The following is a 106,765-nucleotide window of genomic DNA, read 5'->3' on the forward strand; positions in this document are numbered from 1 at the left end:
TAGCGGGGCCACCCGCGACATGATCCAGAATCACACCATGCAGCTGCTCAGCCTGACGGCGATGGAGCCTCCGGTCTCCCTCGATCCCGAGTCGATCCGGGACGAGAAGGTCAAGTTGCTCAAGGCTGTCCAGCCAGTGGATCTGAAGCCCGAGAGCGGCGATGTTGTCAGGGGGCAATACGGCGAGGGATTGATCGGAGGGCAACGTGTCCCGGATTACCGGCAGGAAGCGGGGGTTGATCCCGAGTCGAATACCGAGACGTATGCGGCGCTGCGGCTCTCGATCAACAATTGGCGATGGGCCGGGGTACCGTTCTACCTGCGCTCAGGAAAGCGGATGGCACGGCGGGTCAGTGAGATCGCGATCATCTTCAAGAGTCCGCCCGGAGGTCTCTTTTCCGATTCGAAGCAGTTCAATCTCGCCCAGAACACCCTGGCCTTTCAGATCCAGCCGGACGAGGGATCGACGGTCACCCTGAATGCCAAGACCCCGGGCCTTGAAACCCGGACCCAGCCGGTCCGCATGCATTTCCGTTACAGCACGACATTCGGATCGAACACACCGGAGGCCTACGAGCGCCTGGTTCTCGATGCGATGATCGGAGACAGCACGCTCTTCATCCGCGGTGACGAAACCGAAGCTTCCTGGAAGCTGATCACCCCGTTGCACGATTTCTGGGACTCGGTCGGTCGACGGGGTATGGAATCCTACGCGAGCGGATCCTGGGGGCCTCTCGCCGCCGAGCGGTTGCTCTGGGAAAACCGCCACGAGTGGCGCCGGCCGTAAGGGAGGCAAGCATCCGGATCATGCCAGCGATTTTTAACGCCCTTCCCGGCTTCGAGGTTCCGATGAGTTCGGTCCTCGGAACCCTGGCCTCCCTCTGGGAAATGGGGAAACCCGGCGCAAAGTCGGCTCCCTCCGAGTTCCGGGCATCCCAGATGAACCTGGTCCTCCATCTGGGGCACGATCATACCCCGGAATCGGCCCGCCGGATGTTTGATGCCGTCCTGCGTTTCGCCCAGCGTTACCCCTGCCGGATTGTCGCACTCTGCCCACGCATGTCGGAAACGGGAAGCGATGAGCTCGGGGCGAAGGTGTTTGGCGAGTGCTACATTGGAAAATCCCGGGCCGAGATGAGCTGCTGCGAAGCGGTCATTGTCGGGTATCCCAACTCGCAGCGCGGTTTTCTGGAGAATCAGGTGACGACGCTGATCGAGAGCGACCTGCCGCTTTATTATTGGCCGTCGCGGGTTCGGAGCGGGCCCAAGATCGCCGACTACGGTTTTTTCCTGAATCAGGCGAAACGGATCGTCATTGATTCGGCGATCGAGAATGAGACGGTTCTCGCCTTCAACTGGCCCAAGCCGGAGAACCTCCGCGATCTTGCGGATGCGCGTCTGCTCCAGGTCCGCCAGTCCGTGGGGCAGTTTCTGAGCAGTTATCCCCCGTCGGAACTGATCCGCGATCTGGCCAGAGTGGAGATCGCGGCGGAGCCCGGCTTGAAGGCTGAAGCCGGCTTTCTTCGGAAGTGGGTCGAGGGGAACCTCCGTGCCTGTGCGGAAGATTCTGGAGGCGCGGTCAGCGAACCGGTGGTTGAGGTCCGGCCATCGTTGGAAGAAGGGGGATCGATGGCGATGGCTTGGGTCTACACCGATGGTCGGTCGTTCACTTGGTCGGTGGATTTCGAGTCCGGACGGGCTTCAATCGAGTCGAACCTGGGGGGGACGCGGGTGAGCCGGAGCTCGATCGTGCGGCTGCTGACGACCGAGCGGGCCCTGGGTGAGGCGCTCTTCTTCTGAGCAGGGACGTTCTCGGAGCGGCGGCTGCGCCGCGCTGCCATCGGAAAATCCGGCCGGCAAATTCTGTTCATCCGGCATGATCGACTTGACCGGATCGGGGGAAACGGACATACCGGTTAACGCCCGCTGTTTGTTGCGGGCATGCTTTCACCTCCATTAGACCCGAAAATGACAACCCGCAAAATCGAGATCCTTGAAAACCACACCGGGGAGCTGGGCGAAGCCATCCAGCACGAAGATCACCTGGTGGAGTCCGAATGCTACCACTACGACAGTGGCTCCATTCTGGAAGTCGCCGTGCACGATGAGGAGCACGAGCACTGGCATATTTTCACGGATCTGGATTCGGGTCACCGATTCAAGATCGAGCCCTCGAAATACCGGCGGCTTCCCTGAAGAGGGCGCCGGCTTACTGCCCGACGACCAGGGCGGCGTAGTTGCGCTTGCCCTTGCGAAGAAGCAGGAAGCGATCGAAGAGGAGCGATTCGGGCGTGACGACCGCGAGCGGGTCGTCCCAGCGTTGATTGTTCACATAGGCACCGCCGCCCTGGATGTCCTTGCGGGCCTGACCCTTGGAATGCGATAGCCCTGTCTTCACGAGCAGATCGACGAGGGGGAGCCCGGATCCGAACTCGCCCGACGGGAGATGGTGGTTGGGCACCTCGGTCGCCAGATCGGCGAGGGCGGTTTCGGAGATTCCATCGATGGACCCGCCGAAGAGGACCTGGGTGGCGCGGATCGCATCCTTGGTGGCGTCCTCTCCGTGGACGAGGGTCGTCAGCTCGCGCGCCAGGGCCTGATGGGCCTCGCGGGCGTGGGGGCGTTCCTCGTGGGCGGCGGCCAGCGCTTCGATTTCCTGGTGCGAAAGAAAAGTGAAGAGCTTCAGCCGGGGAATGACGTCGCGATCGTCCGTCTGGATGAAGTACTGGTAGAATCGGTAAGGACTGGTCTTGGTCGGATCGAGCCAGACGGCGCCAGCCACGCTCTTGCCGAACTTGCTTCCGTCGGCATTGGTGATCAGGGGAAGGGAGAGGCCGTAGGTCTGGACCGATGATTTCTTCCGGCAGAGATCGATGCCCGCCGTGATATTGCCCCATTGGTCGGAACCGCCGATCTGCAGGGTGCAGCCCTCGGCCTGATTGAGGTGCCAGAAATCATGCGCCTGCAGAAGCATGTAGCTGAATTCGGTGAAGCTGATCCCGGATTCGCGGTCTTCCATCCGCGCCCGAACGCTTTCCTTGGCGATCATCATGTTGACCGTGAAGTGCTTGCCGGTTTCGCGCAGAAAATCCAGAAAGCCGATCGGGGCGAACCAGCTTGCGTTGTCACAGAGCAGGGCGGCGTTGGTCAGTGACGGTGAGAAATCGAGCAGACGGTGCAGCTGGGTCTTGACGCCGGCAATATTGGTTTCGAGCCGTTCCCGGGTGAGAAGCTGTCTCTCGGTGGTGCGGCCGCTGGGATCTCCGATCATACCGGTGGCTCCCCCTGCGAGGGCGATCGGGCGGTGTCCCGCCAGCTGGAAACGCCGGAGAGTCAGAAGCGGGACGAGACTTCCGACGTGGAGGCTGTCGGCCGTCGGGTCGAAGCCTGCGTAGAGCGTGACCATCCCCGCTTGCAGATGCCCTTCCAACTCATCGGGGTGAGTGCAGTCGACAAGCAGGCCGCGCCAGCGAAGATCGTCCATCAGATTCATGGGGGGCATTTATCCTACCGGGTCAGGGCAGCGACAAGGCCAAAAAGGAGGCGACGCGCTCCGGCGATAGCCTGACTGCCGATTGCCTGAGTAGGGCAGGACGGGGTGGCATCCGATGATCCCGATCGGTCCCGGCGGCATGTTGCCGCGCATTTGAGCCAGTCTCCGAAATTGGTTTGTCTCACCGTGGTTTTGATTGCACGGTGGAAGCTCTTATCTGACAGACCAAGGGTCTGTCGTCATTTCAACATCAACCCATCATCTGACCATGGCATTGGCAAAAGGCGTTAAGGCCCCCGATTTCGCATTGAAAAGCAAGCAGCCCGAGGGGCTCGTCGAGTACAAACTGAGCGATAATTTCGGCAAAAGGCCGACGGTTCTGCTCTTTTTCCCCCTCGCGTTCACCAGCGTCTGCGAATCCGAGCTGTGCTCAATCCGCGATTCCATGAAGGACTATGAGGACCTGAACGCCGCCGTCTACGGGATCAGTGTCGACAGTCCGTTTTCGCTCGAGGTGTTTGCCCGGCAGAACAAGCTGAATTTCCCCCTCTTGAGCGACTTCAACAAGCAGGTAAGCCAGGCCTATGACGTGCTTTATGCCGATCTCCTCGGCTTCAAGGGCGTTTCCAAGAGGTCGGCCTTCGTGGTGGGCAGCGACGGCAACATTCTCTTCAGCTCTTCGAGCGACGACGCGAAGGTCCTGCCCGACTTCAACGCGGTCAAAGCCGCTCTTGCCGGCTAGCCTTCCACTTCCACGCCACCTTCTCTTCCGTCCTTCAGCCGCCTTTCAATGAGTCTTCCCGTCAATCCCTTCAATTCACTGAAATCGCTCGGTCCCGGTCCTTCGGGCGACCGCCTCTATTACTCGCTTCCGGCTCTGGAAGAAGCGGGCCTGGGAGCGATTTCGAGACTTCCGGTCAGCATCCGGATCGTTCTCGAGTCGGTTCTGCGCAATTGCGACGGCAAGCGGGTCATGGAGTCGAATATCAGGGAACTGGCGGGATGGAAGGCCTCCGCACCGGCTCCGATCGAGATTCCTTTCGTGGTCGCCCGGATCGTGCTTCAGGATTTCACCGGGGTGCCCCTGCTCGTCGACCTGGCGGCCATGCGGTCGGCCGTCGCCCGGCTGAAGCGTGATCCGGCCCTGATCGAGCCCCTCGTTCCGGTCGATTTGGTCATCGATCACTCGGTCCAGGTCGACCGCTCCGGGACGGCGGGCGCTTTTCTTGAGAACCTGAAGATCGAGTTTGAGCGCAACCGCGAGCGCTATGAGTTCCTCAAGTGGGGACAACAGGCCTTTGAGACCTTCAAGGTGGTGCCGCCCTCGGTCGGAATCGTCCACCAGGTCAATCTCGAGTACCTGGCCCAGGTCGTCTTCAGCCGGGAAGTGGGAGGCAGCCGTATCTATTTTCCGGATACACTGGTCGGGACCGATTCCCATACCACCATGATCAACGGTCTCGGGGTGGTCGGCTGGGGCGTCGGCGGGATAGAGGCGGAGGCCGGCATGCTGGGTCAGCCGGTTTACTTCCTGACGCCGGAGGTCATCGGAGTGCGCCTGACCGGGCGTCTCGGCGAGGGGGTCACCGCGACCGACCTCACCCTGCGCATCACCGAGCTTCTGCGAAGGGAGAAGGTGGTCGGCAAGTTCGTCGAGTTCCACGGTCCCGGTGCGACCGAACTGACCCTGGCGGATCGCGCAACCATCGCCAACATGGCGCCGGAATACGGCGCCACCATGGGCTTTTTCCCGGTGGACGAACGGACCCTCGATTACCTGACGGCGACGGGCCGCGCCCCCGACCAGGTGAACCTGGTTCGCGACTATTACCGGGCCCAGGGGATGTTCGGGATTCCTGATGGCCCGGAAATCGACTACACCAAGGTGGTCCATCTCGACCTCGCTTCGATCGTGCCCGCGGTGGCGGGCCCGAAACGGCCGCAGGATCGGATCGATGTTCCGGAGCTCGGACGGCAGTTCGTCGATCTCTATTCGAAGAAGGTGGAGGAGGGCGGTTTCGGCCGCGATGGCTCCAGCCGGACCCGGAGCGTGCCGGTGGAGGGACAGGGGGGCGAGATCACCAACGGTTCAGTGCTGATCGCGGCCATCACCAGCTGCACCAACACCAGCAACCCGAGCGTCATGCTCGCTGCCGGCCTTGTGGCCAAGAAGGCGGTCGAGCGCGGCCTCAAGGTGCCGGCCTGCGTCAAGACGAGCCTCGCTCCGGGGTCCCGGGTGGTCACCGATTACCTGAAGGAGACCGGTTTGCAGGCCTACCTCGACCAGATCGGATTCAACCTGGTCGGTTACGGATGCACGACGTGCATCGGCAACAGCGGACCGCTCGCCCCGGAGATCGAGGCGGCCATCGAGAAGGGCGGACTGGTCGCGGCCAGCGTCCTTTCCGGCAATCGCAACTTCGAGGCCCGGGTGCATTCCTCAATCAAGGCGAATTTCCTGATGTCTCCTCCCCTCGTGGTCGCCTTCGCCCTGGCCGGTCGGGTCGACCTGGACCTGACGACGGATCCCATCGGCAAGGGGTCTGATGGACGGGACGTCTACCTTCGCGATATCTGGCCCTCGAACCAGGAAATCCTCGATTGCATCAATCGCGGCTTGAAGCCGGAGATGTTCCGGCGCCAGTACGAGGATCTGACCGGGGCCAACCCGGAATGGAACGCGATTGAGGCGGTCACCGGAGAGCTGTATCGGTGGAATGAGGACAGCACCTATATACAGGAGCCGCCCTTCTTCGAGGATTTTTCCCTCGAGGTCGGTTCGATTTCCCCCATCGGGGAGATGCGGCCGCTCGCCATCCTCGGCGACTCGGTCACGACCGATCATATATCGCCCGCAGGTTCCTTCTCCAAGGACACGCCGGCCGGTCGTTATCTGATCGGGAAGGGAGTCAGTCCGGCCGATTTCAATTCCTATGGATCCCGCCGGGGCAATGACCGGGTGATGAAGCGCGGCACCTTCGCCAATGTCCGGATCAAGAACCTGATGGCGGGCGGCAAGGAAGGCGGGTTCACCCGCCTGATGCCGGACGGAGAGGTCCTCCCGGTCTTCGATGCCTGCGAGGCCTACGCGAAGCGTAATGTTCCGCTCATCGTGGTGACCGGGGTCGACTATGGCATGGGGAGTTCCCGCGACTGGGCCGCCAAGGGCACCCGGCTTCTCGGGGTCCGCGCAGTCGTGGCACGCAGCTATGAGCGCATCCACCGGAGCAACCTGGTGGGCCTGGGCATCCTGCCGCTCGAATTCAAGGAAGGCACGAGTGCGGCTTCCCTGGGGCTCGACGGTTCGGAGGTGTATTCGGTTCCGACTCTGGACGACGGGATCAAGCCAGGTCAGGATATCGACCTGGTCATCCGGCGGGCCGATGGGTCAAGTGAATCGGTGCCGGTCACGGTTCGGATCGATACGCCCATCGAGGTTGATTACTATCGGCATGGAGGTATCCTGCCCTACGTGTTGCGGGAGATTCTGAAGCAACAGGGATGAGGGAATTGTATCCTTATTCGAGAGAAATGGGCAGAAACGGATAGGGGCGACTGACGACAATGGCCGAGACGACCAATCCCAGTTTTCTGGTGGATGCCTATTCGGATCCTGTCCTGATCCGGGTCCGGGGGCGGGCGTCGTTTGCCAACAGCGGCAGTCTGCGCGAGTTTCTCAGTGAAATGATGAGCCAGGGAAAGCGGCGTTTCGTCATCGACTTCAGCGCCTGCACGGGGATGGACAGCACTTTTCTGGGCGTTCTGGCCGGGTTGGCCCTGGATCTGCGGAAATCGAAACCCCGGGGCGTGGCGGTCTTCTGCCGGCTGGGAACCCGCAATCTGGAGCTGATCCGCAACCTCGGTCTGCACCGGTTGGCGACGGTCGATCTCGGCGGCGATCTCACGCCGACGGGAAACGCGGTTGAGCCGCTGGCCGCGACCCGAATGGATGAGCTCGAGAACGCCCGGATGTGTCTGGAGGCCCATGAGAATCTAGTGGAGGCGGATCAGGCCAACCAGGAGAAGTTCCAGGATGTGCTCGTGTTCCTGAAGAACCGGGTCGATCAGGGTTGATCCATGGTTGTTTTTTTCGCCGGTTTACTGGCAGGTGGAGCGATTTTCTTCGGACTCTACCTGAACGCGCGCCGCGAACGCGAACGCATCGAGGCGGAGAAGCAGCGTGTCTTTCAGGAGAAGGAGATCGTGGTCGAGTTCATGCACGACATGGTCGAGGCCCTCGGGGAGGGGCTGTCCCGACAGGAGCTCTTTCAGCGCATCGTGCATGCCGCCATCCTCTCGACGGGAGCCCTCAGTGCCTGTGTCTTCGAGCGGATCGACGGGGACCGGCTGCAGGGGGTTGCGGTGGAGGGCCTTTTTCCGCCTCACCGTCCGCTGCCGGAGAGTTCGAGGGTCAAGCTGATCACCCGGGCCCGCTTTATTGAGCAGATCCTCCGATCGGAGACCTTCGCCATCGGTGAGGGCTTTGTCGGCGGAGTGGCCCGGACCCGAAAGGCGGAGCTGATCGAGAATGGATCGGAAGATCCGCGCATCATCCAGCATGACGATCCGGCATTATCCGTCCGGTCGATGATCGCCGCTCCTATTCTCTTCGGAGATCGTCTGATCGGCGTTCTCGCCGTGGCCAATCCGGCGACCGGTCGTTCGTTCACCGCCACGGATTTCTCGCTGGTCGAATCGCTGGCTGAGCAGGCCGGGCTGGCCGTCCACAACAACGAATTCCTTTCCCTGCAGATCGAGAAGCGGCAGCTCGATCTCGATCTGTCGGTGGCCCGGGATATCCAGCAACTGCTGGTTCCGAGCGAGATCCCGCAGATCGCCGGACTCGATGTGGACGTGCGTTATATTCCGGCCCAGCAGGTCGGAGGGGATCTCGTCGATGTTTTTCCCCTTGAAGGAGGCCGACTCGGTGTGGCCGTGGCGGATGTTTCCGGGAAGGGTGTACCCGCCTCCATTCTCATGGCCATCTGCCGAACCCACCTCAGGAACTTTGCCGGCCTGCACCGCTCCCCCTCCCACGTTCTGCGGGAAACCAACCGGGCCATGACCGGCGAGATGCGGCAGGGGATGTACATTACCATCGTGCTCGCGATCATCGATCCGCTGGAGAATCGGATCGTGCTGTCGAGAGCCGGACATGAGTTGCCCCTCATCGGGCGCCCGGACGAGACCAATCGCTTCGGGCTGGAGTTCCTCTCGTCCGAGGGGATGCCGGTCGGAATGGTCGACGCCGAACTCTTCGACGAAGTGGTGGAGGACCTGGCAGTGGGTTTCCATCCCGGCGATCTGCTCACCCTCTATACAGATGGGATCACCGAGGCGCCCAATGCCGACGGGAGGGAGTTCACGGGTGCGCGTCTGCTCGATGCGGTCAAGACGCTGCGCAGCCGCAGTTCTTCCGAGATCATCTCCGGCATCCTGGAGATGGTCGGGCGCTTTTCCGGGCGGTCCCGCTTTCCCGATGACATTTCCCTGGTCGTGGTCAAACGCCTGGGGCCGGGGGCCACCTGATAGCCGGATGGGCGTTGCCTTTTCGTTTGCGTTTGGGCCGCCTCGAAACACGTTCTCCGTCATGGCGACAGTCACTGAGGAATCTCATCCCGCCCGGTTATCCCTGCCGGATTCGAACGGTCATTTTGGTCCCTATGGCGGGGTATTTGTTCCGGAGACGCTGATGACGGCTCTCGGGGAACTGGCTGCGGCCTACGAAGAAGCCCGTGGCGATCCGGCTTACCAGGCGGAGCTGAACCGGCACCTCAAGGAATTCGCGGGTCGGCCGACGGAACTCTATTTTGCCGAGCGGCTGACCGAGATGCTGGGGGGTGCCCGCATCTACTTCAAACGGGAGGACCTGCTGCATACCGGAGCGCACAAGATCAACAACGCCATCGGCCAGGCCCTGCTCGCCCGACGGATGGGCAAGAAGCGGATCATTGCCGAAACCGGAGCCGGCCAGCACGGGGTGGCTACGGCGGCGGTCTGTGCGAAGTTCGGACTTGAGTGCGTCATCTACATGGGCGCGGTCGATATGGAACGCCAGGCTCTCAATGTCTACCGGATGCGGCTCTGCGGGGCCGAGGTGCGGGGGGTCGAGGCGGGACAGAAAACACTCAAGGAAGCGATCAATGAGGCCATGCGCGACTGGGTCACGAACGTCGACTCCACCCATTACATACTCGGGTCGGCCCTCGGATCCCACCCTTACCCGATGATGGTCCGGGATTTCCACCGGGTGATCAGCCGGGAGACGCGGGAACAGATCCTGGCAAAGGAAGGCCGCCTGCCCGATGAGATGGTGGCCTGTGTCGGGGGTGGCAGCAATGCGATCGGGTTCTTCTTCGACTTTCTTGCGGATGAAGGTGTCCGCCTGGTCGGAGTGGAGGCCGGCGGCCGGGGGATTGTGCCCGGCGGTCATGCCGCCCGGTTTGAGGGAGGGCGGCTGGGCGTCCTTCAGGGCTGCAAGACCTATATCCTGCAGAATCCCGTTGGTCAGATCGAACTGACCCATTCGGTCTCCGCCGGATTGGACTACGCCGCGATCGGACCGGAACACGCCTATTACCGCGACCGGGGGCGCATTGAGTTTGCCTACGCCACCGATGACGAGGTCATGGAGGCCTTTCAGGTCTGCTGCCGGACCGAGGGCATCATTCCGGCCCTCGAATCAACCCATGCCCTTGTCCATGTGATGAAGCGGGCCCGGGAACTGGGCCCGGACAAGATCATCCTGATGAACATGAGCGGCCGGGGCGACAAGGATGTTCAGCAGGTCGCGGCGATTCTCGGCGGAACCCCCGACGTATCATGAGAAGCATGACGGGTTTCGGCCGGGCCGTCCGGACCGGTGCTGATTGGGAGACCATTGTCCAGGCCAGCTCGGTCAACCGCAAGAGCCTCGAGGTGGCGGTCTCCATGCCGCGGTCCTGGCAGTGGCTGGAGCCGGAGGTCACCCGCCGGGTCCGGCAGACGGTTCAGCGGGGCCGGATCCAGGTCGCCATCGAATGCCGTTCGGTCAGGGGGGCCGGGGGAATCACGGTCGACGAGGCGGCCATCGACGGGGTGGTGGCGCGGTTGGCGGCCTATGCGCGGGAGAGGGGTCATCGGTTTGAACCCGATGCCGCCTTCCTGCTTCAACTTGTCCTGGCCCGTCGCGACGATCGGGAGGGCCCGGCGGACGATGAGCTTTCGGACCTGGTCAGTCCGGTCCTCGACGAGGCCCTGGCGGCGCTCGTGCTGATGCGGGACCGTGAGGGCGAGGCCCTGGCGGCGGATTTGAGTGCCCGGACGGAGGTGCTCCGGTCGCTGACTCTGCGGATCGGGGAATTTTCGGAGGCCACGGTGGCGGACCACCGGGCCCTGCTCTTGCAGCGATTGAATCAGGCCGGCCTCGAGCTGGATGTGTCGGATGAGCGGGTCCTCAAGGAGGTCGCGCTTTTTGCGGATCGTTGCGACATCACGGAGGAATTGACCCGGCTGGGGAGTCATCTCGACCAATTCGGGGAACTCTGCCGGTCGCAGGAGTCCGTCGGGCGGACCATGGAATTCCTGCTACAGGAAGTGGGGCGGGAAATCCACACCGTGGGCAGCAAATCCAACCGGCTGGAAATCGCGCGGCTGGTCATCGATTTCAAGAACGAGCTCGAACGCATCCGGGAGCAGGTCCAGAACGTCGAGTAGGCCACGGGGTCGTGGCGGATGCCGAGATCGCTGAGTGACAGGTCCTGTTAGGATTTTCTCTCACGGAGCCACAGAGGCACTGAGCGGATCAGCGACGTATCCTATTGGTTCGGTTGCTACCGATATCGATCAGCACTTCGCCAAGTTGAGGATCTCATCCCATTCCCATCCTTCCTCTGTGCCTCCGTGCCTCTGTGAGAATCACTCTCCCTTTCCCCGAACAGCCCCAGTTGCAGGCCATTCGGGGAAGACCCCTTTTCAGGGTTCCCGGAAGCTGTGGATGAGGTAGAGACCGACTCCGATGCAGATGGCGGCGTCCGCCAGGTTGAAGGCGGGCCAGATGAATGAGCCGAAATGGAAGTCGAGGAAGTCGATGACATGGCCGTGGAGGATCCGGTCGACCAGGTTGCCGACGATACCGCCGCAGAGAAGCCCGAAGCTCACCTGGACGAGCGGACGACCGAGGGCGAGTTGCCGGCGGAAGAAGAAGATGCCGGTCAGGGTGGCGATGGCGAGGAGGGCGAGCCAGAAGCTCTTGCCGGCAAAGAGACCCCAGGCCGCCCCGGTGTTGCCGACATGGACGATGTTGAAGAAGCCGGGGATGACGACGAGGTTGTCGGGCGGGAAATAGGCGTTGAAGGGCAGGTTCCTGTGTATCCATATCTTGGATACCTGATCGGCCGCAAAGACGGGAACGGCGATGAGGAAAAGCCACCGGTAGGCGGCGATCCGGGTTCGCAGACTGGGAAAGGGAGGGGAGGCGGACATCCGGCGCTGTGGCGGAAGGGGCCGGCGCGGGAGGAGCGGATGCCGCCGCCCTGCGCCGTGCTCCCGTCGATTCAATCGTCGGAGTCTTCCTGGATGAAGCCGCTGGCGTCGGCATCGGCGGCATCCCCGAAGATCCCGCCTCTCTGCACACTGCGGCGGCGCGTCTTCTCGACCTGGGCCTGACTCTCGACCGAATACCGGGCGAAAGGAACGGCGAGGAGTCGTTCCTTGGCGATCGGCTTGCCGGTCAATTCACAGTTTCCGTAGGTGCCGAGCTTGATCCGTTTGATTGCTTCCTCGATTTCGTGGAGGGCTTCCTGTTCGCTCGAGACGAGGCTGAGGGCAAAATCCCGGTCAAAGGTGTCGGTTCCGGCATCGGCGATATGCTGGCTGTAGCCGGAGAGGTCGCCGGAATCCTCCTTGCTCGAACGTTTGAGGGTATCTTCCGAATGAAGGTGGATGTCGGATTTCAGGTGGTTGCGCAGGTCGACGAGGATCCGGTAGTAGCGGAGGTGTTTCTTGGGAATCTTCTCTTCCTCGTCTTCCAGCGGGGTCTTGCCGCCCTTCGGGTTGTAGCCGAGGATGTCGGCGAGTGATGCGGCGCCGAGGATCCGTTGCTCCTGCTTGATTGACTCGAGATCGGCCGCCTTCTTTGCGGCGGCCGCTTCATCAACCTCCTTCGCGGCCTTGGCGGTCTTCTCCGCCCGCATTTCATTGGTCTTGGCGATCTCGAGGACCTCCTCGAGGGTGAAGGCCGCGCGGCGGGCATGCTTGATCCGGGAGGTCTTCTTCCGGGTCGGCATGGGCCGGGGAGCCTTTTCGATCGTCGCGGGCGCAGAATCGGCGGCCGCTTTGGCGACGGGCTTTTTCTTGGTGGCAGGTGTCGTGGATTTTTTCAAAGCAGCAGTTGGAGTGCTTGTGGTAACGGCTTCGGGAGCCTTCTTCTTGATCGGAGAGCGAGCCGGCGTCTCATTTGTTTTCTTGACGGCGGGTCGGGTGGTCTTGGTGGACGCTTTCCGGGCGGGTACGACCGCCTTTTTTGAACGGGAGGCGGAAGTGTCAGGGGTCTTTTTGGCTGCGGGTTTTGCGGCCGTTTTCTTGGCCTGCGGTTTGGCAACCGCTTTCTTGGCCGAGGGCTTGGCGGCTTTCGCCTTCTTTTTTGCCGGCGTTCTGGCGGGAGCCTTCCTGGCAGGTGTCTTCCCCGAGGGATTGGCGGTCTTCTTTGTGCTCTTGGCGGGTTTCTTTTTTGAGGATTCTTTGGCCATGGATAGTGGGGGTTAAGAGGCCGTCTTGAGACAGCCGCTAAGAAAGGGTTGGGTCAGGGATGTTCTGTCGCAGCCGCGCAACGCGGGCAGAGGGGATCGGAGGAAGCCGGGTCGATGGGCTCGAGGGTTCGCCAGCAGCGCGGACAACGATCGCCCTCAGCCGGGCAGGTGGAAATCTCCGGTTCGCCTCCATCCTTGGCCACGAGGTGGACCTGGGAGACGATGAAGATCTCCGGCAGGCTTTCGCGGTACTTGGTGAGAAGGCCGGAGAGTGGTGACGATGTGTCCGCGCGAATGGTGACGGCAGCCTCCAGGGACTTCCCGATCGAGCCGGCCTGGCGCAACTGCTCAAGCTTCTCGTAGATCCGGCCACGGAACTGGAGGATCTCGTCGATTTCGATCATGGTCGTCGTCCGGGTCCTGTCGTTCTGGGCGTCCGGCCATCCGTGGAGGATGAGCGCGTCGTTGCCGTATTCCTGTTTCTGCCGGTGATAGGACCAGGCTTCGTCGCAGGTGAAGGGCAGGATCGGGGCGAGGACACGGATCAGGGTGGTGAAGATCCGGTGGATGGCGGTCTGGGAGGAACGCCGCAGGGGGTCGTCCGGTGCCAGGGTATAGAGCCGGTCCTTCAGGATGTCGTGATAAAGTGACGAGAGGGTGACCGAGCAGAATTGGTTGCAGAGCTGGTAGACGCGGTGGAGCTCGATCTTCCCGAAGGCATCGGTGGCCTGAGCAAGGAGTTCGTCCGTCTTGGCCAACGCCCATTGGTCGATCGGATCGAGGGCGGCCGGCTCGACCGCGTGGCGTTCCAGCTCGAAGTCGAAGAGGTTCGAGACCTGGAACCGCAGGGTGTTGCGGAAGAGCCTATAGGTTTCCCCGATATGGCCGAGAATCTCCTCGGAGACCGGAATGTCGTTGCGGAAATCGGTCGAGGCGACCCAGAGACGGATGACATCCGCCCCGTATTTGTTGATGAAGGTGTCGGCGGTCTGGGGCTTTCCGTCGCTCTTGCTGATCTTGCGTCCGTCCTGACCGACCACGAACCCGTGGGTCAGAATCTTGCGGTAGGGGGGGTGACCGGCCACGACCATCCCGGTCCAGAGCGACGATTGGAACCACCCGCGGTGCTGATCGCTGCCTTCGAGGTAGAGGTCGGCCGGCCAGGGCAGACCCCGACTCTTGAGCACGGCGAGATGGCTGCTGCCGGATTCGATCCAGACGTCGAGCGTGTCGGTCCCCTTGTGCAGGGGACGGGATTTCCAGTCGCCGGGGAGTTCAATCCCGCTGAGCAACTCTTCCGGTGATTCACGGAACCAGAGATTGACACCCGCCTGTTCGACTTTGTCGGCGATGCCGCGGATGACCCCGGCATCCAGCAGGGCATTCCCGTCGTCATCGAAGAAGGCGGGGATGGGCACGCCCCATTGGCGTTGCCGACTGATGCACCAGTCGGGCTTGGACTCAACGGCACCGCGGATGCGGTTCTCGCCCCAGGCGGGAATCCACTCGACTTCACCGAGCGCCTTGAGCGCCCGTTGCCGCAGGCCGTCGTGATCGACGGAGATGAACCACTGATCCATGGCCCGGAAGACAACCGGGGTCTTGGAACGCCAGCAGTGCGGGTAGCTGTGCTTGAGTTTGCTCAGTTTGACCAGGGAGCCGGTCGCTTCGAGTTTGCGCAGAACCGCTTTGTTCGCGTCGGACCAGCCATCGTTTTCCAGAACGGAAAGTCCGACGAGGTCGGCCGGGATCCGGCCGTCGTCCACGTAGGCACCCTTGTCGTCGAGCGGGCAGTAGATATCAAGACCGTAGGCGAGGCCGGTCTGATAGTCCTCCAGGCCGTGTCCGGGAGCCGTGTGGACGCAGCCGGTGCCGGCTTCGGTCGTGACATATTCGGCCAGGACGATCGGGCTGGCCCGGTCGATGAAGGGGTGGCGGGTTTCCAGGTGCTCAAGCTCGGCACCACGGATTGTCCTGACCTCGGAGAGATTCCCCAGTCCGGTCTCGGTCGCGAAACGTTCGGCCAGGGCCGAAGCTACGAGGAAGTGTTCGTCTCCATGGCGCAGGACCGAGTAATCGAGGGCGGGGTGGACGGCGATGGCCAGGTTGGCGGGCAGGGTCCACGGGGTCGTCGTCCAGATGACGGCACTGAGTTTTCCGTCGATCCCGAGTTTTGAGGGATCGGTCACACCAAAGCGGACCCAGATGGACGGGCTGAGGTGATCCTTGTACTCAATCTCCGCTTCGGCCAGAGCCGTTTCGCAGGGGATCGACCAGTAGACCGGTTTCTTGCTCCGGTAGACGAGACCCTGCTCAACGAAAGCGGCGAAGGTGCGCAGAACGGTCGCCTCGTAGGCCGGATCCATGGTCCGGTACTCGGCAGCCCAGTCGGCCAGGACCCCCAGTCGGGCAAACTGCGGACGCATCGTCTCCATGTAGGACCGGGAGAAGGCCGCGCATGCCTCCCGGAGTTCGGGGGTCTCCAGCATCTGACCCTTTTCCTGTAGTTCCCGGGTCACTTTGGCCTCGATGGGCAGTCCGTGGCAATCCCATCCGGGGATATAGGGTGCGTGGTGGCCGCGGGCCAGGTGGAAGCGAACGATCGTGTCCTTGAGGATCTTGTTCAGCGCGGTTCCAATGTGGACATGCCCGTTGGTGAACGGCGGGCCGTCGTGCAGCACGAAGGAAGGACCGTCCCGGTTCTTTTCGAGGGCGCGATGGTAGACGTCGATCGATTCCCAATGCGCCAACCTTTTCGGCTCGCGAGCCGTCAGATTCGCCCGCATGGGGAAGTCGGTCCGCGGCAGGTTGAGAGTGTCTTTGTAGTCCTGTGCCATGACCTGGCCGGTCAATTGAAAAGCGCGCAATAGTGGCCCCCGGGGACCGGGTGTCAAGGGAAGACGAAGGGGCGGCCCGGGCCCGTTTCGATCGATCGAACATGAGCCACCCTGTCTCATGCTGCCACCAGGCGGACGAGCAACTGCGTCCTTGATTTCGCAGGCCGATCGTGGTCCCAATGTCGTTGCTCATGAAAAAGCCCGCCAAGCCTGTTCTTATCATCATCCGCGACGGCTGGGGATACAATCCCGACCCCGCCCAGGACGCCTTCAATGCCACCGTGCTGGCTTCGACTCCGGTTGACGACGCTCTCCAGCGGGATTGGCCGTTCACCCGGATCGCGGCCTCGGGCTTGGATGTCGGCGTGCCGGTGGGCGTCATGGGCAACAGCGAGGTCGGGCACCAGAACATCGGGGCCGGGCGGATCGTCGACCAGGAGATCGTCCGGATCACCAAGGCCTTCACCGAAGGCACGATCACGGAGAATGAGACCTGGCAGAAGGTCGTCAACCGGGTCCGCGATGGGAAAGGGAACCTGCATTTCTTCGGCCTGGTCTCCGATGCCGGGGTCCACGCCATGCTGGAGCACCTCTATGCACTGCTCTCGCTCTGTGCCGCCGAGGGGGTGGGGGACCGGGTCTTTGTCCATGCCTTCACCGATGGCCGCGACACCAGCCCGACAAGCGGCCTCGGCTATATTTCCGAGTTGGAGAAAAAGTGCCTCGAGATCGGGGCCGGCCGGGTCGTCACCGTCTGCGGACGCTTCTGGAGCATGGATCGCGACAACCGCTGGGACCGGGTGGCCAAGGCTTATGATTGCCTGACCGGGCGCAGGACGGAGAAGACGGCGCCCTCGGCCTCCGCGGCGGTCCAGGACTACTACGATCATCCGATCGACTCCTCCAGGTCGGGCGATGAGTTCATCCTCCCCACCTGGGTGGTTGACGGTGCCGGCCAGCCCCTCGGCCGGGTCATGGACGGTGACAGTGTGGTCTTCTTCAATTTCCGGGGCGACCGCCCCCGCGAGCTGACCAAGGCGTTTGTGATCGACGATTTTGACGGGTTTGACCGTGGCCCCAAGCTCGACCTGCTCTACGCGACCATGACGGAGTATCAGACGGGTCTGCCGGTCGAGGTCATCCTGCGCAAACCACCCAAGATGAAGAATATCCTCGGGATGTACCTTTCCGACCTGGGCATTGCCCAGTTCCGCTGCGCCGAGACGGAGAAGTACCCGCACGTCACCTTTTTCTTCAACGACTACCGCGAAGAACCCTTTCCACTGGAGGACCGCGGCGTCGTGCCCAGTCCCAAGGTCTCCACCTATGACCTGAAGCCGGAAATGTCGGCCGAAGGGGTGATGGATACCGCGAAGAAGGCGATCCTTTCGGGCAAATACGGCTTGATCGTGGTCAATTTCGCCAACCCCGACATGGTTGGGCATACGGGGAATATCCCGGCCGTGACCAAGGCGGTCGAAGTGGTGGACCGATCGGTCGGTGTTCTCCTGGAGGCGATTCAGCAGATGGGCGGGGCGGCCGTGGTCACCGCGGATCACGGCAACGCGGAGCAGATGAAGGATCCGGAGACCGGTGGTCCCCACACGTCCCATACCCTCAACCTGGTCAATGTCTTCCTGGTCGGAGACGGTTGCCAGGGGCTGGAGCTCCGCCCCTCGGGTCGCCTCGCCGATCTCGCGCCCACCATCCTCGACCTGATGGAACTTCCCCAGCCGGTCGAGATGACCGGCGAGAGCCTGATCGTGCATTGAGAGGGGGAAGGGCGTTGGCATCAGCTAGAACCTTCCCGTTTCTCGTCGGTAGGAGAGGCTTTACGCCTCGATTCGAAGCGCAGCCGGGGTTGATCGAGGCGTAAAGCCTCTCCTGCCGATTGTTGAAAGACTCCGCCCCGTTTCCCATTTCGAGTTTGCCCTTTCCATGGGGTTGATTCGTAGTTGTCGGCTTTTCCCAAAGAGACCATGAAATCCACGCACCATTGCGCTCAGCTCAGGAGCAGCGATATCGGCTCCCAGGCCACCTTGACCGGTTGGGTCGACACTGTCCGCGACCACGGCGGCATCATCTTCATGGACCTGCGTGACCGCGAGGGCGTCACCCAGATCATGGTGGATCCGCATGTCAATTCGGCCCTGGCCGACCAGGTGGCCCATCTCAAGACGGAATCGGTGGTCGCCGTTCGTGGCCAGGTCATCGCCCGACCGGCCGACACCCTGAACCCGAACCTTGACACCGGTGATGTCGAAGTGGAGGCCACTGCGCTGGAGATTTTCAATCTGTCCGACACGCCTCCGTTCCCGATTGACGACGAAGCGGGTGACCGGGTGAACGAAGAGACCCGTCTTGCCTACCGTTACCTCGATCTGCGGCGTCCCAAGATGCGCCGGATGCTCCGACTCCGACACAAAGCCAACCGGACGATCCGGGATTACTTCGATGACAACGACTTCACCGAGGTCGAGACCCCGCTGCTCTTCAAGAGCACCCCGGAAGGCGCGCGTGAATTCCTCGTGCCCAGCCGGACCAATCCCGGTCAGTTCTACGCCCTCGTCCAGTCCCCCCAGCAGTTCAAGCAGATTCTCATGGTGGCCGGAGTCGAGCGCTACTACCAGATCGCCCGTTGCTTCCGCGACGAGGACCTGCGGGCCGACCGCCAGCCGGAATTCACCCAGTTGGACATCGAAGTCTCCTTTATCGACCGCGAGGGCATGTACGCCCTGATGGAGGGTCTGTGCCAAAAGATCTGGAAGGATGTGCTCGGAGTGGAGATCCCGAAGACTTTCCCGCGGATGACCTTTGCCGACGCCATGAACCGTTTCGGGGTGGACAAGCCGGACACCCGCTTCGGGATGGAACTCGAGGATTTCACCGAGACCTTCCGTCACTCGGGGTTCAAGGTCTTTGAGTCGACCATTGCCGCCGGCGGCGTGGTCAAGGCGATGAAGGGTGAGGGCCTGGCCGATGTCACCCAGGGCGAACTCAACAGCCTGACCGAAGCAGCCAAGGCGATGGGGGCGAAGGGTCTGGCCTTCATCAAGGTGGAGGGCGGCGAGTGGAAATCACCCATCGTCAAATTCTTCACCGATGAGGAGAAGGCGGAACTGACCCGGCGTCTGGAAATCGGGGAAGGGGACATCATCTTCTTCGCGGCGGCGCCCTGGGAAAAGGCCTGCGGCATTCTCGGACGCATCCGGCTGGAGTGTGCGGAGTTTCTGAAGAAGCGGGGCAAGCTGGAGATCCCGGCCGATCGCTACGATTTTCTCTGGGTGGTCGATTTCCCGCTGATGTCGTTTGACGACGACCAGAACCGCTTTGTCGCCACCCACCACCCCTTCACCTCTCCCGTGCCCGAGGATATCGCGAAGCTGGACAGCGACCCCAAGGCGGTCCGCGGCCAGCATTACGACCTTGTCCTGAATGGCGTCGAACTCGGCGGCGGCAGCATCCGTATCCACCAGCCGGATCTGCAGAAGAAGGTTTTCGAAGATGTCCTGAAGATCCCCCCGGCCCTGGTCGAGGAGCGCTTCGGCTATATGCTGCGGGCCTTCCGCTACGGGGCGCCCCCGCATGGCGGGATTGCCCTCGGGCTGGATCGCCTGGTTTCCATCCTGAGCGGAGTGACCAGCATCCGCGATGTCATCGCCTTCCCCAAGACCCAGAAGGGCCAGTGCCTCATGTCCCAGAGCCCGACCCCGGTGACCGACCGCCAGTTGCGCGATCTCCACATCGCGACCCTGAGCGAGAAGACGACCGAAAACAAACCATAGCCTGGACGGATACGCTTCTCGGGAATGCATCTGGCGTCTCAGTTGCGCTTCCCGGCATCGTCGCAATGGCCCCGGACAGGTCGACGGCGCGTCCGGCAGTCACGTCCCACCGTCTTCCTTGAAAACCAACCGTAGTGAACTACGGTTGGTTTGATTTGTAACATAATACGTTACAAACGGTCCGGATTAACCGGGACAGTTCGACGGCGCCCTCCCGCTGAGCCGGGTCGGTTACGGGGGTCGGTCGGTCACGGGTCCAAGTTTCCTTGATTCTGTGTGGCCTAAAATCCGTTTCGCTTCTCTTCGCTTCCTTGCCGCAGGACGTCTTGTGAGTAATCCAAAATCAAGGAAACTTGGACTGACCCGATTCAGCCCTCGGCACAACTCGCTCAGCGTGAAGCGACTCGTCCGAGCCAGAGTCACGAACTCCAGTTTCTCGTCCATCGGTTTGACTTTCTTCCAGGGCATAACGCCCTAATCGAAGGGTTACCGATCTGTTACCGATCTCTCCGGTTCGAACCTCCTGAAGACACTGCGTATGGACGGACGTCAGCAGGGTCCCTTTAGGATTCAGGCTGAACTCGCCCAGCAGGCGGATATGGAGATGGGCAGGGTCGTAACGAGACCAGTCTGCCGATCAAAGAGCCACTGTCAGTAGCCGAACTTGCGTTGTCTTGATGATGGGTTTCCATACCATCCTGGTCCCCTCTACTCGGATACCGAGGGTTGGGTTGGTTCTGCAAAAAGGCACAGAAAGATGGCCGTGTTATCGATGCGGGGTATGCGTGCCTCCACGATCTCCCAATGCCCGCTGGCGTTGGGAGTCAGCGTTTCCTCGATTCCCGTGGTACTCCAGTTGATGAGGTCGACGGATGCCAGAGCACGGACCGAGTAGTCGCTGACGTGACGGCGTCGTAGGTAGGCTATCCGGACGTAGTCGCGATCGGAGGCCGCTATTATGGACCCAGCAGTTCCGGGGTCCGTCGGGTCTCCAAGCAGAAGAAACTCAGCCAGGTTTGAAGCCCCGTCTCCGTCCATGTCGGCGTCAGGGCCGGATATCGCTGGGTCAAGCTGTTCATCGGGAGAGAAGACCAATTCCCGGTAGAGATTGAACGTCTGGTGGAAGACGGCAGTTAGGCTCCGATCCAGGTCCATGGTCTCTTCGATTTCGGAATCGGTACCATCGTGGTCACCCGTCCAACCAACGAACGCCCAGCCCTCTGCCGGGTGTGCCGTGATCGTGACAGTTTCGCCGGGTCGAAAAATACCCTTGTCGGGCGAGAGCGAGATCGATCCGCTCCCGCGGCGGTAGGTGCTCAATCGATATCCGCGTTCAAACCGGGCCGTGACCGAACGGTCGCGGTCCATGGCTACGGTGATCGTGTCACTGCCGCCGGTTGATTCCTCCACCCAACCAACGAACGTGTTGCCCGGATCCGGCACGGCGGTGAGGAGTATAGAGGTTCCGTCCCGATATCGTGGACCTGGCTCGCTGGTCCGGATCGCCCCATTGCCCTCAACCTTGAGATCCAGGGCCCAGGCGACCAGCCTCAGTGGTGTGTCCCGGGTGAACGCATAGTTGTTGGACTCGCAGACCTCATGGATCTCTTCAAGTGCGTCGATTTGGATGCCGATGTAGAATGGTCCCGGCTGAATGGACCCCGGCAGGATGCCGGAAACCGAGATCGTTGCAGTCGAACCAGGGGGCACTGCAGAAAGATCGATAGTGGTGATCGCCTCAAATCGTGGAGCGTCCCCTCGCCAGACGGGTTCGCGGGCGAGCAGGAAGTCGACTGCGGCATCCTGATTCAGAGTATAGGGTGAGTTGTTGGTGAGATCGAACTTGACCTGAAGCCTGTCGCCTGGACCGAGTGTCTCGTTCTCTACTTCGAATCGGGTAATGGCGATGTCCTCGCCGCGCGCAAAACCGAGGTCGCGGAACCAGCGCCCCCGGACGTAGTGCCTCTGAGCGGCTTCCTCCATTCCGAACGGAACGTCCAGGTCAATTCGGCTCCAGGTGAGACCGAGGTCCTCTGTGGTCCAGGCATCGCCGGACAGGACGGCCATGGGATTGAGATCGGTAGCCACCACTTTTCCTGCGAAGGCCCCGCCCGTGTCCGTCCGCATGGCCGGGGTCCATGTCTCGCCGTTGTGGCTTACGATGAGGACGCCATTCTGGTCGGAGTAGGAGAAGAAACGGCCCGAGTTTCCTTGTCCGATCAATCGCTCCGGATGTGTCCTGTCGATCTCGCGCCAGGTCATTCCATCGTCTGTCAGCCATGCCTGGCTCGAGCCGGCCATTATGATCCGGTTCCCATCGCAAACGGCCGGCCGTTCGTTCGGCGCATTGGGATGGTGTGTCCAGTTGATGCCATCTGCTGATGTGAACGTCCCGATTGCTCGAAGCGAGCTTGATCCAGCCACGAACAATCGTGCCTCTTCAAGATAATACACCCAGGATAGCTCACGAGAGAAGGGGTGGCTGGCTGGGAGACCGGGTTGGTATTCCACTACTGTGCCTGTCACCCAATCCATTCCGTTGATCGAGGTGGCATATTGATGAGCGTCTCCAACTGCAACGAACCGGGTGGGCGAGGCAGCCATGGCTCGGACCGCGAACCCAATACCAACTTCCCGGCTTCGCCATTCCGCCGGTTGGGTATTCACAATCGATCGATTGGTGGTGCCCGTCTGAACCACGTCATTGGACAACGCGACCAAAGTATCTGCGTTCCAGGCCATTGCGGCCGTGGCGGTGCTGGTCGTTCCCAGTATCTCGGCCGAAACCGGGTCTCTATAGATTCGCAACAGGTTATGTGTGCCGGGGATATCGACGTATGTTCCAAAGTCCTCTCGTGGCCCTGTTTCCATCCATTGAAGAACCTCGGGTCGGGCAAGGGGAGCGAACGACCATCTTCCGGGTCCGTCCGAGATTAGGATAAGCTCTTTTTCCAGAAGGTAGGTCACAGATTCATCCAGTTCGATCGCTTTCGGCGAGAGGTCTGGCTTGACCTCTGTCCAAGTCACGCCGTCGACAGATTCATACCTCCGGGAACCATGGGTTTGGCCCCAGTCGGCCCAGAGGAAAGCACGATCACCGCTGTGGCGAACTTCCTGCCATTCCAGATAGGTGAACGTGCCTGGAGGACCTTCGACCTGGGGCGTCACCGGAAGAGGATTGGCAGTCCACGCGGTCAGGTCGGACGATACGTAGCAGTACCCGCTCCTGGAGAACAGGCAGATCCGGTCGCCTACCTCTGCCATGGCAAGCAGGTCGGAGAAGCGTGAATCCGAGTGAGGAGCGAAATCCAGCCCATCCTCGGACACGTACAATCTGTCGGTCAGAAGAAGGTTCCACGATCTGAAATCGATCACCTGGATGGCTGAACTCAAAGCAGGAGCGGCTCGATTCCAGGTTACGCCATCGTCAGTTGCATAGACGTAGCCGTCCTTGCCCTTGCCCAGTATTGAACGCCCCGTAGCCCGGATCTCATAGAACTCTGTTGTCGCCTCCTCCCAATCAATGCCGTTGTGACAGAAGTAGACCGCTCCTGAATAGTTCCGGGCAGCTAAGAGGTCTCCGCCGGCGACAACGTCCGATATCATTGTACCCGCCGAAGGGGTACGCATGCGTTGCCAGGCCTCGGAAGGCCTCCGACGCACTATTGAGCCGTCGGGTTGCCCGCGGTATTCAAACCCTTTGAAGAACGCAGCCGGACCAAATCGCACGTCGGGGTCCCAGAGAGCGTCGGGCTGTGGTGCCTGAACTTCGAACACAAATGCACTCGACGCCTGCAGACCACTTTGATTGATCGCCCGAATGACAGCTTGCCTGTTTCCTGGTTTTTCCGAGCGCAGGGAGAACGAGTACGCACCTTCTTCGATTGGGTGAATCGAAACATCTACGCCGTCCAGTTCGACGTCGACGGAAACGGCTTCTCCACCCGGGTCGAAGCCTTCGACACTGTATTCCACGGGATCGTATGGATGGATCAGGCTCAACAGGCTGGTCCTTTTGTAGCTGATCTCGGGAGAATGAGTGGACTTGGGGGTCAAACGGTACAGACGTCCGTTCGTGTCGCCGGCCAGGAACACGCCGGATCCAAATGCCACCTCGGTCAGAGTGCGATCAGGCCCACCGGGATCAATGCGTGACCAGTTTGCCCGATCAACCGAAACCATCGCGCATCGCTCTCCGACCGCCACAAATCGCCCATCGCCAAATGCTATGTCAAAAAGCTGGCAGTCGTGTTCGGTATCGATTGGAGTCCACGATACCGCGTCGGTTGATTCCAACAGCGCTCCGGATTCGGTGGTCACCATGAAACGACTTTGTCCATGGCAGATGCCGGTCAGGGGGCCGGAGTGACCGCTGGCATTCACGGACCAGTCATCGGGCGACACACCGACCAGCACATCACCGGTATCGGACACCGCGACGAATCGTTCCGCAGCATACATGAAACGCGTCCAGTTCCTGGAAACGGGTAGATCGATACGGGTCCATGTCTGACCCGTCTCGGTTGTCTGGACAGAACCGGATTCGAGGCGAACATGGCGCCCGTGACCAAAAGCCATCAATGGCTCTCCTCCCGTCACACTGTGCCCCTCAAGCGGGAATCTCAGCAGTAGATCCGGGTGTCGTGCAATGTTGAATTCCGTGACAAACAACCGATTGCCGAACGACAGCGTCGTTCCGCGGCCGATGTTGGCTTGGTGCCAACCGAGTCCGTTCCCGGACATGTAGGCGCTGTGAAGTTGAGTTCCTCCGATGGCCACGAACTCATTGTCGATGAACTCAAGGTAGTCCAGAGTGTCCAGAAAAGTGATGGGATTCAGGCTCGGATAGGTAAAGGGATCCAAGGACTCGATCCTCTGAATCGAGCCGTCGGACCGATTCACGAACCAATTGCCCGCCCGATGCGTGGCTGCGCGGAACCACGGAAACGGATTTGGTCCGAGGGACTTCCAGTTTACCAGGTCGGCGCTTGTCTCAAGGGTGTTGTCGTAAATTGCCAGATACTTGCTGGCGCCATAGGCAATAGTCGGAGTCCACTTGTCCTTGTCCACAAGTGCCCAGTCGGTTCCGTTCAGGGTGCGTAGGGCAACGGGGAGGGTGGGGATGAGGACAAGGCCGGTCTCCGTTTCGAAGAACTGCAGCGATGTCTCGATGAACATGCCTCCCCGTGACACGAGAGATTGCTCTTCCCATTCAACACCGTCTTCGGATGTAAAGGCGACTACTTCTCCCTCCATGCCGTCAAGGAGGGTCATCGCCGCAATGAACCGGTCTGCAAAAAACGTGACCGCGACTGAACTGGGCGTCTTCGAACTGGCTCTGCTCTCCGTCCAACTGCCGGCAGTCGCGGAAACGTGGATCGAACCGGTCTGTGCAACGGCCACGAATACGCCCGCACCATGTGCAATCTGGGAGAACAGGGTGTTGGGTGTTTCGTGCTCCGTCCACGAAAAGCCGTCGGTCGATTCGAACAAGATACCTGATCGGGAACTGATCACGTAGCGACCGGTTCCTCCTGCGGTTGACACGAGCGGCACCTTCATGCCGACCGACCTGGTCTCCCATGCGTCGCCACCTTGCCAGACGTGGAAAAGACCCTCGTCGTCCAGCGCAACGAGTTCTCCGTCCATGTCGTCGAAAATGACCGTCCCAAGAGTCTTGGGTCCCGACGCCACCGGGATCCATGCTTCCGGTCTCTCTGCTGTCACTTGGACGTGCGCGGTCCGGCTTGTCGCGGATCCGTGGGGATTTGTGGCTACGACGTGATAGGCTCCGCTGTCGACCGCCTGTGCATTCTGGATAATCAGGGTCGGTCCATTCTCTCCGTCCAATGGCTCCAGGTTGGCGTACCATTGGTAGGAGAGAGCTCCCTCACCGCTGATGGCAACGGACAGGACCAGTCGATCTCCGATTGCGACCCGGGTATCCTGCGGGTGCCGCGTGAACTGCGGCCAGGCTCCCAGGACGACGACCTCGGCTTCGCGACTGGTCACGGATCCCGACGCGTTCGAAGCGGTCACCTTCCAGATCCCGGCGTCGGACTCACGTGCGGATGAATTGCCGATGATGTTCGAGCTCAGCCCGACTACCGGTTCGCCGTTGTGATACCATTGGTAGTCGATCGGCTGCATGCCGGACACAATCACGGAAAGGTCATAGTGCTCGCCTGCGGTGACTTGAATGTCCTTGGGTTGTCGTGTGATTGCAGGTGGATCGGCATAGCGACCGGTCAGGTGAAACGGACCTGGATTGCCTCGAGCCGTGTCGATCGCGATCTTGTAGGCCGTGCCGGCGGTTGCCTGGAAGCTGACTTCGCTTGAGGTTTGGCCCGAGTCGTTGTCGTTTGCAACGATCTGGGTAAGGTTGCCCGGGTCGCTACCGGTGTAAACAGCGAGCACGGTGTCGGTTCCGCTCCCGACGGTATCAAGGTAGTAGGGTCCGCTTCGGGGAGCTATCCATTCCCACCAAACCGAATGCCCGGTCCCCACACCGTGGTGGACGGGTTCTCCCTTTTCATGGGTTGCGCCTTCGTTGGATCCGATCCTCCAGAATGACGCATCGGCGGCTTTGAAGGCGGCAGACAGGTCGTCATTGGCCGGGCGGCGAACAAGGCGAAGCTCCACCAGAGCATCCGCGTCATCCGATCCGTAGACCGCGATGTAGGGACTCTGCCAGATCTCCATGGACCGTGTGATGCGCACGGTTTGGCCGGGAAAAGCTGAATAGGCGGATTCCAGCTTCGTAAGTCTCTGCAGTTCGTCACCCTCGTATAGGGCGAGGCCAATTGTGCCCGAGGGAGAATTCGCTTCGATTGTGAGCAGGTCGTTGTCTCCACGCGGTCGCCAGAACCAGACCGAGCGCGATAGGGTAGCTCCTGGAGGATTGGGTTCGCCTGGTTCGAGGCTCGTATTGCGCAGGCTGAAAGTCCGCTTCGCGTTCTCTGGATCAATCGTGGTTGCGTATTGAAACGCGTCGTTGGGAGGCGCCTGTTCCGACCCTTCAAGGACGGTGATGAGGTTGAGCGTGGCTCCCCCGCGAACCCATTTCTCCAGGTCGCTTTTCGAATCGCGTTCGGTTACCAGTCGACTGGTGAGGACTGATGCCGAGTCATCTGGGAAGGCCGCGCGAAGCAGGGCGGCGGCTCCCGAGACCATGGGTGCGGCAAACGAAGTCCCGCTCACCACTTGGTAGTTTTCACCGGTCCTCGCGGTCGAGAGTATGTCCTTTCCAGGGGCCGCCAGGTCCACCGTGCCGATCCCGTAGTTGGAAAAGTCCGACAGTTTCCCATCCGGATCCAGAGAGGCGATCGTCAGAATGCAATCGAGGCCGTAGGCGGCCGGATATATTGGCTCCAGATCTATGTTGACGGAGTTGTTGCCCGCCGCAGCTACAAAAAGGATGTCGGCTGCCTGCACCCTTTCGAGAGCTTCCAGGACTGCCAGGCTATGTCCGGCCCCTCCATAGCTGGCATTGATGATCGAGGCACCGTTCTCAATCGCGTAGTCAATGCACTCGATCTGGTCGGAAGAAAGGCCGCTGCCATCGCCGCCCAGAAACTTGAGCGGCATCAACTGGACCTCCCAGGCGACACCGGAGATTCCCAATCCGTTGTTACCACGCGCTCCGATCACCCCGGCCACGGCCGTGCCATGACCGGCGTCGTCTCTCAATGGATCAGGTTCATCGAGCGTTCCAATGCCGTGTTTATCGTCGATGTATCCGTTTCCGTCGTCGTCGAGACCATTGTTCTCGATTTCGTCTGCGTTTATCCAGAGATTGGCCCGCAGGTCGTTGTGTGTGCGGTCCATCCCGGAATCGATGACTGCTACGATCACGTTCGGGGCAGTCGCTCGCGTCTCCCAGGCTTCGAATGCCCGGACGCCTCCCGGTCCCGACCCGAGGGCCCATTGCTCTGCAATCCGCGGATCGTCGGGCAAGATCTCCGAGGCAAACCGCAGGTAGTCCGGCTCCGCGTACAGGACCTCGGGTTCGTCGAGGACTTTCGTGAGGTTGATCAGATTGGGTAGAGCATCGATGTCTCGCGGGTGGTTGACCCGGGCCGCGTAGAGTCCCGCTCGGATCCTCCTTTCAAGCATGGATCCCGTCAGCCGGGTAAAGAGCCCGCGTTGTTCGTTGTTGAGATCGGTGCTGAACCGTACGAGGACATGTAGAGCATCGGAGATCACCGGAACGCTGAGTCTTCTGGCACGCGGATCGTCCGGATGGTGAGACCAGGTCTCAGTTGTCCTGACCAGGTGCGGACGGGTTTGCCTTTCTACGATCAGGACACGCTCCCAGCCGACCCCTGTGTCAACGGGACGGACTTCCGATATGACGATAACCCCCACCAACTCTTCGACGTTCGCCTGGAGAGAGGGATACTCGGTACTCTCATTTTGAAAGTCCGCCTTCGATGGGATTGCCACCGAGAACTGTGGGGCGGTTGCAGTGGCTGTTTCGGATCGGTCCCTAGTCGCGAGGAAAACCTTGATAAGGAATCCCGCCAGAACAAGAGCCACCACACCGGTGGCAGCGAACGCTCGCGACCGCGGATTCACTAGACGTCAAGCGGCAGTCCGCTGATCGACGGGCGCCAGTTCCAAAGAAAAAAGCTCATGCATCCAGGTGGATTAGGTCAGCTGAAGAGCATCGTGACTAGGATAAGATAAACTAACCCCGTATCGCGAAGATACAACATTGAAATCCAGCGTGTTACCGATTGTACCCCAGTGCGCTTCCGGCTTGCTGATAGGAAGTCGCTTTCCGGCCCTCTGGGACTTTGGCCAGGAGTCTGAAGCTGGTAGCGGGATTTTCCATGGTTGGAGGGTGCCAGCCGGAGGGGGCGGAAATGCAAGAGAAAGTGCGCCTTCGGCGCGCAGCTCGGCGCTGCCGGGGCTCTCAGTTCTGCGCGAACACCGGTTCGTGGTTGTGGGGGCAAATGGGGTCAGCCCTGAATGGCACTAAGATAAGGCCCTGCCAGGACGAAGGACGGTCCCGCCTTCAAGGGGGTCAAAGCGCAATCATCGCACGGGCGTGCAATGATTTGCGCAATGACCCCGTGGCCGTCCGCAAACCAGAGATTCGGCGGCATTCCGCTTATCTTGGTGCGATTCGGGGCAACAGCCCCTCAATATTTGCTGGGGGCAATCAGAAGGGCCCACAGCCGTCCCGTAGGATGGGGGAGGACCGATCGGAGAGAGTCAGGCTTTGTAGTTTGTAGTTGATTCGACATGGTTCAGCCCCGAATCAAGGGAATCGAATGGCCCCAGACCTCAGGGGGTCCCGAGAGCCTTCACCTCGAGCTACCTGCCGGGAACCGACCTGGTGGATTCGGTCAGCAGCGGCTACTATGAACGCTCGACATACTGGCAGTCGTTCCGCAGGCTGGAGGACGCGGTGGAAACGACCTGGAACGGCTCTCTGCGGGCAAGTTACCTCTACGGCTACGACCTGGAGGGCCGCCGCTTGGCCGAAAACGTGACCGGGCCGATCACGACCAAGTGGGATGCCGGCTGGACCCACGGCTTCCAGATGAGCTGGAGCTACACCGGCCGGGGAAATCGACCTGACCAAGACTCGGCTGCTGGACGGTTCCGGCCAGCCGACCGGATCGTGGGTCAGCTCCTGGAACGCGACTGGAACTGGGACGATGTCTCCAACCGCACCTTCGAGGACCACGTCGATGACCAGCAGGACCGCACCTACTCGGCCAACAGTCTCAACCAGTACAACTGGTATGAGGAAGACGAGCACCAATACAATTTCAATCACGATGACGACGGCAACCTGACCGACGACGGCACCTGGAGCTACACCTACGACCTGGAGGACCGGGTCATCGGCATGTCCAAGACCGGGATCACCCTGAGCTTCACCTACGACTACCTGGGGCGCCGGGTGCGCAAGGTCGCCTCGGGCGGTGATTTCCCCGGCACCTACGAATACGTCTACGACGGCTTCAATGCGATCGCCGTCTACCGCAACGATGCCCGCATGGGCAGCTACACCTGGGGTCTGGACAAGACCGGCACCCTGCACGGCGCCGGCGGAGTCGGCGGCCTGCTCATGGTGCGCGGGACCAATCCATCCTTCCCTCTGATGGATGCCCGGGGCAACGTCACCGGCCTGCTCGACGGCAGCGGCAACATCTACCGCGCCTACCAGTTCGATGCCTTCGGCAACGCGGTGGGCTACAAGCTCAATACCGGAGTCCAGTCGATGGACTTCATCGGGTTTGCGAGCAACTTCACGGACATTGAGTCGGGTCTGGTGGATTTCGGGATGAGGCTTTACCAGCCCAAGCACGGACGCTTCATCCACCGCGATCCGATCGGGGAGTCCGGGGGTGAGAACCTCTACGCCCACACCTGGAACGACCCGGTCAACCGGTGGGATCTGCTCGGGATGATTCCGGATTTGCAACCAATTGAAGAAAATTCACTCTCGGCTGAACATGAGCGATTGTTGTGGGATACTTTCACTTTCGGCCAAGAGGACCACAGGGACAACTTCATCTGGATCGATGGGGCCAGTATATCATATTCGACGATGTCGGTGAGGGGCGCGCAGGCGTGGCAAAATGTAGATGGTTTCCGAAAGGAGGTGATGATCGACGACAAAATAGGTAAGATCGTCAACGGGTGGGGTGAGACCGTGGGAGTCATTGTGAAGGAGGGTCCCTCTTTGGCCCAAAGTGGACAAGGGGGCGAATATAGTCACACTCAATCTGATGGAACCGTAGTGGTGACACCATTTGTCGTTACTGCTGCGACAGGAAGTGACGATCGAGTCTATGAGGCCGGTGTCGGAGTGGGGGCAATTGGAATCTGGGTTCTACGGGATCCACGTGTTGGCGGTCCGGTACTCGTTGTAGGTTCAGCTGTTGTAGCTGGAATGGTTTCGGGAATTGCAATAAATGAAATCAACAACCGACTAACGTCTCCAAATTCAATCCGGAGCATTGCGAATGGTCCTATGGGATCTCTGAACCGCGTCGAGGCTGTAACGAGTGACGTAAATGGTGCGCTGGATCGGATCGCAAGACGCACCGGGATCCCTCGAGGAGAATTGGGAAAGAGGTTTCATAGGATAAAAGGTAACCCTGTGAATCCCACAAATGCTCCACGGGGTCAGAACAGAATCGATGACCGCAACGGAGACGTGATCAACGGAGACGGAGAAGTGATTGGCAATGTAATCACCGGCGATATGTAAAATGAGTTTTCCACTTCCTACAGCTACGTTACGATTGTCCGGAGACCAGTTGGATCCTGAAGAAATCTCAAGGGCGATTTCGGCTAAACCGAGTCGCAGTCACCGCATGGGCGAAACACTTCGACTGGCGTCGGGCAAGGAGCGCCGTGCAAAAAGCGGAGCGTGGATTCTATTTGCAGATGATTTCGACCGGCATCACGAAATCGGAGATTCAGTAGCGAGTATTTTGGATAAGATTAAATACCCGAAGTCGCTCGCTGAGATTAGCGGAGTAGAGACGGGGTATATAGCGCTCGCATTGCGGATAAACGAACAAGCTGAAGCGGGGATTCTGCCACCGGAGATTGTCTCTCGGATCGCCCAGCTCGGCCTCGGACTGAGTTTTGAAGTGTATGCTGATTGATTGTGTGCCAAAACAGTAATGGCAATATGCCGTCGAGTTGTTCGGGAGGGGGCGAGGAGTCCGGTAGGACAAAACTCGCTGCAGCCCCCTTGTGAGCAACTCGACCGGTGAAAAGGTCCCAATCAAGGCACCAGCATGGGGCGCAGGACGGAGCGGGACGCCGTGAAACGGCGGTCCGATTCGGACTGTACCCTTTAGCTTATAGTCCATATCCGGCCGCGGTTTTCCGCGCGAATACACCTAAGTCGCGGATGAACAGTGCCTTAGCGGAAAATCGGCTGATTCGGAGAAAACCCCCGAAAATCCACCCCAAACCGAGGCTTCCGGCAGACCCCAAAAATCCGCCTCAGGAAGGGCATCGGAAGGGGTCAAGGGCATCGGAAGGGGTCAGGCTTTGTAGTTTGTAGTTGACCCGACTTGAGGCAGGGATGGATGGTTTGGAATGCCCAGACCATTGCGGATGGAGTTCGAGGGCGGGGTTTACCACGTGATCAATCGTGGCAATTACCGACAGGACGTTTTTAAGGCGGAACGGACCAAGGCGGCGTTCCTGAAGTGCCTGAATGAAACCTGTGAGAAAACCGATTGGCGGATACACGCTTGGTGCGTGATGTCCAACCACTTCCATCTGGCGGTCGAGACGCCGCAGGCGAATCTGGTCGACGGGATGAGTTGGCTGCAGGGGACATTTTCCACACGGTTCAACCGACTGCGGAAGGAGCAGGGACATCTCTTCCAGGGTCGCTACAGGAGCCTGATCGTCGATCCGGGCGAGAGTCTCGGTTCGCTCTGCCATTACATCCACCTGAATCCGGTTCGAGCCGGTCTCTGCGATGTTTCCAGACTGGCGAAATGGCCATGGTCAAGTGCCTGTTGGCTATTCAATCCCAGACTTCGGGAGAAGTGGTTTGAGCCGGAGGAATTTCTCAGGTCATCGGGAAATCTGGCCGATACGACGGCGGGACGGCGGAAATACGCCGACTATCTGGAATGGTTGGCCTGTGACGAGCAGGCCAGGAAAGAACTTCGGTTTGACCAGATGTCAAAGGGCTGGGCGATCGGGACAAAAAGCTTCAAGAAGGATCTGCTGAAAGACCACCAGGCCTATGCTGCGGCCAGAAGGCTGGGTGAAGTCGATCTGGAGGATGCGCGGGAAGCGGCTCTGCAGGAGGTATTGGATGTGCTGCTCAGGAAGCTGGGTCAGTCCCGGAAGAACATTGCGTCGGATGGCAAGTTCGAGAAGTGGAAGATTGCGGTGGCCGCGGCGATGAAGTCGAGAACGACCGTATCGAATACCTGGCTGAAGGAGAACCTGGGAATGGGTTCGATCCATGAGATCAGCCGGCAGGTCTCGGCGTGGATCCGAAATCCGGACGGGGAACTCCAAAGACGGCTGAAGTAGCCGACAAGCGGCGACCGAGGCGCAATCCCGGGGAAATCGCGTCAGGAAACAACGCCTGAGTCATGGGTGTTGGGCTTTGAACTACAAACTACAAAGCCTGACTCGAATGGCACTAAGTTAAGGGGGTATTCAGGAGGGATCACGAGATGTAGCCGCGGCAGTCTCTTGCCGCGTACCCATGTTGACACGCCCCAAGAGACTGGGGCGACTACACCAGACAAATACACCAACAAGAAATGCCAGTTATGAGCCAAAGTATCCCCTTATCTTAGTGCCATTCAAGCCTGAACCCTTTTTTGTGAAAATCTCCCGAGGTGTCTGGCACGGTGTCTGCTCAAGGCGAGTTGCTCCTCCGCTATTCCGAGCAACTCAACCTCGAGATATTGACCACACGAAAGACAAACAAGACATGAGCAGAATCACTAAATACCTTCCCGGCCTGGCCGGAGTCGCGGCCCTCACGATGGCGGCCTCGGCGTTTGGACAGGATGCGGCTGCGGCCGTTGACCCTTACGAAGCCTTTACGGCGTCGCCGGGGTTTGCGCTGTTTACGGCGCACAACCTCTGGATGATGATCGCGGCCGCCCTAGTCTTCATCATGCACCTTGGATTTGCCAGCCTTGAAGCCGGACTGACCCAGTCGAAGAACACAGTCAATATCCTCTTCAAGAACACGATGATCCCGTGCATCGGCATCCTGACCTACGCGATCATCGGGTTCAACCTGATGTATCCGGGTTTTGCGGATGATTCCTCGGGAATCCTCGCCTTTGCCGGTTTCGGGATCTCGGTCACGGACACGGCGAGCCTGACCAGTGATTATGCGGCGGGTTACACCTACTGGACGGATTTCCTCTTCCAGGCGATGTTTGCGGCCACGGCGGCCACCATCGTATCCGGTGCCGTGGCCGAGCGGATCAAGCTCGGTCCCTTCCTCATCTTCTCGACCCTCTTTGTCGCGATTGTCTATCCGATCGGGGGAGCCTGGAAGTGGGGTGGTGGCTGGCTCAACATGATGGAGACGCCTTTTTATGACTTTGCCGGCTCCACCATCGTTCACTCGATCGGCGGTTGGGGTGCTCTGGCGGGAGTGATCCTGCTCGGACCACGTCTGGGCAAGTATCTCCCGGGTGGAAAGATGAAGCCGATTCTCGGTCACAGCATGCCTCTGGCCACCATCGGTGTCTTTCTGCTCTGGCTCGGCTGGTTCGGGTTCAACGGTGGTTCGGTCCTCTCGGCGGATCCGGCCCTGGTTTCCCTCACGCTGGTCACCACCTCGATCGCCGCGTCAGCCGGAGCGGTCGGTTCGATGTTCGTTTCCTGGACGGTGCTGAAAAAGCCCGACCTCTCGATGGTCCTGAACGGTGTGCTGGCTGGTCTGGTCGGCATCACGGCGGGAGCGGATCAGATGGCGGCGGGTTCCGCCACCATCATCGGTTTGATTGCCGGTGGCCTGGTGGTCTTCTCGGTTCTTTTCTTCGACAAGATCAAGATCGACGATCCGGTGGGCGCACTTTCGGTCCATCTGGTCTGCGGTATCTGGGGCACCCTTGCGGTGGGGCTCTTCGGCAACTTGGCCGGTGGCGCGCAGATCGTTTCCCAGCTCATCGGCATCGTCAGCATCGGTGTCTTCACCTTCATCTGTGCCTTCATCCTCTTCTTCATCCTCAAGGTCACCGTCGGAATCCGGGTGTCTCCGGAGGAGGAAACCGGTGGACTTGATGTCGGCGAGCATGGCATGGAAGCCTACCCTGATTTCGGTCGGAACAGCTGACAGAAAATGCTTTAAAAGCCGGGTGCGGCGCCCATATGCTTCACCCGGCCCCAATCCTTAGAACCATTTCACAATCAAGCAGAAGAAAGAGCACTCAATGAAACTCATCATCGCCATTATCAAACCCTTCAAGTTGGAAGAGGTGAAGGAAGCGCTTTCAGAGATCGGGATCGAGGGCATGACCGTTACCGAGGTCAAGGGCTTCGGCCGCCAGAAGGGCCATACCGAGATCTATCGCGGCAGCGAATACACCGTGGACTTCCTGCCCAAGGTCAAAATCGAAATCGTCGTCGTCGACGAACTGGTCGCCAAGACCGTCGAGACGATCGTCAAGGGCGCCAAGACCGGAAAGATCGGGGACGGCAAGGTCTTCGTGGTTCCGATCGACGAGGCGGTCCGGATCCGGACCGACGAGCGCGGCGACGGCGCGGTCTGATCTGCAGACCCAATCAGTCCTGTCAACGGTCGGTCCGCCTGGCGGACCGACCGTTTTTTTGGCGGCTGGTTGCGGGACTTCGAGTCAAAGAAGGCTCGCTTCGCGACGGCCGACCGGCACACTGGTTTGGCATGTTGGGACGCCACAAACGTTTTTCCTACGACCGGGTATTCGGGTTCGGGTGGTTGACCGGGTTGGTCTCCGCGGTGGTCCTCGGATTCGTCCTTTCCGGATGTTCGGTCAACAAGCCGCCGGTTCTGCCTGCTCTCATGGTCGATGCCGGCGCCGCTTCCCAGGCGGGGCGGATTGTCTGGCGGGATCTCTTTGTCGCCGATATCGACCGGGTCCGACCGTTCTATGAGTCCCTTTTCGGGTGGGAATTCGATGCGTCCGTGGACTACGGCAATTTCCAACTCGCCCGGCTCGACGGGAGGCCGGTGGCGGGGTTCGTTTTGATGGATGAAGACCGCACGAGAGACGTCACTACCCAGTGGGTGCCGAATCTCCTGGTTGAGGATGTCGATGCGGTGGCCGCGCGATTCGCTGATGGCGGGACGGTTCTTCGGGCGCCGGTCGACCTGCCGGATCGGGGTCGGGTGGCAGTGGTTGAAGATGCCGAGGAAGCTCCGGTTCTGCTGCTGGAAACCCGCAACGGCACCCCGACGCCGCCCACGGGGGCTCCGGGCACCTTTTTCTGGACGGAATTGTGGTCGGCGGATGAAGCGATTTCCCTGCCGTTCTATGAACAGACCGTCGGCTACAGGCGAGTGCCGACCCCTGAGGGGATTGACCCGAGCTACCGGATCATCGGAGTGGGTGGCGAACGACAGGCCGGTCTCGTGGTGATTCCCTACGACGGTGTCCGTCCTCATTGGTTGTCCTATATCGCGGTTGACGACCCCTCGGCGATTGCCGAGCGGGCGGTGGCATTAGGGGGACGAGTCCTGATCGCACCCGACGAGACGAACGGCCGGGTGGCGGCGGTTCTCGCCGACCCGGGTGGTGGGGTCTTTGGAATCCAGCAATGGCCGTTGCAGACGGAAGAGGAGGTGCAGCCATGAGAATCCGACGAGTGATTTTTGTCCTGGCAGGGATGGCCGCCGTTCTTTTTCTGAGCGGTTGCGAGACCGGCAATGTGGCGATGAGTGTGGGATTCAGTCAGATGGGACCGAATGGAGGCTACTATGGTGGATCTTACGGGACCCATGGCAGCAGTATCTCGATTGGCAAAGTCTGGCACTGATCGGGCGCCATGAATTCGAAGTCCCGGCGTCCGAATGTCCTGATTCTCTATACGGATCAGCAACGCTGGGATGCACTTGGCGCGAATGGAAACAGGGCGATCCTAACTCCGCATCTGGACCGGTTGGCCGCGGAAGGCGTCAGCTTCGTCCGCCATTTTGTCCAGAATCCGGTCTGTATGCCCAGCCGGGTCAGCTTTCTGTCGGGTCAGTATCCATCCGCGCTCAAGATCACCCACATGGGTGTTCCCGTGCCGGAAGATACGGAGACAGCGGCGACCCTCTTTGGCCGTGCCGGATACCGGTGTGCGAATCTGGGCAAGCTTCACTTCCTGCCCCACGCCAACCGCAATCACCGGGATCCTCATCCTAAGTACGATTTTGATCACCTCTGTATCTCCGATGAACCAGGTTGTTATGAAGACGCCTATCATGCCTGGGTATCCCGGGTTGCTCCCGATCAGCTGGACTTGATTTCGCCCGGATTGCCGCCGGCGCGCGCCGTGTTTCATGAAGTGATGGGAATCGCGGATCCGGTCGTCCATCCGGAAGTGGGTCAACGCTTCGATTTCAAGGGAGCCCAGCCGGCACGGTGCTCCGCCGGGGTCACTCATTCGGCCTTTGTCGCGGAACAGACCATGGAGTTCATGCGGCGGAGCCGCGACGAGACGTTCTTTTGTATTGCGGGTTTTTATTCGCCGCACGCCCCTTGGATCGTCCCCCAGGAATACCTGAATCTGTATGACCCGGAGACGCTGCCTTTGCCGAAGTATCCGCAGAGCGTCAACGACGCCCGGCCGCGAACGGAGGGGCCGGAATGTCTCTATTCGGACGAGCAACTCAGGTCCGCATGCCACGGTTATTATGCCATGGTAAGCGAAGTGGACGCCCAGGTGGGCCGAATCCTTGATTGCCTCAAGGAGCTGGATCTTGAGGAGGATACCATCGTGGTCTTCACGTCGGATCACGGTGAATGGCTGGGTGATCACCTCAGGTTCGGGAAAGGGGCGCCGGGCGACGATTCGATCGCGCGGGTACCGTTGCTTTTTCGCTATCCTGGCGTTGTGGACCGTCCCGGGCGTTCCGAAGGTGGTTTGGTCGAAGCGGTCGACGTCCTGCCGACCCTGCTCGAATTGGCGGGAATCCCGGTTCCGGGCCACCTGCAGGGTTCGAGCCTGGCACCGGGGCTCACCCGTTCAGCCGCCGTGGGCAAGAATTCGGTCCTGATGGAGGCGGACGGCTGGAAGACACTCCGGACGGATCGCTATCGCTACCGGGTGTGTGCGGACGGATCCGAAAGTCTGTGGGATCTGGCGAAAGACCCCGGCGAATACGAGGACCTGGCGAATCGGGCCGATTGTCTGGAGGTGCTCGCCGAAATGCGCCGAGCCCTCCTGGAGAAGATCGTGGCGGTTGAACGCCCGTTGCCACGCACCTGGCCTTATTGAGCGACAGGCCGGGATCGGTGTCAGAAGGGCCAGATGCCGAAAGGCAAGGCCGTCACCAGCAGGCCGAGGCAGGCCAGGGCGATGAGGATTTCGGTTCGATGGATTCGAATGAAATGCATGGCGGATCTCTCTTCCCTGTCTATCGGCCGCCACCGCCTGCGGTTGAATCGTCCTCCATTTTACGAACGGATCACTCAGGAATGGCAATGATAAGGGGTATGCAGGATGGATCAGGGGTTAGACGCGGCAGTCTCTTGCCGCGAATCCACGTCGAAACGCCCCAAGGGACTGGGGCGACTACACCAGACGAACGAAAGATTAGAAAACCACGGGCCTGAGCCGGAGAATTGGTTGGTGCCATCCCCGATCTCTCAGCTCTTCACGTCCGGATGATTGGCCCGCACGTAGGTGTCCACCTTCGGATCATCCGCCGCCCAGTCGGGCCTCAGGCGGACATCGTTTTCGCCGGCGAGACTCCCGGGTGCTGAGGGCGGGGCCGGGTCGTCCGCTTTGCGAATCTCCCACCAGCAACGGCCCAGGTGGTTGTGCTGATGGTCGATCACATAGCCGGCCCGACTGAGCAGGGGCCCGATCCAGCCCATGCAGTGGTCGCAGTAGTCCGGATACTGTTCGAGGCCGTTCCGAAGGAGGAATCCCTTCGACGGACACTCATGCATGTCGATCCGGAAGACCCGATCGGTCTCGCTGACCGCGTAACCGGCGGCCTCCTCGGCCAGGGTGTGTCCCCAGTATTCGCGCATCCCGGCAAAACCGCGGCCGAGGATAAGATCGGCGGCATGTTGCTGCGAGTCCTGATGGATGGCTTCGTCCCAGTAGGCCAGGACGAGACCGTGCCCGCCTTCCCGGTCGAGCCAGTTGAAGGTCCACTCGTAGTGGCCGCAGAAATCGTAGACTCCTATCATGAGGCCTCCGCGATGGTGTTGAGGTCCTGAGCCGGCAGATCGGGCCGGCTCAGGCGATAGGTGTGGCGACATGAGCCGTTGCCGCCTTCCAGGCGCATGGCCATCCCGGCGGCGGCGGCCATGGCTTCTTCCTGGAAATAGCAATGCTGGCAGAATTGGGGAAAGATGGCGCGTCCCCCCCGGCGCAGGTGCGTGATGGCCGGACAGACCCGAACTTCAATCTCCACCCGGTCGGCGGATTCGGTCACCTCGACCTCGGCTCCGGGTTCGGCCCGGAAGAAGGCCCGCCAGTAGGCAGCCACCCCGGCCAGCCCCTCGTGCTTCCATTTTATGGATACAGGGCGGAAATACCCGCGTCCCAAATCCGTCCAGTAACGCCGCAACCCTTCGATCCCGAGCCGTTGACCGATGAAGCGGAAGGTGGCGTTGATGGCAAAGTAGAAATCGGCGGCCCCGACCGGCTTGGCGTCGGGGTAGGGCAGGGGCGAGGGGCGGTGATCTTCCGGTAAGGGCAAGGCGAATCCCTCGATGAACGGTCGCCGGCGTCTCCGTCGGTCCCTCAGGTCAAGGGATGAGGTGCGGGGCCTGGATGATTCCCTCGGAAACGAGGACGGCGAGAACGATAAGGGCGAAGATGACGAAGGAGAAGAGCCGCAACATCTTCGTGAAGATGCCGTAGAGGGTGAAAATACCGGCGATACCGGCGCAGACCCGGCCGGCGATCTTGACGTCCTCCCTGCTCAATTCCAGCTGATCCATGACCAGCGGAATGAGAATGATTGCGATGATGACAAAGGCGATCTTGAAGCGGCTGAAGAATGGTTTTTTCTTTTCGTCGGCCATGGTCCGGTGGGGAAGAGGTGGAAGCGCGGTGGGTTTGGTGGAGAGATTGATCGGAGAATGGAGGGAATCAATCCGGGAATCACACCATTTTCAGAGATCGAAGTGACAGGAGACCTGATGGGGAATCCCATCGTCGCTCGTCACTTCCCGCAGCTTCGGGACCTCTTGGCAGCAGACCTCCTTGACATGGGGACAGCGGGTGTGAAAGGGACATCCGGCCGGCGGATTGATCGGCGACGGGACGTCGCCGGAGAGAACGATGCGTTTGCGCTTCTGGTTCGGATCAGGAACCGGGATGGCGGAAATGAGGGCCCGGGTGTAGGGGTGACGGGGTGAGCGGTGGATGGCTTCGGCCCCGGCGAGTTCGACGATCCGTCCCAGGTACATGACGGCGATCCGGTCGGAGATATGCTTCACCACGGCGAGGTCGTGGGCGATGAAAAGGTAGGACAGCTTGAACGACGCCTGCAATTCGAGCATCAGGTTGAGGATCTGGCTCTGAATGGAGACATCGAGGGCCGAGACCGGTTCGTCGCAGATGATCAGTTTGGGGTTGAGGGCGATGGCCCGGGCGATGCCGATGCGTTGCCGTTGGCCGCCGGAAAACTCAAAGGGAAACCGGTCCGCCGCGGTGGTGGGCAGTCCGACGAGGGAGAGAAGCTCATCGATCCGTTTGCGGCGCGATTCGGCGCTGCCGATCTTCTGGATGATGAAGGGCTCTTCGAGGATGCCGCGGACGGTGTGCCGCGAGTTAAGAGAGTCGGCCGGATCCTGGAAGATCATCTGGATCTGCCGCCGCAAGGGTTTGAGCTGCCGATTGGAAAGCGTCGCCAGATCGGCACCTTCGTAATGGACTGAACCGGAGGTTGGTTTGAGGAGACGGACGATGCATTTGCCCAGGGTGGATTTGCCGCATCCCGACTCGCCCACGAGACCAAGGGTCTCGCCCGGCATGATGTCGAGGGAAACCCCGTCGACGGCCCGGCAGACGGCCTGGGCGGTCAGGAAGACGCCGCCCTTGACCGGGAAGTGCATCTGCAGGTCCTTGACCGAAAGGATGGGTTGGGCGGGATCGCTCATGAGGCGGGCGGGATCTCGTTCCATCGAAAACAGGCCACTTCATGTCCAGTGGAGGCCACGTCGAGCGGAGGTGGCGCCTCGGCACACCGGTCTTCCCGGAAAGGGCAGCGGTTCTGGAAGCGGCAACCGGCGGGAAGGTCGAGCAGGCCGGGGACCATGCCTTCGATGATGCTCAACCGGGTTTTGTGCGGATGATCGAGGCGGGGAATGGAGTGCAGGAGACCCTTGGTGTAGGGGTGTTTGGGATTCTGGAAGATCTCCCGGACCGGTCCGCTTTCGGCCACGCGGCCGGCATACATGACGACCACCTCGTCGCAGGTCTCGGCGATCACCCCGAGGTCGTGGGTGATGAGGATGATCGACATGCCCATTTCAAACTGCAGCTTCTGCATCAGTTCGAGGATCTGGGCCTGAATGGTGACGTCGAGGGCGGTGGTCGGCTCGTCGGCGATGACGAGTGACGGTTTGCAGGCCAGCGCCATGGCGATGACCACCCGCTGGCGCATGCCTCCCGATAGCTGATGGGGGTATTCGCCCACCCGGATCTCCGGGGAGGGGATGCCGACGTGGCCGAGCAGCTCTATGGCCAGATTCATCGCCATCTGGGGGGTGATGTCCATGTGCTCGAGGTAGACCTCGCAAAGTTGCTTGCCGATTCGGTGAACGGGGTTGAGCGCCGACATCGGCTCCTGGAAAATCATCCCGATCCGCGACCCACGGATTCCGCGCATGGTATCGTGATCGAGCTGGACCAGATCCTCGCCATCGAGACGGATCTGGCCGCCCAGAATCCGTCCCATCGGCTGGGGCAGAAGACGCATGATGGACAGGGCGGTCACGCTCTTGCCGCATCCGGACTCGCCGACAATTCCCAGGGTCTTGCCTCGGGGCACCGAGAAGCTGACTCCGTCCACCGCCCGGACGAGGCCGGCGTCGGTGTCGAATCCGGTCACGAGATCTCGGACTTCAAGGAGGTTGTCTTCCACGGTGTCAGGGGTGGGTGAATGCAGGAAAGGCGCGAACGTTGGGTGTCTCTCGAAGACTTCCGGGGCGAATCACTTATACTGGTCGTAGACCTTGATCTCGACCGGGAATTTCTCGTCCTTTCGGCGGGCGTCGAGTGTTTCCTTCTTTTCCTCCACGTTCATCCAGTCGAGGAAGTATTCCCCGGCGCTCTGGCTTATCTTGACGTTGAAGTCGTCGGGCCAGTGGATCCAGCGCCAGTAGCCGACCCGGTAGAACGGGGCCACGAATCCCGGGCTGAAACTGGCGTCCTCGTAGAGGATCTCTTCCATCTCGAATGCGAGCCGCTTCATCTCCTCGACGTCCTCGGAAGCCCGATACTTCTCAATCAGCCGGTCCAGCCTGGTGTCGGCGATGGATTGAAGGTTGTTCGTCTGGGTCTTTGGCTTGCGGGCCGGGTTGACGGTGCCGTCGGGCAGGAAGGCGCGATCGTAGGCATTGACCGAATGGTAGGTTTCCCAATAACGCGGATACATTTCCGGGGAGACGCCGAAAGCGGAGAACTGGATGTCGTGATTCTTCTCCTGGACTTTCTTCCACGCCGCCGTGCCGTCGAGAACTTCGAGGCGGAACTCCAGTCCGGCCTTGAGGGCTTCCTCGCGAAGAATGGTCAGGATGTCCTTGAGGGCCTCGTAGCCGGTGGTCAGGGTGAAGGAAAGGCGCTGGCCCTCGGCATTGAGGAGGACGCCGTCCGTGTCGCGCTTGGTAAAGCCCGCCTTGGCGAAGGATTCCAGCGCCTTGTCGACGGAATAACCCCTCGGTTCGATGGTGGACGAGGTGAACTCCCCGTAGCCGTCGGAGGTGGTGCGCATCCGGGTGTAGTCGCCCCGGTAGAATTTCTCAATGACCAGGTCCCAGTTGGTGGCGTACTGGATGCCCACCCGGACATCGCGATTGTCGAGGAAGGGACGGGACTCGTTCATCCAGAGGCCGTAGGTCGGCCGGGGAGTGTCATTGTAGAACGTGGCCTTTTTCACATAGCCGTTGGCCACGAGCGGGTCATCGTTGGGGAGTTTGTCGTACCAGAATTCGGCCAGATTCAGGCCGAAGGCGTCGAGTTCCCCCTTGCGGAAGGTCTCAAACATCTTGGCGGTGTCCCGTATCACCGAAAAGTGGATACGATCATAATTGTAGCGGTAACGCCAGCTCTTCAGGTCCTTTGCCCACCAGTCCTTGAGCCGGGTCAGGGCGATCGAGCGGCCCTTCTTGATATCCTCGTCCCGGACGACGTAGGCCCCGGACGTCGGAACAAACCGCCACTGGTAGCGCTCGGCGAAATCCTCCCCCATCTCCCGATAGAAATGCCTGGGCTGGGGTTCCAGTTCGAGGACCCGGCTGGCAAAATCCGGTTTGGCCTCCCGCAGGGTGATCGAGAACGTCAGGTCGTCGTACTTGGTGATATTGGAGTAGTTGCGGTTGTAGAAATTGTTGTACCAGGGTGCCTTGATGTAGGACGACTGGTAGAAGAAGAAGGTGAACATCATGTCATCCGCGGTGATGGGCGGTCCGTCCGACCATCGGGCGGCCGGGTTGATCTTCACGTAGACGGTCTTGTTCGCCTTGTCGGAGGCCCAGGACTCGGCGATGCCGGGTATATAGCGGAAGCCGTCGGGCCCGATCGAGGTGTCGTTGGGATGACGGCGCGCAAATTGCATGACGACGTCGTCGAGGATATAGGGACGGAATCCCCCGTTGGAATCGGGGCCGATTCGGCGCAGGGTGCGCGGAAAATCCTGGAGGGCCTGGTATCGGGTTCCTCCCTTGATCGCCTTGGGCGAACCGATTTCCGGCAGGTCGCTTCCATCCTCCCAGACCAGGCCGGCGGGAATATCTTCGGGAGTGGCGAAGCGGAAGAACCTGGGATAGGCACCGGCGGCCGCCTTCTCATCAACCTCCTCCTGGGTGATGCGGCCGGCTTCGAGGTCCTCGAAAACCGCCGCCGGCAGGGAAACCTTGGTGGCGTAGTAGGCCTCCATCTCGGGAAAGACATCCTGAGCGGGTGCTTCTGCGGTGTCGGTCTCGGCCGAGTTGGATTTTCCACATCCGGCGAGGAAGAGAAGGCTCGATGCAGCGAGCAGGGCAAGGAAGAGTGGTTTGTCGTGTTTCATGGGTATTACCGGTAAGTGGTGTATTTTTTCGGGTCAAAGGCTTCGCGCACGGCTTCGCCGATGAAGGTGACCAAAGTGAGAACAAAGACCAGTGCGGCAAAGGCCGAGCTGACAATCCAGGGGGCGGTGGTCAGACTGGCGGTGCCTTGTTTGAGGAGTTCGCCGATGCTCGGGGTGGGTGGGGGAAGTCCCCATCCCAGGAAATCCAGTGCCGTGATGGCGGTGATCCCGGCCACGACTGAAAAGGGCATGAAGGTGACGATGGTCGAGACGGTGTTGGGCAGGATATGGTTGAAGATGATTCTGGGCGTACTGGCACCGAGGACGATGGCAGCTGCGGCGTAGTCGCGCGATTTCTCGCGGTAGGTCGCGGTTCGCATATAGTAGGTCATCCCTGTCCAGGAGAAGAGAACCATGATGCTGAGCAGGATGAGGATCCGGGTGGAAATGGCGAAGGAAGCGGGGATGACCGAAAAGACAATGATCACCATGTAAAGGAACGGGATATTGGACCAGATCTCGATCAGTCGTTGGAATACCAGGTCGAAGATGCCGCCGAAGTAACCCATCAGGCAGCCGATGGTGATGCCGATCAGGTAGGTCAGCGCCATGAAGGCGAGGGCAAAGAAGATGGCGATGCGGAATCCGAAGACGAGGCGGGCCAGGATGTCGCGTCCCGTCGAATCGGTTCCGAGAAGGTGCCGGGTCTGCCAGGAGGGAGGTGACGGCTTGAAGACACCTTCATAGGCATCGTTTTCATAGGCGCCGAACGGAATGAGGGGCAGGATGACCCGGTTACCGGCGCCCTCCGCTTCGAAATGGTCCTTCAACTCGCGGTAGTTGACGGGGATCTGTGCCTTGTCGCCGGTCAGGCCGAACTCTGCTCCGAGCCTGAGGCGGGAATAGGTGGTGAAACTCCAATGCCCGTCGTAGCGCACGGCGAGGGCCCGGTTGTTGATGAAAAGCTCGGCAAAGAGGGAAAGCACCACGAGGGCGACGAGCGTGATCAGCGAAAAATAGCCCCGCCGGATCTGGCGGAAGCGTCTTAGCTTTTTCGCAGTGAGCGGATTGAGTCGCATCGGGTCAACGGAACCGGATTCGTGGGTCGATCAGGGCAACAAGGAAGTCGGAAAGGATATTGCCGATCAGCAGGAGCAGGGAGGAGAGGAAAACCACCCCCATGACGACCGGGTAGTCGCGGTCGAAGATCGCGGTCAGGCCGAGGAGGCCGAATCCGTTGATGTCAAAGATGGTCTCGATAAGAAAAGACCCTCCGACGATCAGGGTGATGTTCTGGCCGAAGGTCGTGGCAATCGGAATGAGCGAATTGCGGAGGGCATGGTTGAAGACGGCCTTTTCGAAGGTGACACCCTTGGCGACGGCCGTCCGCATATAGTCGGCCGAAAGGTTGTCCATGAGATGGTTTTTCATCAGCATGGTAGTCACGGCGAAGCTCCCGACGAGGTAGCAGCAGAGGGGGAGAACGGCGTGATGGAAGAGGTCCTTGGTCTGCTCCCAGGTCGTCAGGTCCTCAAAGTAGATGCTGGTGAATCCGCCCATGGGAAACCACTCAAGACGGGCCGAGAAGAAGAGGAGAAGGAGTGCCCCCAGCACATAACCGGGTACGGCGTAGCCCATGAAAATGACAATCGAAGTGCTGTTGTCGAGGAGGGTGCGGTGCTTGATCGCCTTGACTATTCCCAGAGGAATACAGACCGCATAGGTTATGATCAGGGTGAGAATACCGTAGAAGATCGAGACCGGAAAACGCGAGCGGATGATGCTCCAGACCGATTCATTGTAGCGGTAGCTGCTGCCCAGATCGCCGATCAGGACTTTGCCGACCCATTGAAAGTAACTGACCAGGACGGGTTTGTCGAAGCCGTAGTATTCCTTCAGCTGCTGTATCTGTTCGTCGGAGAGGGCCTGACTCTGTCCGGTCATGCCCGAGGTGCGTCCGCTCTGGGCATCCATCATCTGGGCTTCCATCATGGCACGCTCCAGCGGACCTCCGGGAACGAACCGGGTGATGATGAAGACCAGAATGGTCACACCAAAAAGGGTGGGCGGGATAAGGATGAGACGCCTGAGGAAATAATCACGCATTCCTGAATGAGAACGCCGGAAAACACAGCGTCCGGGCAGATGCCAACGTCTTTATGGCGCCGGGGCAATCCGAAATGGAAGGGCCCTGATGGGTCGATCAATCTCGCCTTTCCGCTTGAAGCGGGTTCTGAGCCCGATAAGTTGGAATTATGAAGAAGAGAGGGAGATGCCGGGCTCTGGTCGTCGTTTTTCTGACGATGGGATCGGCAGTTCAGGGGACGGATGAATCCGGTTCCCGGACCGACGGACCGGCCCCGGTCTCCAAGCCGACCCCGACGGTTGAGGCGGGCATGCCCCTTTTCTCATCCGGAGAAATCAGTCATCTTTTCCAGGAGACGGTCGTACCTGAAAAGAAGGAACACCCGATCTTTGTAGGGATGGAAGACGACGTCGTGGAAATGGCAGCCTTCAATGTTTACAGTGACAAGCTGACGCTGAGGCAGTCGCTTGATGCCCGCCTGTCCGATGCGGGATGGCAGGCGATGTTGGGCCGGCTTGAGGAACTGGATCCGAAACTGGCGGCGGAGACTTTTTACGAAAAGCGCAGCGCCGACCGCTTTTTCAGTTCCCAGGCCCCCGGGGGTGCGGTCGACCGACCGAATCCGGGAGCGATCGATTTCCGGACCGTGGTCGGATCGGCACTCAAGGCCATCCGTGAGATCGGCGATTGAGAGGAGTCTCGGGGGCTCACCTCCCCGGTCTCAGATTTCCCCGATACGGATGCAGGCGGCCTCGTGATCGGGTCCGGTTTTTTTCAGGGGCGGCACTTCGCCGCGGCAGGCCTCGATGGCGTGCGGGCACCTGGGGTGAAATGTGCACCCGGCCGGTGGATTGAGCGGTGACGGAGGATCGCCCGGCAGGACGATCCGCTTGCGTGAGCGCTCGATCTCGGGGTCGGGGATGGGAATCGCGCTGACCAGTGCCTGGGTATAGGGGTGGCGGGGATTTTCGATCACATCGATGGCCTCGCCGATCTCGACCACCTTGCCCAGGTACATGACGGCGATCCGATCGGAGATATGCTTCACGACCGAAAGATCGTGGGCGATAAAGATCATGCTCAGATTCATTTCCCGAGTCAGGCGGGAGAGGAGATTGAGGATCTGCGCCTGGATGGAAACATCGAGAGCGGAAACGGGTTCGTCGGCGATGATCAGGCTGGGCTTCAGCGCGAGGGCCCGGGCAACCGCGATTCGTTGTCGCTGGCCCCCCGAGAATTCGTGCGGGTATTTGCGCATGAAGCGCGGGGACAGACCCACGGTTTCCATCAACTGCGCCACTTCGTGGGCCACTGCATTCCGGGTGCAGCGGTCGTGGGCGATGAGTGGCTCGGCCAGGGTGTCGAAGACCGTCATCCGCGGATTGAGCGAGGCGTAGGGATCCTGGAAAACCATCTGCAGTCCGGTCCGCACCTTGCGCAATTCCGCACTGGAGAGATTCACCAGGTTTCTGCCTTCGAGAACCACCGTTCCCCCGGTGGTTGGCACCAGTTGCAGGATGGTGCGGGCGAGGGTGGATTTGCCACACCCGGATTCGCCGACCAGGCCGACGACTTCGCCACGACGGATGGAGAGAGTGACCCCGTCGACGGCCTTGACCGTGCCGGAAAGCCGCTTGATCAAGGTGCCCTTGTAGATGGGGAAATGGGACTTCAGGTCCTTCAGTTCAAGGATATTGTCGGGCGGGCTGGCTTCGGTCTCGGGCATGTTCAACCGGGGGGAATCAGGGCATCAGAATCTCGCCGGCCTGGCAGCGGAGGCAGGACGTTTGGTGGGTATCCTTGACGGCTTTCAGGGCCGGGGAATCGATCCGGCACCGGTCGACCACCTCACTGCAGCGCGGTGCGAAGGAACAGCCCGTGACTTCCTTGGAGAGGTCGGGCGGGAGGCCGGGAATGGTGAACAACTCGGCCCCCTTGGATTGCAGAGAGGGGATGGACTGCTGGAGGGCTTTGGTGTAGGGATGTTTGGGATCCTTGTAGACACCATCAGTTCCGGCCGTCTCGACGATGCGTCCCGCATACATGACCTGGACCCGATCGCAGAGACCCGCGACCACGCCGAGATCGTGGGTGATGAAGATGACGGCGGTGCCCAGTTCATTCTGCAAACGCCGGATCAACTCCAGGATCTGGGCCTGGACGGTCACATCGAGGGCGGTTGTCGGTTCGTCCGCGATGAGCAGCTCGGGCTTGGTAATCAGGGCCATGGCGATCATGACCCGCTGTCGCATCCCCCCGGAGAACTCGTGAGGGTAGAAATGAATCCGCTTGGCCGCGTCCTGGATGCCGACCTCGGTCAGGGCATCAATGGCGAGGCCGAGAGCCCAATCCCTGGACAGCTCCGGTTGGTGGGTCAGCACGGGCTCGAGCAGCTGGTCCGAGATCTTCATGTAGGGATTGAGCGAAGTCATCGGATCCTGGAAGATCATGGAGATCCGTTTTCCCCGGATCTTGCGGAGTTCCCGGGCGGGGCAGGAGAGCAGGTCGATTCCGTCAAAGAGCGCCCGGCCGCTTTCAATCCGGCCCGGTGGTTGCGGGATCAGCCCCATGATGGAGTAGCAGGTCACCGATTTGCCGGATCCCGACTCCCCGACGATGCCGAGGGTCTCACCCTGCTCCACGGAAAAGGAGACGCCATCCACGGCTTTGACCACACCATCGCGGGTGTGGAAATACGTCCTGAGATCTTCAACGCTGAGCAGAGGCATGGCTTCGTCCGGGGTCATGTTGAAGTGGGGAAGCGATCGGGCAAACCAAATCGAAGTGCGGTCGCGATCAGGCCGCCACACCAGTAAGCGCCGCCCGATTGAGGCTCTGGTCCACCGCCTGGAGCACCATTTCGGCCGTGATTCCGGAGATCGGTCGTCCGCCGGTCGGCCGGGACCCGGGTGGAAGGAGGATTCGGCAGGGGGCCTGGAAAACGGGTCCCGTTCGAACAGGATTCTCCGGCCCGTAGAGTCCGATGACGGGCACGCCCATCGCGTTCGCGAGGTGAAGGGTTCCGCTGTTCTGGCCGATTGCGAGGTCGCAGCATGCGAGGGCTCCGGCAAACTCCGGGCTTTCGGGACCGCCCCTGAAATGGGTGAAGCGGCCGGTCGGCAGATCCCGGGCCAATGAATCGGAGGACCGTCGCGGACGCCCCGTTTCCATCACGATGATATGAATACCGGTCCTCTCTCGGACGAGCCGGGAGGCCAGGGCCCGCCAATGCTCGACCGGCCATTGATGGGAGGGCTCGTCCGTCGGGCCGATCAGCAGACCGACCAGACGCGAGGCCGGCCGGTTTTCCGGGTTTCCGGGCCATCGAGCGACTCTGGGAATCGGCGGAGTGCAATCCCGCGAGGCGTTCAGTCCGAAATGCCTGAGGAAATATTCAAGGAGGCGGGTCTCATGGAGCCGCCGTCGGTCCAGGGTTTCGGGAATCGTCCAACGCGCGGTCAACAGGGCTCGGGTCTCCCCCTCGTCCTGCATGCCGATCCGGACCGGGCATCCGGTCACCCATGCCTCGGTGTCGTTGCGCCTGCTCTGGTCGAGGATCAGGTAGAGGTCGGGATAGGCCTCCTGGGACTGGACCAGGGAGCGAAGGTTCAACCGATGGGGAGGGAGCGGAATGACGGACTCGGCAAGCCCGGACGACTGCAGGAGTTCGAGCAATGACCGGCGGCCGAGCAGGGTGATGGCGGCGTCGGGTCGCGAGCGTCGCAGGGCCCGGATCACGGGGACAGCCTTGAGGGCGGGGCCGAGACCATCCGGGAGCCTCACCCAAATCCGCCAGGACCGAGGCAGGTCGATGCCGGCGTGAGCGAGTGGGCGGCTCCGGTCGAGGCGTAGGATCTGGGCGGACGAGCGGGGTCGCTGCCAGTAATCCTCGTCCCAGGGCCAGCTGCCGCAGGCGCTGTCGCTGCTTCGCAGGAGTGTTTCGAGCCAGTTGTTCAGGCTGATCGAGGCAGGAAGGGCGGCCGGGGTGGTGACGACCTCGTCAATCCGAAGGGCATAATGCCAGAAACTGATCCTTTCCGTGTAGAGACCGACCAATCCAGCCCTGAAATGTTCAACCAGGGCTCCCGGCAGATCCGAGAGCGTCGTCAGGCGGTCCATCAGCAGGGTCTGTGGACTGTTGCGGACTTTCGCCTGATCAAAGAGAACCCCGTGGAGGCCGTTTTCCCGCAGTGTCCGGAATCCTGCCAGAAGCCCGTCCTCGGGTCCGAGAAAGCGGACCCCGAACCGCACCTGGCCGCGCCGTCTGAATTCCTGAAGCCGGGTCTTCCTCTGGGAGTCGCAGGAAATGGTCAAACGGAGTCGGTCGTCCGGGTAGACCAGAGGCAGCGCGGCCACCAATCCCCATGCACCGACCTGAGGCAAGGCCAGGACGGTTGGCTCCCCGGCATCGAGTCGCCTTTTCAGTGCGGTCCTTGCCGTCGCCGGCAGATGAATCATGGACCGCAGCCGGCGCTCGGTGAGGTAGGGCAGGGCGATGGACAGGAGGCGGTTCTCGAGGCGTTGCCGGACGGAATGGACAGCAGTCCGCCGATGCCATTCCTTTGGTCTTTCCGGAAAGGCGTGATGGAGGTTGGCCAGCAGGCGGCGACGGCGATCGGGAAAAAGGTGAAAACCCAGATGCGCGAGGAGTGACAGGGTCATGGCCGGGATGAAGGTCGGTCCGCGGGCGGCCAACCAGCCGGAAATGCGTATGAGTGGAATCAAGGCCGGAAAGGGGAAAATGTGCTTTGGGAAACTGAGATTTTCCGATCCGATTGGCGACGTTTTTTCGCCGATCGAGCCTGAGTCCTTGGTATTGGAGGCGGAAATGCGCTTGCCCGGGAGACGGTCGGAGGATCAGGCTTCAGTCAATTCATCACGGGCGCCTCCATCATGATTGACACCAAAATCCTCCGGGAAACACCGGATGTTCTGCGCAAAGCCATTGCCGACAAGCGGAATGACTGTGACCTCGACGCGGTCCTTGAAATCGATGGTCGATGGAGGACGCGGCTGGCCGAAGTCGAGCGACTTCGGTCGGAACAGAAGTCCGCCAACACGGAGATGGCCGCCCTGCCCAAGGGATCGCCGGAATTCATCGCCAAGGTCCAGGTGCTGAAGGCGGCCTCGGCCCGGCTGAAGCAGGAGGAGGCCGTGCTCAAGGAATTGGAATCGGAATTCCGCGAGGCCGTGCTGACCATCCCGAACATCGCCCATCACTCGGTGCCGGTGGCACCCGATCCATCCGGCAACCAGACGGTGGACACTTGGGGCGAGATCGCGCCGCCTCCGGCGCATGCCGTCCCGCATTATGAGATCCCCTGGTTTTCCCGTATCGTCGATTTTGATCGCGGTGGCAAGGTGACCGGGGCGGGATTCCCTTTCTTTGTGGGCCAGGGTGCGCGCCTGGCCCGGGCCCTGGTGCAGTTTTTCCTCAATGAGGCGGGCAGCGCCGGCTACGAAGAGGTCAGCACACCGCTCTTCGTCAACGCGGAGAGCGCCACTGCGACCGGACAGCTTCCGGACAAGGAGGGTCAGATGTATCAAACCGTCGAGGGTGGTCTCTATGCCATTCCCACCGCGGAGGTCCCTCTGACCAATTTCTTCCGCGATGAGATTCTCGATCCGGAGTCCCTTCCCGTGCGACGGGTGGCCTACTCGCCTTGCTTCCGTCGCGAGGCGGGCAGCTACGGCAAGGACGTCCGGGGACTCAATCGGGTCCATCAATTCGACAAGGTGGAACTGGTCAAATGGGTCCACCCGGACAACAGCTACGATGAACTCGAGACCCTTCGTGGAAATTCGGAGAATCTCCTTCGCAAGCTCGGGCTTCCTTATCGGGTTCTCCTGATGTGCAGTGGGGATCTCGGCTTTGCCCAGGCCAAGAAGTACGATCTGGAGGTCTGGGCGGTCGGACAACAGCGCTGGCTTGAGGTATCCAGTTGCAGCAATTTCGAGAGTTTCCAGGCCCGGCGTGCCGGGATTCGTTTCCGGTCGGCGGAAACGGGCCGGCCCGAATATGTCCATACCCTCAATGGATCGGCTCTGGCTGTTCCACGGACATTCGTGGCCATCCTGGAGAACAATCTGCAACCCGATGGACGGGTCCGCATCCCCGAGGTTCTTCGACCCTATTACGGTGGGGATGAACTCGGGTTTGACGACTGAAGGGACACGATTTGAGATTTCATGACCGGGGTTGATTGGAAAGTCTGCGCAGCCCGGGTCGCCAATCTTGTCTCCCGGTCGGATCTCGAACCGGCAGCGGTGGCCGGGCTGGAGGCGGTGTCCGAAGAAGAGGCGACCGGTCTGGCCTGTTCGGGGGGGGCGGACTCGGTCTTGCTGGTCCTGGCGCTGGTCGGGTGCCTCGGTAGGGCTCGCTCCTGGCATGTCCTGCATTTTGACCACGGTGTCCGCGGGGATGCCTCCCGTGCGGATGCCGGCTTCGTCCGTTCTCTGGCGGAAGGTCTCGGGCTTCCCTACAGCGAAGGGGTGGGGGCGGGGCTTCATCCGCCAACGGAAGATGTCCTTCGACGGGCCCGGCTCGATTTCCTGCACGCCACCTTGCGCCGTCTCGGGTCGACCAGCCTGGCCCTGGGTCATCAGGCCGAGGATGTCATCGAATCCATGTTGATCCGGTTGGCCCGGGGAAGCGGGGCGGCCGGACTCTCCTCGCCACGGCCGGTTCAGGCTTTTTCATCCGGAATCCGCCATTACCGTCCTCTTTTGGGATGGACCCGCGAGCGGGTGCGTCGGGTATTGACCGAAGCCGGCGCTCCCTGGCGTGAGGATGCCAGCAACCTGGAAGACGCTCATCTGCGCAACCGACTCCGCCGGACCGTCTTGCCGGCCTGGGGGGCGGCCGAGAGCCGGGATCTGGCGACCGGAGTTCTCCTGGCCCGACGGAGACTGGAGGACGAAGATCGGGCGCTGGACCAGTGGCTGGAAGAGATGCTCCCGGAAAGTTCGTTTTCCGACGACTTGATCGACCTGAGACCTCTTCGGGGTCGGCCGGTTGCCTTGTGGCGCCGAGCCATCGATCGATGGGCGCGGGGCCGCCCCGATCTGAGCGGAATCAGTCGAAGCTGGGTTGAGATGCTGGTTGAGAACGCTCTGGCGGGTGTGGACCTGCGGATCAGCGCGGGGAAGGCGGGAACGGTGGCGCTCACCAATGACCGACTCCGTTTCTCGCCCACCGCCAGGTCGCCTGGAGAGGACTGGACCGGGGTTTCCCTCGCGACGGGCAGCATGCTGGTCCTGCCGTCGGGCACGAGGGTGGGGGCCCGCCAGGTCACCCTCAGTCCGGATTTGCGCGAGCGGATCCTGAGCGGAGAAAATGACCCGGACGGAATGGCCTGGTTGGCCTGGACCGATGATTCGATCCCGGTTTTCACGGTAAGGCCGCCGTGCGAGGGCGATCGCTACCGCCCCCTGGGCGCGCCCGGAACGATCAAGCTGAGCGATCAGTTCATCAATCGGAAGATTTGTGTGGAACGGCGACGTTTTCTGCCTGTCTTCTGCCTCCCTGAGGGTGAGATTGTCTGGTGCCCGGGACTTCCTCCAGCCGACCGGCTGCGGATTAATGAACAAACGTTCCGAGCCGTTCAATTGACTTATTGCTGGTCAACCGCCACCTTCCGTCTGTAAAACCGATTCTTTTTAGATGTCCGACCCCAAGCAAAGAGGTAACCGAAAGCCGCTCAAGAATACGCCCCCCGAGCGCTTCCAACCGCGTGTCCTACTGATCTGGCTGGCGATTTTCGCCGCCATTGTCGCACTCTGGTTTTTCAATCCCGGCAATTCGAGCAGTGCCGAGCCTCTGAGGATCCAGCAGGTGGTGGAGGCGGCTGAGGCCGGCGATGTCTCGGAGGGCGTCATAAAGGCCGATTCTTCCGGGGGCAAGGACTGGGCCATCCTGATGGGCAAGATCCGCAATGTCAGCGGGTCCGGGGCACCCTCCATCCCGTTTCGGGCGGAAGGTCGCCTGACCGATGAGAATTTTGCCCGCCTGCAGAAGTCCGGTGCCTTCACCGAAGCGCGGGCCAATACCCTGTTCACCCAGTTGCTCTTCAGCCTGCTGCCCTTCATCATCATTATCGGGCTCCTTTACTTTCTCTTTGTCCGCCAATTACGCATGGCCGGCCGCGGAGCTCTCAATTTCGGCAAGAGCAAGGCCAAGCTCCTCCAGCGGGATCGGGAACGGCTGACGTTCAACGACGTTGCCGGCTGCGACGAGGCCAAGGAAGAGGTCAGCGAGGTGGTAGAGTTCCTCAAGGATCCGAAGAAATTCCAGAAAATCGGCGGACGGATTCCCAAGGGTATCCTGATGGTCGGGCCTCCGGGAACGGGCAAGACCCTCCTGGCCAAAGCGGTGGCCGGAGAAGCCGATGTGCCCTTCTTCTCGATCAGCGGTTCGGATTTTGTCGAGATGTTCGTCGGTGTCGGTGCGAGCCGGGTCCGGGATATGTTCGAGCAGGGGCGCAAGAACGCGCCCTGTCTGATCTTTATCGATGAAATCGACGCGGTCGGACGCCAGCGTGGCGCCGGATTGGGCGGGGGAAATGACGAACGCGAGCAGACCCTCAACTCCCTTCTGGTCGAGATGGACGGTTTTGACACGACCGAGGGCGTCATCATCATCGCGGCAACCAATCGGCCGGATGTCCTCGACAGCGCCCTGCTGCGTCCCGGGCGATTCGACCGGCAGGTCTATATTGATCTCCCGGATCTGGTGGGCCGCGAACAGATTCTCAAGGTCCATGCCCGAAAGCTCCCCTTGGCCGACGATGTGAACCTGGCCACGGTGGCCCGTGGAACGCCCGGATTATCCGGCGCCGAACTTGCCAACTTGCTCAACGAGGCCGCCCTGACCGCGGCCCGGCGGAACAAGAAGAAGATCGACGGCGGCGATATCGAGGAGGCCCGCGAGAAGGTCCAGTTTGGCCGCGAACGGCGCCGGATCATGGACGACGAGGACAAGAAGATCGTGGCCTACCATGAGGCCGGCCATGCCCTTGTTCAGGCGGTCCTCGACGACGGCAACATGCCCATCCACAAGGTGACGATCATTCCGCGAGGCGGGAGCCTGGGCAGCACCATGTTCATTCCGACCAAGGACACCTACAATTACGCGAAACGCCGCATGCTCAATCAGCTGGCCACCATGATGGGCGGTCGCATTGCGGAGGATATTGCGCTGGGCGATGTGACCAGCGGGGCTTCGGGCGATATCAAGCAGGCGACCAAACTCGCCCGGCACATGGTTTGCGATTGGGGTATGAGCGTGCTCGGTCCGATCGCTCTGGGGGACAACCAGGAAACCGTCTTCCTTGGCCGGGAGATCAGCCGGACCCAGAATTACAGTGAGGAGACCGCGCAGCGCATCGATTCGGAGATCCGCCGGATCGTTGATGAGCAGTATCAACGGGCCACCGATGTCATCAAAGGACACCGTCCGGCGCTCGACAAACTGGCGGAGTCCCTCCTCGAATTCGAGACTCTGGACGGACAGCACGTGCACGAAATCATCGAACACGGCGAAATCCAGTCGGCGATTGCGCGGCCCGAGCCCCTCAAGAAATCCGAGCCGGTCGTCTCGGGCTCCAAGGATGCGGCCCGTTCCGAACCCGAGTCGATTCCTCCGGGGATCGATTCCGCCCAGCAACCGGCCTGAGAGGATAGGGATTTCCCGAGGCCGGCCATCGTTCTGGACCGTCCGCCCGGGAAGCGCGGAAGACCTGCCGACAGCGGACCGGTCCCGGCAGGTGGAGGTTGTTGCCCACCCGGCGCCGATCTGCCGGGAGGCGTTTACCCCGTTTCCCCAGCCTTGCCCTCCGGTCGGCGGATCCGTTAACTGGCACCCTTCCATGAGCCGTCCTGATCCGATGTCCATCCCGTTTTCCGATTTCGGCAAGCGTCTCCGGTCGCCCGCGATTGCCAGCCTCATGAGCGCGGCACTCCACGATCCCGATCTTCTCAGTCTGGCGGCCGGATTCACCGACAGCTCATCATTGCCGGTGACGGCGATCGGCCGGGCCGTCCGCCGTCTCGAGGAACGCAGCGGACCGCCGGATCATCTTCAATACGGAACCAATCAGGGCCGGCCGGGACTGCGCCGCCTGCTCGCCGGACGCATCGCGGCCCTTGACGGCCTGGGCGAGAAAGAGGCGGATCCCGATCGGGTTCTTGTGACCAATGGTTCCCAGCAGGCGTTGTATCTGGCGACGTCGGTCCTCTGCGATCCCGGCGATATTGTGATGGTCGAGCGCCCGAGCTATTTCGTTTACCTCGACATGCTCCGGGGCAAAGGAGCCCGGATTCTGGATCTCCCCGAATGCGAGGAAGGGCGTCTCGATCTCGAGGCATTCGGGTCGCTGCTCGCGAAACTGGAGGCTTCGGGCGAGATCAGGCGGGTCAAGATTGTCTATCTGGAGAGTTACTTCTCCAATCCGACCGGTCTCTCTCGAACGGTTGAGGAAAAGGAGGGTCTGGCACGGGTCCTGGCTGAGCGTGGCGTCCGGCCCGTGGTGATTGAGGACGCCGCCTACCGTGATCTCTATTTTGAAGAACCCTTTCCGGCCACCAGCGTTCTCGCCTTGAGCGCGTTTGGCTCGATGCCCTGCCTCTACCTGGGCACCCTGACCAAACCCTATGCCAGCGGCCTGAAGACCGGCTTCGGCATCTGTTCGGCTCCCGAGCTGCTTCAGCGGATGCTCTGGCTTAAAAGTCATCATGATTTCGGGACGGCGAATTTCAACCAGTCCCTTCTGGAGGAGATCCTGCTCGAGGGCGGCCTCGACCCGCAGATGGCCATCCTCCGCCACAAATACCGTCTCAAGATGGAGGCTCTGGACGATGCCCTCCGCTCCGAGGGACTGGATGGTCTTGGCTGGGTCTGGGCGAAGCCCCTGGGAGGAATCTACCTCTGGCTTCGGGCGCCCGTCGGTCTGGATACACGGACCGATTCCGCCTTCTGGCAGGCCTGTCTCGAGGAAAAGGTGATCTATGTTCCGGGTGATCTCTGTTATGGCGATCGGCCGTCATCCGGTCGCGTGCGCCTGAGCTTCGGGGTGCTCTCACCGGACCAGCTTGCGGACGCGGCCTCCCGCTTCGCCCGGGCCGCCCGGAAGGTGGCGGTGCCGGCTTAAGGTTCCCCCGGTTTCTGACGTTGCGATGGGTGGATCCCTTTCCCGGAATATCGAGATTTCACGAGCGACCCTATGAATATTTGCTGCATCGGAGCCGGCTATGTCGGCGGTCCCACCATGGCCATGATTGCCCGGAAATGCCCGGACATCAAGGTCACCGTGGTCGATATCAATCAGGCCCGGATCAACCAGTGGAACTCGGATCATCTCCCGGTCTTCGAACCGGGTCTGGATGAAGTCGTCCGGGAGTCCCGTGGTCGAAACCTCTTCTTCTCCACTGAGGTGGACCGGGGGATCGATGAAGCGGACATGATCTTCGTCTGTGTCGGCACCCCGACCAAGACCTATGGCGTCGGGGCGGGACGGGCTGCCGACCTGCGCTATATCGAGCTGTGCGCACGCCGGATCGCCGCTGTGGCCAAGGGGCGGAAAATCGTGGTCGAGAAATCGACCCTGCCGGTCCGGACGGCCGAGTCGCTGAAGACCGTCCTGACCGCCAATTGTCAGGGCGGGGCCGAGTTCCAGGTCCTCTCGAACCCGGAATTCCTCGCCGAGGGAACGGCCATTGCCGATCTGGAGAGCCCGGATCGCGTCCTCATCGGTGGGGAAACCACCCCGGAGGGACTTGAGGCGGCCGCGACCCTGGCGGCGGTCTACGCTGCCTGGGTGCCGCGGGAGCGCATCATCACCACCAACCTCTGGTCCTCCGAACTCTCGAAACTCGTCGCCAACGCCTTCCTCGCCCAGCGCATCTCAAGCATCAACGCCATCTCCGCTCTCTGTGAAGCGACCGAGGCGGATGTGGATGAGGTCAGTTTTGCCATCGGGCGCGACAGCCGCATCGGTCCGAAGTTTCTCAAAGCCTCGGTCGGGTTCGGTGGATCCTGTTTCCAGAAGGACATTCTCAACCTCGTCTACCTCTGCGAGCATTTCGGGCTGCCCGAAGTCGCCGCCTACTGGGAACAGGTCGTCAAGATGAACGACTGGCAGAAGGGGCGTTATGCCCAGAAGGTCGTCAGCAGCCTCTTCAACACCGTTGCCGGAAAGAAGATCGCCGTCCTAGGTTTCGCGTTCAAGAAGGACACGAACGACACCCGCGAGTCCGCCGCCATCTATGTCTGCCGCGATCTCCTCGAGGAGCAGGCCCACCTTGCGATCTATGATCCCAAAGTATCCGAAGAACAGATACGGATGGACCTCAGGCAGAAGGAGGTTCTCGAGGACGGGCGTTCGAACCACCGGGTCCGGATCGTCGACGACGTCTACGAGGCGACCCGGGAGGCCCATGCCATCCTTGTCCTGACGGAATGGGACGAATTCAAGACGCTCGATTTTGGCCGGATTTTCGAGGGGATGGTCAAGCCGGCCTTCCTCTTCGACGGACGCAATGTCCTTGATCTGAAAGCCCTGCGCGGGATCGGCTTTGTCGCTTCCGGCATCGGCAAGGGCGGGCGCTGAGCCGATATTGGGGTTTGGCAAATCGCCCCGGGTCTGTATTTTTGCAGCCCATATGGTCAGGGGAGCGAGAGCGGGATGCCTGGGATTCGCGGCGGTCGTCGCGTGTTTCGCCCTATCCTCGAAGGCCGCCGCCTATGTCCCGGATCCCTGGGAACGGCAGGTGGTGGCGTCCTGCCTCGTCCTTGAGGCGTCGAGTGACGGACCGGTTGGCCTGATGGCGGTGGCCAACGTGATTTCCAACCGGGCAGACGGGGATTCCCGCCGGTTCTACCGGGAGGTCAGGAAGCCTTACGCCTTTTCCTCGATGAACTCGGCCACCCGGGGCAATAACGCGGGCAAGGGCTATGCCCCGCTGGTTCGGCGCGCCTCCCGCGATCCGAACTGGGGACTCGCCCTCAAGGTGGTGGATCGGCTGTATGCCGGAACGCTTCAGGATGTGACCGGCGGCGCCACCCATTTTTCCCTCAAGAAGGAACGGGCCACCTGGATGAGCAAGATGACGGTGACCGCCATCATCGGCAGTCACAAGTTCATGAAGCAACCCTGAGTCCCGGGGCGTCGCCACCTTCAGCCACAGGGCCGGACCTTGGTCCATGCCTCCGCCAGTCCGGTCCGGCAGGTGCCCGGTCCGTGTCCATGCGGGGAATCGGCCGGTTCCTCCGCCCTTTCAGACAAACTCCGGAGCGTCGAATTTTCCGCCAAGCTCGGCCTCCGACGGACAATCCAGCCACCGGTCGAGTATCCGGGCGTAGATGCCGCGGAAATCGATGCTGTATTCAAGGTCCGACTTCGGCTGAAGATCAAGGTCGGGGCGGTCTCCGTGGATGCCTCCGTGTAGTGAGGAACCCATGACAAAGAGAGGCGCGGCGGTGCCGTGGTCGGTGCCCCGGCCGTTGTTCTCGGCGGGACGGCGGCCAAACTCGGAGAAGGTCATGGTAAGCACGCGATCCGCCACGCCCTTCGCTTCAAGGTCCGCCTGGAAGGCGCGCATCGCTTCGGCCAGGGTGCGGAGGAGGTCGCCGTGGGTGGCGGCCTGGTTGCTGTGGGTGTCGAAGCCGCCGAGCGAGACGAAGTAGACCCGGGTCGGCAGATCGGCCGCGATGAGGGTGGCGATGTTGCGCAGGGAGCCTCCCAATCCGGATTCCGGATACAGGGAGGATCTTCCCGGTCCGGCAAGGATCGATTGGATCTTCTCCTCGGTCACGATCGCGTCGAGCATGGTGTGCTTGAGGAAGGTCAGGTTGGAGGAGCCGGCCTCGGGAATCTGCTCGAGGAGGGCCCGCTCGGCGCCTTTGGCGGTTGAACCGGATCGACCCCGACCGGCCCGGGCCGGGAGGCCGAAGGTCTCATGGGGAGCGGCGCCCAGGAAGGAGGGCGGCGTCTCGGTCGAGAGGTGAATTCCGGCCGGTCCGTCCATTCCGGCGCAGCGGGCGTCGAAAAACCGGCCAAGCCAGCCCGTGGGGAGGAAGTCATCGGATCCGGCGGCCGATTCCCAGATCTCGGTCGACCGGAAATGACTCCGGTTCGGGTTGGGATAGCCGACGTTCTGGAGAATGGCGAGTTTGCCGTCGTCGAGGAGGGGCCGGAAGTCGCTCAATTCGGGATGAAGTCCGAGCAGCCCGCCGATGGGAATGGACTTGGTTTTCGGGATGGCCAGCGTCGGGCGGAGGCGGAAGTAGCGGTCGTCCTCGAATGGAATGATTGTGTTGAGTCCGTCGTTGCCCCCGGCCAGCTGGACAAGGACGAGGATGGAGGAATCTTTCCCCGGTTGAGGGTTGCCGGCCAGCAGGCTCCGGGTGAGGAAACCGGGAGCGAAGCCGCTGAAGGCGATCAGGCTGAGGCCGCGAACTCCGCGGCCGAGAAATTCGCGACGGGTGTAGGGAAATTGTCCGGACGGATTTTTCATTTTCAGCAGACCTGGTAGTAGGGGGAGAGAAGGAGGGTGATGACGGTCTGCCGGATGCGGATGGCTTTTTCCTTCGAGTTCCGGGCGTTGGCCAGATGCTGCGTCAATCGGCTGATGGTGTGGTCGTCGGGCTTGAGGGCGAGAAAGGCGTCGACGAGGCGGTCCACGATGAGGCCGGGCTTTTCGGACATCAGTTCGGTAAAGGCGTTGTCGGGCACTCTGAAGGTCGCCTTGCCTTCGGCCTCGGCCGCTTCAAGGGCGCGGCGTTCGTCGGCATTGAGGCGCCGGGGATCAAACTCGGCGAAGGCGCCGAGAACCGCCTGGCGACGGGCTGCCAGGGTGGAGGCATTGATCCAGCGTTGTCCGCCGACCCACCCCCTTACGTTGGGCGGATTGAAAAAGGGCTGCCCCATCTGTCGCATGGGGATTTCCGCAAGGCGAGGAAGGGGGGATGGGTCCAGCTTCAGATCCTGCCGCAAGCCGACAGTGAACTGAACGGGGCTCTTGATCAAGTTGCCCCGGTAAGCGGGGTGATAGAAGAGGCGGCTGCGGAAGAAACGCAGGAGGAGCCGGCCGCAGTCGAAATCATCGCGGAACCACGCCTCTCCGAGGGCCTCCGGATACGCTTCGGAAAGCGGTTCATCGGAGAGGTAGAACCGGCAGAGCTCGTTCGGGAGAAACCGACGGGCGGCCGGCTGCTGGAAGACCAGGTCGATGACGTCGTCGCCGCTCCATCGTCCAGGCTGTCCGAAGACGGTTTTGGTCCCGCCGTCATGTTGCCGGGCCACGATCACGGAGCGCCCCTGCACATTCCGGTATCCGGTGAAGGCCCGGGCCGCCTCCTTGATGTCGTCCTCGGTGTAGTGACCTTCACCGAGGGTGAACAGTTCAAAGAGTTCCCGGGCGAAGTTTTCGTTGGGTTTGCCTTTCGCGCTTTGTTGAAGATCCAGGTACTGAATCATGGCCGGAGACCGGCTGACCGCTTTGGTCAGTGCGATGTAGGAGCCGAAACCCGACACCCGCAGAAGCTGCTGATGCTGGAAGAGCAGCACCGGGTTTTTCACCTTGGAGGCGGCCACCACGAAGACGTTCTGAAGGAACAGGACGTACTTCTCGACGGCCGATCGGTCCGGATCCGTCGCCAGTCCATACCAATTGATCGCGTAATTGTTGTAGGCATCCCGGGCCGTTTCCCGGAGTTCCTTTTTCCGTTGTCTCTGCTCAACCGGACTCAGGTCTTTTCCCGGTCGGGTCCTCGGGTCGGCTTCCAGGTTCGCCAGCGTCTCGGGAACGGGCATGGGCGCCGGACTTCCGAAAATCATTGGTATTGCCCCGTCCGCGCCGGCGGCAAAGACGGCCTCAACCCGCTCGGGAGGGGCGGAGAATCCCGTTCGCAGAAGAAGGTGACGCGCGTCTGCACGGGTCCACTCAGTCTCGGGAAGAGGTTGCCAGGCCTCGTCGGGCGCCGGAACGGGTGGAGTCGGGCTCATCAAGTCAGACGGGTTCGGTTATAGCCTGAAGACGTTTGTTTCGGATAAAGGTTACCGGCAACCTGGAATCGGCTGAAAACACCTTTCCCTGATTGCGGGAGTTATTCCTCCCTTGTCCATCCGAGGGAATGCCGTCAGAATCGTCCTTCCGAAATACGCGGACTCGAGGTGTATTATGAAGATACTGAACAAAAACAGTCTGATCGAGACCGTCGATCGATTCAACGAGGCGGTCTTTTGGGATAGGGATTGGGTCAGTGAAGCCGGCGCCATCCAGGAGTGGACCGGAGATCGGCTTTCGGACGGACGAGGTTATGCCGGGGGCCTCGCCATGACGGAGGCGGATTGGTCGAGAACCTTTCGGTTGTTCACCGGCGAAGTGCTGACCACAAGGGCGGGCCGGGCCCACGTCATCGCCGAAGAAGGGACCCGGATGCTGGCGTTGATCGAGAACGTGACGGGAGTGTCCTCGCAGGCGCGGGAGGTTTCCGAGAAGAATCTGGCCTCGCGTATCTTCGAATCGGAGGGATCGAAGGCGGACGCGGACGGGGATTTCTGTTGCGGAACGTGTTCGGTGGCGCTGTGGCGGGCCCTCGCGGCAGGCGTCTATCGGGGCCATGCGAGCGCTCTCGAGCGCGGTTTGAAAACTCTGTCTCGCCATCGGCTGCCTGGCGGGGGATGGAAGCGCTACCCGTTCTACTACACGGTGTCCTGCCTGGTCGAATCGGCCTCGCTTCCCGCCGTGAGGGAACTCCGGTTTCACCGGGAGACCATCCAACGGAGAATCGGCCTTCTCAAGAAGAAGAGCGACCGCTTCGCCAATCGACGCCGGGAACTCCTCACTCGGGCCCTCGACCTGGCGGACTGATGTGGTGTCAGGCACCGGGAGGTTCCTTTCCGGGCCGCTCATTGCGGTGTCTTGCCTTGGGTGCGCCTTCGATACCCCCTGCCGGGATTGGTCTTGGAGGGGTGTCGACCCGTCTCCGCCCCGCCCCGCCGAGGCATTCAAGCCTCCGCCCCCGGCGGGATGCCCCCGGCCAGCCACCGCGCCAAGAAACCCGAAAAAGCAGATAACAGCCTTCAGGCGGGACGCCTTTGTAACATAATACGTTACAAACCCCTCCGCACCCACGGGGTCACGGTCAGACGGCGAGGTTGGTCTTGTAGACCCGTGGAACGCGTTTGGTGACTGAGGTCAGGGTTTCCCATGGGATGGTTTCCGCCCATCGACTGAACGCGCCGACGGTGATCTCGGCATCGCCCTGGCGGCCGACGATGGTTGCCTGGTCACCGACTTCGACGGCATCAAGATCGCTGATATCCACGATGGTCTGGTCCATGGTGACCCGTCCCAGGATGGGGCAGGGGCGACCGTGGATAAGGACGTGCCCCCGGTTGCTGCAGGCGCGCGGTATGCCGTCTCCGTAGCCGGCGGTCAGGATGGCGAGGCGGGTTTCGCGTTCGACGACCCGGGTCCGTCCGTAGCTGATACCGGTTCCTATCGGCACGGTCTTGACCAACCCGACCCGGGCATGGAAGGAAAAGACCGGGTCGGTCCGGACTGTGCTGAGAATGGAATTCTCATAGGGGAGGATGCCGAATTGGAGCAGGCCGACCCGGACGGCGTTGAAGGGACCGTCTTCCGAGAACGTTTCCAGTCCCGCGCTGTTGTCGGCGTGGATCAGAAGGTCGGATCCCTCGGGGATGGGGAGTTGCTCGAGGACATCGAGGAAAAGCCTCCGCTGTGCTTCGGTGAATGCCGGGTCGGAGTCCGCACAGGAAAAGTGGGTGAAGATCCCGGCCAGTTTCAGAGCGGGGGCGTGATTGATGGCATCCAGGATTTCCCCGGCCTGATCATGCCAGACCCCGGTTCGACCCATGCCGGTGTCGATCTTCAGGTGAACGGAAAGGATGCGATGGGCGCGGTCGGCCAGATTCTGGAAACGCCGGACTTCATCGAGCGAAGAGACGGTGGGGATGGCATCAAACTCGAGCAGGTAGGGGTCTTCGTCCGGGAGGACGGGGCCGAGGATGAGAATCGGCCAGCCGGGGCCCAACTCCCGGACGGCGGCTGCTTCGCTGACATTGGCCACGGCGAAGATATCTGCTCCGCTGTGCATAAGGCGGGCGACGGCCTGGTAGATGCCGTGTCCGTAGGCATCGGCTTTGACCACGGCGACAAATCGGATCCATTCGGGCAGGGCGCGTCGGATCGACTTTATGTTCCGTTCGAGGGCGGCGAGGTCGATTTCGGCCCAGCAGCGCAGGGGGAGGGAAGGGTTACGGCTCATCGGCGGGCGTGCTCCGGCGACGGGGTGGGTCCGAGCTCCCGGTTGACCGGTGGCGTCCATTTCTGATAGGATGGGGATTCCGGCTGATAGGCATCGGGTAGGGCAACCGGCCGGAGGATCTGTCTTCGGACTTCCGTTGATTCGAGCAGGCGGGGTTCGTAGGCGCAGTTGGTCCAGGATTCCGGGCGCGGATTCCAGATTGGGAAACCCTCGGGCAGGAGGACGGGCGGTGAAATCCCACCGACTTGCTCCTGCGGAATCCTTCGGATTTCCGAAGCGGGCGTGGCTGGATGCGGTGAGGTGAGGCAGAACCAGCTCTGACGACGGGCATCAATCGCGACGGTGAGTGGGCCGTCGGCGCAGTGCCGCCGCAATCCAGCGGTTGCGAGTGCGAGGCTGGAATAGGTCATGAGGGTGGCTGCCGGGAGAAATCCCGAGGCCATCCAGGTTCGAAGTGCCATGGCGACTGTCCGGATCCCCAGAATGGATCCGGGGCCCTCGCAGAAGGCGACCGTGCGGATCGATTGGATCGGGACCGGGCGGGATCTGAGCAATCGCTCGACGCAGGTGAAGAGGGCGATCCCCGACTCGCGGATTTCCTCCTCCCATGACCAGCCTCCGCCGTTCACCCCGAGACCTGCGAAGGTGGTCGGGGATGCGGTATCGACGATCAGGATGGGGAATTGGGTTTCCGTTTCGATGGCGGGTATCAAAGACCACCCGGACTGCGGAAACAAGCACACAGCCGGGGCGAGGGAATTGAAATGACAGGGGAATTGCCCCGGAGTCCGACAGCTTGCTGCTTCTCAGCATCTTGCTTCCTTCTTGAAACTCCGTGGGCAGAGTCTTTTCCCGGAGGGGCTGCCCGGGTGAATACGGTCGCGTATTCGGCATTGACCGGGGGATCGGGGCATCCCTATCGTCGACGGTTTGACAAAATCGAATCCCTCGGGAACCAGTCCACCCAAGAAGACGTGAAGACCGACCTAAAAGACATCAGCGATACGCGCAAAACCCTCGTGGTCACCCTGGGTGCCGACGAGATCAGCCAGGAACACCAGGCGATCGGCGCAGAATTTGCCAAGCAGGCCCGAGTGCCGGGTTTTCGCCCGGGAAAGGCTCCGATCAACCTGATTCTGAAGCGTTTTGAGAAACAGATCGCCGAGGAGCTTCGCGGAAAGATCATGTCGCGGGCTTACCGGGACGGTCTCAAGGAGTCGAAGGCGGAGGTTCTCCAGCTGGTCGACGTTTCCGAGTTGACCCTCGAGACGGGCAAGGATGCGGAGATCTCCTTCACCATCGATATCCGCCCGGCCTTCGAGCTTCCGACCTACAAGGGATTGGCCGCCAAAGTGCCCTCGACCGAGGTCAAGGATGAAGAGATCGATCAGATGATCGAGCATATCCGTCGCGATCGGGCTGACTTCCAGCCGGTGGACCGCGCCAGCCAGGACGGGGATTATGTGAAGTTCAGTCTCGAAGGCGCGGTGGACGGCACGCCGATCATTGAAATGGCGCCGGATCGGCCGATCTTCGGCAAGATGCCCCAGACCTGGGAGGAGGTGGGTAGCGGCGACAGCCTGATTCCCGGTCTGGCCAAGCAGCTCGGCGGACTGGCCAAGGGCGACAAGAAGGAGGTTGAGATTGATTTTCCCGGGGACTTCACCCTGGAGGCGCTCCGGGGAAAGAAGGCGGTTTATCAGATCGAGGCCCTTGAGGTTCGGGAGCGTGAGCTACCCGCCCTGGACGAGGCATTCTTCAAGTCGCAGCAGGTGGAATCGCTCGAGGATCTGAAGGCCCGGATCAGCGAAAGCCTGAAGATGCGCAAGGAGTCCCAGAACCGTTCGGAAATCCGGAGGCAGGTGAGCGAAGCACTGGCGGCGAACGTGGAGTTCGGCATTCCCGAGAGCCTGATTGAAGCGGAAACCCAGAACATCCTCAGGCAGGTCGTGGAGCAGAACGTCCAGCGTGGGGTTCCCCAGGAGGAGTTGGAAAAGAACAAGGACGATCTCTTTGCGAATTCGCGCAAGGCCGCCATCGGCCGGGCCAAATTGCAGCTGATCCTCGCCCGGGTCGCCGAGGCCGAGAATATCAAGGCCGAGGAGCGCGACCTCCAGCAGGTCATCATGCAGGAAGCGATGCGTTCCAAGATGAAGCCGGAGAAATACGCCAAGGAACTCTCTCGCGACCGTGGGCGGATCGACTCGATCCAGCAGGCGGTCGTTTTTGACAAGACACTTGATTTCCTCGTTGATCAGGCTACGGTGACGACCGAAAGCTGACCAATTTTACCTATCGTGAGTTATTACGTACCAGTCGTTATCGAGAACACCGGCCGTGGCGAGCGCAGCATGGACATCTACAGCCGGCTGCTCAAGGATCGTATTGTCTTCATCGGTACGCCGATTGACGACGGGGTGGCCAATGTGATCATCGCCCAGTTCCTTTTCCTCCAGATGGAGGATCCGAAGAAGGACATCCACCTCTACATCAACTCGCCCGGCGGCGTGGTCACCGGAGGGATGGCGATCTATGACACCATGCGTTTCCTGTCCTGCGACGTGGTCACCTATTGCATCGGTCAGGCGGCGAGCATGGCGACGGTGCTTCTGGCCGCGGGGACCAAGGGCAAGCGGTTTTCGCTGCCCAACAGCCGGGTGATGATCCATCAGCCGTCGGGTGGTGCCAGTGGGCAGACGGTCGATATTTCGATCCAGGCCAAGGAAATCATCCGCTGGCGGCGGACCCTCAATGAGGTCCTGGCCAAGCATTCCGGAAAATCGGTCGAGCGCGTTGAGAAGGATTCCGATCGCGACTACTACATGACTGGAGCCGAGGCCAAGGAATACGGTCTGGTCGATCAGGTGATCGAGGCCAAGGAGGAGGTTGCCCAGATCATCAAATCGAAGGACGCCGCCTGAACGGCGGTAGCTGATTCATGGCTAAATCGGCGCGCATGACTCTTTGCTCGTTCTGCGGCAAATCGCAGTCCGAGGTGAAGAAGATGATCGCGGGTCCCGGGGTCTATATCTGCGACTCCTGCGTCACCGTCTGCAAGACGATCATCGACCGGGAGCTGAAGGCGCCCGCCGTGGAGGCCAGGCCGGCCTTTCAATTGCTCAAGCCGATCGAAATCAAGAAGACGCTCGACGATTTCGTCATCGGCCAGGACCACGCCAAGAAGGTGCTCTCGGTTGCGGTCTACAATCACTACAAGCGCCTTCTTTTCGACGACAATTACGGGGGCCGTGATTCCTCGGAATTGTCCCCGGAGTTTTCCGAGGTGGAGATCGAGAAGAGCAATATCCTCCTGGCGGGCCCGACCGGATCGGGGAAGACCCTGCTGGCCCGCAGTCTGGCCCGCGTTCTGGACGTCCCATTCGCCATTTCCGACGCGACCACCCTGACCGAGGCCGGATATGTCGGCGAGGATGTGGAGAACATCGTCCTTCGTCTCCTTCAGGCGGCCAATTACGATGTGAAGAAGGCCGAATGCGGAATCATCTACATCGACGAGATCGACAAGATCGGCCGGAAGACCGAAAACGTTTCGATCACCCGCGATGTCTCCGGCGAGGGTGTGCAACAGGCCCTGCTGAAGATTCTTGAGGGGACCGTCTGCAATGTTCCGCCCCAGGGCGGGAGGAAGCATCCGAATCAGGAATACATCCAGGTCAACACCCACAATATCCTTTTCATCTGCGGCGGGGCCTTCGTGGGCATGGACGAAATCGTCCACCGCCGCAACGGGGGCCGCTCGCTCGGATACGGAGCCGGCGCCCGGACCGAGAAACTGAGCGCGGAGGAGATCATGCGGGATCTGGCGCCGGAGGACCTGATCAAGTTCGGGATGATCCCGGAATTCATCGGCCGCCTTCCGGTCATCTCGGTGCTGGATTCGCTTTCCGTCGGGGATCTGGAGAAAATCCTCCTCCGGACAAAGAATGCGATGGTCAAGCAGTACTCCAAGCTCTTCGCCATGGACGGGGTCAAACTGCGCCTGACCAAGGATGCCATCATCGGCATCGCCAAGAAGGCGATCGAGTTGAAGACGGGAGCCCGGGCGCTCCGGTCGATCATGGAAAACCTCATGCTCGAGGTCATGTACGAGTTGCCTCACCGTGACGATATCGTCGAGGTGGTCATCGATCAGGGGGTGGTCGAGGGGCGCAAGAAGCCGGTTCTGAAGAAGGCCCGTCGGACGATCCGCAAGAACGCGGCCTGAGCCCATTTGGGTGTGCGGTACGGAATCCGACGTTTTCGGCTATTCCGAACTCCGGCAAGGGGCTTGCTGGATTGACTTCGGCCGAGACGCTGCTGCGGACTGGCTGGGTCCTTGAACGACTATTTCAGCATTTTCGACACCGTCCTGATGGGCCTCTACGTGATGGCCCTGGTCGGGATGGCTTTTTACCTGAAGAAACGGGCGTCCGGCAGCCTGGAGGATTATCTGGTCGGCGGCCGCAGGATTCCCTGGTGGGCCATCGGAATATCGGGAACCGCCAGCTGGTTTGATCTGACCGGGACGGCGATCATTATCTCCTTTCTCTTCATGCTCGGTCCGCTCGGACTCTTCATCGAGTTCCGGGGGGGAGTGGGACTGGTGCTTCCGTTCATGATGATCATGATGGGCAAATGGCATCGCCGGTCCGGATGCCTGACCGTGGCGGAGTGGAATATTTTCCGATTCGGCGACGGCTGGGGCGGGCGTTTCGCACAGGTGAGCGCCGTGGTGGCCACCGTCCTCGGCACATTGGGGATGATCTCCTACCTCTTCTACGGAGTGGGGCAGTTCCTTTCGATGTTCCTGCCTTTCAGCCCCATGGTCTGTGCCCTCCTGTTGATCGGGGTGGCCTCGCTCTATACCATGGTCTCGGGCTTCTATGGGGTCATCTTCACCGACATCTTCCAGGCTTCGTTCATCATCGCAGCGGTGATCTATATCTCGCTGAGCGCATTCGGCCAGATCGAGAGTTTCGAGATGATTTCGGGGGAGGCGGCCCGGGTGACCGGAAACCCTGACTGGGGGCATGCGGCGCCTCTCTGGCATACCGCCATGCCCAACGGCTACAAGGCCTACGAGTATCTCCTTCTCTTCGCGGCGTTCTACCTGCTGCGCAATGTGATCGGCGGGTTGGGAGTGGGCGCGGATCCCAAGTATTTCGGCGCCCGGTCCGATCGGGAGTGTGGCACCCTGTCTTTTCTCTGGGCCTGTGTTCTGGCGTTTCGCTGGCCGCTGATGATGGGGGTTGCCGCCATGGGTGTCCTCCTGGTGGGGAACCTTTTTCCCGACCTTGAGGCGCTGCCCCGGGCGTCCCTCCTGATCCGCGATGCCTATCCCATGGTCGGTGCTTCGGGCTGGGGGGCATTGACGTCGGGCCTGGCCTACCATCCGGACCGGTTTGCCCCCGAATTGGTCCAGTCGCTACAGCAATTGCTGGGTGCGACGAATTTTCCGGAAAAGGTCAAGCTGCTGCACTATGACGGCGGGGTGAACGCCGAACAGATTCTGGCAGCTGTATTGAAACTGGCGATACCCCAGGGTTTCCGGGGGCTGCTCTTCATTTCCCTCGTCGCCGCTTCCATGTCGACTTTCGACAGCAATATCAACGTGGCCACGGGGGTGGTGGTTCGTGACATCTATCAGAAGTATCTGCGGCCGCGGGCCTCGACCAGGGAACTGATCTATGCCAGTTGGACCACCGTTGTTCTGCTGGTGGCCGCCAGTTTTGCCTTCGCGACCACCATCAGAAACATAAACGACATCTGGGCCTGGATCGTGATGGGGCTGACCACCGGTCTCCTCGCGCCCACGGTTCTTCGATTCTACTGGTGGCGCTTCAACGGGACCGGTTACGGGATCGGCACCATTTCGGGGCTGGCCGCAGCCCTGATCCAGAGAGTCTGGTTCCGGGATGTGCATGAATTATGGGGGTTTGTCATCGTATTGGCGGTGGGCGCCCTGGGAACAGTCCTGGGCACGCTCCTGAGCCGGCCGACCGATCGCGCCACCCTGACGGCGTTTTATCTGAAGACCCGTCCTTTCGGCTTCTGGGCCCCTCTGAAGAAGACACTGGGACTCTCGGACCGTCGGAAGATGGAGAAGGAGCATCGTTATGATCTGCTCGCGTTACCCTTCACCCTGACCTGGCAGGTCAGCCTTTACATGGCGGCGTTGCTCCTGGTCATCCACAACTGGACCGCCCTGGGCGTCACCCTTGGCATCCTGGTGGTCTCCGGACTGGGAGTCTATGGCTTCTGGTATCGGCAGCTTCCGGGCGGAAACACCTATGACGAATCGGAAACGACACCGACCCGATCCGCTTCCCATCCACCCGATGTTGCCTCGCCCCGGATAGGACCTCCCTGACGCGACCTCCGGTCGGCCCCTTGAATTCTGCGAAGTGACGAGAGCCGCGATGGACACAATGGTCCCCAAATTGGCGCGAGCAGACCGGGTCTTGCGTTCGTTGGAAGTGCGGCCCATCAGTGGTTGGTGGCTTCAGTCGGTCGGAGAATACTTTTGGTCGAGGACGAGCGGTCGATCGCAGACACGGTTGCCTATGCGCTGCGCACGGAGGGCTTCGTGTCGGTCTGGGCGGCTACCGGAATGGAGGCGATGCGCCTCCTGGTTGAGCAGTCATTCGAAGTGGTCATCCTGGACGTGGGCCTGCCCGACATCGATGGCTTCGAGCTTTGTCGGCAGATCCGACAGCTGAGCGACCTGCCAATCATCTTCCTGACGGCTCGGGGCGGCGAAATCGACCGCGTAGTCGGCCTCGAGATCGGTGCTGACGACTACCTGGCCAAGCCCTTCAGTCCCCGCGAATTGACGGCCCGTCTGCGAGCGGTTCTGCGGCGTGGCAGGATCAGCACCACGGGAGATCAGGACACCGGGTCGATCCGAGGATTTCACGTGGATGCACATCGGCGCCGGATCCACTATGCGGGTCGTCCCCTCGATTTAACGCCGAGTGAATATCGGTTGGTCGTTGCCTTGGTCGCCCGGCCGGGGCGGGTCTTCTCCCGGGAGGAATTGATGCAACTGGCCTGGGAAGATCCCGGTGCGAGCATGGATCGGACGGTCGACGCACATATCAAGGCGATTCGGGCCAAGGTTCGGGCAGTTGAACCGGAGGCTGATCCGATCGAGACACGAAGGGGCTTCGGATATGCCTTGAGGGCGCCGGAATGAGTCTTCGACTTCGCCTGATCCTGGTTCTTCTTGCCGTATACACGGTTGGAGGCTACGTGCTCATCCGGCAGGCTCTGCATGAGATCGAACCGCGCTACCTCGAAGGTATCGAGGAGTCGTTGGTCGACACCTCGGCACTCCTGGCCTCGCTGGTGGAGGTCACGACGCGCGAGGGTTCGGTGAGTGATCACTCGCTGGCTGAGACCGTCGATCGGGCGGTGGCCCGAGGCCTGAATGCCGACATCTTCGGGTTTCGGAAGGAGTCACTCGGGCTCCGATTCTATCTGACCGACGAGAACGGTAGGGTCCTCTACCATTCCGAACGAAGGGATTGGGTCGGGGCGGACTTCTCGCGTTGGAATGATGTCCATCGAACGCTTCAGGGTGCCTACGGTGCAAGGGCCACCCGGGATGACCCGGATGATCCGGCTACGGTGGTTCTTTATGTGGCATCACCGGTCCGCGTGGACGGAAAGATTGCCGGAGTCCTCACGGTAGGAAAGCCGACTTCAAGCGTGTCTGTATTCGTTGCGACGGCGCGTCGGAAGATCATCTGGGGAGCCATCATCGGTGGGTTCGTCCTCTTGGCGCTCCTGCTTCTCGTGGCCGGCTGGGTGGTCACTCCCCTCGAGAAACTCACTGCGTATGCCCGAAGAGTGCGCGACGGACGCAAGGCCACCCCTCCGGTCCTGCCGGGAAAAACCCTGAGCGGACTTGGCCGGGCCTTTGACGAAATGCGGGAGGCGCTGGACGGGCGTCAGTATGTGGCCCGGACCCTGCAGACGCTGACCCACGCGATCAAGACCCCGTTGACTGCGATTCGCGGAGCGGCCGAGTTGTTGAAGGAGCCCATGACCGAGCCGGATCGGGAGGTCTTTCTCGAGCAGATCCTTGAAGGGACGGAGCGGATCCGGCGGACCGTGGATCGGATGCTTCCCTTGGCGGACCTCGAGTCGCGCCAGGAATTGGGACCGGCTGCTCCGGTGGATCTTGAGTCTGTCATCCGGGAATCAGTCGACGAGCGGCGGCCGGATTTCAATGCTCGCGGCATCCGTGTGATCGAAGATCTGGTTCCGGGCCTCACCGTGGTCGGCGATCGGCTTCTGCTGGGTGAGGCGATCGGCAATCTTCTGTCGAACAGCCTTGATTTCGGTCCTGCCGGCAGTCGGATTGAACTGCACTTGAGGCGGGAAGGTGGCGATGCCGTGGTGGATATTCTTGATGAAGGCCCCGGGTTGCCGGATTACGCTCTCGAGCGGGTCTTTGATCGATTTTTCTCATTGCCGCGGCCCGGAGGAGGGGACCGCAGTTCGGGTCTGGGATTGAGCCTGGTGTCCGAGATCGCCAAGCTGCATGGAGGCGTGGTGACGCTTCGAAACCGTGAGCCGGCCGGGGCGGTGGCCCGTCTTGTTCTGCCGCTGGATCCAAAGCGTTGATTTCTTCACCGATTCTTCATCCGGCCCGCATCAACGATTCACAGGGATGGGGTAGACTTGACCCCATGGAAATCAAGCCGCCGTCTCCCCCCCTTAAGAAGGCGAAAGGTGCGCGCTTCCGCGTAATCCTCAAGAGCGCCACAATCGTCACCCTGATCCTTCTCCTGCACGTTCCGCTCATGTTGGTGCGGGGAACGTTGAGTGAGCGTCGGGCCTACCGGGACCGCGCGGTCGCCTCGATTGCGGAGGCATGGGGAGGTAACCAGACGGTTACCGGGCCGCTCCTGGCCATCCCCGTGATCTGGACCGAGTCGGCGGAGAGCCGCCTTGTGGTGGATGGAGTCGTGCACCGAAGCGGGAATCCCATTGAAGTGGAAGGAAGCCTTTTCCTGCTTCCGGCCTCGCTCAAGGTCGATGGCTTGGTGGAGACGTCGATTCGATACCGCGGTATTTTCGAGACGGCGGTCTATCAGAGCACGCTTTCGTTGACCGGAAGTTTCAATCCGGCCGATCCGGCGCTTGCCGAATCGGACTGCAGGTTGGATTGGGGCAGGGCACGCCTTGTCTTCGGTCTGTCGGACCTTCGGGGTATCTCCGAACCTCCCGGCCTAGTGATGAACGGAGTTGCCGGTACTTTCTCGCCTGACAGCGGTCTCGAGAAGATGGGTCTGGGGATTTCCGCGCCAATCGGGGAAAAGATGCCCGACGGCGAACTCGTCTTCGAGATTGAACTCGCCTTCCGGGGCAGCGGCGGATTGTCGTTTGTGCCCATGGCAGCGGAGAACACGGTGGTGCTTTCGGGGAATTGGCCGACTCCCGGATTTCGCGGTTCAAGTCTGCCTGCCCAGCGGAAGATCACGGATGCCGGGTTCTCGGCCGGTTGGGGAGTATCGTCATTCGGACGACCGTTCCCCCAGTCATGGACGGACCGTTCCGAGGCGAACCTGTCCAATTGGCATGCGCTTGGCCGGTCTTCCTTCGGGGTGGACCTGATCACACCGATAGATGCCTACCGGACGGTCGAGCGTTCCTTGAAATACGGTGTTCTATTCTTCGTCCTCATCTTTACGGTGTTTTTCCTCTTCGAGGTTGTCGCTCGTGTGCGGGTACATCCGTTTCAGTACCTGCTCGTCGGCGCGGCGCTCTGCCTCTTCTACCTGGGCTTTCTCTCCCTTGGGGAGATTCTCGGTCAAGGCGTGGCCTATCTTCTTTCGGCGCTGGCCTGCATCACGATGATTACGCTGTACACCATCAGTGTCCTGCGTGGCGGTGGACGGAGCATCTACGTGGCGACCGGGCTCGGTGCCACCTACCTATGTCTCTATATTGTCCTGCGATTGGAAGATTTTGCCCTCCTCGCGGGAACGGTCGCGCTCTTCGCCGCGCTCTCGCTTGTGATGTTCGTCACCCGCCGGATCGACTGGTATGGCCTGGAGAACTCCGGTGCGGCGCATCCGGAGGGTCCTCGTCCAGTGAGCGGGGCGAACCGGCCTTGATTGGCCTGGATCCGAAGGGCGCGATCTGTCTGAGGGGCGTGCGCACTCATGTCCACCGTGACGGACACCTGCGATTCAGCAGCCCGGAACGCAATGGCGACGGCGGCGGTGGTTGCCGGCTCGATGGTCCGGGTTACCAGATGCCGTATTCGCCCTTTTTCAGGGACAGGGCGAAGGCGACGAGGAGTCGGACACAGTTTTCGACGTCGTTGAGATCGCAGATTTCACTCGGGGTGTGCATGTAGCGTAGGGGGATGGAGACAAGGCCGGTGGCCACGCCGCCCCGGCTGATCTGGATGGCGCGGGCATCGGTGCCTGTTGCCCGCGGATCCGCCTCGATCTGGATCGGGATTTTCTCCTTCTCCGCGCAGGCCAGCAGACGGTCGAAGACCCACGGGTTGATGTTGGCTCCCCGGCAGATCATCGGTCCGCCGCCCAGGTTGAATTCGCCGAACCGGCGGTGATCGCAGTCCGGATGATCAGTGGCGTGGGCGACATCGACTGCCACGGCGACGTGGGGTTTGACGGAATAAGCGGTGACGGTGGCTCCGCGGACGCCGATTTCCTCCTGGGCCGTGGCCACCGAGACCACCCGGGCCCTGAGCGCCTTCTGCACCTTGGCCAGTCGTATGAGGGTTTCTCCGATTACGTAGGCGCCGGCCTTGTTGTCGATGGCCCGGGCGGTGATCTTCGACCCGTGGAGGAGCTCGAAATCGTGGTCGTAAGTCGCCACATCGCCGATGGAAACCCGGTTGAGGGCGTCCTTCCGGTCGGCGGCGCCGATATCGATCCACATCTCGTGAATCTGGGGAACCTTCCTGCGCTCATCGGCATCGAGCAGGTGAACGGCGCGTTTGCCGGTGACGCCGTTGATCAGGCCGTTGCGGGTGCAGATGCGGACCCGTCGTCCGGGAATGATGATCCGGTCGTGACCGCCGATCGTGTCGAAGTAAAGGAATCCCTTCTTGCTGACGTGCCGGATGATCAGTCCGAGTTCATCGTAGTGACCGGCCAGCATGAGGACGGGGTCTCCTTTCAGGTTCACCGAGGCGATGCGATTGCCCATCGTGTCCTTCTCGTAGAGTTCGGCCGAGGGTGATACATGGCGGTCAAAGACGGCCTGGGCCTCGGCCTCGTAGCCGGAGGGGCTTCGGGCATTGAGAAGCTGGACGAGGAATTCCGGGGCTTTTTCGGTCGATTTGCGCATGGGTCCTTTATGGCAGTGGCCCGGTGCGGAGGGAAGATCATCTTTTTTTCCTTCACCTCATCGCCCGGTTCTGCGGAAGTATGGGATGATCATTTATCCGGCTATCGACCTGAAGGGCGGCCGCTGTGTCCGGCTCGAACAGGGGCGGGCGGAAGCGGCGACCACCTACGAAGAGGACCCGGGAAGGGTGGCGCATCGGTTTGCGGAAGTCGGGGCGGAGTGGATCCATTGTGTGGATCTGGACGGGGCTTTCTCCGGCGAACCGAAAAACTGGCTTGGCGTGGAGCGCATTCTCCATGCCGGAGTCAAGGTGCAGCTCGGCGGTGGCATCCGTGACGAAGCGATGGTTGGCCGGATTCTCGAGGCGGGTGTATCGCGGATCGTCCTGGGGACGCGTGCCAGCGAGGATGAAGCATTTGTCCGGAGGGTGGTGGCTCTTTTTGGGGACAGGGTCGCGGTGGGCATCGATGCGAGGGATGGCTTCGTGGCCGTCCGCGGCTGGGTCGAGGAGACGAGCCAGATTGCGGTGGATCTGGCGTTGCGGATGGTTGATGCAGGTGTCTCGACGCTCATCTACACCGACATCGCCACCGACGGCATGATGACCGGACCCAATTTCGACGCGCTCGAAACCCTGCTGGCGACGGTTTCCTGCGGGGTTATTGCGTCGGGAGGGGTCAGCAAAATCTTGGATATTGAGAACCTGGCCGCGTTGGCCGAGCGTTACGAAAATCTCGTCGGTGTCATTACCGGCAAAGCCCTCTACGAAAAGAAACTCGACCTGGCCGAGGCCATCCGCGTGACGGGTCACTGACCGTGGCCGATCGGCCGGTTCAGATCCCGCCGACCTGTTCGACGATTTCCTCGAGCGGGTAGGTGATGATTTCGGCGAGGGTGGGGTGGTACCAGGGGGCCTTCAGCATGTCGGCGGCGGTCCCGTTCATGACGATGACCGGTCCGAAGATGTGGATCAGCTCCCCGGCGTCCCTGCCGACGATTTCCGCACCGAGGATGCGACCGTAGTTGCGGTCCGCCAGGACCTTCACGTAGCCGTATCTGGCTTCCATCAGGATGGACTTGCCGTGGTCATCGAAAGGATAACTCGCGCTGATGTAGTCGATCCCCTGCGCGTCGAGTTCGGTCGCCTTCAGGCCGACGCAGGCCAATGGGGGGTCGGTGAAGACAATGTCGATCTGTTTGCTGTAGTCGACCGGTTCCACCGCCTTTCCAAAGGCATGCCTGACCGCGATTTCCGCCTGGGCGATCGCGATATGGACGATCTCGTTGGGTCCGGCGCAATCGCCGGCCGCATAGATGTGCGGGACGCTGGTCTGTTGGCAGGGGTTGGTCCGGATCTGGCCGCCGTCCAGGAGGTCGACACCGGCCGCTTCGAGGTTCAGTCCCCTGGTATTGGGCTCGCGACCCAGGGCATTGAAGAGATGAAGGGCGCGGCGGACCCTCGGTTGACCGGCCTCGGTGAAGCGCACCGTGTATTCACTGCCGTCAAATCCGATTTCCTTCAACTGGGTTCCGGTGAGCAGTTCGATGCCGTCGTCGCGCAGGGCGGTCTCGATGACGGATGCCGATTCCGCGGAGTGGTGACTGAGGATATGAGGGCTGCGCTGGATCAGGGTGACCCGTGAACCCATCCGGACGAGAAACTGGGACAACTCGGCGGCGACGATTCCGCCTCCGAGGACGATGACGCTCTCGGGAACGAAATCGAGGTCCAGGACATCGTCGCTGGTCCAGGCCTTGGAATCCCGCAAACCGGGAACCGGCGGGGTGCTGACCACCGATCCGGTGCCGATGAGGAACCGGTCGGCCGTCAGGTGCTGCCCGTCGGAGAGTTGGATTTCATTCGGGCCGACAAAGCGTGCATAGGCCCGATAGACATCGTATTTCCCGCCGTTGATCTGCCGCGCCCGGTAGTCGGCGAATTCTCCGATGATGCGGCGCTTGCGTTCCGCAACCCGCTTCATGTCGGGCATGGCCGAGGGAATCCTCAGGCCGAGGCGCTCTCCCTTCTGGGCCTGGTGGAGAACCTCGGCCACGTGGAGGAGGGTCTTGGACGGCATGCAGCCGCGAAGAATGCAGAGTCCGCCCAGTTCGGGAGCACCGTCAATTACGGCGACACTGGCGGCATATTCGCAGGCGGCGCGGGCGCCATTATAGCCTGCGCTTCCGCCGCCGATGGCGATGAAATCGTAGTGTCTGGTCATGGTTCAGTCTTCTAGATGAGGTCCGGAACGCAGATGGAGGTGGCCACCTGATCCGCGGTGAATTCGGACTCGAGCAACTCCACCAGGGTCAGGCCGAAGTCGAGGGCGGTGCCCGCACCGCGAGAGGTCACGATATTGCCGTCGATCACGACCGGCGCATCCTCGATGATCTCCGGCAACTCATCGGCCACGCCGAAGTGAGCGGTGTAGCGGCGGCCGGTGAGCAAGCCGGCATCGAGCAGGACCGTGGGAGCCGCACAGATGGCAGCGACCAGTCGGCCGGACTCCGCCTGTGTCTTGAGAAGCTCAATGACCCTGCTCTCAGCCCGCACCTCCTTCACCCCCGGGCCGCCGGGAATGACGATCGCGTCAAAGCTGCCGGAAACCTCGGACAGGAGCATGTCCGCCTCAAGAACGATGCCGTTGCGACCGGTCAGGCGTCGGCTGTCGGTGATGGAGGCGACGGTCACCTGGATTCCGGCCCGGCGCAGCACGTCAATCGGGGCGACCGCCTCGAGTTCCTCCACTCCGTTTCCCACAATAATGAGTGCCGTTTTTGTCATGGGACATCATTTGACTTGATAAGGGGTCATCTCAAGTTTTTCTGCGTGTCGCATTCGCTTCCTGCTCCTGGAAAACTGATCATCTTCGGCTGCGGCTACCTGGGGCGGGCGCTGGCGGTGCGTGCCCGTGAGCTGGGGCTGACCGTGACCGTCGTCACCCGAAACCCCGGGACGGCGGCGGACCTGCGGAAGCTGGATGTGTCCGTGGTCGAAGGCCGGCTGCAGGATGACAGCTGGCACGGGGACGTTCCCGCCTCCCCCGAATACGTGGTCAACTGTGTGGGTTCCGCGGATCGGACGGATGAAGGCTACCGGCAATCCTATCTCGAGGGGATGGCGTCGATACTTGAATGGGCGAAGGGCGGGGCTCCCGGTGTTTTTGTCTATACCAGCAGCACGGGGGTTTATGGCCGGGCGGACGGCATGGTCGACGAGGCGACCGTGCCCGAGCCCGATAGCGAGCGGAGTCGCATCCTTTTCCAGACCGAAGAGCTGGCAAGAGAGTCCTCGGCTTTTGATCGATGGTTCATCCTGCGCCTGGCCGGACTCTATGGTCCCGAGAGGCACCAATTGTTGGATCGGGTCCTGGCCGGGCAAACAATAGGGGCGGACGAACCGGATCGTCCGCTCAATATCATTCACCGGGACGACGCGGTTGAGGCCATCCTCGCCTGCCTGGGCGCACCGGCGGCCATTCCCTCCCAAGTCTTCAATCTGTCCGGTGGTGAACCGGTCTCTCGGCGGGAGATGATGGAGTGGATCGAGAAACGGTGTCGGGAATTGGGCCTGAAGGTCGATTTGTCAGTCCACGTTTCCGAACCGCGACCTTCAAGGGTGCGTGAGATCCCGGATCGGATTGTCAGCGCTCGCCGAATCGGCGAAGTTGCTGGCTGGCGACCGCGGTATCCAGACTTTCGGTCGGGCTACGAGGCGATCCTTGGAAGGGGTTTCCCTTGACGCCCCACTCAACCGAACCGAACCTCTGCAGATCCCCTCAGAGGGAATACGGAACAATCTCAGACAGACGGGTTAAATCATGGCAGGTGTAGGCAAACTTCTCAAACAGGCGCAGAAGATGCAGAAACAGATGGAAGCCATTCAGGCTTCCCTGGCGGCGATGGAGATCGACGTTTCGAGTGGCGGCGGTGCCGTCGCGGTCAAGATCAGCGGTCAGGGCGAGTTTCGCGCCCTGAAGCTCGATCCGGAGTTCCTCAAGGAGGAGGCGTCTTTCGTGGAGGAGACCATCCTGGACGCGATCAAGGAGGCCGCGGCCAAGGCCAAGTCGGTCAGCGAGGCCGAAATGGGCAAGGCCACAGCCGGCCTGAGCCTGCCCGGCATGTTCTGAGTTTCTTTTTCTCAGGACGAAATAACCCATGGCTGGCGCTTTCGACGCATTGGTGGCGCGCTTGAAGCGGTTGCCGGGGATCGGTCACCGATCGGCCGAACGTATCGCCGTGCACCTTCTGGTCGGCCGGCCGGATGAGTTGGCGGCCCTGGTCGGTTCACTGGAGGAAGCGGGTCGAAAGATCCACCGATGCGCCCGGTGCGGCAATCTGGCCGAGGAGAATGAATGTACGGTCTGCCAGGATCCGCGACGCCGTTCGGAAGTGATCTGCGTGGTGGAAGGGGTTCCGGACCTCGTGGCAATCGAGCGGGCGGAGAGTTTTCAGGGGCTCTATCATGTGCTTCATGGCAAACTCTCGCCGATTCACGGGATCGGACCGGAGCAGCTGAACCTTGATAGTCTGGGGGAGCGACTGGCCGGGGGAGAGGTCAGCGAACTCATCCTGGCTCTGGGCAACGACATCGAAGGCGAGGCCACCTGCCACTACATCACGGAGCACCTGGCGGTTGGAGGGGTCAACGTCACCCGGATCGGTTTCGGGCTGCCCAGCGGCGGCGGCGTCCTCTATGCGGACTCGGTCACCCTGAAGAACGCGCTCGAGGCGCGGCGGCATTATTCCTGATCTGCGGGCTGCTTCGGCGGGGTTTTTCCGGGACCGCAATCCGGGGCTTGTCAAAGACCTGAGGACCTGCAAACCTTCGGCCATTCCCCTTCACTGGGCGGGCATAGTACATCGGTAGTATGCGAGCTTCCCAAGCTTGAGAGGAGGGTTCGATTCCCTCTGCCCGCACCACCAGTAGTGGGGAATGCGACCGTTTGGACCGGCTGAGCTCTCCGTTGTGAATCAGGAAAGAGCCGGTCATCGAAACGATGTCTCCGCTTCGCTTCGAGTGTCGTCACTTCGTTCCTCGGAACCCTCTGCCCGCACCATCCATTTCGTCGACTGAAGCCTATTGATCTTTTCTTGACGGACCCTTCGCTTGGTCCGGACGCTGTGAAAGGTTGAATTCGGACTTGCTGAAGACCCGGGCGACCGGAGCCCCAGCCTTTGGGGAGTTCGAATTCGGGCAGATCTGGTGGGGCGCTGCAAATCCGGCGAAGGGTGAGGATGCACGAGCTATCTCACCAGCGGACCTCCGGATTGCCGATGGTATATTGGAACCGGTACCCGTGGTTGTCAGCCCAGAGCGAGGCGCTTCGCTTGAGATCAGGGTGGCCGCAGTTGTAGAAATCCTCCGCGATGGCAACGGTGCCGCGCGTATCAATGATTTCTTCCAACATCGCAACGGTTGCTTCATCCGCGCGATTGATGAGGGTGCGCAGGGCATCGCGCAGCAGAGCGCTTGTCCCCGATTGCGGTGGGAGGAGCCGTTCCGCTGCGATCACCGCCGGAAGTGCTCCCGGCGGCGCCCAGAACCAGGCTGCCTGGGCGAACAGCTCCTCCCAGGTGGTCTTGCCGGTGAGGATTGCCGCTGCATGGCGCGCCGACTGTTCTTCCGCTTTGTCCGCGATCTGCTGGAGCAACCCCTGGTCGTCGATTGATTGAAGCCCGATGCGGAGGACTTCATGATCGTGGGAGTGGAGGACAACTCTGGCCAGTGATCGATCGTCCGGGATCCTGTTGACGGCGGCCAGTCGTATGACGTCCAACGGCGATTCTAGGGCAAGGTTGACAAGCTCATCAAGGTGCCACTCTGGTGAGAGGTCGTTTTCGATTCTCCCGATTTCCTCTGCAACCGCGATTCTGGCCGACTCGATCTGAAGTTCGAACGCCGCCAGTTCGTCGCCATTCGCGGCTCCCCGCAGTCGCGTTTCAAAGGCTCCTCGCACCTCGGCTCGATCGGAGTCGGTTGCGCCCGCCGTGAGCAGCAGGGGATCGTTGATTGCCCCGATTGCGGCCAAACCTACTATCGTCGAAGGGTCCTGTTGTGTGAGGGCAAAGAGGAAGCGTTCGTCGTCGATCAACCTTACCACCCTTCGGCGCGCATAGGCATACGGTTCGATTCTGGCCATTCCCTGCAACAGCCCATCGTCGGGACTTGCGAATGCGGCATACAATCGAAGGTAGAGGCTGCGCGGGAGCGACGCGGCCGCCGGGAGGATCTCGGGTTCGTCGTCACCGGCCTTTTTGATGATCGGATTCGCCGCCAGACCCAGGGCGCGTTGGGTTGGCTGAAGAACGAGATCTCGAGCGACTTCCCGAACGGCGGGTGACGGGTCCGAAGTCGCCAACCGGAGAAGCGGCAGGGGACTCCTGAGGTTCATGGTGGCCGCCAGCCGGACCTTGTCGCTGCGCGCCCAGTCAACTCTCTCCTCGAGAAACGTCTGCTCGTGTATCCGCGAAAGAGCGGCGGCCTGGACGTCTTCCGAAATATCGTAACGGGCCGTTCTTTCGACGGTCGCGAAGTCGGACAGGTACTTGACCGCGACAGCGCGTGCCTCCGCCTGGGTTTGCTCGGAGACGATGCGCATGAGTGTTTCCTGATCCATTTCGAGGACCCGTTTGGGTTCCAGCGCGAGCATCCGTTTCATTGCTTCGAATTGAATGCTCCGGCAACGTTCCCTGTTTGCCTCATCGTCGGTGGGCAAAATGGCGGCAGGACCGGTCTCGGACGCCACGGCGGTGGCAAACTCCAGCTCTTCCGTGGACCCAATCCTGCGCGCGAGGAGGTTGAGCAAGTGCCATCGAGCACGCTGGCGCGTGTCATCGAGATCCGGGTGCTGCACAATGGCCGCGAGAACGTCGATGACCTCGATCTCGTCTGCAAAGCGTCCACGTGCCCCGGAATCGTCCAGGCGCAGGAGAAATTCGATGGCCTCCGCCGGCTTCGCAATCTTCGCCAAGCGAAGCCGCGCCCAAGCATCGGTCCCCATGGCTCTTGTGCCTGGGTTGAGCGCAATCCGCTGAAGTGCAGCCGCATCGTTCAGGTGTTTGACCGCGGTCCAAGCGATGGGAATATAATCGTTGAGTGCAAGGTTCTCAATTACGGACTGGTCGTCGATCTTATCGATCGCCGCCTCGATGAGCGCGCTACTTGCCGACCTGGAGATCAAACGGTCCATCTGGTCCGGGGGAGTCAGCTCCACGAGGCGAATCCCGGCGGTCTCCGAACGAGCGTAAACTGGTTTGTCATTCTCGTGATGGGTTGGCCCCTGTGAATAGGCCATCGTAAGGAGCGCATCCCTTTCGGTAATGCGCGAGATCGCGAGGTCACGGATTTCGTCGGGACCATCGCTTCTCGCGATATCAATCAGGACCTCCTGATTGTTGAGTCGTTGAATCGCCGCACGTGCCAGATCCGGCTCTTCCGTCTCTTGTGCCCAAAGGACCCGTTGCTCGCTGTCCGGAGGAAGGTGTGCGACCAGCAGGATCCTGGCCCGGGTTCGAACCCGCAGGTCAGTCGCGTCATCCGCGATGGTCGAGAGGCGGGCGGGATCGTCGATCCGGTCGACCGCAGCGATGCTGATCGGGGGCCGATCCGCTTCCAGCGCAATCGCGGTCAAGACCTCTTGATCCCCCAACATCGAAATCGCGGCCAGTCTGATGTCATCGTGTGCAGATGACTGAAGAATTTGCCGGATCCGATCCGGATCGGTGATCCTGGCGAGAGCCCGCAGGCGGTCCGGCGAATGGGCGGAGTTCAGCGCAATCGATTCGAGAAGAGCCGGATCGCGGATCCGGTCAACGGCTTCCGACCGGACGGCCCAATGGTGATCGGTTTGGGCGATGGCTGCGAGCGCGTCTTCGTCCTCCAACCGGGCGGTGGCTGACTTGCGTGCACCCCACTGGACCGCGTCGGCGGCAACCTTGTCGATCTGCTCTTGAGTCAGTCTGGCGGTCGCCTCGCAGGCCAGGTCGTAGTCCTTGCTTCTTAGGGCGACGGCCAGAAGCAGATCAGGTTCGTTCAGCCGCAAGAGTGAGGTTCGACGAATGATCCACAATCGATCGTCTGTTGCGAAGCGGGCCAGAAGCGGCTGATTGGAGATGCGGTCGAGGGCGAGCAGCCGGAGCCCCCAGTCGGAATTGTCTGCCGCGAGATCCTCGAGAAACGCAGGCTCCTGAATCCGTGCCACCGCCCTGTAGCGGAACACCGGGTTCGTTGTTTTTAGGGCGATCTGCTTGAGAAGGGACTGGTCCGAGGTGGCATTCAGAACGAACCCGCACAATCGGTCGGTGGGCGAAGTGGCGACCAACTTTTCGAGCGTTTGCGGGTTCCTGATCTTTGTGAGTGTCCGTGAAAACAGGTCATCGAGAGCATCATCGGCCTCGGGTTTCTCCAGCTTCGCGGCAAGGGTCGAGGCAACAACCGCCAGTTGCTCATCGTCCGTCAGCCGCTCGAAAGCGGCGTTCCGCACGGCCGGCCAGCGCGATTCCAGGATGATTCTGGCCAGGAGGCGTGGATCGTTGATTCCCTCAATCGCAGCCAGTCGGAGCTCGTCGTATTTGTATTTGGGATCGAGAGCGAAATCGGTCAGGAACTCCTCGTCCGTGATCCGTTTGATCGCAGCCACCTGAACATTCCAACTACGATCGAACTGCGCGTGCCATTGCAGTTTTTCCGGATCGTCCACTCTTTGCAGGGCAGCAATCCGTTCCTTTGCTTCGTTGCTTTCGAGACTGGGTCTGCAGCCGCCGATCAGCAGACCGAAGATGCAGACCACCGAAACGGCTGTTGACCGAAAACAAGACGGCCTGCGGAGCCTCCCCTTCGTTCCTGGCACGAGAAGAGTCGATTGGGTGGATGCCATGAGGATGGGGCTTGCCTTTGACTCCGGCTTTCGACGAGCGCGGGGACTTGCTCCTTTCTCTGAAATTCCTGTTTCGATTGCAAGCCCCCCGATGGTCTGCTTGGTCATTGTCATCGTGTCCTCCTGCAATGAAGAGAAGGGTCCAGCCTGACATCCAGTCAGGAAATGGTGTGGGATAGTATGGTGGGCCCTTAAGAGTCCTTGGCCAGCGTTGCTCGAGCGGGCGAAGACCGACAGGCCTGCACCCGCTCGACCGCCTTGCCCAAGACCTCGTGATGATTCGCTTAGGTGAGCCCATTGGTCGGACACCACACGGGCCTGTGGAAGGCAGGGGCAGGGGCGGGCTCCGGATCGGATTAGCCATGGCAATCAACCGCCTGATCCAGAGCACAGCATCGGGAAGGATGTTCTCGGATTTCAGACTCCTCTGGGTTCCTTTGGATGTGGGGACGGGGGATCCCCTTCGTCTTGAGCTTCTACGAATTCATGCGAATGGTAAGGAATGAAGACGCTTCAGTCAAAGGTCACCTCCAAGGGACAGGTGACCCTGCCAAAGCAACTCCGCACCCAGCTTTCCATCCGGAGCGGGGATCGACTGGAATTCGTTCTGGAGAACTCGAATCGGATTTCAGTCCGCAAGAAACGGAAACCCGGCTCTTCCGCAGGGTGTGGACGACCCTTCGTCAAGGCGGGGAAACGCGCACCGACCAGCGAAGAAATGGACGCTGGCATCCGGCGGGCCATGGCAGGGAAGTTCGGACATCTGAAGCCCGGAATTGAGTGATCGCTTTCGACACCAACTACCTGGTCAGGCATATTGTCCAGGACGATCCCGCCCAGTGCCGCGTCGTGTCGTCCACCATTGAGACGGAGACAGCCGCGGAGCGGTCCATTCGCATCTTTGATCTCGTGCTCCTGGAAACTGCGTGGGTTTTGCAGGCCGTCTATGCATTCGACCATGAGGCCCTGTGGCATGTGCTGAACGAAATCGCCGGGGACTCCGCTTTCAGCTTCGATGACCCGATCCGTCTTCGGTCTGCCCTTGCGAAGTACCGACGGGGAACGGCCGAATTCGCCGACTGCCTGATTTCCATTGCGGCCAAGGAAGAAGGCCTTGAACTGAAGACCTTCGACAAGCCACTCCGGAAGGAAATTCCGTAGGCTGGGTCGAAAGGATGAATGGTCGACCCGTAACAGGATAAGCGTTGCGCATCGACCCCGGGCTGACCCGACGTGGTATCGAGGGCTAAACCCTCTCCTACGGGTGATTCGGGAGGTTCGCCCTTTCTGTTTCACTCGACGCACGATCCGGGTTCCGTGCTTGATGCCGCCTTGTTTGCCGTGGTAGGTCCTCGCTCTTATGAAACGTTTTCCGGATGCGGGTTCAATCACGGTCGGCGTGGTCGGTTACGGCGGGGCCTTCAACATGGGCCGCGCCCACCTCAACGAGATGAAACGGGCGGGGATGACGCCGGTGGCCGTGGCGGAGATCGATCCCGCGCGCCTGGCCGTGGCAGGGGAGGATTTTCCCGGGATCGAGACTTACCGAAATCTGGCCACCCTCTTGCGCAGGTCGGACGTCAACCTCATCACGCTTATCACCCCGCACAACACCCATGCCCGTCTCGGGTTGCAGGCGCTACGGGCCGGGCGGCACGTGGTTTGCGAAAAGCCGATGGCGATCACCACGGCGGAGTGTGACGCGTTGATCGCGGCTGCGAAGAAGAACCGTGTGGTGGTTTCCACCTATCACAACCGGCATTGGGACGGGCGAATCCGGCAGGCGGTCGAGGACGTGGTGGACGCGCGTCGCATCGGTGACATCGTGCGGGTCGAGGCTCACATGGGGAGCCGGAGGATGCCGGCGGACTGGTGGCGCTCCAGCAAGTCGATTTCGGGGGGAATCCTCTACGATTGGGGTGTCCATCTTCTCGAATACAGCCTCCAGCTGATACGCTCGGAGATCGTGGAGGTCTCGGGCTTTGCCAAGCGCGGGTATTGGGGGCCGCAGACGCGCTGGGGTGCCGATGCCAACGAGGATGAGGGCTTTGCCGTGGTGCGCTTCCGCAACGGGGTCGTCCTGACACTCCTGGTCTCCGCCCTAGATTCCAACCCAAAGCGCGGGTGGGTCGAACTGGTGGGGACGGAAGGCAATTACCTCATCGACGGCCCGGGCAACGAATGCATCCGCCGCGACGGTGACACTCTGACGACCACCACGAGCAACCAGGCCGATGAGGGCTGGCGCTTCTATCAGAACCTGGCCGACCACCTGACCGGCCGGGAGAAACTGGTGATCACGGCCGAGTGGGCGCGGCGGCCGATCCATATCCTCGACCTGGCGAACCGAAGCGCGCGCCTCGGTCGCTCGCTCAAGGCCACTTATCGCTAGGGTGGGTGGTGGGGGCAGGAGGTCCCCGCCTGCTCAGGCGGAAGCCCTGAAGAGTCAGCCCGGACCCTGATGATTCTCGAACCGTCAATGGACGGACGCCGTCTGACCGACTTCAGGCGCCGTCAAAGCTTTCCTTGATAACTCCAGCCAGGTCCGTGAGCAGCTTCCCACTCTTGCCGATATACGATGAGCCGTGCATGACGGCCAGGGTTTCGGGCTCGAGGGCGGCGAGTCCACGGAGGACGCCCTCGGTCTGGCTGGTGTAGGGCATGTAATCGGCGAGTGGTCCCTGTTGCATTTGATGCATCGCCGTCCTTGCCGGACCCGACGCTAGCGCACCTCGTAGACTTCGACCAGGGCGACCCCGGTGGTCTCGCCGACTCCCGAGACCTTCGCGGTGTAGTTACCCGGCTCCAGCCAGGTAAGGATCACCGCATCCCTGCTGCCAGCCACCAGATCAAAGGCACCGACCGAGGCACCGAGGGTCACGATGTCGGCTGCATTGGGGTTGTCCGACCAGTTGTCGTTGGAGGCGACCCAAAGGGCTTCGGGCGAGGCTTCCTTGAGAAGCTGAAGGAAGGGATCGGCCAGGGTATCCGCCACCAGGAAATCGGCCAGCCTCGGGCCAATGCCCCGCACCAGAACCTGCTTGGGCACGTCGCCTTCGATCACGAACCCGGCGATGAGGACCTGGGCCTTGGTGCCGACTTCTCCGCGGGTCGAGATGTTGGACAGATTGCAGGTCGAGGTCAGTGGATCTGGATCGGCGTCATAGAGTTCGACCAGCCCAACCCCGGTGCCGTCCAGGCCGGACACCTTGGCGGTGTAGGGACCCGGCTCGAGGGGCAGGAAGAGCGCCGCATCGTAACTCCCGTCCAGGAAGGCAAAGGCTCCGACCCGCTGGCAATGGGGACGGATATCCCCCGGCAGCGAAACCCAGTCGTCGTTCGGCGATGGAAGTGGTGGGTTGAGCTGCGAACAGGGCCAGCATCGATCGGTGCATATCCCCGAAACCCACTGCCCCGGTCGGGCCGACACCCCGATCAGCACATCCTTCTGGCCGCTGCCGTCGACGAATCCGGCGATCATGATCTTGGGACCGGGAGATCTGGCCGCGGGTGGAGATGTTCATCAGCTTTTCCGTGTAGGGCGGCTCCTTCACGCCGAGGATGACGGTCTGGAGACGGCCGCCATCGAGGGAAACGTCACAGAGTAGACCGGCGTCGGTCGCCTGGACGTTCGAGAAAAAGGGTGGGCCCGTTTCCGCCGACGACCTTGTTGCCGTGCTTCCACTCAAACGTCTCCCGGCCGCCCCAGCTGTCCGGACTGAAAAGGTCGCCGAGGAACCGGGCGCGACCGTCGTGCTCGGGGAGGCTGGAGGACTCCGAAAACGGACAGCCGAGGGAATCGCTCTTCCCATCGTCTTCCGGTAGTAGTCGAGTCCGTGACCGTGGTGAGGTTCTGAAAGACGAAATCATCCGGAGCCAGCTCCAGGTTGATCGTGATCCGCCGCCGCAACGGGTCATGTATCCGTCGTTGCCGAACCAGATTCTGAATGTGAAAGCCCGTTGCCCGCCGCGGTGAAGGTAGTGGATTGTGTCGGTGGGTCAACGCCCATGATTGAAAGGGATGATCTTGCCAGGTCGTTGGAACCCACCACAACAGTCACCACCACATGGAGTCCACTGTTCATGGGCGCCTGGGTCGCGTCCAGGCAGCGCAGGATGGGGACATCTCCGAAGAAGCAATAGTTCTGATCCGAGAGCGGCCGGGACCGACGGTCCGGAGATCGATGGGAGAATTCGCATTTCGACGGTCTTGCCGTAGCGGGTCACCAGCTGGATACGATACGGAACCGCCGCCGCTGCCCGGGCCGAGCGACTGTTCGGAGACAAGCGACTTGAATCCCGTGGGGACCATCGTCCTCGGCGAAGGCCGTTTTGCGCGCAAAGTCGTAGGGTGATCTCACTCAGGATGAAGAACACCTTGAGGCACCTCAGGTGTGGTAATAAAGCAGGAGCCCGTATCCGAATCGGCAGGTTGCCCACGCTGGCCCCGATCATATAGCCCAGTTTGACCACCTCTCGTTGTGCCTTGAGATCGAATAATGCCTTGGCCGGAAGAAAACTGAACGGGAACGTGCTGTAGGTGAAGGTCATGGGAGTCACCAGAGGACTCCACCATCCAGTATTCTCCGGCCTTGATTAAGACAAGCGGGTGTATCCAGCAGGCCCTTGTCACCATCAGATGGTTTTCGATCCCGACCGGTCTGGGATAACCCCAGTCGAGTCCCATGATACCCCAGAGCCGCCGGTCACCGCACCAGAAGATAGGCTTCTTCTGCGTTTGAGGACGTGACGCCCCGGTGTCGACGCCGCCAAGCACACGCGGACGCCTTGTCCACCCGACATCAAAAGCCCATTGGTGTCAGGCCGGTTCCGCCAAGTCAGGAACAACCCGACATTTAGAACAATCCTTTTTCGCATCTCTGGCTTCGAATGAGATCCGGAGAGTCACCTGGTCGCGGTTTCATGGGCGGCGGTCTGTCTCGAGAACCCTTCCGAACCGAGACCCTGAGCCTCACCCTCAAATGGAAGGTTGGCCTGCATCGCCCGCTGAACTTCTCCGCTCAATCCACTGACGGATGTTCCACCATTACCGGACCGGCGAGGAACGAAGGCACATCCACCGACTAGAGTTAAAGCCGCGGGATCACTATCAGGCGGGATTATGGATCCGACGAGTGGGGTTAATGGTCACGGATTCGCGGTCAACCGGTCGACATCGGGGCCGGTGGCGATTCCGGGTTTGCAGGAAAGGAGGATGATTCCATCGGTCGGACAGGCGATTGGCCGCTTTTCGGGGTGCGGCGATGACGGTGTCGCTGGCGGATGCCCTTGCGGGTCTGGCCGCCGGGCCGGTCTTCCGGCGACGCCTGGGCGCTGCGGCAAGGTACTGATCCTGGGCATTGTCTTCCTGTTGCCGGGAGTCGGCCGGGGATGCGTCCGGTGATGCCGTCGCCCTGCGCACGAATGGGGTCCTGAAGGTTTGGTCTTGCCCCGTCTGTGCGTAGCCGGAAGAATTGTCTCAGAGGGGTCGAGCGGTTTAAGCCACCTGGCGTCGCGCAGCTGCCTCCCAAAAGAACCGGATACCATGAAAAAGCACAGACTTCTCCTCTCCACCCTTACCGCCGGTCTGTTCATTTTCCTGCTGAGCTGCGAAAGCAAGAAGGATGCGGGCGACCATCTCGAAGACGCCGGCGAATCCATGTCAGAAGCAGCCAAGGAGGCCGGAGAGGGAGGAGGCCGCGACGCTGCCAAGGCGGTCGGAGAGGGCCGAGGAAGCCGGGACGCGGTCAAGGACGCGACGAACTGAATCTTCGGTCCCGGCTGCGGCCCTGACCTGGCGATCCAATCAGTCGGCGGCTCAGCCCCGGGTCTTCTCGGAGCGCCTCTTTTCCACTGCGGCGACGAGGTCGGGCAGGGTGGGTATGATAGAAGCGAAGGTGGGTTTGCCGTCGATACAGATGGTCGGGATAGCGGCGACCCCAGTCGGGTCATGTAGCCGAGTCCATCACGATTGGTGATCTTGTGCTCAACCACCCGGACGTCGTGGCTCTTCGCCGCCGCTTTCTGCGCCGCCGTCACCATGTATTGGCAGGGCGGGCAGGTGCCGGAGTCCAGGGTGACCACGTCGATGATGACGTCGTCCTCGGAGCCGTAATCTGGGATCAAGACATCCTCGAAGCTGTCGGTCGTGGTGGCGGCGGATTGGTGGCTGGCGATTTCGCGCTTGAAGTCGTCGAAGACCATGTCGGCGACCGCTTCGAGGTTGGCCGGGGGCACGGCAAAGGGCAGGTCGCAGCCGGGAGCCAGGATGAATCCCTTTTCGCCTCCCTCGGCGAGGCAGCGAAGGGCATCGCGCCGGGCGTCGTCCTCATTACCGAGAAGCAGGACCGTGGTGAGTTTCAGATTCCCACCGAATGATTTGCCGGCTGCGGTGGCCAATTCGCGCAGGCGGGGCAGGGAGATGTTCTCGTCGATGGAGAGATTGTCACAGTGGGTCCGGCACATCACCTCCAAATTCCGGGTGGCATCGCCGCAGACAAAGAGGGAGGAAAGGGCACCGCGTTCCCGGACCAGATCGAAGACCGGATTCAGGTAAGGGGCGACAAACTGCTCGAAGTGCTCGGGCGAGATCTGGCTGGTCATCGGATCGACCACCGCGATGACCTCGACACCGTTCTCGAGGTAGAAGGCGGCGGCCCTGGCGGCCACTGTGGAAGAGTAGTTGAGGAGGTCCTGGATACCCTCCTCGTCGTCGTACATGTCGAGGAAGATGTCGTTGCCCTTGAGGTGGAGCGCCAGGGTGAACGGGCCGGTGATCAGTCCGTAGAGAGCGACATCCGCGCCATTGCCGGCTCGAAAACGGGAGATGGCCTCCCGGATCAGAGGGTAGCGGCCCCTGGAGGTGTCAAAGTCCGGCAGATCGGCGAGTGTCCCCCCGTTTTCCAGAGGATGGGTGAGGACCGACGGCGGGCCCGTTTCCGCCCAGTGCAATTCGCAGCCGAGGATCTCGGCTTCGACCTGGAGGTCAAAGACCACGGGAAGCCCGTCCGGGCGGTAGCGCTCGACCGCCCGTGACAAGCCGTCCGCAATGGCCGCCGGATCGCGCAGGTAGTCAGTGGCATTCCTGCCGATGAGGGCCGCCCCGTGGACACCCACGAAGGGGACCCATGCCGGCCGTTCGGTGACCTCGCCCCGGAGGGCGCGGAGAAGCAGATCCCTGCCCATCGATCGGTTGATCGGGGGATGGTCCCGATCAGGCGGTTTTCAGGAGCGTGCGCACCAGGTCGACGGCACTGGCGGCATCGGGCGCGTACCCATCGGCACCGATCTCATCGGCGAATTCCTGGGTGATGGGCGCACCGCCGATGACAATCCTGACGCCAGGCAGGGCGGCTGTGCGAAGATCCTCCACCGTCCGCTTCATGGCGGGCATGGTAGTGGTGAGAAGACCGGAAAGACCGACGATCTGTGCCTTGTTTTCCCGGGCGGCGTCGACGAATTTCTCCGGGGGAACATTGGTGCCGAGATCGATGACGTTGAAATTCGCCCCTTTCCACATCATGGAGACGAGGTTCTTGCCGATGTCGTGCAGGTCGCCCTGAACCGTGCCGACCACCGCCGTGTATTCCGGCCGGATGCCGGCGGCCACCAGCTTGGGCTCAAGCAGGGCCATGCTCTCCTTCATGGCGCGGGCCGCGATCAGGACCTCGGGAACGAAGATTTCGTTCGCCTTAAAGCGCCTTCCGACGTCGTCCATCCCCGTGACCAGGGCGTTGAGAACCTCGGAGGGGGAGGTGTTGGCATCAAGGGCTGCTTTCGTCGTCTCAACTGCCTCTTTGCGGCGACCGGCCTTGATTGTTGCGGTGAGATTTGCAAGAAGCTCGCTCATTGGAAGCAACTTGATCCATCGGAATTGCTGACTCAAGCTTCTTTCATATTCAGATTTCCTATTCGTTTGATTGTGTGACCCCATGGACTTTTCGACTGCGAATGCGTTCGCGCCCGCATCCCGGGCGAGACGGCCGGACGCCGGTGCGGCGGGTTATCGGCTGACATGACGATCGACCTGTCACTGCCGGACGGATCGCGCGAAGAGCTTGTTTCCGAGCCGTCCGATCTGCGCGGCACCCTGGCGGATTTCCTGGCCCGTCGCGGACACCCGCTGAACACCCGCTGCAATCAGCGGGGACTCTGTCGTGGGTGCACGGTCCGACTGCTGGAAGGAGAAGCCCTCGTCGATCGGGGACGGACGCGTCTCGACGCCTCCGCCGGTCCCCGCGAGATCAAGGCCTGCGAGGTGCAACTGGAGGGGAACAGGGGAGTGGTGCGTCTGGAGATCCCGGAACGGTCTCTTCTCGCCCACGCTCCCCAGGTGGTGGACGACTTTGTCATCCGGGTGCCGGTGGGTCGGGCGCCGTTGGTCGAGCCGGTGGGCGCGAAGGATCTTGGGCTGGCCATCGATATCGGGACAACCACGGTGGCCGTCCTGCTCACCCATCTGGAAAGCGGCGAGATCCTCTCGCGGGCCAGCGGGTTCAACCAGCAGATGAAGCACGGCGACAATGTGCTGACCCGGATCCAGTACTGCTACGGCCAGCCAATTCATCTTGCCGGGATGCAACAAGCGATTGCCGTGGAGACGCTGCTGCCGCTGGTTCATCTCGCAATGGAACGGGCCGGCGCAGGCCTGGATCGGCTGGCCTGCGTGGCGGTCGCGGGAAACACCACCATGCTCCATCTTCTGACCGGGGTTGATCCGACCTCGATGGGAGTGGCCCCTTTCACCCCGACCTTCATCGAGGAGCAGCGCATCTCGGGGCGCGAGTTGGGGTGGGCCGAGCCCGGTCTTTCGGATCTTCCCGTTCACCTGTTGCCCGGCTATTCGGCTTATGTCGGCGCGGATCTCGCCGCCGGAGTATTTGCGACCGGGATGGCGTATGCGGATCAGACCGTCCTGCTGGTGGATGTCGGAACGAATGGGGAGATTGTCCTGCGCCGGGGGGATCGACTCTATGCCTGTGCGACCGCGGCCGGACCGGCCTTTGAGGGATCCGGCCTGAGCTCGGGGGTGCGGGCGTCCCGCGGGGCCATCTCCGGAATCCGGATCGGAAGGACCGAACCCCTGGTGGCCTTTGACCGGATCGGCGCCGAGGATCACAAGCTGGCCACCGGCATCTGCGGAACAGGTTACATCGACTTCCTGGCGGAAGGCCGCCGGGCCGGCCTGCTCACGACCTCGGGCCGCTTCGAGGCGTCCTGGATAAATGGATATCCGGAGCGTTTCGGCCATGGCGAGTTCGGCCGCAGGATGGTGATTGACCGGAGGGGCAGTATCGAGGTTGTCGTTTCCGAGGTGGATGTCTCGTCGCTTCTTCAGGCCAAGGCCGCCATTGCGGCCGGGATCGTCTCCCTGCTCGCCCGTGAAGGACTCAAGCCGGAGGACGTCGACCGGGTGGATCTGGCCGGCGGTTTCGGACGGCATCTCTCCGCCCGCAATGCGGTCGATTGCGGGCTGCTTCCGGGGTTCGACCCGGACCGGATCGAGGCGGTCGGCAACACCTCCCTGGCCGGGGCCTACCTCGCCCTGATCGATCGCACTTCCCTGGTGGAGATGGATCGCAATCGTCGGACGGTCGAGATCGTCGAGCTCAACCTGGAGCCCGATTTCGAGGACAACTATGTCGATGCCCTTTCCCTGCCGTGAAACGGTTTGAACAGAAATCCCGGAAGGGGAGTCCGGATCCAGCCACCTCGCTGCGCCGGCGTGTGGACGGCGTCTTCGGCAACGCCGGCAGGGCGGGGTTGCCACACCAAGTCGTGGGGGCGTGCCCCGCCCTGGTTGAACGATGAGCGCGAAGAAGCAGAGCTCCCTCGACCGCGTCCTCGGGCGTCTGGACAATCTGGATACGGTCAACCTGACCAACCTGGTTCAGCGGCTGGCCCGGGAAAGGGGGTTGCTCGAGGCCGTCTTCAACACGGTCAGGGAAGGCATCCTGGTGGTCGACGAACACGGGGTCATCGAGTACTCCAACCACTCCGCCCGCCGGATGATCGGGTTGAAGGAGACGGAGGTCGGGTCGGCCACGCTCTGGAGACTGGTTCCGGGCCTGCGGCAGTCGCTGGATCTGAAGTCGGATGAAGCGATCGGGCGCCGTTCGGCCATCACGCGGGAGATCGAGCTCAATTATCCCGAACCCAGGTTTGTCCGGCTCTATATGGTGCCCTTCCGGGAGAGCGCGGCCGAGCCGGCCACCCTGGAGCGTTTTGTCGTCATCCTGTCGGACATCACCCAGGAGAAACTGTCGACCCGCGAGCAGATCGAGGGCGAAAGGATCTCTTCCATCATTCTGCTGGCGGCGGGGGTGGCCCATGAACTGGGCAATCCGTTGAACTCGCTGACCATTCACCTGCAGTTGATCGAGCGGCAGTTGAAGCGGATGGAAGCGACCCCGCAGGCGAGCAAGATGAACGAGTCGATCCGCATCTGCCAGGACGAGGTCAGCCGGCTCGACGGAATCATCCGCAATTTCCTCGAAGCAATCCGGCCGCGCCCTCCCGATCTGCAGCCGGTCAACCTGTTCGAGATCCTCGACACGGTCCTGGCCTTCCAGAAAGGCGAGTTGGAGGACCGGGGACTGACCCTCGAGGTGACGACCGGGCAGGAGCCCCCGGTGGTCTCGGCCGATGCCAATCAGATCAAGCAGGTCTTCTTCAACCTGATCAAGAACGCGATGGAGGCGATGCAGAGCGGCGGGGTCATCCGGATCCGATCCTGGACCGACGACGACTGGGTTTATTTCCAGGTTGGAGACACCGGGAAGGGAATCGCCGAAGAGGATCTTTCCCAGGTTTTTCAGCCGTTTCATACGACGAAGAGTGGCGGCAGTGGACTGGGGCTCATGATTGTCCAGCGCATCATGCGCGATCATGGGGGTCAGATCGGGATTGAGAGCCGCGAAGGGCAGGGAACCCTGGTGACGCTTCAGTTTCCGTTCACGGATCGGCGGGTTCGTCTGTTGCGGGAATAGGTTGATGCCGGTGGGACATTTTTTCCCATTGACGCCGCCGAGTTCCTTTTGAAGTGTTTGGGTATCATGTTCGCCTCGATATTAATCGTTGATGATGAGAAGCATACCCGAGAAGGGCTCCAGCAGGCCCTCGAGGATGATTACGATATCTATCTGGCTCAGGATGCGGAGGAAGCGTTCAATCTGCTGGATTCCGAGGTCTTCAATGTGGTCATCACCGACTTGAGGATGCCGGGAAAGTCCGGACTCAAGGTGGTGGACAAGGCGCTTTCTTTGCCGGTCACCCCGGTCGTGATCATGATGACGGCTTATGGGAATGTGGAGACGGCGGTCGAGGCGATGAAGCGGGGGGCGACGGACTTTTTGACCAAACCGGTCAATCTCGAGAAACTGGAGATCCTCATCCAGCGGGCGCTCAAGTCAAAGACCCTGGAAATGGAGAACAAGGAGCTTCATCAGCGGCTTGATGAGCGATTCAATCTCGAAGGCATCGTCGGTCATTCGCAGCCGTTGATCGAGATGCTTGACCGGGTGAAACTGGTCGCTCCCTCGAAGGCCACCATCCTGATCGAGGGCGAGACGGGCACGGGCAAGGAGATGATTGCCCAGGGGATTCACCAGCTCAGTCCGCGGTCCAAGAATCCGTTCATGGCCGTCCACTGTGCGGCGCTGCCGGCCACCCTGCTTGAGAGCGAGCTCTTCGGCCACGAAAAGGGTGCCTTCACCGGTGCCTCGGAGCGGCGGATCGGGCGGTTTGAGAGTGCGGACGGAGGCACGCTCTTCCTGGATGAAATCGGTGAAATCAGCCTGAGCACCCAGGTCAAGCTGCTCCGTTTTCTGGAGCAGAAGACCTTTGAGCGGATCGGAAGCTCGAAGATGATCAAGGTGGATATCCGGCTGATCGCGGCGACGAACCGCAATCTGGCGAAGATGGTGGAGGAGGGGACCTTCCGGGAGGATCTCTACTTCCGGCTCAACGTGGTCCAGATCCTGATGCCGCCGCTGCGTGATCGGCAGGATGATATCCCGGTCTTGCTCGATCATTTCCTGAGGGAATTCGCACGTGAGAACGGCGTGGAGCCCCCGGTCATCGAGGCCGGGGCGATGCGGGTTCTGCAGACCTATCCCTGGCCGGGCAATATCCGCGAGTTGAGGAATTTCGCGGAAAACGCGGTGGTCCTGAACCGTGGCGGGCGGATCCGGGATTTTGATCTCGATCCGAAGTTCCGGGGCGTGGCCCTCACGGCGGCGCCTGCGCCGGGTGTCGCGGCTGGAAACCCGCTTTCGGTGGAGCAGAATGAGAAGCGGCTTCTCCGCGAGGCCCTGGTCGAGGCCCGGGGGAATCGGACGAAGGCGGCCCAGCTGATGGGCATCAGCCGGCGAACCCTTCACCGCAAACTCACCCAGTGGCCGGAACTGGATGTGGCCGACCGGTGAGCTGATGAAGGCCGCCGAAGGTCGAAAGTCAAAGGTCGGGACAGAGAACGGCTCGCAGTGCTTGGATAGAGGGCAGAGGACGTAGGGCGGCTCTACGCCTCGATCCGACGGGTGGCTCGACCTGTAGGAGAGGCTTTACGCCTTGATCCAACGGGTGGCTCGACCTGTAGGAGAGGCTTTACGCCTCGATCTGACAGGTGCTCGACCTGTAGGAGAGGCTTTACGCCTCGATCCGACGGTTAACGAGGCCTGAACCTCCCCTTCCAAGGCGGCATTTCTTCGCTCAAATGGGGTTGACTCGTGAAAATCGACTGTCGATAGTTCACGACTCTTTATTGCGGGCGTAGCTCAGTTGGTAGAGCACCACCTTGCCAAGGTGGCTGTCGAGAGTTCGAATCTCTTCGCCCGCTCCATTTTCCGGCAAGCCGGGCGTCCCTCGGGCGCCCGGCTTTTCTGTCCTCAGGTCGAACCGCCTGAGCTTGAATCCCGATGGGGATTGAAGTTTTGCCCGCGAGCCCTACTCTCAAGGTGTGTTTTGCCTTGGCGCCCGGGAAAGTTGCGGTCGATTGACGATCCTCTGGTTGGTGGGGTGCCTGTTGGCGCCACCCATCCTGCAGGGCGAACCGATTGACCTTGCTCCGGAGAGTGTCCAAATCAAGGGCTTTGAGCCGGCGGCCCTGACGGCGCGATCCGAACCCATTTATCCGGGTGAAGCCGCCAATATCGGCATTTCAACCGGGTACGCGCGGGTGGGGCTTCTGGTGGACTCGGCCGGTGCTCCCGGCAACTTGCTGGCCATCGAATATTCGCACGAGGCGTTTGCTCGATCGCTGATCGACTCGGCCCGGCACTGGTCGTTCCGACCGGCCATCGTTGACGGCGTGGCCGTACCTTCGCGGTTTTTTGTCGCGTGGAGGTTCTATCCCAAACAGGCGATCTGGACCAACGTGACCGAGGCGGTCGATGCCAAGTTTGATTTCGGAGGTGGACGGAATCGCCTGGTCTATTTTCCCCGCAACGAGGACGAACTCGATGAAAAGCCGCAACTGACCTACTTTGAGATACCCCAGGCCCCGGAAGGCTATGTGATCGACCCGGCTGATGATCGGGTCACCGTGGTTTTCTTCATCAACGAGAAGGGAGAGGTCTGCCTGCCCCACGTCGAGATTGCGCCTTCTCCCGAGCTGATCATCCCGGCGATGGCGGCCGTGAGTCAGTGGCGTTTCACCGTTCCGACGGTCGATGGCGAGCCGGTCCTCGCCATCGTCAGCCGACGGATCAAGGTCGTCGGCTACCGATTGACCAGTGGCGAGCGTCCATGACTGTCGCCTCACGACCCCCGAAATTGCATGAAGATCGTTGTCCTTGATGGTGCCACCCTGAATCCCGGCGATAATCCGTGGGATGAAATTGCTGCCTTGGGCGATTTCGTCTGTCACGATCAAACGTCCCCGGAGCAGTTGCCCGACCGTGCCGGCGGCGCCGACATCCTGCTGACGAACAAGACACCGTTATCGGCCGGGACACTGGCCCGGTTGCCGGATTTGAAGTTCATCGGGGTTCTGGCCACCGGCTACAACGTGGTGGATGTCGCGGCGGCCCGGGCCCGGGGGATTCCGGTCTCAAATGTGCCCATCTACGGAACCGACGCGGTCGCGGAATACGTGTTTGCTCTGCTCCTGAATTTCCTCCGTCAGCCCCAGGTGCACAGCGAATGGGTCAAACGGGGTAATTGGACCGCTTCGGGCGAGTGGACGCATTGGTTGACGCCGTTGGCCGAGTTGGCCGGGAAGACGATCGGTATCGTGGGATTTGGCCGCATCGGACGCCGGGTCGGCGAGCTGGCGGCGGCCTTCAGGATGAAGGTGCTCGCAAGTGATCCGTGGCACGGGAATCCCCCGGATTATGATTTCGAATGGCGGGAGACTCCGGATCTCTTCGCCGAGGCGGATATCGTCACCCTGCACTGCAACCTGACCCCCGAAAACACGGGCATGGTCAATGCCGCGTTGTTGGGGCGGATGAAGAGGAACGCCTTTCTGGTCAATACGTCGCGAGGGCCTCTGGTCAGGGATGCGGATCTGGCCGCGGCATTGACGGCCGGCGCCCTGGCCGGGGCGGCTCTCGATGTGGTCACCAACGAACCGATTGAAGCGGGCAACCCTTTGCTCCATGCACCCAACCTGACCCTCACTCCCCATATCGCGTGGGCGGCATTGGAGGCCCGGAGGCGGTTGACGAAGATCACGGCGGAGAATGTTGCGGCCTTCATCGCGGGAGCGCCGATCAACGTCGTGAATTGAGGCCGAACCTGGCCGGCGAATCATGCCCTGACCGACAGGATCCGGGTCGACCAATCGAGATTGACATATATTGTAGGAATTCCTACTATGAAGGTATGAATTCCACGGTTTCAGAGAAAGGGCAGGTCACCATCCCGAAAAAGCTGCGCGATGGTCTGGGTCTGAGTCCTGGGTCAATACTGGATTTCAGCGAGGAGGACGGGCGTCTGGTCGCACGCAAGGTGGTTGGTGAAAATCCCATTGCGAAGTGGCGCGGCAAGGGACGGCTTCCCAAGGGTCTGTCGGTTGACCGCTACCTGTCGAGGACCCGGGATGGTCGATGAGGACCGCCTTGGATTCCAGTGTCATCCTGGATGTGGTGATTGGTGATCCGCGTTGGGCCGATGCTTCGGAAGCTGTCCTGAGGGAGTCGCTATCCCTCGGAAATCTTCTCATCAATGAGTGTGTTCTGGCGGAGATCATGCCGGCTTTCGCACCGGGCGACCTCGTTGAGTTCATGAACGACTGGCGGATCGTCTTTGTTCCTTCCAGTCGGAGCAGCGCCGAGAGGGCCGGGGAGATGTACCGGGCCTATCTCGAACGAGGCGGCAAGGCGAAACGGGTGCTTCCCGATTTTCTGATCGGGTCCCACGCGGGCGAACATGCGGATCGGCTGGTCGCCCGGGATCGTGGCTACTACCGGGACTATTTCACCGACCTGCTGGTGGTGGAGCCGACCCGCCGCACGTGAGATCCGATCACGATTGTGGCGGGCGGGCGGGCCTCCATGCAATCCCCGGCTGGGCCTGGATGGTGGCCTGTGCAGCCTCATTCTGCGCGATGGGGGTGCTCGTGCGGGAACTGACGGTCGAGCACGCGGTCAACGTCTTCTGGATCGGCTGGGTGCGTTACCTGCTCGGGTTGGCCGTCATGGCGATCCCGGCGGCCACCGGGGCCTGGTCCCTGCGGGTCCACAACAAGCCGGTTTTCATCGCCCGGGGGATTTTGGGAAGCGTCGGCCTGCTCGTCTTCTTTCTCGCGGTTTCCACGGTGGGGTTGGGTCGCGGCACCGTGCTCTTTTATCTGATGGGAGTCTTCGGCACCCTGGCCGGCATGGTCCTGCTCCGCGAGCATCCGCGTCCTCTGGTCTGGGTGGCGGTCGTTGTCAGTGTGGCCGGGGTCCTGCTCAGTGCGGAGGCTGGCTGGCCGCGCGGAGGTGAATGGGCGGGGCTGATCGCCGCCGTTTTTTCCGGGACAACCCTTGCCCTGGTCCGGCTGCTTCGACGGACCGACTCCAACCAGGTCACTTTCTATGGACAGGGCCTTTGGGGAAGTGTGCTTCTGGCCGTGCCGGCCCTGCTGTCGTCGATGCCGCAGGGTTCGGGCGTCTGGTTGATGCTGGTGGCAATGAGCGCCCTGGATATCATCGGCCAGCTCTTCATGACCCAGGGACTGTCGATGATTCCGGTGGCGAAGGGTGGGGCGCTCATGATGCTCATCCCCATCTTCAGCCTGTTGGTCGGCGTGATCGGATTCGGTGAGTCGCTGACCCTTCTTCAGTGGGCCGGTTGCGGATTGGTTCTTTTGGCTTCCTTCCTTGCGGTGATCAGTCGATCGCACCCGAAGCAGCCATGCCGCCCGGTCTCGTCAGGTCGGGGGCGTTCCTGATCTCTCAATCGACCGGCCGGTGTGACGGGATCTTCTTGCATGGTGAGACGGGTTTTACAGTCTCAGCATCGGAGTTTTCCACAGTTCCCCACGGGGCCGAAACAGTCCACCATGACAAGCAAAGAGAGAGTCCGATCGACTTTGAATCACCGGGCGCCGGATCGGGTCCCGATCGATTTTGGAAGCACCGCCGTGACCGGGATGCATGTGTCCTGCGTGGCGGGATTGAGGAGCCACTATGGTCTGGAGGAGCATCCGGTAAAGGTCTGGGAACCCTACCAGATGCTGGGGGAAATCGAAGAGGACCTGGCCGATGTGTTGGGGGTGGATACGGCGGCCCTGCCTGCGCCCAAGACCATTTTCGGTTTCCGCAACGAGAACTGGAAGACCTTCCGGGCGCCCTGGGGTCAGGAGGTGCTGGTTTCGGAGCATTTCCGGACGACCGGAGCAACCGACGGCGGCCTGCTCCTCTATCCGGAAGGCGACCTCGAAGCGGAGCCGAGCGGACACATGCCGGCCGGCGGCTATTTCTTCGACACCATCATACGACAGGATCCCATTGATGAGGATGCCCTTGATCCCGAGGACAACCTGGAGGAGTTCAAGCCGCTCTCGGAAGCGGATCTCCAGCATTACCGAGACCAGGCCGGGCGGCTGGCGTCAACCCACCGGGCGGTGGTTGGTGGGGTTGGCGGAACCGCCTTCGGGGACATCGCCCTGGTGCCGGCCCCCTTCCTCAAGAAACCCAGGGGCATCCGGGATATTGAGGAGTGGTACATCTCCACCGCCGTCCGGCAGGATTATCTTCATGAGGTCTTCTCACGGCAGCTGGTGATCGCGCTTGAAAACCTGCAGCGTGTCCACGAAGCGGTCGGCGAGGTGATCGACGTTCTCTTCGTTTGTGGAACGGATTTCGGGACCCAGGCCTCGACCTTCTGTTCGACCACCACTTTCGACTCGCTCTACGCGCCCTATTACCGGGCGATCAATGAGTGGGTTCACACCAACACCAACGGAAGACCTTCGCTATTTCCTGCGGAGCGGTCGCCTCCTCATCCCGCATTTCATCGAATGCGGCTTCGATATCGTGAACCCGGTTCAATGCTCTGCGGTTGGCATGGATCCGGAGGAGCTGAAGGGGAAACACGGCGACCGCATCGTTTTCTGGGGTGGGGGCGTGGATACCCAGAAGACGCTCCCGTTCGGGACTCCGGCCGAGGTCAGGGAAGAGGTCCTGCGACGCTGCGAGATCTTCTCGGTCCACGGCGGATTTGTCTTTGACGCAATCCACAACGTCCAGGCCCTGACGCCGGTCGAGAACATCGTCGCGATGGTGGATGCGGTCGGGGAGTTCAATGGGCGGTGAGGGGTAAAAGATCCGAACCTACGGCCATGAGGGCTCAGGTATTGATTCCTGTGAGTCAATCGGACTGTAGGCACGGCAGTCTCTTGCCGTGCACTATCGGTGGATCGCCCCAAGGGACTGGGGCGGCTACAAGAGTCGACAGGTATCGGACTCAACCGAAGTCGTCCGAAAACAAACCGTAGCATAGACCGTAGGATTTTTAGGTGAAAAACAAAACGTAGTATACTACGTTTGTTTTTGGTTGGCGCCGAGGCGCAATGAGCCAACAAAGCTCTGTATGCTCTTCGACGGCGGGTCCGGAGGCCCTCGCCCTACCAACTGAAAACGGAGCACGCATGGTAGGGCTGGACGTCCCCGGCCAGCCGCAACGATTGTCCGAGACAAGACAACGATCAACCCCCTCAACTAAGCGCCATTCTTGTATACTACGTTTGGTTTTGGTTGGCGAACGTTGAGCGGAACATCCCGGGCCGCGGCTGTGCTTCCCGACACCATCGAGATGGGCCGGGACGGGTCGATGGCGCGCCCGGCGGTCACGCCCTAACGCCAGATCGGTCACATCAGGTAGGGCGTGACCGCTGGGCGCGCCGCTCTGACAGTCCATGGTGAACCCGACGATCAACCCCCTCAACTGAGTGCCAATCCAGTATACTACGTATGGTTTTGCAGGCCGCCGCAGTCGGGGATCCGGCCGGGCCGCTGTTGCTCCAGGCCGCCCGCGTTCGAGTCGACAGCCGTCCCGGATTGACCAAGTGGCGGACTCCGGGTGTGATGGAGCGAATCTGCGGTGAATTCTGTCGGGATATAAAGCGATGATGATGATGAATGAGACCTTTTGGCCAGGAACCGCCCTGAGGGCGTGTCGGGGGGCGGCCCTGGTCCTGCTCCTGGGAGCCGTTCCGGCCTCCCCGGCGGATGTCTATCAGTGGAGCAATCTGAAGATCGGTGGTGCGGGTTTTGTGACCGGCCTCATCCCGAGCCGGACCGAGAGGGATCTTCTGTATTGTCGAACCGACGTGGGCGGGGCCTATCGCCGGGATGCGGCCGGAGAAAAGTGGATTCCTCTTCTTGACTGGTTGCCGGAGGAGGATCGCGGCTTCCTCGGGGTGGAGTCCCTGGCCATCGACGAGAGCGATCCATCGCGTCTCTACCTGCTCGTCGGCATCGAATACTTCAGCGAAGGGCGCACGGCGATTCTTCGCTCGTCCGACCAGGGGCGGACTTTTGACGTGATCGAGGTCGGCGATCAATTCCGTGTTCACGGCAACGGAGTGGGTCGCCAGAACGGCGAACGTCTTCAGGTTGACCCCAACAACGGCGAGATCCTCTACGCGGGTTCCCGGAATGCCGGGCTTTTCCGGAGTGAGGACGCCGGCCGGACCTGGGTCCGGCTCGATGCCCTCGATGTGGCCGGGACTCCCAACGGAAACGGGGTCTGCCTGGTGGTGGTCGACCCGCGGAGCCTATCCGGTGGCGTCAGTCAGACCCTCTTTGTCGGCGTCTCCCGATACGGCGACAATCTCTACCGCAGTGACGATGGCGGCGAGAGTTTCCAGGTTGTTCCCGGCGGGCCGGGGGCCGAGCTCATGCCCCAACGGGCGGTGCTGGCGGGAGACGGCAATCTCTACCTGACCTATGCGAACGGCGCCGGTCCACACCCGCATTGGCTGCCGGAGCTGAATGAGCCGATGGACACGGGGGGTATCTGGAAATACGATACGCGGGAGGGGTCTTGGACGGAGGTGACGCCGGCGGGGTTCACCAATGCCTTTGGAGGCATCTCGGTTGATCCGGGCGATCCCGGTCACCTGATCGCCTCGACCATCAACACCTGGTTGCCGCAGGGGAGGGATCAGGCCGGTGATCGTTTCCTGGTGACCCGGGACGGAGGGGAGAGCTGGACCGATGTGGTTGCCCGGGGATTTGAGCTCGACCCGAACGGGGTTGCCTGGCTGAAGAACCGGGACCAGTCGATTCATTGGGCCGGCAGCATCGAGTTTGATCCGTTTGACCCGAAGCGGGTTTCCGTGGTCTCCGGAAACGGGATCTACATGACATCCGACATCGAGGCGGAAACGGTGGTTTGGACGGCCGAATTCCGCGGCCTCGAGGAGACGGTGCCTCTCGATCTCATCAGCCTTCCCGGGGGGCCGGTTCTCTCGGCGATCGGCGATTACGATGGATTCGTCCACACCGACCCGGAGACTTATGCTCCGATTCACCGGCCCCGGATGGGGACGACGACCGGCCTGGCCTACGCCGGGGGGGATCCGTCGATCATCCTCCGCTGCGGCAAACTCATTTATGTCAGCCGGGACGGGGGATGGTCCTGGACCGCGGCCGGCGCCATAAACGGAACGAGGGGGCGGGTGGCGGTCAACGCCGACGGGAGTGTTTTCCTGCACAGTCCCGAATACGATGGGTCTGCGGAGTCCCGCCGGACGTTTCGGTCGATTGACGGGGGGAACCAATGGAACGCGGTTTCGGGTCTCGATCTGGAAAACGCCCGGCCGACGGCCGACCCGGTCAATCCGAGGCTCTTTTATGTTTACGACCCGAAAACAGGCGAATTTTTCCGGAGCGAAAACGGCGGGGCCAGCTTTGTCGTGGCCCGCCGCCTCGCCTCTGGAGGGGGAGCGCGGATGGCAACCGTGCCCGGTTTCGAAGGTCACCTCTGGTTGCCACTGGGTCCGTCCGGCCTATCCCGGACAACGGATTCCGGTGGAACGTTCACGACGTTGTCGGCGGTCGAGACCTGCGAATCCGTGGGGGTGGGCCTGGCCGCCCCGGGAGAAACCTATCCGACCGTGTTCATCTGGGGGCAGGTGGAGGGGCAACCTGGCGTCCATCGGTCCACGGACCGGGGGCAGACCTGGTTGAGGATCAATGATGACGCCCACCAGTTCGGCGGACCCGGCAATGGTTCCTTTGTCATCGGGGACAACAACGTATTCGGTCGTGTCTACATGAGCACGGCGGGCCGTGGCATTGTCTATGGCGGGTTTCCGCCTGTTATCGATCGGAGAATTGAAAAATGAGAAATCGTCTTTGCCTTCCGCTCCTCGTCTTCACGCTGTTCATCTGGGCGCCACGTTCGCTGACGGCCCTGAGTGATACCCCTTTTGTCGAATCGCGAAGGACCCCGGGGGCCCTGGCACTGGTGGAGGCGGGCCGGCCCGCGGAGTTGCTTGTCGACGGCGACGACTGGCCGGGTGTGCTCCGGGCGGCCCGGGATCTGCGCGATGATTTTGAACGGGTGACCGGTCAGTTGCCTGCACTCCGGGAGTCGACTGAAGCAATTGGACGGGAGCTTGTCGTGATAGGCACGATCGGCCGGAGCCGGCTGATCGACGAATTGATCCGGGAAGGAAAGATCGACGTCGGCGAAACGGCTGGTCGATGGGAGGGTTACCTGATCCAGTCCGTGGCCAGCCCCTGGCCCGGGGTGGAACGCGCGCTGGTGATTGCCGGCAGTGACCGGCGGGGCACGATCTATGGGATCTATGAGCTCTCCGAGCAGATCGGAGTGTCGCCCTGGTACTGGTGGGCGGATGTTCCGGCCAGGGAAAGCGAGGCGCTCTATGTGCCGGAAGGAACGCGGATAACGGATGCCCCGGCGATCCGCTACCGGGGCATCTTCATCAATGACGAAGCGCCTGCCCTGTCCGGATGGGCGGCTGAGAAATTCGGCGGGTTCAATCACCGGATGTACGGGCACGTCTTCGAACTCATCCTGCGACTGCGCGGCAATTACCTCTGGCCGGCCATGTGGAGACCCCGCGCCTTCATCGACGATGATCCTGAGAATGCCCGGCTGGCGGATGATTACGGAATCGTCATCGGTACCTCTCATCATGAACCGATGATGCGGGCCCACGACGAATGGGGGCGCTATGGCGACGGACCCTGGGATTATTCCCGCAACGCGGAGAAACTGAAACAGTTCTGGCGGGGAGGGGTCGAGCGGGTGAAATCCGCCGACAAGATCGTCACCCTCGGCATGCGGGGAGACGGGGACGAAGCGATGTCCGAGGACACCAACATCGCCCTGCTTGAGAAGGTGGTGGCGGACCAGCGGGAAATCCTCTCCGAGGTGCTGGACCGGCCCCTGCCGGAGATCCCTCAGGTGTGGGCCCTCTACAAGGAGGTTCAGGGCTATTACGAAAAGGGGATGAGGGTTCCCGATGATGTGACCCTGCTCTGGGCGGATGACAACTGGGGCAATATCCGACGTCTCCCCGCCCCGGATGAAAGGGAGCGGACCGGAGGCGCCGGAGTGTACTACCATTTTGACTACGTAGGGGGGCCAAGGAACTACAAGTGGATGAATGTCACCCCGATCACCAAGGTGTGGGAGCAGATGCACCTGGCCCGGGAATACGGAGCGGACCGGATCTGGATCGTGAACGTGGGTGACCTGAAGCCGATGGAGTTCCCCATCGAATTCTTCCTGACCTATGCCTGGAATCCCGAACGCTGGCCCTATGAGCGGCTCGAAGAATACTCAAAGACCTGGGCGACCCGTGAGTTCGGGGAGGAATTCGCGGCTGAAATCGCTTCTCTCATCAACGGCTACAGCAAGCTCAACCGACAGCGCACCCCTGAACTGCTCACGCCGGAGACCTTCAGCCCGATTCACTACAACGAGGCGGAGGGAGTCATCGGGGAGTGGCGGG

Annotated in this window: 82 protein-coding genes and 2 tRNA genes (1 of these 84 running past the window's edge); 56 read left to right on the top strand and 28 right to left on the bottom strand. The window is 61.2% G+C overall.

What is annotated here, in order from left to right:
- The 3 genes from zwf to R3F07_06380 form a co-directional block, all read left to right on the top strand.
- Window positions 1-787 carry the 3' portion of a glucose-6-phosphate dehydrogenase gene (gene zwf, locus R3F07_06370; GenBank protein ID MEZ5275984.1) on the top strand. 761 nt of this gene lie to the left of the window's left edge, so 787 of the gene's 1,548 nt are visible here — the last part of the coding sequence; its start codon lies off the left edge, out of view; its stop codon occupies window positions 785-787.
- A gap of 20 nt (window positions 788-807) precedes the next feature.
- Window positions 808-1,800, top strand: a complete 993-nt coding sequence (locus R3F07_06375; GenBank protein ID MEZ5275985.1) for a glucose-6-phosphate dehydrogenase assembly protein OpcA — start codon at window positions 808-810, stop codon at window positions 1,798-1,800.
- A gap of 168 nt (window positions 1,801-1,968) precedes the next feature.
- Window positions 1,969-2,196, top strand: a complete 228-nt coding sequence (locus tag R3F07_06380; protein MEZ5275986.1) for a hypothetical protein — start codon at window positions 1,969-1,971, stop codon at window positions 2,194-2,196.
- 13 nt (window positions 2,197-2,209) lie between these two features.
- On the opposite strand, the gene tyrS is transcribed toward R3F07_06380, so the two are convergent.
- Window positions 2,210-3,493, bottom strand: a complete 1,284-nt coding sequence (gene tyrS / locus R3F07_06385; protein MEZ5275987.1) for a tyrosine--tRNA ligase — start codon at window positions 3,491-3,493, stop codon at window positions 2,210-2,212.
- A 268-nt stretch (window positions 3,494-3,761) separates the two neighbouring features.
- Here tyrS and R3F07_06390 point away from each other — a divergent pair, with 268 nt between their 5' ends.
- From R3F07_06390 to R3F07_06415, 6 genes are all read left to right on the top strand, one after another.
- Complete coding sequence (locus R3F07_06390; protein MEZ5275988.1) at window positions 3,762-4,235, top strand: redoxin domain-containing protein; 474 nt, start codon at window positions 3,762-3,764, stop codon at window positions 4,233-4,235.
- Window positions 4,236-4,283: 48 nt separating this feature from the next.
- The gene (gene acnA, locus R3F07_06395) at window positions 4,284-6,998 is read left to right on the top strand and encodes an aconitate hydratase AcnA (GenBank protein MEZ5275989.1); all 2,715 of its coding nucleotides are present in this window, start codon (window positions 4,284-4,286) and stop codon (window positions 6,996-6,998) included.
- A 59-nt stretch (window positions 6,999-7,057) separates the two neighbouring features.
- The gene (locus tag R3F07_06400; protein MEZ5275990.1) at window positions 7,058-7,567 is read left to right on the top strand and encodes an STAS domain-containing protein; all 510 of its coding nucleotides are present in this window, start codon (window positions 7,058-7,060) and stop codon (window positions 7,565-7,567) included.
- A 3-nt stretch (window positions 7,568-7,570) separates the two neighbouring features.
- Complete coding sequence (locus R3F07_06405) at window positions 7,571-9,022, top strand: GAF domain-containing SpoIIE family protein phosphatase (protein MEZ5275991.1); 1,452 nt, start codon at window positions 7,571-7,573, stop codon at window positions 9,020-9,022.
- Between the two features lie 61 nt (window positions 9,023-9,083).
- Window positions 9,084-10,319, top strand: coding sequence for a tryptophan synthase subunit beta (gene trpB, locus R3F07_06410; protein MEZ5275992.1), 1,236 nt, complete (start codon window positions 9,084-9,086; stop codon window positions 10,317-10,319).
- Window positions 10,316-11,188, top strand: coding sequence for a YicC/YloC family endoribonuclease (locus R3F07_06415; GenBank protein MEZ5275993.1), 873 nt, complete (start codon window positions 10,316-10,318; stop codon window positions 11,186-11,188). The genes trpB and R3F07_06415 overlap by 4 nt, the downstream gene beginning before the upstream one ends.
- A 258-nt stretch (window positions 11,189-11,446) precedes the next feature.
- On the opposite strand, the gene lspA is transcribed toward R3F07_06415, so the two are convergent.
- The gene (gene lspA / locus R3F07_06420; protein MEZ5275994.1) at window positions 11,447-11,956 is read right to left on the bottom strand and encodes a signal peptidase II; all 510 of its coding nucleotides are present in this window, start codon (window positions 11,954-11,956) and stop codon (window positions 11,447-11,449) included.
- 71 nt (window positions 11,957-12,027) lie between these two features.
- Window positions 12,028-12,759 (bottom strand): TraR/DksA C4-type zinc finger protein, encoded by a 732-nt coding sequence (locus R3F07_06425; protein MEZ5275995.1) that lies wholly within the window; start codon window positions 12,757-12,759, stop codon window positions 12,028-12,030.
- Here R3F07_06425 and R3F07_06430 point away from each other — a divergent pair.
- Entirely contained in the window at window positions 12,758-13,237 is a 480-nt protein-coding gene (locus R3F07_06430) for a hypothetical protein (protein MEZ5275996.1), read from the top strand. The genes R3F07_06425 and R3F07_06430 overlap by 2 nt on opposite strands.
- A 37-nt stretch (window positions 13,238-13,274) precedes the next feature.
- Here the strand turns inward: R3F07_06430 and ileS are convergent, their stop codons facing one another.
- On the bottom strand, window positions 13,275-16,058 hold the full coding sequence (gene ileS / locus R3F07_06435; GenBank protein ID MEZ5275997.1) for an isoleucine--tRNA ligase: 2,784 nt from the start codon (window positions 16,056-16,058) through the stop codon (window positions 13,275-13,277).
- Between the two features lie 191 nt (window positions 16,059-16,249).
- On the opposite strand from ileS, the gene gpmI reads away from it, so the two are divergent.
- Complete coding sequence (gene gpmI / locus R3F07_06440) at window positions 16,250-17,830, top strand: 2,3-bisphosphoglycerate-independent phosphoglycerate mutase (GenBank protein ID MEZ5275998.1); 1,581 nt, start codon at window positions 16,250-16,252, stop codon at window positions 17,828-17,830.
- Window positions 17,831-18,037: 207 nt separating this feature from the next.
- Window positions 18,038-19,843 carry an aspartate--tRNA ligase gene (gene aspS / locus R3F07_06445; GenBank protein MEZ5275999.1) on the top strand — a complete coding sequence of 602 codons (1,806 nt, stop codon included), beginning with the start codon at window positions 18,038-18,040 and terminating at the stop codon, window positions 19,841-19,843.
- A gap of 708 nt (window positions 19,844-20,551) precedes the next feature.
- Here aspS and R3F07_06450 read toward each other — a convergent pair.
- Entirely contained in the window at window positions 20,552-27,958 is a 7,407-nt protein-coding gene (locus R3F07_06450) for a S8 family serine peptidase (protein ID MEZ5276000.1), read from the bottom strand.
- Window positions 27,959-29,186: 1,228 nt separating this feature from the next.
- Between R3F07_06450 and R3F07_06455 the strand changes: the two genes are divergently transcribed.
- The 8 genes from R3F07_06455 (at window position 29,187) to R3F07_06490 (ending at window position 37,780) form a co-directional block, all read left to right on the top strand.
- Window positions 29,187-31,076: an RHS repeat-associated core domain-containing protein gene (locus tag R3F07_06455; protein MEZ5276001.1), complete on the top strand. Its 1,890-nt coding sequence runs from the start codon at window positions 29,187-29,189 to the stop codon at window positions 31,074-31,076.
- A 1-nt stretch (window position 31,077) separates the two neighbouring features.
- Window positions 31,078-31,479 carry a DUF4279 domain-containing protein gene (locus tag R3F07_06460; protein MEZ5276002.1) on the top strand — a complete coding sequence of 134 codons (402 nt, stop codon included), beginning with the start codon at window positions 31,078-31,080 and terminating at the stop codon, window positions 31,477-31,479.
- 442 nt (window positions 31,480-31,921) lie between these two features.
- The gene (locus tag R3F07_06465; protein ID MEZ5276003.1) at window positions 31,922-32,881 is read left to right on the top strand and encodes a transposase; all 960 of its coding nucleotides are present in this window, start codon (window positions 31,922-31,924) and stop codon (window positions 32,879-32,881) included.
- Window positions 32,882-33,290: 409 nt separating this feature from the next.
- On the top strand, window positions 33,291-34,655 hold the full coding sequence (locus tag R3F07_06470; GenBank protein MEZ5276004.1) for an ammonium transporter: 1,365 nt from the start codon (window positions 33,291-33,293) through the stop codon (window positions 34,653-34,655).
- 97 nt (window positions 34,656-34,752) lie between these two features.
- A complete protein-coding gene (locus tag R3F07_06475; GenBank protein MEZ5276005.1) occupies window positions 34,753-35,091 on the top strand; it encodes a P-II family nitrogen regulator in 339 nt (112 codons plus the stop codon).
- A 131-nt stretch (window positions 35,092-35,222) separates the two neighbouring features.
- Window positions 35,223-36,152: a VOC family protein gene (locus tag R3F07_06480; GenBank protein MEZ5276006.1), complete on the top strand. Its 930-nt coding sequence runs from the start codon at window positions 35,223-35,225 to the stop codon at window positions 36,150-36,152.
- A complete protein-coding gene (locus R3F07_06485; protein MEZ5276007.1) occupies window positions 36,149-36,334 on the top strand; it encodes a hypothetical protein in 186 nt (61 codons plus the stop codon). The genes R3F07_06480 and R3F07_06485 overlap by 4 nt, the downstream gene beginning before the upstream one ends.
- Before the next feature lie 9 nt (window positions 36,335-36,343).
- On the top strand, window positions 36,344-37,780 hold the full coding sequence (locus tag R3F07_06490) for a sulfatase-like hydrolase/transferase (GenBank protein MEZ5276008.1): 1,437 nt from the start codon (window positions 36,344-36,346) through the stop codon (window positions 37,778-37,780).
- A 371-nt stretch (window positions 37,781-38,151) separates the two neighbouring features.
- Here the strand turns inward: R3F07_06490 and R3F07_06495 are convergent, their stop codons facing one another.
- The 8 genes from R3F07_06495 to R3F07_06530 all read right to left on the bottom strand — a co-directional run bounded on the left by R3F07_06495 (window position 38,152) and on the right by R3F07_06530 (window position 45,863).
- The gene (locus R3F07_06495) at window positions 38,152-38,703 is read right to left on the bottom strand and encodes a hypothetical protein (protein MEZ5276009.1); all 552 of its coding nucleotides are present in this window, start codon (window positions 38,701-38,703) and stop codon (window positions 38,152-38,154) included.
- Window positions 38,700-39,218: a hypothetical protein gene (locus tag R3F07_06500; GenBank protein MEZ5276010.1), complete on the bottom strand. Its 519-nt coding sequence runs from the start codon at window positions 39,216-39,218 to the stop codon at window positions 38,700-38,702. The genes R3F07_06495 and R3F07_06500 overlap by 4 nt, the downstream gene beginning before the upstream one ends.
- Before the next feature lie 49 nt (window positions 39,219-39,267).
- Entirely contained in the window at window positions 39,268-39,546 is a 279-nt protein-coding gene (locus tag R3F07_06505; GenBank protein ID MEZ5276011.1) for a hypothetical protein, read from the bottom strand.
- Window positions 39,547-39,636: 90 nt separating this feature from the next.
- Window positions 39,637-40,650: an ATP-binding cassette domain-containing protein gene (locus tag R3F07_06510; GenBank protein MEZ5276012.1), complete on the bottom strand. Its 1,014-nt coding sequence runs from the start codon at window positions 40,648-40,650 to the stop codon at window positions 39,637-39,639.
- Entirely contained in the window at window positions 40,623-41,612 is a 990-nt protein-coding gene (locus R3F07_06515) for an ABC transporter ATP-binding protein (protein MEZ5276013.1), read from the bottom strand. Before R3F07_06515 ends, R3F07_06510 begins: the two co-directional genes overlap by 28 nt.
- Window positions 41,613-41,681: 69 nt before the next feature.
- The gene (locus tag R3F07_06520) at window positions 41,682-43,757 is read right to left on the bottom strand and encodes an extracellular solute-binding protein (protein MEZ5276014.1); all 2,076 of its coding nucleotides are present in this window, start codon (window positions 43,755-43,757) and stop codon (window positions 41,682-41,684) included.
- A 5-nt stretch (window positions 43,758-43,762) separates the two neighbouring features.
- Window positions 43,763-44,836, bottom strand: a complete 1,074-nt coding sequence (locus tag R3F07_06525; GenBank protein MEZ5276015.1) for an ABC transporter permease subunit — start codon at window positions 44,834-44,836, stop codon at window positions 43,763-43,765.
- A gap of 4 nt (window positions 44,837-44,840) precedes the next feature.
- A complete protein-coding gene (locus R3F07_06530; GenBank protein MEZ5276016.1) occupies window positions 44,841-45,863 on the bottom strand; it encodes an ABC transporter permease in 1,023 nt (340 codons plus the stop codon).
- 197 nt (window positions 45,864-46,060) lie between these two features.
- Between R3F07_06530 and R3F07_06535 the strand changes: the two genes are divergently transcribed.
- Window positions 46,061-46,534, top strand: coding sequence for a hypothetical protein (locus R3F07_06535; protein MEZ5276017.1), 474 nt, complete (start codon window positions 46,061-46,063; stop codon window positions 46,532-46,534).
- Window positions 46,535-46,564: 30 nt separating this feature from the next.
- Here the strand turns inward: R3F07_06535 and R3F07_06540 are convergent, their stop codons facing one another.
- Genes R3F07_06540 through R3F07_06550 form a run of 3 tightly spaced genes read right to left on the bottom strand, consistent with a single transcriptional unit; the run spans window position 46,565 to window position 50,568 of the window.
- Window positions 46,565-47,569 (bottom strand): ATP-binding cassette domain-containing protein, encoded by a 1,005-nt coding sequence (locus R3F07_06540; GenBank protein MEZ5276018.1) that lies wholly within the window; start codon window positions 47,567-47,569, stop codon window positions 46,565-46,567.
- 16 nt (window positions 47,570-47,585) lie between these two features.
- Window positions 47,586-48,590 (bottom strand): ABC transporter ATP-binding protein, encoded by a 1,005-nt coding sequence (locus R3F07_06545; GenBank protein MEZ5276019.1) that lies wholly within the window; start codon window positions 48,588-48,590, stop codon window positions 47,586-47,588.
- Between the two features lie 49 nt (window positions 48,591-48,639).
- Window positions 48,640-50,568, bottom strand: coding sequence for a glycosyltransferase family 9 protein (locus tag R3F07_06550; GenBank protein ID MEZ5276020.1), 1,929 nt, complete (start codon window positions 50,566-50,568; stop codon window positions 48,640-48,642).
- 168 nt (window positions 50,569-50,736) lie between these two features.
- Here R3F07_06550 and serS point away from each other — a divergent pair, with 168 nt between their 5' ends.
- The 6 genes from serS (at window position 50,737) to R3F07_06580 (ending at window position 58,995) form a co-directional block, all read left to right on the top strand.
- Entirely contained in the window at window positions 50,737-52,011 is a 1,275-nt protein-coding gene (gene serS / locus R3F07_06555) for a serine--tRNA ligase (protein ID MEZ5276021.1), read from the top strand.
- A gap of 21 nt (window positions 52,012-52,032) precedes the next feature.
- The gene (gene tilS / locus R3F07_06560; GenBank protein MEZ5276022.1) at window positions 52,033-53,490 is read left to right on the top strand and encodes a tRNA lysidine(34) synthetase TilS; all 1,458 of its coding nucleotides are present in this window, start codon (window positions 52,033-52,035) and stop codon (window positions 53,488-53,490) included.
- A gap of 16 nt (window positions 53,491-53,506) precedes the next feature.
- A complete protein-coding gene (ftsH, locus tag R3F07_06565; GenBank protein ID MEZ5276023.1) occupies window positions 53,507-55,516 on the top strand; it encodes an ATP-dependent zinc metalloprotease FtsH in 2,010 nt (669 codons plus the stop codon).
- 193 nt (window positions 55,517-55,709) lie between these two features.
- Entirely contained in the window at window positions 55,710-56,990 is a 1,281-nt protein-coding gene (locus R3F07_06570) for a PLP-dependent aminotransferase family protein (GenBank protein ID MEZ5276024.1), read from the top strand.
- A gap of 72 nt (window positions 56,991-57,062) precedes the next feature.
- Entirely contained in the window at window positions 57,063-58,448 is a 1,386-nt protein-coding gene (locus R3F07_06575; GenBank protein ID MEZ5276025.1) for a UDP-glucose 6-dehydrogenase, read from the top strand.
- A gap of 52 nt (window positions 58,449-58,500) precedes the next feature.
- Window positions 58,501-58,995 carry a cell wall hydrolase gene (locus R3F07_06580; protein ID MEZ5276026.1) on the top strand — a complete coding sequence of 165 codons (495 nt, stop codon included), beginning with the start codon at window positions 58,501-58,503 and terminating at the stop codon, window positions 58,993-58,995.
- 120 nt (window positions 58,996-59,115) lie between these two features.
- Here R3F07_06580 and R3F07_06585 read toward each other — a convergent pair whose 3' ends face one another.
- Both R3F07_06585 and R3F07_06590 read right to left on the bottom strand, forming a co-directional pair.
- Window positions 59,116-60,354 carry a DUF1501 domain-containing protein gene (locus R3F07_06585; GenBank protein MEZ5276027.1) on the bottom strand — a complete coding sequence of 413 codons (1,239 nt, stop codon included), beginning with the start codon at window positions 60,352-60,354 and terminating at the stop codon, window positions 59,116-59,118.
- Between the two features lie 2 nt (window positions 60,355-60,356).
- The gene (locus R3F07_06590) at window positions 60,357-61,844 is read right to left on the bottom strand and encodes a DUF1800 domain-containing protein (GenBank protein MEZ5276028.1); all 1,488 of its coding nucleotides are present in this window, start codon (window positions 61,842-61,844) and stop codon (window positions 60,357-60,359) included.
- A gap of 175 nt (window positions 61,845-62,019) precedes the next feature.
- Between R3F07_06590 and R3F07_06595 the strand changes: the two genes are divergently transcribed.
- Complete coding sequence (locus R3F07_06595; GenBank protein MEZ5276029.1) at window positions 62,020-62,712, top strand: hypothetical protein; 693 nt, start codon at window positions 62,020-62,022, stop codon at window positions 62,710-62,712.
- Between the two features lie 274 nt (window positions 62,713-62,986).
- On the opposite strand, the gene alr is transcribed toward R3F07_06595, so the two are convergent.
- Both alr and R3F07_06605 read right to left on the bottom strand, forming a co-directional pair.
- Window positions 62,987-64,135, bottom strand: coding sequence for an alanine racemase (gene alr / locus R3F07_06600; protein MEZ5276030.1), 1,149 nt, complete (start codon window positions 64,133-64,135; stop codon window positions 62,987-62,989).
- A complete protein-coding gene (locus R3F07_06605; protein ID MEZ5276031.1) occupies window positions 64,132-64,848 on the bottom strand; it encodes a hypothetical protein in 717 nt (238 codons plus the stop codon). The genes alr and R3F07_06605 overlap by 4 nt, the downstream gene beginning before the upstream one ends.
- A 261-nt stretch (window positions 64,849-65,109) precedes the next feature.
- Between R3F07_06605 and tig the strand changes: the two genes are divergently transcribed.
- The 7 genes from tig (at window position 65,110) to creD (ending at window position 74,262) form a co-directional block, all read left to right on the top strand.
- A complete protein-coding gene (tig, locus tag R3F07_06610) occupies window positions 65,110-66,417 on the top strand; it encodes a trigger factor (protein ID MEZ5276032.1) in 1,308 nt (435 codons plus the stop codon).
- Between the two features lie 15 nt (window positions 66,418-66,432).
- On the top strand, window positions 66,433-67,056 hold the full coding sequence (locus R3F07_06615; protein ID MEZ5276033.1) for an ATP-dependent Clp protease proteolytic subunit: 624 nt from the start codon (window positions 66,433-66,435) through the stop codon (window positions 67,054-67,056).
- Between the two features lie 17 nt (window positions 67,057-67,073).
- Entirely contained in the window at window positions 67,074-68,360 is a 1,287-nt protein-coding gene (gene clpX, locus R3F07_06620) for an ATP-dependent Clp protease ATP-binding subunit ClpX (protein MEZ5276034.1), read from the top strand.
- A 111-nt stretch (window positions 68,361-68,471) separates the two neighbouring features.
- The gene (locus tag R3F07_06625; GenBank protein MEZ5276035.1) at window positions 68,472-70,505 is read left to right on the top strand and encodes a hypothetical protein; all 2,034 of its coding nucleotides are present in this window, start codon (window positions 68,472-68,474) and stop codon (window positions 70,503-70,505) included.
- Window positions 70,506-70,658: 153 nt separating this feature from the next.
- The gene (creB, locus tag R3F07_06630; GenBank protein MEZ5276036.1) at window positions 70,659-71,330 is read left to right on the top strand and encodes a two-component system response regulator CreB; all 672 of its coding nucleotides are present in this window, start codon (window positions 70,659-70,661) and stop codon (window positions 71,328-71,330) included.
- Complete coding sequence (creC, locus tag R3F07_06635) at window positions 71,327-72,766, top strand: two-component system sensor histidine kinase CreC (protein ID MEZ5276037.1); 1,440 nt, start codon at window positions 71,327-71,329, stop codon at window positions 72,764-72,766. Before creB ends, creC begins: the two co-directional genes overlap by 4 nt.
- 65 nt (window positions 72,767-72,831) lie before the next feature.
- Window positions 72,832-74,262 carry a cell envelope integrity protein CreD gene (gene creD / locus R3F07_06640; GenBank protein MEZ5276038.1) on the top strand — a complete coding sequence of 477 codons (1,431 nt, stop codon included), beginning with the start codon at window positions 72,832-72,834 and terminating at the stop codon, window positions 74,260-74,262.
- Window positions 74,263-74,395: 133 nt separating this feature from the next.
- On the opposite strand, the gene R3F07_06645 is transcribed toward creD, so the two are convergent.
- Window positions 74,396-75,469, bottom strand: coding sequence for a M20/M25/M40 family metallo-hydrolase (locus R3F07_06645; GenBank protein ID MEZ5276039.1), 1,074 nt, complete (start codon window positions 75,467-75,469; stop codon window positions 74,396-74,398).
- 85 nt (window positions 75,470-75,554) lie between these two features.
- Between R3F07_06645 and hisA the strand changes: the two genes are divergently transcribed.
- The gene (gene hisA, locus R3F07_06650) at window positions 75,555-76,283 is read left to right on the top strand and encodes a 1-(5-phosphoribosyl)-5-[(5-phosphoribosylamino)methylideneamino]imidazole-4-carboxamide isomerase (protein MEZ5276040.1); all 729 of its coding nucleotides are present in this window, start codon (window positions 75,555-75,557) and stop codon (window positions 76,281-76,283) included.
- Between the two features lie 19 nt (window positions 76,284-76,302).
- On the opposite strand, the gene R3F07_06655 is transcribed toward hisA, so the two are convergent.
- Both R3F07_06655 and R3F07_06660 read right to left on the bottom strand, forming a co-directional pair.
- Window positions 76,303-77,691: an NAD(P)/FAD-dependent oxidoreductase gene (locus R3F07_06655; protein ID MEZ5276041.1), complete on the bottom strand. Its 1,389-nt coding sequence runs from the start codon at window positions 77,689-77,691 to the stop codon at window positions 76,303-76,305.
- An 11-nt stretch (window positions 77,692-77,702) separates the two neighbouring features.
- Window positions 77,703-78,254, bottom strand: a complete 552-nt coding sequence (locus tag R3F07_06660) for a DJ-1/PfpI family protein (GenBank protein MEZ5276042.1) — start codon at window positions 78,252-78,254, stop codon at window positions 77,703-77,705.
- A gap of 45 nt (window positions 78,255-78,299) precedes the next feature.
- Here R3F07_06660 and R3F07_06665 point away from each other — a divergent pair, with 45 nt between their 5' ends.
- The 4 genes from R3F07_06665 to R3F07_06680 all read left to right on the top strand — a co-directional run bounded on the left by R3F07_06665 (window position 78,300) and on the right by R3F07_06680 (window position 80,392).
- Window positions 78,300-79,211 carry an NAD-dependent epimerase/dehydratase family protein gene (locus R3F07_06665; GenBank protein MEZ5276043.1) on the top strand — a complete coding sequence of 304 codons (912 nt, stop codon included), beginning with the start codon at window positions 78,300-78,302 and terminating at the stop codon, window positions 79,209-79,211.
- Window positions 79,212-79,290: 79 nt separating this feature from the next.
- Window positions 79,291-79,599, top strand: a complete 309-nt coding sequence (locus R3F07_06670) for a YbaB/EbfC family nucleoid-associated protein (protein MEZ5276044.1) — start codon at window positions 79,291-79,293, stop codon at window positions 79,597-79,599.
- Window positions 79,600-79,627: 28 nt separating this feature from the next.
- Window positions 79,628-80,221, top strand: coding sequence for a recombination mediator RecR (recR, locus tag R3F07_06675; protein ID MEZ5276045.1), 594 nt, complete (start codon window positions 79,628-79,630; stop codon window positions 80,219-80,221).
- 97 nt (window positions 80,222-80,318) lie between these two features.
- Window positions 80,319-80,392 (top strand) — tRNA-Gly (locus R3F07_06680).
- Window positions 80,393-80,721: 329 nt separating this feature from the next.
- Here R3F07_06680 and R3F07_06685 read toward each other — a convergent pair.
- Entirely contained in the window at window positions 80,722-84,111 is a 3,390-nt protein-coding gene (locus R3F07_06685) for a hypothetical protein (GenBank protein MEZ5276046.1), read from the bottom strand.
- A 739-nt stretch (window positions 84,112-84,850) separates the two neighbouring features.
- Between R3F07_06685 and R3F07_06690 the strand changes: the two genes are divergently transcribed.
- The 3 genes from R3F07_06690 to R3F07_06700 all read left to right on the top strand — a co-directional run bounded on the left by R3F07_06690 (window position 84,851) and on the right by R3F07_06700 (window position 86,740).
- Complete coding sequence (locus tag R3F07_06690; protein ID MEZ5276047.1) at window positions 84,851-85,132, top strand: AbrB/MazE/SpoVT family DNA-binding domain-containing protein; 282 nt, start codon at window positions 84,851-84,853, stop codon at window positions 85,130-85,132.
- Complete coding sequence (locus R3F07_06695) at window positions 85,129-85,509, top strand: hypothetical protein (GenBank protein ID MEZ5276048.1); 381 nt, start codon at window positions 85,129-85,131, stop codon at window positions 85,507-85,509. Before R3F07_06690 ends, R3F07_06695 begins: the two co-directional genes overlap by 4 nt.
- Window positions 85,510-85,708: 199 nt before the next feature.
- The gene (locus R3F07_06700) at window positions 85,709-86,740 is read left to right on the top strand and encodes a Gfo/Idh/MocA family oxidoreductase (GenBank protein MEZ5276049.1); all 1,032 of its coding nucleotides are present in this window, start codon (window positions 85,709-85,711) and stop codon (window positions 86,738-86,740) included.
- Between the two features lie 112 nt (window positions 86,741-86,852).
- On the opposite strand, the gene R3F07_06705 is transcribed toward R3F07_06700, so the two are convergent.
- Both R3F07_06705 and R3F07_06710 read right to left on the bottom strand, forming a co-directional pair.
- Entirely contained in the window at window positions 86,853-87,038 is a 186-nt protein-coding gene (locus R3F07_06705; protein MEZ5276050.1) for a hypothetical protein, read from the bottom strand.
- Between the two features lie 32 nt (window positions 87,039-87,070).
- Entirely contained in the window at window positions 87,071-87,829 is a 759-nt protein-coding gene (locus R3F07_06710; protein ID MEZ5276051.1) for a hypothetical protein, read from the bottom strand.
- Between R3F07_06710 and R3F07_06715 the strand changes: the two genes are divergently transcribed.
- Entirely contained in the window at window positions 87,828-87,956 is a 129-nt protein-coding gene (locus R3F07_06715) for a hypothetical protein (protein ID MEZ5276052.1), read from the top strand. The genes R3F07_06710 and R3F07_06715 overlap by 2 nt on opposite strands.
- A 1,540-nt stretch (window positions 87,957-89,496) precedes the next feature.
- Here R3F07_06715 and R3F07_06720 read toward each other — a convergent pair.
- Both R3F07_06720 and R3F07_06725 read right to left on the bottom strand, forming a co-directional pair.
- The gene (locus tag R3F07_06720; protein MEZ5276053.1) at window positions 89,497-91,533 is read right to left on the bottom strand and encodes a uroporphyrinogen decarboxylase family protein; all 2,037 of its coding nucleotides are present in this window, start codon (window positions 91,531-91,533) and stop codon (window positions 89,497-89,499) included.
- A gap of 28 nt (window positions 91,534-91,561) precedes the next feature.
- Window positions 91,562-92,197 carry a corrinoid protein gene (locus R3F07_06725; GenBank protein MEZ5276054.1) on the bottom strand — a complete coding sequence of 212 codons (636 nt, stop codon included), beginning with the start codon at window positions 92,195-92,197 and terminating at the stop codon, window positions 91,562-91,564.
- A gap of 165 nt (window positions 92,198-92,362) precedes the next feature.
- On the opposite strand from R3F07_06725, the gene R3F07_06730 reads away from it, so the two are divergent.
- The 12 genes from R3F07_06730 to R3F07_06785 all read left to right on the top strand — a co-directional run.
- On the top strand, window positions 92,363-94,012 hold the full coding sequence (locus tag R3F07_06730) for an ASKHA domain-containing protein (GenBank protein ID MEZ5276055.1): 1,650 nt from the start codon (window positions 92,363-92,365) through the stop codon (window positions 94,010-94,012).
- 142 nt (window positions 94,013-94,154) lie between these two features.
- The gene (locus tag R3F07_06735) at window positions 94,155-95,336 is read left to right on the top strand and encodes an ATP-binding protein (protein ID MEZ5276056.1); all 1,182 of its coding nucleotides are present in this window, start codon (window positions 94,155-94,157) and stop codon (window positions 95,334-95,336) included.
- Window positions 95,337-95,402: 66 nt separating this feature from the next.
- Window positions 95,403-96,773: a sigma-54 dependent transcriptional regulator gene (locus R3F07_06740; GenBank protein MEZ5276057.1), complete on the top strand. Its 1,371-nt coding sequence runs from the start codon at window positions 95,403-95,405 to the stop codon at window positions 96,771-96,773.
- 337 nt (window positions 96,774-97,110) lie between these two features.
- Window positions 97,111-97,186: transfer RNA gene (locus tag R3F07_06745), tRNA-Gly, on the top strand.
- Between the two features lie 183 nt (window positions 97,187-97,369).
- Entirely contained in the window at window positions 97,370-98,095 is a 726-nt protein-coding gene (locus R3F07_06750) for an energy transducer TonB (GenBank protein ID MEZ5276058.1), read from the top strand.
- 27 nt (window positions 98,096-98,122) lie between these two features.
- A complete protein-coding gene (locus R3F07_06755) occupies window positions 98,123-99,076 on the top strand; it encodes a D-2-hydroxyacid dehydrogenase (protein ID MEZ5276059.1) in 954 nt (317 codons plus the stop codon).
- 95 nt (window positions 99,077-99,171) lie between these two features.
- Window positions 99,172-99,399 (top strand): AbrB/MazE/SpoVT family DNA-binding domain-containing protein, encoded by a 228-nt coding sequence (locus R3F07_06760; protein MEZ5276060.1) that lies wholly within the window; start codon window positions 99,172-99,174, stop codon window positions 99,397-99,399.
- Window positions 99,396-99,806: a type II toxin-antitoxin system VapC family toxin gene (locus R3F07_06765; GenBank protein MEZ5276061.1), complete on the top strand. Its 411-nt coding sequence runs from the start codon at window positions 99,396-99,398 to the stop codon at window positions 99,804-99,806. The genes R3F07_06760 and R3F07_06765 overlap by 4 nt, the downstream gene beginning before the upstream one ends.
- Window positions 99,803-100,723, top strand: a complete 921-nt coding sequence (locus R3F07_06770; protein ID MEZ5276062.1) for a DMT family transporter — start codon at window positions 99,803-99,805, stop codon at window positions 100,721-100,723. The genes R3F07_06765 and R3F07_06770 overlap by 4 nt, the downstream gene beginning before the upstream one ends.
- A 111-nt stretch (window positions 100,724-100,834) precedes the next feature.
- Entirely contained in the window at window positions 100,835-102,004 is a 1,170-nt protein-coding gene (locus R3F07_06775) for a hypothetical protein (GenBank protein ID MEZ5276063.1), read from the top strand.
- A gap of 897 nt (window positions 102,005-102,901) precedes the next feature.
- The gene (locus R3F07_06780; GenBank protein ID MEZ5276064.1) at window positions 102,902-105,127 is read left to right on the top strand and encodes a hypothetical protein; all 2,226 of its coding nucleotides are present in this window, start codon (window positions 102,902-102,904) and stop codon (window positions 105,125-105,127) included.
- Window positions 105,124-106,765: glycosyl hydrolase 115 family protein (locus R3F07_06785; protein MEZ5276065.1), on the top strand; the 1,642-nt coding region annotated here is incomplete at its 3' end. The genes R3F07_06780 and R3F07_06785, both read left to right, overlap by 4 nt.

Source organism: Opitutaceae bacterium, from assembly GCA_041395105.1.
In the GTDB taxonomy this organism is placed as follows: Bacteria; Verrucomicrobiota; Verrucomicrobiia; order Opitutales; family Opitutaceae; genus B12-G4.

Excerpts from the sequence above, each read along its gene's own strand:
- acnA (MEZ5275989.1), top strand. The coding sequence starts at position 4,284 with ATGAGTCTTCCCGTCAATCCCTTCAATTCACTGAAATCGCTCGGTCCC.
- tyrS (MEZ5275987.1), bottom strand. The coding sequence starts at position 3,493 with ATGAATCTGATGGACGATCTTCGCTGGCGCGGCCTGCTTGTCGACTGC.
- R3F07_06390 (MEZ5275988.1), top strand. The coding sequence starts at position 3,762 with ATGGCATTGGCAAAAGGCGTTAAGGCCCCCGATTTCGCATTGAAAAGC.
- R3F07_06475 (MEZ5276005.1), top strand. The coding sequence starts at position 34,753 with ATGAAACTCATCATCGCCATTATCAAACCCTTCAAGTTGGAAGAGGTG.
- R3F07_06715 (MEZ5276052.1), top strand. The coding sequence starts at position 87,828 with ATGATCTTGGGACCGGGAGATCTGGCCGCGGGTGGAGATGTTCATCAG.
- R3F07_06520 (MEZ5276014.1), bottom strand. The coding sequence starts at position 43,757 with ATGAAACACGACAAACCACTCTTCCTTGCCCTGCTCGCTGCATCGAGC.
- R3F07_06525 (MEZ5276015.1), bottom strand. The coding sequence starts at position 44,836 with ATGCGACTCAATCCGCTCACTGCGAAAAAGCTAAGACGCTTCCGCCAG.
- R3F07_06470 (MEZ5276004.1), top strand. The coding sequence starts at position 33,291 with ATGAGCAGAATCACTAAATACCTTCCCGGCCTGGCCGGAGTCGCGGCC.
- R3F07_06535 (MEZ5276017.1), top strand. The coding sequence starts at position 46,061 with ATGGGATCGGCAGTTCAGGGGACGGATGAATCCGGTTCCCGGACCGAC.
- creD (MEZ5276038.1), top strand. The coding sequence starts at position 72,832 with ATGGAAATCAAGCCGCCGTCTCCCCCCCTTAAGAAGGCGAAAGGTGCG.
- R3F07_06765 (MEZ5276061.1), top strand. The coding sequence starts at position 99,396 with ATGAGGACCGCCTTGGATTCCAGTGTCATCCTGGATGTGGTGATTGGT.
- R3F07_06595 (MEZ5276029.1), top strand. The coding sequence starts at position 62,020 with ATGAAGATACTGAACAAAAACAGTCTGATCGAGACCGTCGATCGATTC.
- R3F07_06490 (MEZ5276008.1), top strand. The coding sequence starts at position 36,344 with ATGAATTCGAAGTCCCGGCGTCCGAATGTCCTGATTCTCTATACGGAT.
- R3F07_06690 (MEZ5276047.1), top strand. The coding sequence starts at position 84,851 with ATGAAGACGCTTCAGTCAAAGGTCACCTCCAAGGGACAGGTGACCCTG.
- serS (MEZ5276021.1), top strand. The coding sequence starts at position 50,737 with ATGATTGACACCAAAATCCTCCGGGAAACACCGGATGTTCTGCGCAAA.
- R3F07_06590 (MEZ5276028.1), bottom strand. The coding sequence starts at position 61,844 with ATGAGCCCGACTCCACCCGTTCCGGCGCCCGACGAGGCCTGGCAACCT.
- R3F07_06485 (MEZ5276007.1), top strand. The coding sequence starts at position 36,149 with ATGAGAATCCGACGAGTGATTTTTGTCCTGGCAGGGATGGCCGCCGTT.
- hisA (MEZ5276040.1), top strand. The coding sequence starts at position 75,555 with ATGATCATTTATCCGGCTATCGACCTGAAGGGCGGCCGCTGTGTCCGG.
- R3F07_06775 (MEZ5276063.1), top strand. The coding sequence starts at position 100,835 with ATGACAAGCAAAGAGAGAGTCCGATCGACTTTGAATCACCGGGCGCCG.
- R3F07_06780 (MEZ5276064.1), top strand. The coding sequence starts at position 102,902 with ATGATGATGATGAATGAGACCTTTTGGCCAGGAACCGCCCTGAGGGCG.
- R3F07_06530 (MEZ5276016.1), bottom strand. The coding sequence starts at position 45,863 with ATGCGTGATTATTTCCTCAGGCGTCTCATCCTTATCCCGCCCACCCTT.
- R3F07_06430 (MEZ5275996.1), top strand. The coding sequence starts at position 12,758 with ATGGGCCGGGGAGCCTTTTCGATCGTCGCGGGCGCAGAATCGGCGGCC.
- R3F07_06730 (MEZ5276055.1), top strand. The coding sequence starts at position 92,363 with ATGACGATCGACCTGTCACTGCCGGACGGATCGCGCGAAGAGCTTGTT.
- aspS (MEZ5275999.1), top strand. The coding sequence starts at position 18,038 with ATGAAATCCACGCACCATTGCGCTCAGCTCAGGAGCAGCGATATCGGC.
- R3F07_06710 (MEZ5276051.1), bottom strand. The coding sequence starts at position 87,829 with ATGATCGCCGGATTCGTCGACGGCAGCGGCCAGAAGGATGTGCTGATC.
- R3F07_06705 (MEZ5276050.1), bottom strand. The coding sequence starts at position 87,038 with ATGCAACAGGGACCACTCGCCGATTACATGCCCTACACCAGCCAGACC.
- R3F07_06510 (MEZ5276012.1), bottom strand. The coding sequence starts at position 40,650 with ATGGAACGAGATCCCGCCCGCCTCATGAGCGATCCCGCCCAACCCATC.
- R3F07_06580 (MEZ5276026.1), top strand. The coding sequence starts at position 58,501 with ATGGTCAGGGGAGCGAGAGCGGGATGCCTGGGATTCGCGGCGGTCGTC.
- gpmI (MEZ5275998.1), top strand. The coding sequence starts at position 16,250 with ATGAAAAAGCCCGCCAAGCCTGTTCTTATCATCATCCGCGACGGCTGG.
- R3F07_06660 (MEZ5276042.1), bottom strand. The coding sequence starts at position 78,254 with ATGACAAAAACGGCACTCATTATTGTGGGAAACGGAGTGGAGGAACTC.
- R3F07_06460 (MEZ5276002.1), top strand. The coding sequence starts at position 31,078 with ATGAGTTTTCCACTTCCTACAGCTACGTTACGATTGTCCGGAGACCAG.
- lspA (MEZ5275994.1), bottom strand. The coding sequence starts at position 11,956 with ATGTCCGCCTCCCCTCCCTTTCCCAGTCTGCGAACCCGGATCGCCGCC.
- R3F07_06540 (MEZ5276018.1), bottom strand. The coding sequence starts at position 47,569 with ATGCCCGAGACCGAAGCCAGCCCGCCCGACAATATCCTTGAACTGAAG.
- R3F07_06545 (MEZ5276019.1), bottom strand. The coding sequence starts at position 48,590 with ATGACCCCGGACGAAGCCATGCCTCTGCTCAGCGTTGAAGATCTCAGG.
- R3F07_06760 (MEZ5276060.1), top strand. The coding sequence starts at position 99,172 with ATGAATTCCACGGTTTCAGAGAAAGGGCAGGTCACCATCCCGAAAAAG.
- clpX (MEZ5276034.1), top strand. The coding sequence starts at position 67,074 with ATGGCTAAATCGGCGCGCATGACTCTTTGCTCGTTCTGCGGCAAATCG.
- R3F07_06585 (MEZ5276027.1), bottom strand. The coding sequence starts at position 60,354 with ATGAAAAATCCGTCCGGACAATTTCCCTACACCCGTCGCGAATTTCTC.
- trpB (MEZ5275992.1), top strand. The coding sequence starts at position 9,084 with ATGGCGACAGTCACTGAGGAATCTCATCCCGCCCGGTTATCCCTGCCG.
- R3F07_06380 (MEZ5275986.1), top strand. The coding sequence starts at position 1,969 with ATGACAACCCGCAAAATCGAGATCCTTGAAAACCACACCGGGGAGCTG.
- R3F07_06495 (MEZ5276009.1), bottom strand. The coding sequence starts at position 38,703 with ATGATAGGAGTCTACGATTTCTGCGGCCACTACGAGTGGACCTTCAAC.
- R3F07_06670 (MEZ5276044.1), top strand. The coding sequence starts at position 79,291 with ATGGCAGGTGTAGGCAAACTTCTCAAACAGGCGCAGAAGATGCAGAAA.
- R3F07_06570 (MEZ5276024.1), top strand. The coding sequence starts at position 55,710 with ATGAGCCGTCCTGATCCGATGTCCATCCCGTTTTCCGATTTCGGCAAG.
- R3F07_06480 (MEZ5276006.1), top strand. The coding sequence starts at position 35,223 with ATGTTGGGACGCCACAAACGTTTTTCCTACGACCGGGTATTCGGGTTC.
- R3F07_06400 (MEZ5275990.1), top strand. The coding sequence starts at position 7,058 with ATGGCCGAGACGACCAATCCCAGTTTTCTGGTGGATGCCTATTCGGAT.
- creC (MEZ5276037.1), top strand. The coding sequence starts at position 71,327 with ATGAGTCTTCGACTTCGCCTGATCCTGGTTCTTCTTGCCGTATACACG.
- R3F07_06415 (MEZ5275993.1), top strand. The coding sequence starts at position 10,316 with ATGAGAAGCATGACGGGTTTCGGCCGGGCCGTCCGGACCGGTGCTGAT.
- ileS (MEZ5275997.1), bottom strand. The coding sequence starts at position 16,058 with ATGGCACAGGACTACAAAGACACTCTCAACCTGCCGCGGACCGACTTC.
- R3F07_06375 (MEZ5275985.1), top strand. The coding sequence starts at position 808 with ATGCCAGCGATTTTTAACGCCCTTCCCGGCTTCGAGGTTCCGATGAGT.
- R3F07_06425 (MEZ5275995.1), bottom strand. The coding sequence starts at position 12,759 with ATGCCGACCCGGAAGAAGACCTCCCGGATCAAGCATGCCCGCCGCGCG.
- alr (MEZ5276030.1), bottom strand. The coding sequence starts at position 64,135 with ATGAGCCGTAACCCTTCCCTCCCCCTGCGCTGCTGGGCCGAAATCGAC.
- R3F07_06725 (MEZ5276054.1), bottom strand. The coding sequence starts at position 92,197 with ATGAGCGAGCTTCTTGCAAATCTCACCGCAACAATCAAGGCCGGTCGC.
- R3F07_06655 (MEZ5276041.1), bottom strand. The coding sequence starts at position 77,691 with ATGACCAGACACTACGATTTCATCGCCATCGGCGGCGGAAGCGCAGGC.
- R3F07_06755 (MEZ5276059.1), top strand. The coding sequence starts at position 98,123 with ATGAAGATCGTTGTCCTTGATGGTGCCACCCTGAATCCCGGCGATAAT.
- R3F07_06645 (MEZ5276039.1), bottom strand. The coding sequence starts at position 75,469 with ATGCGCAAATCGACCGAAAAAGCCCCGGAATTCCTCGTCCAGCTTCTC.
- R3F07_06740 (MEZ5276057.1), top strand. The coding sequence starts at position 95,403 with ATGTTCGCCTCGATATTAATCGTTGATGATGAGAAGCATACCCGAGAA.
- R3F07_06505 (MEZ5276011.1), bottom strand. The coding sequence starts at position 39,546 with ATGGCCGACGAAAAGAAAAAACCATTCTTCAGCCGCTTCAAGATCGCC.
- ftsH (MEZ5276023.1), top strand. The coding sequence starts at position 53,507 with ATGTCCGACCCCAAGCAAAGAGGTAACCGAAAGCCGCTCAAGAATACG.
- R3F07_06720 (MEZ5276053.1), bottom strand. The coding sequence starts at position 91,533 with ATGGGCAGGGATCTGCTTCTCCGCGCCCTCCGGGGCGAGGTCACCGAA.
- R3F07_06450 (MEZ5276000.1), bottom strand. The coding sequence starts at position 27,958 with ATGCTTGAAAGGAGGATCCGAGCGGGACTCTACGCGGCCCGGGTCAAC.
- R3F07_06405 (MEZ5275991.1), top strand. The coding sequence starts at position 7,571 with ATGGTTGTTTTTTTCGCCGGTTTACTGGCAGGTGGAGCGATTTTCTTC.
- recR (MEZ5276045.1), top strand. The coding sequence starts at position 79,628 with ATGGCTGGCGCTTTCGACGCATTGGTGGCGCGCTTGAAGCGGTTGCCG.
- tilS (MEZ5276022.1), top strand. The coding sequence starts at position 52,033 with ATGACCGGGGTTGATTGGAAAGTCTGCGCAGCCCGGGTCGCCAATCTT.
- R3F07_06465 (MEZ5276003.1), top strand. The coding sequence starts at position 31,922 with ATGCCCAGACCATTGCGGATGGAGTTCGAGGGCGGGGTTTACCACGTG.
- R3F07_06700 (MEZ5276049.1), top strand. The coding sequence starts at position 85,709 with ATGAAACGTTTTCCGGATGCGGGTTCAATCACGGTCGGCGTGGTCGGT.
- R3F07_06575 (MEZ5276025.1), top strand. The coding sequence starts at position 57,063 with ATGAATATTTGCTGCATCGGAGCCGGCTATGTCGGCGGTCCCACCATG.
- R3F07_06735 (MEZ5276056.1), top strand. The coding sequence starts at position 94,155 with ATGAGCGCGAAGAAGCAGAGCTCCCTCGACCGCGTCCTCGGGCGTCTG.